At 69.3% G+C, this 99,678-nt stretch carries 88 protein-coding genes and 7 pseudogenes (1 of these 95 cut by a window edge); 49 read left to right on the forward strand and 46 right to left on the reverse strand.

Going from position 1 to position 99,678, the window contains the following annotated elements; all coding sequences use genetic code 11:
• The 3 genes from ACZ4AA_RS25105 to ACZ4AA_RS25115 all read left to right on the forward strand — a co-directional run.
• On the forward strand, positions 1 to 146 hold the end of the coding sequence (locus ACZ4AA_RS25105) for a glycoside hydrolase family 43 protein (protein WP_467606963.1). Its footprint begins 1,327 nt before the window's first position; 146 of the gene's 1,473 nt are visible here — the last part of the coding sequence; the start codon falls outside the window, past its left edge; the stop codon is at positions 144 to 146.
• Between the two features lie 82 nt (positions 147 to 228).
• Positions 229 to 1,191, forward strand: coding sequence for an alpha/beta hydrolase (locus ACZ4AA_RS25110; RefSeq protein WP_467606966.1), 963 nt, complete (start codon positions 229 to 231; stop codon positions 1,189 to 1,191).
• Positions 1,188 to 3,785, forward strand: coding sequence for a family 78 glycoside hydrolase catalytic domain (locus tag ACZ4AA_RS25115; protein WP_467606969.1), 2,598 nt, complete (start codon positions 1,188 to 1,190; stop codon positions 3,783 to 3,785). The genes ACZ4AA_RS25110 and ACZ4AA_RS25115 overlap by 4 nt, the downstream gene beginning before the upstream one ends.
• Here ACZ4AA_RS25115 and ACZ4AA_RS25120 read toward each other — a convergent pair.
• Positions 3,775 to 4,596 (reverse strand): IclR family transcriptional regulator, encoded by an 822-nt coding sequence (locus ACZ4AA_RS25120; RefSeq protein WP_467606974.1) that lies wholly within the window; start codon positions 4,594 to 4,596, stop codon positions 3,775 to 3,777. The two genes, ACZ4AA_RS25115 and ACZ4AA_RS25120, sit on opposite strands and share 11 nt — an antisense overlap.
• A 129-nt stretch (positions 4,597 to 4,725) precedes the next feature.
• Here ACZ4AA_RS25120 and ACZ4AA_RS25125 point away from each other — a divergent pair, with 129 nt between their 5' ends.
• The 9 genes from ACZ4AA_RS25125 to ACZ4AA_RS25165 all read left to right on the forward strand — a co-directional run bounded on the left by ACZ4AA_RS25125 (position 4,726) and on the right by ACZ4AA_RS25165 (position 16,611).
• Positions 4,726 to 6,267, forward strand: coding sequence for an ABC transporter substrate-binding protein (locus tag ACZ4AA_RS25125; RefSeq protein ID WP_467606978.1), 1,542 nt, complete (start codon positions 4,726 to 4,728; stop codon positions 6,265 to 6,267).
• Positions 6,268 to 6,353: 86 nt separating this feature from the next.
• Positions 6,354 to 7,295 (forward strand): ABC transporter permease, encoded by a 942-nt coding sequence (locus ACZ4AA_RS25130; protein ID WP_467606980.1) that lies wholly within the window; start codon positions 6,354 to 6,356, stop codon positions 7,293 to 7,295.
• The gene (locus ACZ4AA_RS25135; protein ID WP_467606984.1) at positions 7,292 to 9,253 is read left to right on the forward strand and encodes a dipeptide/oligopeptide/nickel ABC transporter permease/ATP-binding protein; all 1,962 of its coding nucleotides are present in this window, start codon (positions 7,292 to 7,294) and stop codon (positions 9,251 to 9,253) included. Before ACZ4AA_RS25130 ends, ACZ4AA_RS25135 begins: the two co-directional genes overlap by 4 nt.
• A complete protein-coding gene (locus ACZ4AA_RS25140; RefSeq protein ID WP_467606989.1) occupies positions 9,250 to 10,233 on the forward strand; it encodes an ABC transporter ATP-binding protein in 984 nt (327 codons plus the stop codon). Before ACZ4AA_RS25135 ends, ACZ4AA_RS25140 begins: the two co-directional genes overlap by 4 nt.
• A 26-nt stretch (positions 10,234 to 10,259) precedes the next feature.
• Entirely contained in the window at positions 10,260 to 11,495 is a 1,236-nt protein-coding gene (locus ACZ4AA_RS25145) for a glycoside hydrolase family 1 protein (RefSeq protein WP_467606994.1), read from the forward strand.
• Positions 11,488 to 14,070 carry a glycoside hydrolase family 78 protein gene (locus ACZ4AA_RS25150; RefSeq protein WP_467606999.1) on the forward strand — a complete coding sequence of 861 codons (2,583 nt, stop codon included), beginning with the start codon at positions 11,488 to 11,490 and terminating at the stop codon, positions 14,068 to 14,070. The genes ACZ4AA_RS25145 and ACZ4AA_RS25150 overlap by 8 nt, the downstream gene beginning before the upstream one ends.
• Before the next feature lie 75 nt (positions 14,071 to 14,145).
• The gene (locus ACZ4AA_RS25155; RefSeq protein WP_467607002.1) at positions 14,146 to 14,544 is read left to right on the forward strand and encodes a BlaI/MecI/CopY family transcriptional regulator; all 399 of its coding nucleotides are present in this window, start codon (positions 14,146 to 14,148) and stop codon (positions 14,542 to 14,544) included.
• Positions 14,541 to 15,491 (forward strand): M56 family metallopeptidase, encoded by a 951-nt coding sequence (locus ACZ4AA_RS25160; RefSeq protein WP_467607007.1) that lies wholly within the window; start codon positions 14,541 to 14,543, stop codon positions 15,489 to 15,491. Before ACZ4AA_RS25155 ends, ACZ4AA_RS25160 begins: the two co-directional genes overlap by 4 nt.
• 1 nt (position 15,492) lies before the next feature.
• Complete coding sequence (locus ACZ4AA_RS25165) at positions 15,493 to 16,611, forward strand: MATE family efflux transporter (RefSeq protein WP_467607011.1); 1,119 nt, start codon at positions 15,493 to 15,495, stop codon at positions 16,609 to 16,611.
• Here ACZ4AA_RS25165 and ACZ4AA_RS25170 read toward each other — a convergent pair.
• The 6 genes and pseudogenes from ACZ4AA_RS25170 to efeU all read right to left on the reverse strand — a co-directional run.
• Positions 16,558 to 17,838, reverse strand: coding sequence for a COG4705 family protein (locus ACZ4AA_RS25170; protein WP_467607016.1), 1,281 nt, complete (start codon positions 17,836 to 17,838; stop codon positions 16,558 to 16,560). The genes ACZ4AA_RS25165 and ACZ4AA_RS25170 overlap by 54 nt on opposite strands.
• Before the next feature lie 38 nt (positions 17,839 to 17,876).
• Positions 17,877 to 19,145 (reverse strand): sensor histidine kinase, encoded by a 1,269-nt coding sequence (locus tag ACZ4AA_RS25175; protein WP_467607021.1) that lies wholly within the window; start codon positions 19,143 to 19,145, stop codon positions 17,877 to 17,879.
• Positions 19,136 to 19,789, reverse strand: coding sequence for a response regulator transcription factor (locus tag ACZ4AA_RS25180; RefSeq protein WP_467607025.1), 654 nt, complete (start codon positions 19,787 to 19,789; stop codon positions 19,136 to 19,138). The genes ACZ4AA_RS25175 and ACZ4AA_RS25180 overlap by 10 nt, the downstream gene beginning before the upstream one ends.
• Positions 19,790 to 19,877: 88 nt before the next feature.
• Positions 19,878 to 20,759, reverse strand: a complete 882-nt coding sequence (locus ACZ4AA_RS25185; RefSeq protein WP_467607278.1) for a COG4705 family protein — start codon at positions 20,757 to 20,759, stop codon at positions 19,878 to 19,880.
• Positions 20,760 to 21,073: 314 nt separating this feature from the next.
• Positions 21,074 to 21,700, reverse strand: a complete 627-nt coding sequence (locus ACZ4AA_RS25190; protein ID WP_467607029.1) for a hypothetical protein — start codon at positions 21,698 to 21,700, stop codon at positions 21,074 to 21,076.
• 92 nt (positions 21,701 to 21,792) lie between these two features.
• Positions 21,793 to 22,510, reverse strand: a pseudogene (gene efeU / locus ACZ4AA_RS25195) (iron uptake transporter permease EfeU); the annotation flags it as partial.
• Positions 22,511 to 22,684: 174 nt separating this feature from the next.
• On the opposite strand from efeU, the gene ACZ4AA_RS25200 reads away from it, so the two are divergent.
• On the forward strand, positions 22,685 to 22,927 hold the full coding sequence (locus ACZ4AA_RS25200; RefSeq protein ID WP_467607032.1) for a hypothetical protein: 243 nt from the start codon (positions 22,685 to 22,687) through the stop codon (positions 22,925 to 22,927).
• A gap of 139 nt (positions 22,928 to 23,066) precedes the next feature.
• On the opposite strand, the gene ACZ4AA_RS25205 is transcribed toward ACZ4AA_RS25200, so the two are convergent.
• Positions 23,067 to 23,960, reverse strand: a complete 894-nt coding sequence (locus ACZ4AA_RS25205; RefSeq protein WP_467607035.1) for an SCO6745 family protein — start codon at positions 23,958 to 23,960, stop codon at positions 23,067 to 23,069.
• A 34-nt stretch (positions 23,961 to 23,994) separates the two neighbouring features.
• Positions 23,995 to 24,274, reverse strand: a pseudogene (locus tag ACZ4AA_RS25210) (YbhB/YbcL family Raf kinase inhibitor-like protein); the annotation flags it as partial.
• A 160-nt stretch (positions 24,275 to 24,434) separates the two neighbouring features.
• Here ACZ4AA_RS25210 and ACZ4AA_RS25215 point away from each other — a divergent pair.
• The 6 genes from ACZ4AA_RS25215 (at position 24,435) to ACZ4AA_RS25240 (ending at position 30,238) form a co-directional block, all read left to right on the forward strand.
• Positions 24,435 to 25,127 (forward strand): GntR family transcriptional regulator, encoded by a 693-nt coding sequence (locus ACZ4AA_RS25215; RefSeq protein ID WP_467607040.1) that lies wholly within the window; start codon positions 24,435 to 24,437, stop codon positions 25,125 to 25,127.
• 490 nt (positions 25,128 to 25,617) lie between these two features.
• Entirely contained in the window at positions 25,618 to 25,932 is a 315-nt protein-coding gene (locus ACZ4AA_RS25220; protein ID WP_467607043.1) for a hypothetical protein, read from the forward strand.
• A gap of 395 nt (positions 25,933 to 26,327) precedes the next feature.
• Positions 26,328 to 26,864 (forward strand): hypothetical protein, encoded by a 537-nt coding sequence (locus tag ACZ4AA_RS25225; RefSeq protein ID WP_467607046.1) that lies wholly within the window; start codon positions 26,328 to 26,330, stop codon positions 26,862 to 26,864.
• Positions 26,861 to 27,790 carry a hypothetical protein gene (locus tag ACZ4AA_RS25230; RefSeq protein ID WP_467607050.1) on the forward strand — a complete coding sequence of 310 codons (930 nt, stop codon included), beginning with the start codon at positions 26,861 to 26,863 and terminating at the stop codon, positions 27,788 to 27,790. Before ACZ4AA_RS25225 ends, ACZ4AA_RS25230 begins: the two co-directional genes overlap by 4 nt.
• Positions 27,787 to 29,196 carry a hypothetical protein gene (locus tag ACZ4AA_RS25235; RefSeq protein WP_467607053.1) on the forward strand — a complete coding sequence of 470 codons (1,410 nt, stop codon included), beginning with the start codon at positions 27,787 to 27,789 and terminating at the stop codon, positions 29,194 to 29,196. Before ACZ4AA_RS25230 ends, ACZ4AA_RS25235 begins: the two co-directional genes overlap by 4 nt.
• A 46-nt stretch (positions 29,197 to 29,242) precedes the next feature.
• Positions 29,243 to 30,238: an RCC1 domain-containing protein gene (locus tag ACZ4AA_RS25240; protein WP_467607060.1), complete on the forward strand. Its 996-nt coding sequence runs from the start codon at positions 29,243 to 29,245 to the stop codon at positions 30,236 to 30,238.
• A gap of 526 nt (positions 30,239 to 30,764) precedes the next feature.
• Here ACZ4AA_RS25240 and ACZ4AA_RS25245 read toward each other — a convergent pair.
• Positions 30,765 to 31,121 (reverse strand): hypothetical protein, encoded by a 357-nt coding sequence (locus ACZ4AA_RS25245; protein WP_467607064.1) that lies wholly within the window; start codon positions 31,119 to 31,121, stop codon positions 30,765 to 30,767.
• 213 nt (positions 31,122 to 31,334) lie between these two features.
• Here ACZ4AA_RS25245 and ACZ4AA_RS25250 point away from each other — a divergent pair, with 213 nt between their 5' ends.
• Positions 31,335 to 31,820 carry an ATP-binding protein gene (locus tag ACZ4AA_RS25250; RefSeq protein ID WP_467607069.1) on the forward strand — a complete coding sequence of 162 codons (486 nt, stop codon included), beginning with the start codon at positions 31,335 to 31,337 and terminating at the stop codon, positions 31,818 to 31,820.
• 151 nt (positions 31,821 to 31,971) lie between these two features.
• Here ACZ4AA_RS25250 and ACZ4AA_RS25255 read toward each other — a convergent pair whose 3' ends face one another.
• The 6 genes from ACZ4AA_RS25255 to ACZ4AA_RS25280 form a co-directional block, all read right to left on the reverse strand.
• Complete coding sequence (locus ACZ4AA_RS25255) at positions 31,972 to 32,502, reverse strand: DUF742 domain-containing protein (RefSeq protein ID WP_467607072.1); 531 nt, start codon at positions 32,500 to 32,502, stop codon at positions 31,972 to 31,974.
• 415 nt (positions 32,503 to 32,917) lie between these two features.
• A complete protein-coding gene (locus tag ACZ4AA_RS25260; protein WP_467607076.1) occupies positions 32,918 to 33,520 on the reverse strand; it encodes a sarcosine oxidase subunit gamma in 603 nt (200 codons plus the stop codon).
• Positions 33,513 to 36,755: a sarcosine oxidase subunit delta family protein gene (locus tag ACZ4AA_RS25265; protein WP_467607081.1), complete on the reverse strand. Its 3,243-nt coding sequence runs from the start codon at positions 36,753 to 36,755 to the stop codon at positions 33,513 to 33,515. Before ACZ4AA_RS25265 ends, ACZ4AA_RS25260 begins: the two co-directional genes overlap by 8 nt.
• An 11-nt stretch (positions 36,756 to 36,766) precedes the next feature.
• Positions 36,767 to 37,999, reverse strand: coding sequence for a sarcosine oxidase subunit beta family protein (locus ACZ4AA_RS25270; protein WP_467607086.1), 1,233 nt, complete (start codon positions 37,997 to 37,999; stop codon positions 36,767 to 36,769).
• A gap of 39 nt (positions 38,000 to 38,038) precedes the next feature.
• Entirely contained in the window at positions 38,039 to 40,477 is a 2,439-nt protein-coding gene (locus ACZ4AA_RS25275) for a GcvT family protein (RefSeq protein ID WP_467607090.1), read from the reverse strand.
• Positions 40,478 to 40,814: 337 nt separating this feature from the next.
• Positions 40,815 to 40,952, reverse strand: a complete 138-nt coding sequence (locus tag ACZ4AA_RS25280) for a hypothetical protein (RefSeq protein ID WP_467607093.1) — start codon at positions 40,950 to 40,952, stop codon at positions 40,815 to 40,817.
• A gap of 34 nt (positions 40,953 to 40,986) precedes the next feature.
• On the opposite strand from ACZ4AA_RS25280, the gene ACZ4AA_RS25285 reads away from it, so the two are divergent.
• Positions 40,987 to 42,219: an RNA-guided endonuclease InsQ/TnpB family protein gene (locus tag ACZ4AA_RS25285; RefSeq protein WP_467607098.1), complete on the forward strand. Its 1,233-nt coding sequence runs from the start codon at positions 40,987 to 40,989 to the stop codon at positions 42,217 to 42,219.
• A gap of 13 nt (positions 42,220 to 42,232) precedes the next feature.
• On the opposite strand, the gene ACZ4AA_RS25290 is transcribed toward ACZ4AA_RS25285, so the two are convergent.
• The 6 genes from ACZ4AA_RS25290 to betA form a co-directional block, all read right to left on the reverse strand.
• Positions 42,233 to 43,201 (reverse strand): ABC transporter substrate-binding protein, encoded by a 969-nt coding sequence (locus ACZ4AA_RS25290; RefSeq protein WP_467607102.1) that lies wholly within the window; start codon positions 43,199 to 43,201, stop codon positions 42,233 to 42,235.
• A 13-nt stretch (positions 43,202 to 43,214) separates the two neighbouring features.
• Positions 43,215 to 45,215 carry an ABC transporter permease gene (locus ACZ4AA_RS25295; protein ID WP_467607106.1) on the reverse strand — a complete coding sequence of 667 codons (2,001 nt, stop codon included), beginning with the start codon at positions 45,213 to 45,215 and terminating at the stop codon, positions 43,215 to 43,217.
• Entirely contained in the window at positions 45,215 to 46,303 is a 1,089-nt protein-coding gene (locus ACZ4AA_RS25300) for a quaternary amine ABC transporter ATP-binding protein (protein WP_467607112.1), read from the reverse strand. Before ACZ4AA_RS25300 ends, ACZ4AA_RS25295 begins: the two co-directional genes overlap by 1 nt.
• Before the next feature lie 20 nt (positions 46,304 to 46,323).
• Positions 46,324 to 47,793, reverse strand: coding sequence for an aldehyde dehydrogenase family protein (locus ACZ4AA_RS25305; protein WP_467607115.1), 1,470 nt, complete (start codon positions 47,791 to 47,793; stop codon positions 46,324 to 46,326).
• Between the two features lie 302 nt (positions 47,794 to 48,095).
• Positions 48,096 to 48,932: a methylenetetrahydrofolate reductase gene (locus tag ACZ4AA_RS25310; RefSeq protein ID WP_467607118.1), complete on the reverse strand. Its 837-nt coding sequence runs from the start codon at positions 48,930 to 48,932 to the stop codon at positions 48,096 to 48,098.
• Positions 48,933 to 48,935: 3 nt separating this feature from the next.
• Complete coding sequence (betA, locus tag ACZ4AA_RS25315) at positions 48,936 to 50,603, reverse strand: choline dehydrogenase (RefSeq protein ID WP_467607121.1); 1,668 nt, start codon at positions 50,601 to 50,603, stop codon at positions 48,936 to 48,938.
• Positions 50,604 to 50,804: 201 nt separating this feature from the next.
• Here betA and ACZ4AA_RS25320 point away from each other — a divergent pair, with 201 nt between their 5' ends.
• The gene (locus tag ACZ4AA_RS25320; RefSeq protein WP_467607282.1) at positions 50,805 to 51,551 is read left to right on the forward strand and encodes an IclR family transcriptional regulator; all 747 of its coding nucleotides are present in this window, start codon (positions 50,805 to 50,807) and stop codon (positions 51,549 to 51,551) included.
• 9 nt (positions 51,552 to 51,560) lie between these two features.
• Here the strand turns inward: ACZ4AA_RS25320 and ACZ4AA_RS25325 are convergent, their stop codons facing one another.
• The 3 genes from ACZ4AA_RS25325 to ACZ4AA_RS25335 form a co-directional block, all read right to left on the reverse strand.
• A complete protein-coding gene (locus ACZ4AA_RS25325; RefSeq protein ID WP_467607124.1) occupies positions 51,561 to 52,691 on the reverse strand; it encodes an aromatic ring-hydroxylating oxygenase subunit alpha in 1,131 nt (376 codons plus the stop codon).
• Between the two features lie 130 nt (positions 52,692 to 52,821).
• Positions 52,822 to 54,024: an NAD(P)/FAD-dependent oxidoreductase gene (locus ACZ4AA_RS25330; protein WP_467607126.1), complete on the reverse strand. Its 1,203-nt coding sequence runs from the start codon at positions 54,022 to 54,024 to the stop codon at positions 52,822 to 52,824.
• A complete protein-coding gene (locus ACZ4AA_RS25335; protein WP_467607128.1) occupies positions 54,021 to 54,383 on the reverse strand; it encodes a bifunctional 3-phenylpropionate/cinnamic acid dioxygenase ferredoxin subunit in 363 nt (120 codons plus the stop codon). The genes ACZ4AA_RS25330 and ACZ4AA_RS25335 overlap by 4 nt, the downstream gene beginning before the upstream one ends.
• 375 nt (positions 54,384 to 54,758) lie before the next feature.
• Between ACZ4AA_RS25335 and ACZ4AA_RS25340 the strand changes: the two genes are divergently transcribed.
• The 8 genes from ACZ4AA_RS25340 (at position 54,759) to ACZ4AA_RS25375 (ending at position 62,415) form a co-directional block, all read left to right on the forward strand.
• Entirely contained in the window at positions 54,759 to 55,535 is a 777-nt protein-coding gene (locus ACZ4AA_RS25340) for a polysaccharide deacetylase family protein (protein ID WP_467607133.1), read from the forward strand.
• Between the two features lie 406 nt (positions 55,536 to 55,941).
• Entirely contained in the window at positions 55,942 to 57,105 is a 1,164-nt protein-coding gene (locus ACZ4AA_RS25345) for an ATP-binding protein (RefSeq protein WP_467607285.1), read from the forward strand.
• Positions 57,102 to 57,959 carry a roadblock/LC7 domain-containing protein gene (locus ACZ4AA_RS25350; RefSeq protein ID WP_467607135.1) on the forward strand — a complete coding sequence of 286 codons (858 nt, stop codon included), beginning with the start codon at positions 57,102 to 57,104 and terminating at the stop codon, positions 57,957 to 57,959. The genes ACZ4AA_RS25345 and ACZ4AA_RS25350 overlap by 4 nt, the downstream gene beginning before the upstream one ends.
• Positions 57,949 to 58,332, forward strand: a complete 384-nt coding sequence (locus tag ACZ4AA_RS25355; RefSeq protein WP_467607139.1) for a DUF742 domain-containing protein — start codon at positions 57,949 to 57,951, stop codon at positions 58,330 to 58,332. The genes ACZ4AA_RS25350 and ACZ4AA_RS25355 overlap by 11 nt, the downstream gene beginning before the upstream one ends.
• Positions 58,333 to 58,896, forward strand: coding sequence for a GTP-binding protein (locus ACZ4AA_RS25360; protein WP_467607142.1), 564 nt, complete (start codon positions 58,333 to 58,335; stop codon positions 58,894 to 58,896). It begins immediately after the preceding gene.
• 10 nt (positions 58,897 to 58,906) lie between these two features.
• Complete coding sequence (locus ACZ4AA_RS25365) at positions 58,907 to 60,289, forward strand: cytochrome P450 family protein (RefSeq protein WP_467607144.1); 1,383 nt, start codon at positions 58,907 to 58,909, stop codon at positions 60,287 to 60,289.
• A gap of 60 nt (positions 60,290 to 60,349) precedes the next feature.
• On the forward strand, positions 60,350 to 61,633 hold the full coding sequence (locus ACZ4AA_RS25370) for a cytochrome P450 (RefSeq protein ID WP_467607147.1): 1,284 nt from the start codon (positions 60,350 to 60,352) through the stop codon (positions 61,631 to 61,633).
• A 44-nt stretch (positions 61,634 to 61,677) separates the two neighbouring features.
• Positions 61,678 to 62,415, forward strand: coding sequence for an enoyl-CoA hydratase/isomerase family protein (locus tag ACZ4AA_RS25375; RefSeq protein ID WP_467607288.1), 738 nt, complete (start codon positions 61,678 to 61,680; stop codon positions 62,413 to 62,415).
• A 240-nt stretch (positions 62,416 to 62,655) separates the two neighbouring features.
• Here ACZ4AA_RS25375 and ACZ4AA_RS25380 read toward each other — a convergent pair whose 3' ends face one another.
• Entirely contained in the window at positions 62,656 to 63,525 is an 870-nt protein-coding gene (locus tag ACZ4AA_RS25380; protein WP_467607149.1) for a PIG-L deacetylase family protein, read from the reverse strand.
• 538 nt (positions 63,526 to 64,063) lie between these two features.
• Positions 64,064 to 64,879: a hypothetical protein gene (locus tag ACZ4AA_RS25385; RefSeq protein WP_467607150.1), complete on the reverse strand. Its 816-nt coding sequence runs from the start codon at positions 64,877 to 64,879 to the stop codon at positions 64,064 to 64,066.
• A 306-nt stretch (positions 64,880 to 65,185) separates the two neighbouring features.
• On the opposite strand from ACZ4AA_RS25385, the gene ACZ4AA_RS25390 reads away from it, so the two are divergent.
• The 4 genes and pseudogenes from ACZ4AA_RS25390 to ACZ4AA_RS25405 all read left to right on the forward strand — a co-directional run bounded on the left by ACZ4AA_RS25390 (position 65,186) and on the right by ACZ4AA_RS25405 (position 67,679).
• On the forward strand, positions 65,186 to 65,647 hold the full coding sequence (locus tag ACZ4AA_RS25390) for a hypothetical protein (RefSeq protein ID WP_467607154.1): 462 nt from the start codon (positions 65,186 to 65,188) through the stop codon (positions 65,645 to 65,647).
• Positions 65,648 to 65,901: 254 nt separating this feature from the next.
• Positions 65,902 to 66,174, forward strand: a pseudogene (locus ACZ4AA_RS25395) (GNAT family N-acetyltransferase); the annotation flags it as partial.
• Between the two features lie 114 nt (positions 66,175 to 66,288).
• Positions 66,289 to 66,807, forward strand: a complete 519-nt coding sequence (locus ACZ4AA_RS25400; protein ID WP_467607156.1) for a hypothetical protein — start codon at positions 66,289 to 66,291, stop codon at positions 66,805 to 66,807.
• Between the two features lie 92 nt (positions 66,808 to 66,899).
• A complete protein-coding gene (locus ACZ4AA_RS25405; protein ID WP_467607159.1) occupies positions 66,900 to 67,679 on the forward strand; it encodes a DUF4253 domain-containing protein in 780 nt (259 codons plus the stop codon).
• 212 nt (positions 67,680 to 67,891) lie between these two features.
• Here ACZ4AA_RS25405 and ACZ4AA_RS25410 read toward each other — a convergent pair whose 3' ends face one another.
• Complete coding sequence (locus tag ACZ4AA_RS25410) at positions 67,892 to 68,629, reverse strand: phosphotransferase family protein (RefSeq protein WP_467607162.1); 738 nt, start codon at positions 68,627 to 68,629, stop codon at positions 67,892 to 67,894.
• Positions 68,630 to 68,883: 254 nt separating this feature from the next.
• On the opposite strand from ACZ4AA_RS25410, the gene ACZ4AA_RS25415 reads away from it, so the two are divergent.
• Positions 68,884 to 69,237 (forward strand): hypothetical protein, encoded by a 354-nt coding sequence (locus ACZ4AA_RS25415; RefSeq protein WP_467607165.1) that lies wholly within the window; start codon positions 68,884 to 68,886, stop codon positions 69,235 to 69,237.
• A gap of 215 nt (positions 69,238 to 69,452) precedes the next feature.
• Here the strand turns inward: ACZ4AA_RS25415 and ACZ4AA_RS25420 are convergent, their stop codons facing one another.
• Together ACZ4AA_RS25420 and ACZ4AA_RS25425 are read right to left on the reverse strand one after the other, a co-directional pair.
• Positions 69,453 to 70,637: an IS701 family transposase gene (locus ACZ4AA_RS25420; protein WP_467607170.1), complete on the reverse strand. Its 1,185-nt coding sequence runs from the start codon at positions 70,635 to 70,637 to the stop codon at positions 69,453 to 69,455.
• 53 nt (positions 70,638 to 70,690) lie between these two features.
• Positions 70,691 to 70,840, reverse strand: a complete 150-nt coding sequence (locus ACZ4AA_RS25425) for a hypothetical protein (RefSeq protein ID WP_467607174.1) — start codon at positions 70,838 to 70,840, stop codon at positions 70,691 to 70,693.
• Between the two features lie 291 nt (positions 70,841 to 71,131).
• Here ACZ4AA_RS25425 and ACZ4AA_RS25430 point away from each other — a divergent pair, with 291 nt between their 5' ends.
• From ACZ4AA_RS25430 to ACZ4AA_RS25440, 3 genes are all read left to right on the forward strand, one after another.
• Positions 71,132 to 71,608 carry a hypothetical protein gene (locus ACZ4AA_RS25430; protein ID WP_467607178.1) on the forward strand — a complete coding sequence of 159 codons (477 nt, stop codon included), beginning with the start codon at positions 71,132 to 71,134 and terminating at the stop codon, positions 71,606 to 71,608.
• Between the two features lie 152 nt (positions 71,609 to 71,760).
• Positions 71,761 to 72,528 carry a calcium-binding protein gene (locus tag ACZ4AA_RS25435; RefSeq protein ID WP_467607181.1) on the forward strand — a complete coding sequence of 256 codons (768 nt, stop codon included), beginning with the start codon at positions 71,761 to 71,763 and terminating at the stop codon, positions 72,526 to 72,528.
• Positions 72,529 to 73,261: 733 nt separating this feature from the next.
• The gene (locus ACZ4AA_RS25440) at positions 73,262 to 74,479 is read left to right on the forward strand and encodes a hypothetical protein (RefSeq protein WP_467607184.1); all 1,218 of its coding nucleotides are present in this window, start codon (positions 73,262 to 73,264) and stop codon (positions 74,477 to 74,479) included.
• A gap of 415 nt (positions 74,480 to 74,894) precedes the next feature.
• On the opposite strand, the gene ACZ4AA_RS25445 is transcribed toward ACZ4AA_RS25440, so the two are convergent.
• Positions 74,895 to 75,167, reverse strand: a complete 273-nt coding sequence (locus tag ACZ4AA_RS25445) for a hypothetical protein (protein ID WP_467607188.1) — start codon at positions 75,165 to 75,167, stop codon at positions 74,895 to 74,897.
• Positions 75,168 to 75,342: 175 nt separating this feature from the next.
• Between ACZ4AA_RS25445 and ACZ4AA_RS25450 the strand changes: the two are divergent.
• Positions 75,343 to 75,597, forward strand: a pseudogene (locus tag ACZ4AA_RS25450) (hypothetical protein); the annotation flags it as partial.
• Here the strand turns inward: ACZ4AA_RS25450 and ACZ4AA_RS25455 are convergent.
• Both ACZ4AA_RS25455 and ACZ4AA_RS25460 read right to left on the reverse strand, forming a co-directional pair.
• Entirely contained in the window at positions 75,594 to 76,022 is a 429-nt protein-coding gene (locus tag ACZ4AA_RS25455) for a VOC family protein (protein ID WP_467607191.1), read from the reverse strand. The pseudogene ACZ4AA_RS25450 and the gene ACZ4AA_RS25455 overlap by 4 nt on opposite strands.
• Before the next feature lie 476 nt (positions 76,023 to 76,498).
• Positions 76,499 to 77,860, reverse strand: a complete 1,362-nt coding sequence (locus tag ACZ4AA_RS25460) for a tetratricopeptide repeat protein (protein WP_467607195.1) — start codon at positions 77,858 to 77,860, stop codon at positions 76,499 to 76,501.
• A 179-nt stretch (positions 77,861 to 78,039) separates the two neighbouring features.
• On the opposite strand from ACZ4AA_RS25460, the gene ACZ4AA_RS25465 reads away from it, so the two are divergent.
• Positions 78,040 to 78,894: a hypothetical protein gene (locus ACZ4AA_RS25465; RefSeq protein ID WP_467607198.1), complete on the forward strand. Its 855-nt coding sequence runs from the start codon at positions 78,040 to 78,042 to the stop codon at positions 78,892 to 78,894.
• A 157-nt stretch (positions 78,895 to 79,051) separates the two neighbouring features.
• On the opposite strand, the gene ACZ4AA_RS25470 is transcribed toward ACZ4AA_RS25465, so the two are convergent.
• On the reverse strand, positions 79,052 to 79,927 hold the full coding sequence (locus ACZ4AA_RS25470; protein WP_467607202.1) for a hypothetical protein: 876 nt from the start codon (positions 79,925 to 79,927) through the stop codon (positions 79,052 to 79,054).
• Complete coding sequence (locus tag ACZ4AA_RS25475) at positions 79,924 to 80,355, reverse strand: hypothetical protein (RefSeq protein ID WP_467607204.1); 432 nt, start codon at positions 80,353 to 80,355, stop codon at positions 79,924 to 79,926. Before ACZ4AA_RS25475 ends, ACZ4AA_RS25470 begins: the two co-directional genes overlap by 4 nt.
• Before the next feature lie 271 nt (positions 80,356 to 80,626).
• On the opposite strand from ACZ4AA_RS25475, the gene ACZ4AA_RS25480 reads away from it, so the two are divergent.
• From ACZ4AA_RS25480 to ACZ4AA_RS25490, 3 genes are all read left to right on the forward strand, one after another.
• Positions 80,627 to 80,866: a hypothetical protein gene (locus ACZ4AA_RS25480; RefSeq protein ID WP_467607208.1), complete on the forward strand. Its 240-nt coding sequence runs from the start codon at positions 80,627 to 80,629 to the stop codon at positions 80,864 to 80,866.
• Positions 80,866 to 81,243, forward strand: a complete 378-nt coding sequence (locus ACZ4AA_RS25485) for a toxin Doc (protein ID WP_467607211.1) — start codon at positions 80,866 to 80,868, stop codon at positions 81,241 to 81,243. Before ACZ4AA_RS25480 ends, ACZ4AA_RS25485 begins: the two co-directional genes overlap by 1 nt.
• A gap of 147 nt (positions 81,244 to 81,390) precedes the next feature.
• A complete protein-coding gene (locus ACZ4AA_RS25490; RefSeq protein WP_467607216.1) occupies positions 81,391 to 83,235 on the forward strand; it encodes an RNA-binding domain-containing protein in 1,845 nt (614 codons plus the stop codon).
• Positions 83,236 to 83,545: 310 nt separating this feature from the next.
• On the opposite strand, the gene ACZ4AA_RS25495 is transcribed toward ACZ4AA_RS25490, so the two are convergent.
• The 4 genes and pseudogenes from ACZ4AA_RS25495 to ACZ4AA_RS25510 all read right to left on the reverse strand — a co-directional run bounded on the left by ACZ4AA_RS25495 (position 83,546) and on the right by ACZ4AA_RS25510 (position 85,622).
• Positions 83,546 to 84,478: an HNH endonuclease family protein gene (locus ACZ4AA_RS25495; protein WP_467607220.1), complete on the reverse strand. Its 933-nt coding sequence runs from the start codon at positions 84,476 to 84,478 to the stop codon at positions 83,546 to 83,548.
• Positions 84,479 to 84,586: 108 nt separating this feature from the next.
• A pseudogene (locus ACZ4AA_RS25500) lies at positions 84,587 to 85,097 on the reverse strand (transposase); the annotation flags it as partial.
• Between the two features lie 3 nt (positions 85,098 to 85,100).
• A pseudogene (locus ACZ4AA_RS25505) lies at positions 85,101 to 85,261 on the reverse strand (IS5/IS1182 family transposase); the annotation flags it as partial.
• A 7-nt stretch (positions 85,262 to 85,268) separates the two neighbouring features.
• Positions 85,269 to 85,622, reverse strand: coding sequence for a winged helix-turn-helix transcriptional regulator (locus ACZ4AA_RS25510; protein WP_467607222.1), 354 nt, complete (start codon positions 85,620 to 85,622; stop codon positions 85,269 to 85,271).
• Between the two features lie 68 nt (positions 85,623 to 85,690).
• Here ACZ4AA_RS25510 and ACZ4AA_RS25515 point away from each other — a divergent pair, with 68 nt between their 5' ends.
• Positions 85,691 to 86,251 carry a carboxymuconolactone decarboxylase family protein gene (locus ACZ4AA_RS25515; RefSeq protein ID WP_467607226.1) on the forward strand — a complete coding sequence of 187 codons (561 nt, stop codon included), beginning with the start codon at positions 85,691 to 85,693 and terminating at the stop codon, positions 86,249 to 86,251.
• Positions 86,252 to 86,673: 422 nt separating this feature from the next.
• Here ACZ4AA_RS25515 and ACZ4AA_RS25520 read toward each other — a convergent pair whose 3' ends face one another.
• Entirely contained in the window at positions 86,674 to 87,162 is a 489-nt protein-coding gene (locus ACZ4AA_RS25520) for a hypothetical protein (RefSeq protein ID WP_467607229.1), read from the reverse strand.
• A 556-nt stretch (positions 87,163 to 87,718) separates the two neighbouring features.
• Here ACZ4AA_RS25520 and ACZ4AA_RS25525 point away from each other — a divergent pair.
• On the forward strand, positions 87,719 to 88,552 hold the full coding sequence (locus tag ACZ4AA_RS25525) for a serine hydrolase domain-containing protein (RefSeq protein WP_467607232.1): 834 nt from the start codon (positions 87,719 to 87,721) through the stop codon (positions 88,550 to 88,552).
• 290 nt (positions 88,553 to 88,842) lie between these two features.
• Positions 88,843 to 89,458, forward strand: a pseudogene (locus tag ACZ4AA_RS25530) (DUF3291 domain-containing protein).
• 89 nt (positions 89,459 to 89,547) lie between these two features.
• Here ACZ4AA_RS25530 and ACZ4AA_RS25535 read toward each other — a convergent pair.
• On the reverse strand, positions 89,548 to 90,483 hold the full coding sequence (locus ACZ4AA_RS25535; RefSeq protein ID WP_467607234.1) for an alpha/beta hydrolase family protein: 936 nt from the start codon (positions 90,481 to 90,483) through the stop codon (positions 89,548 to 89,550).
• A gap of 731 nt (positions 90,484 to 91,214) precedes the next feature.
• Here ACZ4AA_RS25535 and ACZ4AA_RS25540 point away from each other — a divergent pair.
• The 3 genes from ACZ4AA_RS25540 to ACZ4AA_RS25550 all read left to right on the forward strand — a co-directional run bounded on the left by ACZ4AA_RS25540 (position 91,215) and on the right by ACZ4AA_RS25550 (position 93,814).
• Positions 91,215 to 91,358: a hypothetical protein gene (locus tag ACZ4AA_RS25540; RefSeq protein WP_467607237.1), complete on the forward strand. Its 144-nt coding sequence runs from the start codon at positions 91,215 to 91,217 to the stop codon at positions 91,356 to 91,358.
• 3 nt (positions 91,359 to 91,361) lie between these two features.
• A complete protein-coding gene (locus tag ACZ4AA_RS25545) occupies positions 91,362 to 92,024 on the forward strand; it encodes a cyclase family protein (protein WP_467607240.1) in 663 nt (220 codons plus the stop codon).
• 209 nt (positions 92,025 to 92,233) lie between these two features.
• On the forward strand, positions 92,234 to 93,814 hold the full coding sequence (locus ACZ4AA_RS25550) for a GMC oxidoreductase (RefSeq protein WP_467607242.1): 1,581 nt from the start codon (positions 92,234 to 92,236) through the stop codon (positions 93,812 to 93,814).
• Between the two features lie 58 nt (positions 93,815 to 93,872).
• Here ACZ4AA_RS25550 and ACZ4AA_RS25555 read toward each other — a convergent pair whose 3' ends face one another.
• The 5 genes from ACZ4AA_RS25555 to ACZ4AA_RS25575 form a co-directional block, all read right to left on the reverse strand.
• Positions 93,873 to 94,913: a cytochrome d ubiquinol oxidase subunit II gene (locus ACZ4AA_RS25555; RefSeq protein WP_467607245.1), complete on the reverse strand. Its 1,041-nt coding sequence runs from the start codon at positions 94,911 to 94,913 to the stop codon at positions 93,873 to 93,875.
• Positions 94,913 to 96,415: a cytochrome ubiquinol oxidase subunit I gene (locus tag ACZ4AA_RS25560; RefSeq protein ID WP_467607247.1), complete on the reverse strand. Its 1,503-nt coding sequence runs from the start codon at positions 96,413 to 96,415 to the stop codon at positions 94,913 to 94,915. The genes ACZ4AA_RS25555 and ACZ4AA_RS25560 overlap by 1 nt, the downstream gene beginning before the upstream one ends.
• Before the next feature lie 100 nt (positions 96,416 to 96,515).
• Positions 96,516 to 97,850 (reverse strand): NAD(P)/FAD-dependent oxidoreductase, encoded by a 1,335-nt coding sequence (locus ACZ4AA_RS25565; protein ID WP_467607250.1) that lies wholly within the window; start codon positions 97,848 to 97,850, stop codon positions 96,516 to 96,518.
• Positions 97,851 to 97,856: 6 nt separating this feature from the next.
• Positions 97,857 to 98,696 carry an SDR family oxidoreductase gene (locus tag ACZ4AA_RS25570; protein ID WP_467607253.1) on the reverse strand — a complete coding sequence of 280 codons (840 nt, stop codon included), beginning with the start codon at positions 98,694 to 98,696 and terminating at the stop codon, positions 97,857 to 97,859.
• Between the two features lie 470 nt (positions 98,697 to 99,166).
• A partial coding sequence (locus ACZ4AA_RS25575) for an IS630 family transposase (RefSeq protein WP_467607255.1) occupies positions 99,167 to 99,678 on the reverse strand: 512 nt, incomplete at its 5' end.

The raw sequence follows: 99,678 nt of genomic DNA on the forward strand, positions 1-99,678 counted from the left end.
CGGACGACGACGTGACGCTCGTCGAACTGGACGGCCGGCACTGGTGCTTCGAGACCGCCAAGGCGTTCACGGGCCGGGTCGTCGGGCCGTTCGCCACCGAGGGCGCGGTCCGGGTCCGCCGGCTCCGCTACGCGGGCCGGTCCTGACGTTCCGTTCAGTCGGCCCCGGCATTCCATTCAATGGTGCGGCCGGGTGACGTGGATCGGCGCGACCGGAACGCTGCGAGGCATGCCGATTCATCCTGAGACCCTCCGGCGCTTCGCGTACATCGAGGGTGTTCCCAGCATGCAAGCCTTCTTCGAGGACCCCCAGTACGCCGAGCGGCGGGCCGCGTTCGAGGCCTGGCCGGACTACGAAGTCCCCGACGTCCCGGTTCGCGCGGCGGAGGCGCCCGGGCCGCACGGTCCGGTCCCGGTACGGGTCTACGGCGAGCGTTCCGGAGCGAGTGGGCGGCCCGCACTCGTGTGGATGCACGGCGGCGCCTTCATGATGGGCGACCTGGACATGCCCGAGGCGGACTGGACCGCGCGGGAGGTGGCGCGGCGTGCCGACGCGGTCGTGGTCTCGGTCGACTACAGACTGTGCCGGAACGGCGTGCACTACCCGGTGCCCCACGACGACGTCGTGGCCGCGGTGCGCTGGGTCCGCGAGAACGCGGAGCATCTGGGTGTCGATACGGGGTGGATCTCGGTCGGCGGGGCCAGTGCCGGAGCCAACCTCGCCGCGGGAGCCGCCCTGAAGCTGCGCGACGAGGACCAGAGGCCTCCCGCCCACCTGATCTTCGCCTACGGCGTCGCCCACGCGGTGCTCCCACCGCTCGGTCCCGAGCACGCCGAGCTGATGAGCCACGTGCCCCAAGTGCTCCACTTCCCACCGGAGATGCACGGCTTCTTCAATCACAACTATCTCGGTGGCCCCCTCAGCAAGGCCGACGGGTACGCCTTCCCGATCCTGGCCGACCTGCGCGGAGTGTGTCCGACGCTGGTGCTCAACGCCGAGTACGACGACCTGAGGGTCTCCGGCGAGGCCTTCGCGGCGGCGCTCGCGGCCACGGGCGTGGACGTGCGCCAGGTGATGGTGCGCTCGATGATGCACGGCTTCCTCAATCTCGCGGCCACGGTGGGGCCGACCGCCGCCGCGCTGGACCTGATCGCAGCCACGGTCGGCCGGCCCGTGGCCGTCGGCGCATGAACGCGCCGACCGAGCTGGGCGTGGAACACCTCGGTTCTCCGCTCGGGCTCGGCGAACCCGCGCCCCGGCTGTCGTGGCGGCTCCCGGAGGGCACGCTCACCCAGAAGGCGTACCGCATCCGGGCGGAGTTCGGTGGTGGGGTGCACGACTCGGACTGGGTCGAATCCGCCGGGAGTGTCCTTGAGGCATGGCCGTTCGATCCGGTCGGGTCGGCGCGGCCGGTGAGCTGGCGGGTGCGGGTGCGGACCGATCGAGGCGAGTCGGACTGGTCGGCGGCGGCGAGCTTCGAGACAGGGCTGCTCGCCACCGTCGACTGGACCGCTTCGTGGGTCAGTCCCCGCGAACCGGACCCGCTCCCCCAGGCCCCGCGCCCCGCGTACGAGCTGCGCGGTCGCCTGGTCGTGCGGCGGCCGGTCAGTCGCGCTCGGCTCTACGCGACGGCGCACGGTCTCTACGAGACGTTCCTCGACGGGGTCCGGGTCGGCGACCTGGAGTTGACCCCCGGGTACACGCACTACGCGGCCCGGGTGCCGGTCCAGGCCTACGATGTCACCCCGCTGCTCCGGCCCGGGTCGGTCACCTGGACGGCGCTGCTCAGCGACGGATGGTTCCGCGGTCAGGTCGGGATCTTCCGTGCGGTCGATCAGTGGGGCGAACGCACCGCGTTCCTCGCGCAGTTGCACGTGGAGTACGTCGACGGCACCACCGAAGTGTTCGGCACCGACGCGGGTTGGGAGTCGCGGCCGTCGAGCCTCACCCGCGCCGACCTGATCGACGGTGTGTCCGACGACCGGCGTGCCACGGACACGGCCGGATGGCACCCCGCGGAGCCGGTCGGCCTGGGCTACGAGACGCTGTTCTGGTCGCCGGCGCCACCGACGCGTCGCATCGAGGAGCTACGGCCGAGGTCGGTGGTACGACGCGGCGACCGGCAACTGGTCGACCTGGGCCAGAACATCAACGGCTGGGTCCGTCTCGGCAACCTCGGCCCGGCGGGCGGTGAGGTGACGCTCGTACACGGTGAGGCACTCGATGCGAAGGGCGATCTCACCACCGACCACCTCAGACCCGCGGTGCCGTTCCTGCCCGTGCCTCTCCCCGCCGGGCAGGTCGACCGCGTCCTCTCCGCCGGGCGGCCCGGTGACGTGTTCGAGCCCCGGCACACGACCCACGGCTTCCAGTACGTCACCATCGAGGGTCATCCCGACGATCTGACTCCCGAGGACGTCACGGGCGTCGTGGTGCACAGCGATCTGCGCCGCACGGGATGGTTCTCGTGCAGCGACGAGCGGATCAACCGGCTTCATGAGGCCGCCGTGTGGAGCTTCCGCGGCAACGCCTGCGACATCCCCACCGACTGTCCCCATCGGGAGCGGGCGGGATGGACCGGGGACTGGCAGATCTACGCGCCGACGGCCGCGTTCCTGTACGACGTCGCCGGATTCTCGGCCAAATGGCTGGGCGACGTCGCGATCGAGCAATGGTCCGACGGAACGATCGCCAACATCTCGCCGCACGGACCGGCCGAGGGCCCGCACGGTCCCACCGCGCCGTTGCAGGGCTCGGCCGGCTGGGGTGATGCCGTCGTGATCGTGCCCTGGGAGCTCTACCGCGCGTACGGCGACGAGCGGATCCTGGCCGAGCTGTGGCCGAACATGGTGCGCTGGGTCGGCCGTGCCGAGCGGATGGCCGCGGCCGACCGTCACCCCGGTCGCACCGGCCCCGAGGCGGCGCACGAGCGCTACCTGTGGGACACGGGCTTCCACTGGGGTGAGTGGCTGGAGCCGGGCACCGGGGTGGACGACTTCGGGGCCTTCGTCGCCGCCGACAAGAGCGATGTCGCCACGGCGTACTTCGCGCGTTCGGCCGGGCTGATGGCCCGAATCGCCGAAGTGCTCGGCAAGCCGGTGGAGTCGGCGCGGTACGCCGAGCTCGCCGACCGGGTCGCCGCCGCCTGGCGCGTCGAGTTCCTCGCCGCCGACGGCACGGTGCGCCCGGCCACCCAGGCCAACGTCACGCGCGCGCTTGCCTTCGGGCTCGTCCCGGAGGAGGCCGTGCCGAACGCCGTGGCGCAGCTCGTCGGTCTCGTCCGGGCCGCGGGCACCCATGTCGGCACCGGTTTCCTGGCGACGCCCTTCCTCCTACCGGTGCTGGCCGAACACGGCGAGGTGGATCTTGCCTACGAGCTGCTGTTCCAGGACGGTCCGCCGTCCTGGCTGCACATGATCGATCGCGGCGCGACCACGATCTGGGAGCGCTGGAACGGGATGGCGGACGACGGCACGCCCCACGAGTCGCTCAACCACTACTCGAAGGGGGCGGTGATCAGCTTCTTCCACCGGCACATCGCGGGGCTGAAGCCGCTCGATCCGGCCTACCGCCGCTTCCGGGTGGCCCCGCTCCCGGGTGGCGGTCTCACCTCGGCCTCCGCGGTGCTGGAGTCGCCCCACGGGCGCATCGGGTCGGCCTGGCAGCTCAGGGACGGCGGGTTGCTCCTTGAGGTGGTCGTGCCCCCTGGCACGACCGCCGAGGTCGTCGTGCCGAACGGCGAAGTGGAGGTGGTCGGCCCCGGCCGGCACGTCTTCATGGCGTGAGCGGCGCCGACGGCGAGGCCGCGCTGGGGGCGCCGAGTGCGCGCGAGATGCCCTGCGCGGCGATTCTCACCGCGTAGGTGAGCCGGCGTGGCTGCGCCTCCCGTTCGGGGAGCAGCACGCCGATCGCGGCGACCGCTTCGTCGCGTTCGTCGAAGACCGGCGCGGCCACCGCGACCAGCGTCTCCAACTCGGTGCGGCGGAAGATGGCCACCCGCTCCCTGCGCACCTCGGCGAGCGTGCGCCGCATCGCCGAGGCCGGAATCAGCCGCTTGTCCGGCTCGCTGTGCAGCGGCCGTGCGAGCAGTTCGTCCTGCACCTCGCCCGGTGCGAAGGCGAGGAGCGCCAGCCCCATGCCGGTCGCGTGCAGCGGCATCTTGCCGCCGATCCGGTACCGCACCTGGACCGCCCTGTGCGCCGAGAGACGCTCGACCAGCGTCGCCTCAAGGCCGTCACGGACCGCGAGTTGCACGTGCTGTCGCGTGACCGCGCCCAGGTCGCTCATGAAGGGCAGAGCGATGTGGCGCAGGCCGTGACCACGCGGGGCGAGTGAGGCAACTTCCAGTAGCCGCAGGCCGATCGAGTACCGGCCGGCTTCGTCCCGCTCGAGAGCCCCCCAGTCGAGCAGCCGGTTGGCCAGTCGCAGCGTCGTGCTGACCGGGATGTTGCTGAGCACGCTCAGTTCGCGCAGGGTCAGGTGCCGCCGGGTCGCGTCGAAGGTCTCGAGCAGCGACAGCGCCCGGTCGATGACCGGTTCTCCCTGCGGTGGTCGCTTGCCCCGGCGTCGGGCCGGAACGGCCGCCGTATCGCTCACGAATGACACCTTCCGATTAAGTGCGCGTTTCAATCAATGGCAATCATTGCTGACTTGTGTGACCGGCGCCACTCATTGTTCTCGTCAAGTTGGGCGAAGGCCCCGACCCGGACAACCCGAGAGGCTTCGATGACCGGCTTCACCTTCAAGCGTCTGGCGGCCAGCACACTGGCCTTGGCGGTAGCCACCGTCTCTCTGGCGGCGTGCGGCTCTTCGACCAACGGCGCGGTTGGCTCCGCGAGCACCACGCTCACCCTCGGCTACGACTCCGACCCGGCACCGCAGGGCTACGACCCGCTGCTCTACGGCGGCGGCCAGCGGCTCTTCTACGAGTCGGTCTACCAGTCGCTCTTCGCGGAGGGCGCCGACGGCCAGCCCGTCCCTGAACTCGTCCAGAGCTTCAGCTACAACAAGGCCAAGACCCGGATGACGCTGAAGCTCAGGTCCGGTGTCACCTTCACCGACGGCTCCGAGCTCACCGCTCAGTTGGTCAAGGCGAACCTCGACCGTCGGAGCAACTCCAAGCTCCAGGCCTACTCCGGCTTCGCCAAGGGCGGTTCCAGCGAGATCGCAGCCGTCGAGGCCCCGAGCGCGGACACGGTGGTGCTCACATTCCCCGCCGCGCAAGGGTCGTTCCAGACGAACCTCGCGGGCGTCCCCGGAACCATGGTCGGAGCGAAGGCGATCAGTGACCCGAGCCTGCTGAACAAGGGGCCGGACGGCTCGGGCCCGTACAGGATGAACTCCGCGGTCAAGGGCAGCAGTTACACGATGAGCCGTCAGCCCGGCACGAACGCGGGCACCTACCCGTTCCGGACGATCGTCTACAAGCCGTACCTGGACAAGAACGCCCGTCTGAACGCGCAGATATCCGGCCAGACGGACGCCTCGCTCCTCGACGCGACCACGGAGCGGACGGCATCGTCCAACGGCGTCTCGCTGGTCAAGAACGGCGGCACGATGCTGGACCTGCTGGTCTTCGACAAGACCGGGGTGAGCTCAAAGCCGTTCGGGAACAAGGACGTTCGCCTGGCACTGAGCTACGCGATCGACCGGAACGCCTTCGTCAAGACCGTGGCCCAGGGCGCCGAGCCGACCGCCAACGCCTTCCCCGGATCCTCGTCCGGCTACGACCCCGCGCTGAACACCCAGTACGCCCACGACGTCGCCAAGGCGAAGCGGACGCTGAGCCAGGCCGGCTACCCGAACGGGTTCTCGTTCACCATCACCGCCAGCCCGACCGACCAGGCCGCGCTGGAGTTCCTCCAGAACGAGTTCAAGGCGATCGGCGTCGACATGAAGATCGACGTCACCACCTCGACCGGCCAGCTCTTCGCGGCGGTCAACACCCAGCCGCTGGGCTACATCCCGCTGACTATGAGCAACGAGATCGGCGTCACCGCAGGGGTTCTCGTGGGCGGCTTCGCGAACCCGCACAAGACCCAGGACCCGGTGATCGGGGCCGCGCTCGGGGCGGCGGCGAACGCCTCCGGCCCGGACCACGCCGCCGCGCTGAAGAAGCTGAACGGCTCGCTGATCAACGAGGGCTGGCTGATCCCGGTCGCCGAGCAGTACGCGTACGCCGGCTACGACGCCAAGGCGCTCAAGGCGCCGACCTATCCCGGCACCGACGGCTACCCGCTGCTGAGCTCCTTCAAGCCCGTCGCCTGACCGTTCCCGTCGGTCGGCCGGCGGTCCTCGAAACCGCCGGCCGCCCGACGGGACGGCGCGCGCCCCTGATCCCGGAAAGGAACCGCATGCTCACCTACGTCGCCCGTCGTGTCGGGCTCGGTGTCGTCACCGTCCTGGTGGCATCCGCCCTGAGCTTCCTCCTGGTGCACGCCTCCGGCGGTAGCCCGGGAGCCATCACCGCCGGGGAGGGGGCGTCCAGGGCCCAGATCGCGGCGGAGAACGTCCGGCTCGGCTGGGACCGTCCGCTCATCGCCCAGTACGCGAGCTGGCTCGGACACGCGGTCCGCAGCGACCTCGGGGTCTCGTTGATCGACGGTCGTGCCATCTGGCCGGACCTGGTGCAGCGCATACCGGTCACCGCGTCGACGGCGGTCCTCGCGACCCTGTTCAGCGGAATCCTGGGGATCCTGGTCGGGGTCATGGCGGCGGTGCGCCGGGGCCGTCTCGATCGCCTCATCACGGTGACCAGCGGGATCATGCTCTCCCTGCCGCAGTTCTGGCTCGGCATCCTGCTGGTGTACCTGCTCTCGGTGAAGGCCCATCTGCTGCCCGCCACCGGCTACGTCGGGTTCATGACCTCGCCGACACAGTACGTCCAGAGCCTGATTCTCCCGGTGCTCGCGCTGGGGCTCACGGGAGCCGCGATCATCGCGCGCACGACCAGGGCCGGCATGGTCGACGCGCTGCGGCAGGAACACATCCGCACCCTGCGGGCCCTCGGCACGCCACTCTGGCGGATCCGCTACGTGCACGCGCTCCGCTTCGCCGGCGCGCCGGTGGTATCGGTGCTCGGCGTCCAGTTCATCGCCCTCTTCGGTGGCTCGGTCATCATCGAGCAGCTCTTCGCGCTGCCGGGTCTCGGACAGGCCGCGCAGGCCGCGATCAACACCCACGACTTCCCCGCGGTCCAGGGCGTCGTCGTCGTCTCGACCGTGGTCGTGGTCGTCACCAACCTGCTCCTCGACCTCGTCCTCGCCGCCCTCGACCCGAAGGTTCGTGCCGCGTGAACGCCTTCACCGAAACCGTCCAGAAGCCCCTGGCGTCCGAGTCGGCATCCGGCCGGCGCCGACCGGCGGCCTCGCTGCGCCGCCCCGGCACCGTGCTCGCGATCGCGTGGCTGGCCGCGATCGTGATCGCCTCGGCGACCGCGCGCTGGTGGGTGCCGTTCCCCGTCGGCGGGCAGGATCCCGCGCACGCCCTGGCCGGACCTTCCGGCAGGCACTGGCTCGGCACCGACGAACTGGGCCGCGACATCTTCTCCCGGATCGTCACCGGCGGCTGGATCTCGATCGGCCCGGCGCTGCTGGCGGTGACGGTGGCCTTCTGTGTCGGCGTGCCGATGGCGTTGCTCGCGGCCGAGCACGGTCGCGGCGTCGAACGGACCGGCAGCCGTGTCGCCGAACTGCTCCTCGCCCTGCCGACCACCGTGATCCTGCTCGCCTTCGTCGGCGCCGTGGGCGTCCACGTATGGGCCATCATGGCCGTTCTCGGACTTCTGCTCGCGGCGCCGGTGTACCGCATCCTGCTCGCGCCGGCCCAGTCGCTGCGCACCCGCCTCCATGTCGACGCGGCGAAGGTGAACGGCGTCGGCTCCCTCCTGGTGAACGTGCGTCACGTGCTGCCCGGCATGGCGACCACGATCGCCGTCCAGGCGGCCCAACTCTTCGCGCTCGGCATCCTGATCGAGGCCGGCCTGGCCTTCATGGGCTACGGTCCGGCCATACCGGCGCCGAGCTGGGGCGGTCTCATCGGCGACGCCCAACAGCACATCTACGACGACGCCTGGATGATGGTTCCCACCGGCGTCGTGCTCGCGCTGACCGTGATCGCGGCCAACCAGATCGCCGACGCCCTGGCCGGTGAGCGGGAGCGGACCGTCCCCGCCCGCCGCCCGGTGCGACAAGCGGGTCGGCCTCCAGCGGCGGCTCCGGCCGCGGGCGAGGCATCTCCTCGGACCGACGGGGCCCTGCTCGCGGTGCGGGATCTGCACGTCGGCGTCGCGGACGGCACGGAACTCGTCAGTGGTGTCTCGGTGTCGGTCCGGCCCGGCACCGTGCTCGGCCTGGTCGGCGAGTCCGGGTGCGGCAAGACGATGACCGCACGGTCGCTGATGGGACTGCTGCCCGACGGCGTCGAAGTCAGCGGCGGCGCCGTCCTCTTCGAGGGCCGCGATCTGGTCGGGCTTTCCGACAGGCAGTACCAGGCCGTCCGCGGGCGGGACATCGCGCTGATCTCGCAGGAACCGATGGTCGCGCTCGACCCGACGTTCTCCATCGGCCATCAACTCACCGGGCCCATCCGCCGCTTCCGCGGGGTCGGCCGCGACGAGGCCCGCCGCATCGCGCTCGGCCTGCTCACCCAGGTGGGCATCGTCGACCCCGAGCGGATCCTGCGCAGTTACCCGCACGCGCTGTCCGGCGGCATGGCCCAACGAGTCTGCATCGCCCTCGCGCTCACCGGCTCGCCCAAGCTCCTGATCGCCGACGAGCCGACCACCGCGCTGGACGTGACGGTGCAGGCGGAGATCCTCAGCCTGCTGCGCTCGCTGGTGTGCGGCACCGGCCTGTCGGTGGTCCTGGTCAGTCACGACCTGGGTGTGGTGGCGGACCTGTGCGACGACGTGGCCGTCATGTACGCCGGTCAAGTCGTCGAGTCCGGAACCGTGGCCGAGGTCCTGGACCGGGCCGCGCACCCGTACACGAGTGCCCTGCTGAGCGCGAATCCCCACATCCCGTACGGGGCGGCGGTCCCGGACCGGCTGCCCTCGATCCCGGGCACGGTGCCGGCACCGAAGGACTGGCCCGTCGGCTGCCGGTTCGCGAGCCGGTGTCCCCTGACCACACCCGAATGCCACGAGCCGATCGCGGCTGTACCGGCGCACGGCGCGGGAACCGTGCGCTGCATCCACCCGCCGGCCGCGGCGCCCGGCACGCCCACGCCGAACGAATCCGGAGCCGTCCGATGAACCAGTCAGCCCTCAGCGTGCGGGACCTCGTCGTTCACTACGGACGTCGTCACAGGACGCCTCCCGCCGTCGACGGGGTCAGCTTCGACATCGCGCCGGGCGAGACCCTCGGTCTCGTCGGCGAGTCCGGCTCCGGCAAGTCGACCATCGGCAAGGCGATCCTGGGACTTCAGACGGCGAGTTCCGGGTCGATCACCCTGAACGGGACGGACATCACCACGGCCTCGCTGCGCCGGCGGCGGGTCAGCGCGATCGACCTGCGCGCGGTCTTCCAGGACCCCTACTCCTCGCTCAACCCGGTCCAGAGCATCGGCCAGACCCTGGTGGAGCCGCTGCGGGTGCTGCGCGTCCCGAAACAGGAGCAGTGGCGGCGGGCCCGAGAGGCGCTCGACGCGGTCGGTCTCCCTCGTGACGCGATCGACCGCGGTCCCGCGCAGCTCTCCGGTGGTCAGCGTCAGCGCGTGGCGATCGCCCGTGCCGTGGTCTGCGACCCGAAGGTCATCGTCCTCGACGAACCGGTCAGCGCCCTCGATCTCTCGACCCAGGCGCAGGTGCTGAACCTGCTGGCCGATCTGCGCGACCAGCGACAACTCGCCCTGCTGTTCATCGCGCACGACCTGGGCGTCGTCCGGTTCCTCTCCCAGCGGGTCGTGGTGCTCTACCGCGGCCAGGTGATGGAGCGGGGAGACGTCGAGACGGTGACCCAGGAACCGCGTCACCCGTACACCGTGGCACTGACCGCGGCGGCACCCGTGCCCCATCCGGCCGAGCAGGCGCACCGTCGCGCCGCGCGCGAGGCACTGGGCATCGGCGCGGCCGGGACGGCGACCGCGGCGCCGACGGGCTGTCCGTTCGCGAACCGGTGCCCGCTCGCGGTGGACCACTGCCGCACCGTGCGGCCCCCTCTCACCGACAGCGGTGACTCCTCCGCGGCCTGCCATCGCCTCGACGAGGTCGCCGCGCTTCGTGCCACCCACTGACCCTCGCACCACCCATGGAGATCCCCATGCACCAGTTCCCCGCCGACTTCCTCTGGGGAGTGGCCAGTGCCGGCCACCAGACCGAGGGCGACAACCTGGCCAGTGACTGCTGGTTCGCCGAGAACGCGACACCGACCGTCTTCAAAGAGCCCTCGGGCAAGGCCTGCGACGGTTGGGAACGTTGGCGCGAGGATGTCGACCTCGCCGCCGCCATGAACCTCAACGCCTACCGCTTCTCCGTCGAGTGGGCGCGTGTCGAACCTGTCGAAGGCGAGTTCTCCGCCGCCGCGCTGGCCCACTACGAGGCGATCGTCGACCACTGCGTCGAGCGGGGTCTGGCACCGGTCGTCACCTTCCACCACTTCGTCGCCCCGCACTGGTTCGCCGCGCGCGGCGGATGGCTGGACGCCGGAGCCCCGCGACGGTTCGCGCGCTTCTGCGATCGGATCATGGCAGCCTTCGGTGACCGGATCGCGGTGGCGGTGACGATGAACGAACCCAACCTGCCCCCGATGCTCGCCTGGGCCGGGCTGCCCGACGTCGTCAGGGACCTCGAACGGGCGACGCTTGAGGCCTGCACCCGCGCCGCCGGCGTCGAGCGCTACCGCCTCACCAACATCACGCTCCCCGAGGAGGCCAGCGCGCTGCTCGCGGGCCAGGCCGCGGGGCACCGTGCGGCCCGTACAGCGATCAAGGCGCGTCGCGCGGACCTTCCCGTCGGCCTGTCGATCGCGATGGTGGACGACCTCGTCCACGGCCCCGATCCCACCTTGCGGGACCGCAAGCGCGCCGAGGTCTACGACTCCTGGCTCAAGATCGCTCGCGAGGACGACTTCATCGGCGTCCAGAACTACGAGCGGCACTACTACGACGCGAAGCGTGCCGTGAACCTCGACGGCACGCCTGCCGAGGGCGGCGTGATGAACCGCACCGACCCGGCGTCGCTCGGCAACTGCGCGCGGTACGCCCACGCGGTGAGCGGCGTGCCGGTCCTCATCACCGAGCACGGCATGCAGGCCGACGATGACACCAAGCGCGCCGATTTCATCGAGCCGTCACTGGCAGGGGTGCGGGAGGCGATGAACGACGGAGTCCCCGTGCTCGGCTACTTCCACTGGACTCTGATGGACAACTTCGAGTGGATCTTCGGCTTCGGGCCCAAGTTCGGGCTGCACAGCGTCGATCCCGTCACCTTCGAGCGTACGCCGAAGCCGAGCGCGAGCCTCTACGGCGCCTTGGTCGCGGAGCTGCGCCGTGGATGAGGTTTCCGCTGTCCGTTTCGAGCATCGCGACGATCCGCTCGGCATCGGGGAAGACCGCCCGCGGCTCTCCTGGCAGACCGCGGGTCGGCAGGGCCGGCGACAGGCCGCCTACGAGCTCACCATCGGCGACGAGTTCTTCCATGTCGACTCGGCGGACTCCGTGCTGGTGCCGTGGCCCGCGAAGCCGCTGGCGTCCCGTGAAGCCCGCGAGGTCCGCGTCCGCGTCATCGGCACGGACGGCGAGATCTCCGACTGGAGCGACCCGGTCAGCGTGGAACGCGGTCTCGTGGCCCCGGACTGGAAGGCCACACTGATCGAGCCGGCCGCGGACGAGCGAGGGCCGGTGGCGCTCCTGCGAAGCTCCTTCGTCACCCACGGCGAGATCGTCCGCGCCCGCCTCTACATCACGGCGCACGGACTGTACGTGGCCGAACTCAACGGCGAGCGGATCGGCGACGACGCCCTCGCCCCGGGGTGGACCAGCTACCACCATCGGCTGCGCTACCAGACCTACGACGTCACCGGACAGGTGCGCGCCGGTGAGAACGCGATCGGGGTGCAGGTAGCCGACGGCTGGTGGCGAGGCCGGGTCGGGTTCGTGCCCGGATGGCGCGACACCTACGGCAGCTCGCTGGGGCTCCTCGCCCAACTCGAGATCGACTACGCCGACGGCCGGCGTCAGGTGATCCCCACGGACGGGAGCTGGCGTTCCTCGACCGGACCGATCCGGTCCGCTGATCTCTACGAGGGCGAGACCTACGACGCGACGATGGCGCTCCCCGGCTGGTCGAGCCCCGGATTCGATGACCACGGGTGGGCCGGTGTCCACCGCGGCGAACGCGACCCCGCCACCCTGGTGGCTCCGTCGGGGCCGCCCGTCCGGGCGGTCGAGGAGCGCGTTCCGGTCGACACGATCACCACTCCCACCGGCCGTACCGTCCTCGACTTCGGCCAGAACCTCGTGGGACGACTCCGCATCCGGGTGCACGGCCGTCGCGGCGCGACCGTCACCCTGCGCCATGCCGAGGTACTCGAGAGCGGCGAGCTCGGAGTACGACCGCTTCGTACGGCCACGGCCACGGACCGGTACGTGCTCGCCGGGAGCCCCGGCGGCGAGAGCTGGGAACCGTCCTTCACCTGTCACGGCTTTCGCTACGCCGAGGTGAGCGGTGACTACGACGAACTCGAGGCGACGGCGGTCGTCTACCACTCGGACATGCGCCGGACCGGCTGGTTCGAGTGCTCCGATCCTTTGCTCAACCGTCTGCACGAGAACGTCGTCTGGGGGATGCGCGGCAACTTCGTCGACGTCCCCACCGACTGTCCGCAACGCGACGAGCGCCTGGGATGGACCGGCGACATCCAGGTCTTCGCGCCCACGGCCGCCTACCTCTTCGACTGTGCCGGCCTGCTCACCTCCTGGCTGGCCGATCTCGCCGCGGACCAGACCGCGGAGGGCGTCGTCCCGCTGTTCGTGCCGAGGATCGACTTCCCGGGCCCGTTCGCGGAGCCGTCCGCGACGGCCGGCTGGAGCGACGCCGCGGTGATCGTCCCCTGGGTGCTCTACCAGCGGTTCGGCGACGCGGGGCTGCTCCGTCGTCAGTACCCGAGCATGCGGGCCTGGGTCGACGGAGTGACCGCGACCTTGGGACAGTCCGGCCTCTTCGACAGACCGGAGTTGCAGCTCGGCGACTGGCTCGACCCTGCGGCACCCCCGGACGCGCCCTGGCAGGCCGAGACCGGCGCCCACCTGGTGGCCACCGCCTACCGTGCGCACGTCGCCGGGTTGCTGTCCCGGATCGCCACCGTGATCGGCGAGGAAGCGGACGCGGCCAAGTACGCCGAGCTCGCCAACGGGGTCCGCCAGGCATTCCACGACGAGTACGTGACACAGGGCGGCCGGATCGCCGACTCCGGGCAGACTGGTTACGCACTCGCGCTCGAGTTCGCCCTGCTCCCCGACGCCGGACAACGCGCACGGGCGGCACGGCAGTTGGTCAGGCTCGTGCGGGAGAAGGGCCACAAGGTCGCCACCGGGTTCCTCGGTACCCCGGCGATCTGCGACGCCCTCACGTCCGCGGGAGCGATCGACGACGCCTATCGGATGCTGCTCCGGACCGAGTGCCCCTCCTGGCTGTATCCGGTGACGATGGGAGCAACCACGATCTGGGAGCGCTGGGACTCCATGCTCCCCGACGGTTCGGTCAACTCCGGGGAGATGACGTCGTTCAACCACTACGCCCTGGGCGCGGTGGCCGACTGGATGCATCGAGTGGTCGCCGGACTCCGGCCCGGCGCGCCGGGGTACAGGTCGCTGCGGATCGAGCCGCGACCCGGGGGTCGGATCTCGTGGGCACGTACGGCGCACTCAACGCCCTACGGCCTGGCCGAGGTCGCGTGGGAGCGAGCCGAGGGTGAGCTCCGCGTCGATGTCACCGTGCCGACCGGATCGGTCGCGACACTCGTCCTGCCGGGCCTCGAACCCCGGGAGATCGCATGCGGCACGCATCGCTTCGTGGTGCCGCACCCGGGCCCGTCCGCCGATCCCGAATGGCACGGCCCGCAACCAGGGTGACCGGCCGCTGACGGGCGCCGAACGGTAGATTAGGCACGCCTAAGCGGGTGCGGTTGCCGAAGAGCGCGGGGAGTGATGTCAGGCAAGGGTGGGGACGGCAGGCGTCCGCACGGTGAGCTCGTCGCGGACGTGCTCGCGGTGCTGTGGGAGGCCGGCAAACCGTTGACCGCGCACCAGGTCAACGAGGTGCTCGACAAGGGGCTGGCCAGGACGACGACGTCGACCATACTCAGCCGCCTCTACGAGAAGGGCACGCTGCGCCGGCGTGCGACGGGCCGGAGCTTCGCCTACGAGCCGGTGGAGGACGCGGCGGGCCTCGTCGCCGGGCGCATGCGCCGTGAACTGGAGAGCGAGCCTCGCCGAGACCTCGTCCTGCGACGTTTCGTGTCGTCTCTGTCCGAGGGCGACGAGAAGCCCCTGCGGCGTCTGCTTCTCGAAGCCGAAGGCGGCGGCTCCGAAGGTGGTCCCGAGTGACATTCGTCCTGGTCCTGGTCGTGCTGGCACTCGCGTTTCCGTGGGGCGTCGCGGCAGCGGCCCGCCGTCTGGCCGCTGTCCTCCCGCCCCGGGAGGCCTGCTGGGCGATGACGGCGACGGCGCTCCTGTCGGCCGGCGCGACGATCGCGATGCTGATCGGACTCTTCCACGTACCGTTCCTCGCGTCGCTCGAGCGGGTGCCCCTTCCACGGGTGCTGGAGGTCTGGCCGGCGGCGGTTCCGGTCGTCGGCGCGGCCGGGTCGGTCATGCTCGTTCAGGCGTTTCTGGTGCTCCGACGCTGGTTCCAGCACCGGTCCGTGCTCAAGCGCGCCTGGCAACTGGCGGACCGAGGAAGGGGCGACGGGGATCTCCTGGTCGTGCCAGGGGACGAGGTGGACGCCTTCGCGCTTCCCGGCTACCGAGGCCGCGGCGGCCGGATCATCGTGACCTCCGGGATGCTGCGAGCCCTGAAGCCCGGCGAGCGCGAGGTGTTGCTCGCACACGAGCGCGCGCATCTGTCCGGCCGGCACCACGTGCTTTCTGCCGTGGTCGACCTGTCCGCGGCCGTCCACCCCGCGCTGCGGAGCCTGAGGCCGCCGTTGCAGTTCCATCTTGAGCGGTGGGCGGACGAGTCGGCCCCAGCAGCCGTCGGCAGCCGGAAGCTCGCGGCGGCCGCGATTGCCCGGGCGGCGCTGGTCAGTTCCCGGACGCGTGGCACGAGCGGCGGGTACCCGCTCCTGTCCGTGACTTCCGGACCCGTGCCTCAGCGGGTCGAAGCGTTGCTCCTGCCGGAGCCTGCCGGACCGTTGGGTGGCAGCCGCCGGGCCGGTGTGCTGGGTCTGGCGGTGACGGTGGCGGTCTCCGCGCCGGCCGCTGTCGCGCTGGACTACGGACTGCACGAGTACGTGGAGTTCGCGGCCGCTGCCGTACGCGGGGGCTCCCAGTGAGGTGACGTCGACTCCGCGACCGCGCGCGATCGGCGTCGAGCCGAAGGGCTCCATCGCGTTCGGACCACCCGCCCACGACTACTACCAGTCCGGCACCGGCACGCCCGAAGGCGCCACCATCGGCCTGCTGGTCGACTACGACCTCATCGACGAAGGGGCGAAGGTCGGCGACATCGAGGCCTTCGCCACCGCCCGCGCCGTCGCCCGCACCTGCGGTCTGCTCATCGGCGGTTCGGCCGGCGGCGTCGTCCACGAGGCCTTGGCCCGCCTGCCCGGACTCGCGCCCGGCCTGACCGGCATCGGCGTCGCCACCAGCAGCGTCTACCTGCTGTCCTTCCTCGCCCTGCACACCTCGGCGCGCCGCGACACCCAGCTCGCTCCCTTGCTGCGCCTGGACTTCTGGCGTGCCGACGCGCCCACCGCCGGCCGCTTGCTGCGCCTGGGCACGCCCATCGCCGCCACCTACGGATCAGAGGCCGGATTCTTCTCCGTCACCGCGGTGTTCGCCGGCAGCTTCGGCGCCGCCGCGCTCGCCGCCCACACCGCCGTCAACCAGCTCATCTACATCGTGTTCCAGGTGGCCGTCGGGCTCTCGCACGCGGCTTCCATCAACGTCAGCCGCGAACTCGCCCTCGGCGACCATCTCGCCGCCCGTCGTATCAAGAACACCGCGCTGGTCTGCGGAGCGGCCGTCACCACGATCGTCGGCATCCTCTACCTCGCCGCTCCTCACCTGGTCCTGCGCCCCTACTTCGATCCCCAGGCCCCAGCCGATCAGCAAGGCCTACGGATCGCCACCGGTCTCCTGGTCGTCGTCGCGGTGCTGCAATTCTTCGACTGCGCCCAGAACATCGGTGTCGGCCTGCTCTGCGGACTGGCCACCACAGCGGTCCTTCTCCTGCGGCGCTACGGCCGCGCTCTGCGCACCCGAGAAGCCGCCGGGGCCTTCGTCTGGACCCTGTCCGGCGGATCATGCGGCACCCCCACGCACCACGCCGTCCTGCGTAGGCAGAACCAGCACCGTGATCGGCGGTGGCTTCAGGGAAGTCACCGCCGATCAGCTCCGTCAGCGCATGTCTGTGAGGAGGGTGTTGAGCTCAGCCTCCTGCTGTGCCGGTGACATCGGCGGGTTCGGGTGGTCGATGCCGAAGGTCTTCAGCACCTGGTCCATCTGGGCGTCGAGAAACGTCCAGCCGGTGTTGTCCAGCGGCTGCAACGTGGCCTGATCGGCGTCCCAGAGGTCGCGCAGGGACTGGGCGGCCTTGTGGGCACCGGTCGCGTTCCCCGAGCGTGCGTCCTTGAGCGAGGTCGAAGCGAGTGCCTTCAGCGCGTCGACCTTCGCTGCCGGGAGCTTCTTCACGGCCTGGCCGGGGGCGAGGTGAACGGTGGAGGTGGCGTCGTCCTCCGGCGCCGGTCCGACGTGCGGCTGGCTGTGCGCCCAGACCAGCAATGTCCCCGTGGCGACCGCGAGGAGGCCGAAGCCGGCAAGCCCGACACGCTCCCTTTGCGGATCGGGGGTGACCTGCGGGGTGTGCGTGGCGTCGTAGGTCTCGGTCACGTCGGAGCGCGTCACCGTCAGGTAGACGACGGTCGCCAGGATCAGACCAAGGAAGATCAGGCTGGTGGTGAAGGTGCCCAGCGCGAGGCCGGTCGGTTCACCGGGGCCGGCAGCGACCTTCGGTGCGGCAAGCCAGTCACCGATGTTGGCACCCAGCGGGCGGGTCAGGATGTAGGCGAGCCAGAAGGACAGCACCGGGTTCGCGCCGAGCTTCCACAGCAGCGTGATCGCCGCGATGAGGCCGAGCGGCAGGAGGACCGACACTCCCGGGCTCCAGCCGGTGAGCTCAAGGGTCCAGTCGCCGGTCGCGGTCCCGAGCGCGAAGGTGACGAGAACGGTGAGCCAGTAGAAGGACTCACGCGAGCGCGTCGTGACCGAGTGGATCGAGAGGGTGCGTTCGCGCAGCCACCACACGCCGAAGACCACGGCGAGCATGACCGAGAACACGCTGGAGCTGATCCACAGCGGAACGTTGAGCTGGTCGGTCAGGATGTCGGTGTAGAGCGTTCCCGTGACGCTGACAACGACCACGGTCAGCCAGTACGGGAACGGGACGTACCGCTTCAGCTTCAGCTGGACGGCCAGGACCACGACGAACACAGCGGTGAAGATCCACGCCGTGTTCACCAGGCCGACGCCCAGCTTCATGTTGATCCAGTCGGCGAAGCTCTCACCGACGGTCGTGCACAGGATCTTGATCACCCAGAACCAGATGGTGACCTCGGGAACCTTGTTCAGCATCAGCCGCCCGCTGCGGCGGCCGCTATCGACTTCGCTTGTCGTCGTCATGCGGCAAGGCTGGCTCGGCCAACCTGCACTCAACCTGACTACGTGATCGCCTCCGGCGTGGGGAAGGTCACCTCGACGCGACCGTGACCATCGGCGATCGCGCGAACCGCGACGCCCGCGGACGCGGCGAGGCGTTTCACCACGGCCAGCCCCAGCCCGTGGCCACCGCCGCTGGTCACACCCGCTTCGAAGACCCGATCCACCTCCGCCGGCTCGAACCCCGGGCCATCGTCGAGGACGTCGATCACGGCCCCCTGCGGCTGGACGCGCCCCGTGACCCAAACGCGCGACCTCGCATGCCGCAGGCCGTTCTCCAGCAGGGGTGACAGCACGGCGACGACGAATTCCGTGGCCACGGCGACGTCGACGTCGGCTGGGACGGCGAGATCGATGGCCCGACCGGCGATCGCCTGTCGTGCCGCCGCCGTGAGATCGCAACTGGTGCCGCCATCGATCCGTGACCGGGCGGAGCCCAGAATCGTCGTGATCGCCGCGTTCAGACGGTCGGCCTCGGTCAGAACGGACTCCGGTGCCAGATGTTGACCGGAAAGCTGAGCCAATTGCGCCTCACCCCGAAGGGCCGTCAACGGGGTCCGCAATTCGTGGGCGATCTCATCGGTGAGCCGGCGCTCGTCGGCGAGCGCGTTGTCCACACGGTCGAGCAGGCGATCGAGGGTTCGTCCGAGCTCTCCGAACTCATCGCGTGGAACACCGAGGTCGAATCGGCGCCCGGGTTCGTGATGGCCCCAGTCGTCGGCGAGCGCGGCCATTTCGTGGACCACCCGCAACGCACGACCCACCACGACGTATGCGACGACACCCGCGAGAAGGATGACGATGCCGCCCAGCATGAGCGACATCGTCAGGCTGCGCTGTTCCGACGTCTCGTACGGCGTCAGGTCCACCCGCACGACCGCCATCACATGGTGGCCTTCGAGCCTGATCGGCCGGGTGTACAGCAGGTGACTGCCGACCGTGGTGGTTCGGGACCGCCCGGAACCGACCAGCGCATCGACGCGGTCGAGGACGCTGTCCGGCACGATCCCGTCGATGAGGTGCCCATCGGCATACACCCACGAGACCGTGTCCAGCGCTTCGTTGCCACCCTCGATCAGTACGACGTGGCGACCGCGTACGACCACGTTCGCCGCCACCGCCTCCGCGCGGGTGTGCGCCAGGGCGTTCGCGTCCGCGTCGGTCACCTGGCTCAGCAGCACGTGTGAGACCACCACCAGCACGGCGACCACCGCTGTTGCGATCAGGACCGCGAGCGCGACAACCCTCCCACGGAAGCCCGTCACTGCCATCGATAACCCACCCCTCGGACCGTCGCCAGACGATCGGCCACGCCCAACGCACCGAGTTTGGTCCGTAGCCGCCGGACAAAGGAGTCAAGGGTGTTGTCGCTGACCTGCGCGCCGTGCGGCCAGCCGGCGGCGACGAGGGCGTGGCGGCGCACGGCGTCGCCCTGCGAAGCGACCAGTCTGCCCAGCAACCGGAACTCGGTCGGCGTCAGGCTCTCGCTCATCGACCCGTGGATCACGACGTGCTTCGCCGGGTCGAGAATGACGCCACCCTGCGGGGTCGCCGCGGTGGTCCTGCGGAGCAGGGCGCGAACCCTCACCAGGAGCTCCGGGATGTCGAACGGTTTCGTCATGTAGTCGTCGGCTCCCGCCTCGAAGCCGCCCACCTTGTGGTGCATGCCATCCAGAGCGGTGAGCATCAGGACCGGAGCATCGACGCCGCGTGCCCGCAGCGCCAAGCAGACATCGCGGCCGTCGGCGTCCGGGAGCCCCAGATCAAGGACGATCAGGTGTGGGGTCGGCTCGAGGTTGCCCAGCAGGCCGGCCGCCGTGGGAGCGACGGCGATCCTGTGGCCGTCGTACTCAAGGGCGCGCTTGAGGACGCCACGGACAGCCGCGTCGTCCTCACACACCATGATGAAAGCCACGTGCTGCCCCTACGTTGTCCGGCCGGAGTGCATCACCAGACGCCTAGATGACTACAGCCCTGTAGACGCCACCTGGAACCTTAACCGCTCACCGGGGCGACCCCTGTACTCGATCTTGCCCAGGCCACTCTGGCCAGTGCCGACCGTCGTGCTCCGGGTCGGTCACGTCCACACGCGTCGCGGCCAGGTACACGACCAGCCCGAGTATCACCATCAAGAACAGTGCGCTGGTCACGACCGCGCCCAGCTCCAGCCCACCGTCGCCGCTCGGCCGGGAGAGGTAGTCGCCGATGGAGGCGCCGAGCGGACGGGTCAGGATGTAGACGGTCCAGAAGCTCCACACCGCGTCCAGGTCGAGCTGGAAGTGTGCCAGGCCCACGGCTGCGATGGCGAGGCCGAACAGCACCGCGGACAACCAGTGGCCCAGGTGCAGCCGCTCCGACACAAGGTCGCCGGCGACGGTGCCGAGGGCGAAGGTGAGCAGTACGGCCAGCCAGTAGAAGGACTCGCGGCCGGTCGTGTCGATGGTGTGAATCGACAGAGTGCGCTCGCGCCGGTACCAGATCGCGAACACGATCGCGAGGGCGATCACGAAGGCCGAGGAGGCCGTCTCGAGCGTGACGCCCGTGGCGCCGACGAGGTTGTCGCCGGCCAGGGTGCCGACGACGCTGACCAGGGCGACGGTAGGCCAGTACACACCCGCCCGGTACTCCGTGCTGCGGAACTGGGCGGCCAGCACGACGGCCAGCAACGCACTCATCAGCACCGACACCCCGGTCAGGCCGAGACGGGCCTTGTCGTTCAGCAGATCGGCCGCGGTGTCGCCGACCGTCGCGCAAAGGATCTTTATGGTCCAGAAAGAGACGGTGACTTCGGGCACTTTGTTCCGGCCCGGCCGACGACCGGACGGCGGAACCGCACGCGGAGTCGCCACGGGGAACCCGGACGCCTCGGAGTTCTCAAAGATCATGGTGCTCGACCGTGCCGCAGGGAACCTGAACACATCCTGACCGCCGCACGGCACCACGCACACCGCCGGACGCTTCGAAGCAGCGTGGCCCCATGAACCATGGCTCGCATCGCCGCCGCATACCGACTCTCCATCCCTCACCAGTCGACACAGGCAGCGGTACGGGCGCCCTCGCGGCTACCGGGCACACCACCCGGCTCAAGCAGCACCGGGCGGTTTCCACCCGCTATGACAAGCGCCGCTACGTCCACCTCGGCACCGCAACCGCCGCAGCCCTCACCATCCGGCTCCGCACATGATCGAGCGGACAGGTCCTAGTCGGCCTCGTCGTCCGCGGCGGCGGCGGCGTGCTGAACGAGCCGGAAGCCCCAGGGCTCCGGGAGCTTGCGTCCGGGGCGGCGGGGCAGGCCGGGGCCGCGCACCCCGGAACCGCGGGCCGGTAGCGGCCGCGCTCGCCGTGCCGTGTCCAACAGGGCCTTGAGTACGGGCGAGATCTTGACCAGCGCGCGGAGGTGGCCGACCGGGAAGCCTGCCAGTTTGGTGGCGTCGAGTTTCGTGGCGCCCTTGCTCATGGCGACGAGTAACACCCGCAGCATCGCCGACGTGGGCTGCCCGTCCTGCTTCATTCCGTGCGCGGATGCCAGCGCCGCGGACGCGTACAGGGCCGCGGCGAAGGCGGGGTCCTTGTCGATCCAGCCCTTCAGCATCGGTTCGGGTACGTCCGCCCACACCGCCGCCGCCTCGGGCCCGAGTCCCCGAGCGGTCGCCTGGAGCACGGCCCCCATGCGTACGAGGGTGGCATCGCGTTCGCTCGGAGGGCAGCCCAGCGAGGCCTGCAACGCACGCTCGACGGCGCCGCGGTCCTTCAGCCAGGCGATCACCCAACCCGGTTCCCGTGGATCCTGGTCCGCCGGGGACTCGGCCTCCCTCGGCTCGTACACCATCCCTCCCTTCGCCCTGCTCGTTCCGATAGCGCCTACCGTGCAGCCGCCTGCTTCTCACCAACTGCGTCGGCGGTCCGCCTCGGCCGTTCGGGGGCGAGGAAGAAGGCCATCACCGGGACGACGTACGCGGTCCAGACGATGGTCTGGAGGACAGTCGGATCGGCCTGGAAGTTGAACACTCCCTTGAGGACCGTGCCGTACCAGGAATCCGGAGGGATGGTCGTGGTGATGTCGAAGGCGAGGTTACGTAGGCCGGGGAGGAAGTCGGCCTCCTGTAGATCGTGGATGCCGTAGGCGCGGACGCCCGCGGCGACGACGACGAGCACCGGTCCAGCGGAAGAACTTGGCCAGATTGATCTTCAAGGCGCCCCGGTAGAAGAGCCAGCCGAGGACGACGGAGGTGGCCAGTCCGAGAAGGGCTCCGACGAGCGGGCGGATGCCGTCGTCCGTGGCCTGAACTGCCGTCCAGATGAACAGAGATGTCTCCACTCCCTCTCGTCCGACGGCGAGGAGGGAGGTGAGGACGAGGGCACCGGTACCGATGGCCAGGGCAGCGTCCAGCTTGCCGTGCAGGTCGCTCTTGAGATGGCGGGCGGTGCGCCGCATCCAGAACACCATCCAGGTGACCAGGGCCACGGACAGGACGGACAGGCTGCCGCCGAGAGCTTCCTTGGCCTGGAAGGTGAGGGTGGAGGAGCCGAACTGGAGGAGGGCGCCGAAGGCGAGCGAGAGCGCGACCGCGATGCCGACTCCGGCCCACACGGGCGGCAGTTGGCGGCGGTTGTCGGTCTTGACGAGGTAGGCGATCCCGTCAGGGCGGAGCCCAGGGACACCTGGCGTGACCGCGAACTGCCCGACTGTGCCCGGGACGGACTCAAGACCGGCAGCGACTGAAGCGGGCCACGCCTCCCGATCCCCGCCTCCGCAAGCTCGCCCTGGAAGACCCCGCCGCCACCGCGGACCTGGTCGAAAGGTTCAGCCGTGACCCCGACCGCAGTGTGCGCCGGCGAGCCCTTCGCGACCCTCACCTCACGCCGGCTTCGGTGGTCCGTCTCCTCGACGACCCCGACTGGACCATCAGAAAAGCGGCAGCGCCTGCCCACGCGCGCGCTGACCAGTCTGCTTCACGACGCCGGCACCACCCTGTCCGCAGCCGCCAACCCGGCCATCCCCGAACACGTGATGCACCACCTGCTGGACCGGCAGCCATCAGACACAGCCTGATCAGCTGAGGGGTCGCCCAGGTATTCAGGCTTAGTCCGCGATCCAGGTGCGGCTTCAGCCTATGACTCGCGGCCGGCCATGGCCGCCATATCAAAGCCGGAGCTTGGCATGGCAGTTCGGAAGTATTGCGGTTCGTGGGTTACTGCACTTCGCGGCTGTTCTGGATCCGATGAGACGGGACCGCGGTGAACGCGTTGGTGATCGGCGCGATGAGCGAGGCGAAGCGGCGGGCACCTGCGTTGCCGATCGGAGCCCACAGCGCGGCGCAGTGCTCGTCCGTCTCCCTTTCGATGCGCTCGCGTGCCGCACTGCCGGCGTCGGTGATCACGGCGTGGGAGTCGAGCCAGCCTCGCGCGACGAGGCGTGCCGTCGCCGCGCTCCACTCCTCGTCGTCCCACTGACGGGTCGTTCGCGCGAGAGCTGTCGGGAGGCGGCCGGTGGCGGTGTGCAGAACGAGGCAGTCGCACGGCCCGAGGCCGTTGTCGGCGAGCACGACGAGATGGGCGTCGCCGCGCCACTCGCGCGCCACCGTGATCTGCTGCCAGAGTGCGACGAGCGGGTCGGGGGGAAGCGGGACCGAGAGGTTCGCGGCGGCCAGCACCTTGCCGGCGTAGTCGGCACCGGCGAGGACCGGGTCGATCAGCGAGCGCGCCTCGGCGAGGTGGTCGTCCGTGAGGTGCGCGTTGACGCGCCGCATCGCCCGTCCGGCGGCCCGGAAGCGGGCGGCCTGCCACAGTTCGGGCGGCGCGGCGTCCCATACGCCCGCCATGGCCCGCACTGCCCGCGGGCTGAAGTTGTAGAAGGCCGCGAGCGTGACCTGCCACGGAACCGCGCCCATCGCGGCCGACCGGAAGGCCAGGTACGCCGGCCCTCGGTCGGTCACACCGAGCTCGGCCGCCTCCTCGGCACTCTCAGGGGCAAAGTAGATGAACAGGTGGGCGGCGCTGATGGCACGGCTGACGTCACGGACGGCGTTCAGGTCCATCGGGCAGTCGTCGGGGCGGGCGAAGCCGGGAAGATCGTCGAGGTGCATGGCGGTGATGCCTCCGGGAAGTCTGGCGGCGCTGTCATGCGGGCGTATCGGCAGTGGCGATCAATACCGCGCGCCCGAGGGCGTGACAGGCCATGGTGAAGCCGAGGACGGCGGGTGTGGCGTCGGCCGTGACGCCTGTCTAGGGGATGTTCAGGGCGTGCACCGCGATGAAGTACCGGTGCGGGGCGTGTCCGGGTGGCGGGGCGGTGCCGATGTAGCGGGTCACGCGGGCGCCGTTGGTCAACTCGTAGGCGACCGCAGGAAGTTGTGAGCCGGGTTTCGTCGCCGGCGCCGTCGGTGGCGTCGGTGACGGTGAACGAGGCCGCTTTGGCGAAGGCCGGCCAAGGGGTCGTTGGCAGGCACCTCGGTCGTTCCCTTCTGGACGAGGACGCCTTCCTCTCATTGTAGAATCGACGATAGCATCGATAATCGATTATCCAGGGGATCGTCTATCCACTCGTCTAGAATGGGCCCATGACTCAGACGGCGCGCCCCTCGATCCCGCCGGGGAAGCAGATGCTCTCGGAGCAGGTCTACACACACCTGCGGGACGCGATCATGCGCGGGGACCACTCCCCCGGTGCTCCCCTCAAGCCGCAGGATCTTGCCAAGGAGCAGGGCGTGAGCCTGGCCGTGGTGCGCGAGGCTCTGGTGCGGGTGGTCGGCGAGGGTCTCGCCGACCGGCTGCCCAACCGCGGTTTCGCCGTCCCGTCCTTCTCCGACCAGCGCTGGCAGGAGATCGCGGAAGCCCGCAGGACCATCGAACCGGTCGTTCTGCGCATGTCCATCGAGCGCGGCGATGTCGACTGGGAGGCCCGCGTGCGGGCCGCGCATCATCGCCTGGTTCGCACTCCGGCGTACGTGCCCGAGGAAGGCGAGTACTACACCGACGCCTGGGCCGAGGCGCACAGGGCCTTCCACCGCACGTTGCTGGAGGGGTGTGGCAACCGTGCGCTGCTGGAGACCTTCGACCGGTTGTGGACCGCCAGTGAGTTGGCCCGTCGCTGGTCGGCGCACCGCAACCCAGGCCGGGACGGCGCGAAGGAACACGCGATGCTCGAGGAGGCAGCGCTGGCCCGTGATGCCGACACAGCAGCCGCGGTCCTGGTCCAGCATCTCAGCCTGACCGCGGCCGCTCTGACCGACGATTCAGGTCGGACCACCTAGGGTCCCGCGCCGGAGACCGCGCACTGCGTGAAGCTCACCCAGAACACCCTTCGGCCGGACTCCCCGGGGCACAGGTCGCTACTCCTTCGCGCACGGCCGGTCGAGCACGCCTCGCGAACGGCCGACGAGCCATCCCTACAGCGCCAAGAGCGCCCCCACTCCGGGGCGTCACAGAGCCGACCGGCGATGATCTACCCGGCCCGATGGCCGGCGATGTTGCGCGGACGTCTCGCGGCTGGGAAGGGTCCGGCGTCAAGGCCGCGACCGGCAAGACGATGACCATGGTCGACGGCGGCTACCAGGGCACCGGAGACGTGCTCACGGCCGCATCTCTCCGGGTCGCCCCAAGCCCTGCCGGCTGGAGGCCCTCTGGGCACGACTGTCACTGAGTCTGCCCGGGATCGTCCCACGGTCACAGGTGGCCGCTCACGGTTGACTCGGGTCGCGAAGGTTGCCGTACCTCGCTGCCTTACCGCAGGAAGGGCTCTGCTTGGATCAGCCCATGGTTTCCCTTGGCACCCCGGACGAGACGCATCACAAAGCAGAGCTTGCGGTCTGGTTCGGCGGAGCGTCCCTGGCGTTCTGGTTCTGCTGTCCGTTCTGGATACTGGTCAGCTTCGTCGCGCTGCCTCTGGCGCTCGTTGGCCTGGTGCGGGCCTTTGTCGAGCACCGCGCATCAAAGTCGGCGCGAGCGAACGGGACGCGAGCTGTAGTGGGTGGCGCGCTGTCCCTCTTGGGGGCGGCAGCGTCGATCGCCTACATCATCTTTCTGGCCACCCATCCTGATCTTCCCGTCCAGGGGTAGCGCTGGTGGCCTGTTCGATGCGGGTCAAGGGGACGAACAGACCCACCGCTTCAGGAAAGAGGCTGAGAACGCGGGCGGTCGACCTAGGGCTTCGGCGCCTGGTCAGGCGGCCGGGAACTCGACTGTGGGACGCCCACGTCGGCTGTGGCCGACCACGGCCGGCCCGTGACGGACGCGGCCTGAGCCCTCGGCTTGGGAAGCCGAGAGCGGGGCGATGCGGCTGGTCCACCTCGGCCGGGTCAGCCGGCGGGCGCCCGGATGACTGCAATCACATGATCACGCGATGTGACCGGCGCGGCAGTGTTGATTTTTGCGATGCATTACATACCTTTGCGGCTGTTTGCCCGATATGAGAACACACGTTTGCCGTGTGTTCGGAAAGGTTCGTGCCTCGCATGACACGCATCCCCGTATCTCGCAGCATCGCGGCGCTCGTGGTGGCCCTCGCCACCACGGCCGTCCCCGCCGTCTGGACCGTTCTTCCTGCCGCCCCGGCCTTCGCCGCAGTACGTGCGGTCGACGATCCGACCGCCTCGCCCTCCCCCGACGACTCGCCCTGCCCAGGCGGCGAGGACAAGCCCTGCGCTGCCTCCTCGGAGGACCGCGGCGAGGTCGAAAGCCAGAAGGATCAGGTGGAGAAGGACGAGGCCCAGGCCAAGCAGGACATGGCCGCGGCCAAGGGCGAGGCCACCAAGTGCCCGCCCAGCTCGAAGCAGTGCATGACCGACCTCGCCGGAGACGGTCATGAACAGAAGGAGGGCATGGCCAAGGCCGAGCAGGCCCTGGAGGCCGTTCACCCCGCCCCGGAGAACAATGCGGCGACGGCCGTGACCGGCGCCTGCGACGAGTTTGCCGCCGAACTGCCCGCCGCCCTCACCTCCTCAAGCGACTCCGGCGATCTGACCCGCGTCTGCGAGCTGATGAACCCGTGAAGACCAAGAAACGCCGCGTCCTCGCCGTCAGTGTCGCAGTCGTCGTCTCGCTGACCGTCTCGGCGGCATCCGCGGCCGCCGATCCTGACTCCGGTATCACCGTGCCCGCCGCACAGGCGTACGACGGTGACAAGCCGCTGACCTCGACAAAAGCGGTGAGCGACTACTGCACGGCGCACGCGGGGGACTGCCGCTTCAAGATCGACCGCGCCGCCTCCAGCGAGTACCACACCGTTGTGAAGTCCGTAGGCAACGCGATCGTCAACTGCTCCAAGGAAGACCTCAAGGTCACCCGGCAGGTCTCTCTCCAGGTCTCCAGTTCCGACAACCTCGGCGGTGAGATCACCGGGCAGATCACGCTCGAAGGGCAGTTGGGCGCTTCGGGCTCGGTCACCGCCGGGGTCAGCGGCGAGGCCGGCGGCACCTTCAAGACGCCGGATCAGCAGAAGGGCCCCAGTGCCGAGATCACCGGGAAGGGCGGGGCCAACGGCAGCGGCACGATCGGTGGTTCGGTGGCGCTCAAGGCTGCCTTCGAGGGCGCGTTCAAGCTGTCGTACGCCAAGACCTGGACCACCCAGCAGACCGAATCCACCAGCTACGAGGTCATCGTCAAACCCGGTGACGCCCTCGTGTTCGGCGCCAGCGCCGCCATGCAGCGGGTGTCCGGCAGCATCCTCACGGGTGGCGGTCTCTCGGCGCGCAACGTATTCGTCGATGGTCCCTCCAGCGTCAACACGAGCACGTTCGTCGCCGACACCTTCACCGTCCCCGGCAACACCTGTCAGCGGCTGCGGCCCGGCAGCCAGACCGCCGTGGACAACACCATCGACACCCACACCAGGTCTGCGGCCCCGCCGGTCCTCGGGGAACTGCCCGAGGGATCCCGGCTGCTCCGGCGGGTCGAACTGAGCGGTGAGGGCTCATGACCCGCACCCCTGAGCCCCCGCAGTCCCCGCGTGCCCTGGCCCCGGAGAGGACGACAGTGAGAAGACGATCCCCCGCCCTGTGCCGTCCGGCAGTCGCCGCGATCTGCCTCGGCCTGGTAGCCCTGCCGGCCGGTCCCGCGTTCGCCGCGCGGGCTCAGCAGGAGCCGGTGGAGGTGATCAACGGCGATCTGAGCCTGCCCGCGCTCACCGGCTCTGGTAACACCGTCACCCCTACCGGCTGGTCGATCGGCTCGACGTCGGCGAACAACGGCGCCGGCACCGCCAACGGTCTCATCCGCTTCGCACCCGACACCTCCGGGCACCCGGACCAGAAAGTCGGGGTGATGCTGCGCGAGAACGGCGCCGCGTACGAGTTCAAGCAGCGGCTGCGCGGAGTGCGACCGGGCGCAAAGGTGACCGTCACCTTCGACGACAGTCCGGGCGTGGCCATGCAATGCGCCCCGCGCACGGTGGAACAGGGCCAGACCTACACGGTCCAGGGTGACGGTGGACCTGCCCAGCAGGAGCTGACCGAGCCGGACCCGGACAAGGAGTGGAACGTCTTCGGCGCCGGTGTCTGGCACACAGGACGGACGTACACCTTCACCGCCGACCAGTACGAGCCCCTGCTCACCTTCGCCTCCACGGTCCCTGTCAAGCCGAACGGCAACGCCGCGGGTACCGGCACGAACGGCGGCTACTGCGGGCCGATGATCGCCGACATCAAGGCCGTCCAGGTGCCGCCCCCGCTGGACAAGACGATCCGCACCAACGAACTCCCGCCGTCCGTCGCCTTCAAGGGCAACGACAAGCGCACCATCGCCGACGCCGTCACCGAGTGCACCAAGAACGCAGGTCAGTGTGCCTTCGCCCCCGAGGCCGACTACTCCTTCGCCTACTACGAACCCGCCAGGCAGTCGGGCGAGGGATACATCAACTGCACCCGCGCCACCATCAATCGCGATCGTCCGCTGAAGTTCTCCGCCCGTACGATCAGCGATCTGCCGAGTGCTGCCGGACTGCCGCCGGCCAACGCGAACGCCGTCGCCTCTAACATGAACGGGCAGTTCACCACGGGCACCGGCACCAGCCCTGCCTGGAGCCCGGTCGCCGAACGCACCGTCAAGGAAGTGATCAGTCCCGGTGAGGTCTCCTGGATCGAGACGCAGACCGGACGCCAGCGCACCGAGGGATGGTTCACGTCCAGTCCCACGCCCACCGACCCGAACCAGGACTGGCGCCTGTACACGGTCCTGGACTACCCCTCCCCGCAGCTCGCCGACCGCTTCTACCAGCGCACCGGCCCCCTCACCCCGGGTGAGCAGGCGCGCTGCCGCTCCAACCGCCCCTCCGCCGAGACCCCCGTCGACGCGGGCTCTCCGGCAGCCGGAGCCGACCGTGGCTGACGCGCCCCCCACGCACCCGCGTGCCGAGCGAAACGGACCCCACCCCATGCCGACGAACCGTCGACCGGGTCGGCGCCGCTGGGCGCCACCGGCCGTACTGACCGCCCTGGCTGCGGTCTGCGGACTCCTGACCCTCACCCAACCCGCCATCGCCGTCCCCCAACCACCCCTCCAACGGGCGGCGGTGACCGACTGGGAGAACCTCGCCTGGGGCGACGACACCTACGGCCAGGCCACCATCCCCGCAGCGGTACAGAAGGGGGCGAGCGCCGTCTCGGCCGGCGACTTCCACTCACTCGCCGTCAAGGACGGAGCCGTCGTCGCCTGGGGCAGCAACCTCTACCAGCAGACCGACGTGCCCACCACGCTCTCCTCCGGCGTCACCGAGGTCTCCGGCGGCTATCTGCACTCCCTCGCCCTCAAGGGCGGCGCGGTCTACGCCTGGGGCAGCGACCGGTACGACTCCACGGTCGTCCCGCCCGCCGCGAAATCCGCGGTCACCGCAATCGCCGCGGGCCGGTTCTTCTCCCTCGCGCTCAAGGACGGAGCCGTCATCGCCTGGGGTGACAACCGCTACGAGCAGACGGAACTCCCCGACGAGACCCACTCCGGCATCACCGCGATTGCCGCGGGTGCCTACCACGCCCTCGCCCTGACCGACGAGGGGAAGGTCATCGCCTGGGGCGACAACCGCAGCCAGCAGACGAACATCCCCACCCCGGTCAAGAACGGCGTCGTCACCGCCATCGCCGCCGGCAAGGACTTCTCCGTCGCCGTCGTCGGCGGCCGGGTCTACACCTGGGGGGCCAAGCAGGCCAACCCGACCGTGCCGACGCTCGCACAGTCCAAGGTCACGTCCGTGGCCGCCGGATACGGGCACATCGTCGCCCTGCGCGACGACGGCCGGGCCATCGAGTGGAAGGTGAACACCACCACCCTGAACACCGTCCCGACTGCCGCCAACACCAAGGTCCAGGCCATCGCGGCGGGCGCCTACCACTCCCTCGCCCTGCGCGGCGACCCGCCACCTACCGCCTCCTGACAACTTGGTCGGACGGCATGGAGGCAGCCGATGACCCCGCGCCCGACGGACGCGGACGATTCTCCGCCCCATGCCAGGGCGGCCCGCGCGCCAGGCAACGCCTGCATGCGGGCCGCCCACCCGATTGAATGCCTCGCTGGTCTTCAAGCACCGACATCAGCGCATGCGGATGCGCGAACTCGAACCTCGTGGGCTGGAACGAGCGGCGCAGTTCTCCGCGAACATGGCTGGCCCGTACGCACAGGGCTGATCGATTCGGCCGATCGGACATGGATCACCCCTGCTCTTCCTCACCGAGGACAACAGCGCCGGTCCGCCCACTGTCACCACGTGTGCCGGGCCGCGCACCGCCACAACACCCGGCACCTCACCCTCTGAGCCCCGGCCGGGCACCGTGCACGACAAGGGGCCCCGGCCGACCCGAACGGACCGCACACCGGGCCGCCCCCGACGCGACACCCCGGTCACAGACCGTTCGCCCGCCGTGGATAACCGGCGGGCGAAGGACGTGTCTGTGGAGGCCCGGTCAGTCCCAGTAGCCGTTGGTCCAGTACCAGTCCCAGTGGCCGGGAACGTAGATCCACTTGTAGCCGTGGTCCCAGTAGCTGTGGTGCCAGTGACCGCCGTGGTCACGGTACCCGCTGTGCCACGACATGTGATCGGTCCACTTCATCTCCCAGTGGCCCTTGACCCACTTCTTCTCCCAGTGCCCCTGGTTCCAGTGGTTCCCGCCGTGGTCTCCGTGCTGGCCGGCCACGACAGCCGGAGCAGAGGCGGGCGCCGCTGACGCGGTACTCGCCATGCCCAGTGCCGCACCGCCCGCCAGCAGACCGGTAGCCGCGGCACCGGCCATCAGGCGCTGAACGTGAGTGAGTGCTCTCATCGAGAATCCTCCTCCGTGGGAAAGGCGACCTTCCATCGCCTCGTGACTGTCATCAGGAATCCGGAGCAGCACTCACCAGATGGGTCAAATAGCGAAGAATATTAGCCAAATGAGCAATATTCATTTTGGCCAGTCTGTCGCGCCATCCGTGGGAGCTGTGGTTCCGGATCACCAACAGAGCAACCACACACCCTGCTTGAGGAGGCACCGGCCATGATCGTCGCCACAGCACCGCCGTCGCCCGCAACAGCCACGACCGCCAGTCCTGCCGCCGACCGCCGGCTGGCGCGCGATCTGCCGCATGGGCCGCACGCCCCGCAGATCGCGCGCCGCCTCACGGCCGATTGGCTGGCCGACCAGGGCGCGTCCGCCTCCTGCACGTGCGATGCGGTGCTCATCGTCTCCGAACTGGTCACCAACGCCATACGGCACACCCACCAGCCCTGCACCCTCACGCTCACCCGGCGCGGGAGCCGACTGGACATCGCGGTCGCCGACCACAGCAGAACGCCGCCGCACGCACCCACCGCACCCGGCGAGCACGGCGGCTTCGGGCTCGGCCTCATCGAGGGCCTCGGAGGAAGGATCAAGACGGTCACCGCACTTGGCGGCAAGACCGTACACGCGTCCGTGCACGTCAGTCCGCCCGGCGGCGGCACATCGCGCATGCCGCCCGCCCCAGCTCGCCGGCATGACTGAGGGGTGGATCGACATCCCGAGCCGGGTTGACCCCCTCAGGAAGTCCGTCAGTTCCAAGGCACCCGAGCCGCGACTCCGCCCCGGGTCGCATCCAGCCTGAACACTCCCGGACGGGAATCCGCCGACGCCTCACCGCTCATTGTTTGTCGCGCTAAATTCTCCGCAGCCCGCTGAGCACTCTCTCAAGCAGGGTCACCTGCGGTCTTCCCCCCTCCGCGTCGTCTCCCTGAGACTGCTGGACAGTCACAAGCCCCGACTCCGCAAGGTCCGCGACCAAAATGCGAGTGACCCCTAGCGGAAGGGAGAGAAGTGCTGAGACTTCAGCAACGGATTTGATCTCCCGGCAAAGGATACAAATGCGATACGCCTCGGGGGAAAGGGCAGGCGCGTGCCGCAGGTCCGTGGCTGTACTGATCAGCGCTTCGATGGCGAGCTGATGGCTCGGCCGAGTGCGGCCCCCCGTCATCGCGTACGGCCGAACCAGGGCGGACGGCTTCGCGCCGCGGCCCGCTAAGGCGCGGCCCTGATAGCCATTCGGTCCCACCCCCGAGTGGCGGATGCCGACGTACTTTTCTCTGTCAGATGGCGACGTCACAAGTTCCGCTTCCACTGGAGTGGCGCCTGAGGGACAAGCCCCGGGCCTTTGCTTCTCTGCACAGCACGCACCTGCGGCCCGCGACACGCGGCGGGTTCGTCCTACATGGTCCGCGGCCGCGCACGAACGCAGCAGCCGAGGGCCTGGAGCGGCGCATCAAGCCGCCTCCATGTATCCTATGCGTAATCGATTACGTCTGCCGTCACAGAATGGACTGTAGACGGAGACACCGCCGAACGACGCACCTTCGCCTACTTTCCCTCACCATTCGGGACACAGACGAAGCATGCGAGCGTGGTCCGCTGCGCCGCATACACCGCGGCCGCTCGCGAGATGACGTCGGACGAGCCAACCTGCATCCAGCAGCACGTGCAAGATTGACGGCCGCACATCCGGGTGACATCGCCGGCGACGTCACCCGGCCGCAGGTTTGACCTTCGGACCGTCACCGATTGGGGCCGGCACACAAGTGTCGGCGCCGGCGCAACCCCGTCGAGGTCGCTCAGACGTACTCCGTCGCCGCGTCCAGCAACCAGTCCGCCAGATAGCCGGCGAAGGACGAACGGACCAGTACCCAGAATCCGGCCCGGGGTTCGTCCCGAGAGACCAGGACGACCTGCGTGCGGCCCAGCGTCGTCTGGGCGCAGCGGCCGGAGCCGAAGGCCCTCGGATGCAGATCGAGCGCGCAGCCGTGCGCCAGCAGATCGTGGGCGCGGGGCCCCGTCACGAGGAGGGTGGTGCGCTGGGCGGAGACGTCGGTGACGGAGACGGGCTCGTCTCCCGCCGCCTCCCGGATCCGGCTCTCCAGGTCCCGTTCACTGTCGGGCGGGCCGATCAGCAGCCATTCGTCCGGGCCGAGCCACAGCACGGCCAACTCCGCGGCGCGTACGACGGTGTTGGGTTCGAGGGGCAGTTGCAGGCCCAGCGCGAGCCCGACGGCGTCCGCCGCCGCTCCCTTGGCGTCGAGGCGCATGTTGATCTGGGCCAGGAAGGGCAGTTCGGCCAGCCGGATCGCGCCGCCTGACGTGCGGGTCACGGCGGCCAGGCGGTCCGCGACCTGGGACAAGGGGCTGCGGCGCGGGGTGGTCGGAGCGGTGTCAGCCATCGCGACGGGCTCCCTCGGGGTCGTAGAGGACGGGGCTCGCGACGGTCACCGGGACCAGCCGGTCGCCGACGGGGGCGTACAGCCGCTCGCCGATACGGTCCCGGCCGCCCTTGATCAGGGCGAGTGCGAAGGTCCGGCCGAGGGCGGCACTGCGGTAGCTGGAGGTGACGTGGCCGAGCATCGGGACGGGCGGCGCGGGCAGCTCGCCGTCGGCGACCAGGTGGGTGCCTTCGGGGAGGAAGGTGCCCGGGTCCTCGGGGAGAAGGCCGACCAGGTGCTTGCGGTCGGGGCGGATGCTGTCGGCTCGGGCGTAGGAGCGCTTGCCGATGAAGTCGGGCTTCTTCTTCGACACCACCCAGTTCATGCCGAGGTCCTGCGGCGTGACGGTGCCGTCGGTGTCCTGGCCGATGATGGGGTAGCCCTTCTCCGCGCGCAGGACGTGCATGGTCTCGGTGCCGTACGGGGTGATGCCGTACGGGGAACCCGCCTCACGCAGCGCCTGCCACAGGGTGAGTGCTTCCCAGGGGGACACGTTGATCTCGTAGGCGAGTTCGCCGGAGAAGCTGATCCGGCACACCCTGGCCCCGATGCCCGCGACGGTCGTCTCCCGCCATGCCATGAATGGGAAGTCGTCCTTGCCCACGGCCAGTTGGGGTGCCAGCGCGCCGAGTACGTCGCGGGAGCGTGGGCCGACGAGGGCGACGGTGGCCCACTGTTCGGTCACGGACGTGCAGTGGACCTTCAGGCCGGGCCACTCGGTCTGGTGCCATTCCTCCATCCAGTCCAGTACGGCGGCCGCGTTGCCGGTCGTGGTGGTGACCAGGAAGCGATCCTGGGCGAGGCGGATGACGGTGCCGTCGTCGAAGACCATGCCGTCCGGGCGGCACATGACGCCGTAGCGGATCATGCCGACCTTCAGGGTGCTCATCATGTTGGTGTAGAGCCGGTCGAGGAAGACACCGGCGTCGGGGCCCTGTACGTCGATCTTGCCGAGCGTGGAGGCGTCCATGAAGGCGACGCCGTCGCGGGCGGCGGTGCACTCGCGCAGGACCGCGGCTTCCCTGTCCTCGCCGTCCCGCGGGTAGTACCAGGGGCGCTTCCACTGGCCGACGTTCTCGAAGAGGGCGCCGTGCGCGACATGCCACTCGTGGAGGGCGGTCGTGCGGACCGGGTCGCTCAGGGCGCCGCGGTCGCGGCCGGCGAGCGCCGCGAAGGAGACCGGCGTGTACGGCGGCCGGAACGTGGTCGTGCCGAGCGCGGAGACGTCCACGCCGAGCAGTTCGGCGACGACGCCGCCGGCCAGCACCCCGGAGGTCTTGCCCTGGTCGTTGGCGGTGCCCGCCGTCGTGTAGCGCTTGGTGTGCTCGACCGAGCGCAGACCGGCGCCGGTCGCCCGGGCCAGGTCGTCGATGGTGACGTCGCGTTGGAGGTCGACGAAGCGGGGGGCGTCCGAAGCACCGGGGACGATGTACACGTGCATCGCCGGTGTCCGCCGCGGCCGCGCGGCCACCGCGGGAAGGCGGGGCGCCTGCGGGGTGTAGCCCTCGGCCTCGATCGCGCGGGCACCGGCGGCGGCGCCCTGGGCCAGGACCTCGGCCGGATCCAGGACGCCGCTCACGCTGCCCGCGACCTCGACCGCCTGACGGCAGGTGTCCGGCACGAAGGAGCCCAGTTCCTCGTCGTACCGCAGCGTGCCGCCCGACTGGCTGAACAGGTGAGCCACCGGGTTCCAGCCGCCGGAGACCAGCAGCAGGTCGGCCGTGAACTCCCGCTGTCCCCCGGAGCCGCCGTACGGGGCGACGGTCACCGAGGTGAGCCGGGCGTCGCCCTCGGTGCCGGTGACGGCGTGCCCGGCCATCACCTCGATACCCGCCTGCCGGGCGCGGTCCGCCCACTCTCCCGGTGCGGGGCGGGTGTCGACGATCGCCGCGATGTCCACGCCCGCCGCGCTGAGGTCCAGCGCCGCCGCGTAGGCACTGTCATTGGTGGTGAGGACGACCGCGTGGCGGCCGGGCAGCACACCGTGGCGGTTGACGTAGGTGCGGGCCGAGGCGGCGAGCATCACGCCGGGGCGGTCGTTGTCCGCGAATGCCAGCGAGCGCTCGTGGGCGCCGGTGGCCAGGACGACGCGACGGGCCCGGATGCGCCAGACGCGCTCGCGGGAGACGTGCTCGGGGGCGTCGGCGCCGAGGTGGTGGGTACGACGTTCGACGGCCAGGAGGTGGTTGTCGTCGTAGTAGCCGAAGACGGTGGTACGGCGCAGGACGCGCACCTCGGGGGCGTTGTCGAGCTGCCCGGTGACGTCCGCCACCCAGTCGAGGTGTTCGGCCGTGCCCAGGAGGCTGCCGCCCGGCTCCGGTCGGTCGTCGGCGAGGACGACACGGGCTCCGCTGCGGGCGGCGGCGGCCGCCGCGGCGAGGCCGGCCGGTCCCGCGCCGACGACCAGCAGGTCGCAGTGGGCGTGTACGGCGTCGTAGCGGGCCGGGTCCGGTTCGCCGGCGAGGCGGCCCTGGCCGGAAAGGCTGCTCGCGACCAGGCCGTCGTAGAGCTCGACGGTGGTCGCGGGGAGCATCGGCTCGGGGAAGGGCGCCTCGATCTGGACGACCGCGTTGGGCTCCTCCACGCCGGCCGAGAAGATGCCTCGGGGGCGGCCGAGCCTGATGCTGGTGCCGGCCTTGATGACACCGTTGGCGAGGAGGGCGGAGGCGAGGGTGTCGCCTCGGTAGCCCTGGTAGTCGGTGCCGTCGAAGGTGAAGGTGAGGGGGGCTTCGCGGTCTATTCGGCCGCGGGTGGGGTGGCGGAACGGCCGGCCCGCGGCGGAGCCGCCGGTCGACGCCCCGCTCCCTGCGCCCCCGCCCGTCGCTTCCCGAAGGGGCTCCACCCCCTGGACCCCCGTCGCCCCCGAAGGAGCCCGGTCCGCGAACTCCCCCGGACAGGCTGAGTGCGCCGGGCGCGGCACGAGTCCTGCCGGGCGTTCCTCCCCCGCCCGGTAAACCGTCAGGATCTCGTTCGTGGCCGTGTCCCGTACCGCGTTGAACCACCTGCGGCAGCCCGCCGCGTGACTCCAGCGCTCGGCGAAGGGCCCCTTCGGGTTGTCGCGGAAGAACAGGTAGCGGGCCCACTCCTGGTCGGTGAGGGCCGACGGGTCCTCGGGGTACGGCACGTGGGCCTGGCCGCCGTAGTGGAACTCGGCCTCGTCGCGGGGCCCGCACCACGGGCAGGGGATGAGCAGCATGGTCGGGCTCCCTAGTGGGCCACCGCGGCGGCGCCGTGCTCGTCGACGAGCGCGCCGGTGGTGAAACGGTCGAGCGAGAAGGGGGCGTTGAGGGCGTGCGGGGTGTCGTGGGCGATGGTGTGGGCGTAGACCCAGCCGACGCCCGGCGTGGCCTTGAAACCACCCGTGCCCCAGCCGCAGTTGAGGTACAGCTGGTCGACGGGGCTGAGCCCGATGATCGGCGAGGCGTCGGGGCTGACGTCCACGATGCCGCCCCAGGTGCGCAGCACATGGGCACGGGCGAAGACGGGGAAGAGCTCCAGGGCCGCGGCCATCTGTTCTTCGATGATGTGGAAGGCACCGCGCTGGGTGTAGGAGTTGTACGCGTCGATGCCCGCGCCCATCACCAGTTCGCCCTTGTGCGCCTGGCTGACGTACACGTGGACCGCGTTGGACATGACGACCGTCGGGTGCACCGGCTCCAGCAGCTCCGACACGAGCGCCTGCAACGGATGGCTCTGGATGGGGAGTTCGATGCCGGCCATGGCGGCCAGGACCGAGGTGTGGCCGGCCGAGCAGAGTGCCACCTTGCCCGCCGCGATGGGCCCGAGGTTCGTCCGGACGCCGACCACCCGGTTGCCGACGACGTCCAGGCCGGTGACCTCGCAGTTCTGGATGATGTCGATGCCGGCGGCGTCCGCCGAGCGGGCCAGGCCCCATGCCACGTAGTCGTGCTTGGCGATGCCGGCGCGCGGCTGGTAGGTGGCGCCCAGGACCGGATAGCGCACGTCCGGCGCGATGTTGACGATCGGGCAGAGTTCCTTGACGCCGTCCGCGTCGAGCCACTCCGCGTCCACGCCGTTGAGGCGGTTCGCCTCAACGCGGCGCACGCTGTCGCGGACGTCCTGGAGGCTGTGGGCGAGGTTCAGCACACCGCGCTGGGAGAAGAGGATCGGGTAGTCGAGCTCCTCCCCGAGTCCTTCCCACAGCTTGAGCGCGTGCTCGTAGATGCCGGCGCTCTCGTCCCACAGGTAGTTGGAGCGGATGATCGTGGTGTTGCGGGCCATGTTGCCGCCCGCCAGCCAGCCCTTCTCCAGCACGGCGACGTCGGTGATGCCGTGGTTCTTCGCCAGGTAGTGGGCGGTGGCGAGGCCGTGGCCGCCGCCGCCCACGATCACCACGTCGTACGAACGCTTCGGCTCGGGTGTGCGCCAGAGGAAGTCCGGGTGGTCCGGGAGGTCGGCGCCTGGGCTATGGGGGCTCATCGGACGTCTCCGGCTTCTGAAGGTCGTAATTTCTGGGCACTATCCACGGAGACGCGACATGCTCGGGTCGAACAGGGGCTCCTCGGCGACGACCGCTTCGACGCGGCGGTCGAAGTACCCGATGTGCACGGTGGTGCCGGGGGTGGCGAGTTCCGCCGGGAGCCAGGCGTAGGCGATGCCCTTGCCGATGGTGTGGCCGTAGGCGGCGCTGGTGACGTAGCCGACGGCGCGGTCACCCTCGTACACCGGCTCCTTGCCCATGACGACGGACCGCGGGTCGTCGATGGTGAGGCAGGTCAGCCTGCGTCGTACGTCGTTCCGACGGCGTTCAAGGGCCGCCCTGCCGATGAAGTCGCCCTTGTCGAGCTTGACGGCGAAGCCGACGCCGGCCTCGTAGGGGTCGTGCTCGTAGGTCATGTCGGTGCCGAAGGAGCGGTAGCCCTTCTCCAGGCGGAGGCTGTTGAAGGCGCCGCGCCCCGCGACGACGCCCCCCAGCGGCTTGACCGCCCGCCACAGGGTGTCCCACAGCTTCTGGCCCAGGTCGGCGGTGGTGTACAGCTCCCAGCCGAGCTCACCGACGTACGACAGGCGCATCGCGGTGACGGGGACGGAGCCGATGTGGGCTCGCTTGGCGCGGAAGTACTTCAGGCCGTCGTCGGAGAAGTCCGTGTCGGTGAGCGGCTGGAGGGCCTCGCGGGCGAGCGGGCCCCACAGGCCGATGCAGCAGGTGCCCGGGGTGATGTCACGGACCTGGACCGTGCCCTCTGCGGGGAGGTGGCGGGTGAACCAGTCGAGGTCCAGGTTGCCGTTGGCGCCGACCTGGAAGAGGTCGCGGGCCAGCCGGGCGACGGTGACATCGCTGCGGATGCCGCCGTCCTGATCCAGCAGGAGGGTGTACGTGACGGAGCCGACGGACTTGTCGATCCTGCCGGTGGACAGCCCCTCCAGGAAGGCGGCGGCACCGGGGCCGGCGACCTCGAGGCGCTTGAGTGCCGTCATGTCGTACATCGCGACGGTCTCGCGGGTGGACTGTGCCTCGGCGCCGACGATCGGGGACCAGTAGCGCGCCGCCCAGTCGTTCGGGGTAGGGATGGAACGGCCTTCCAGCAGGCCCGCGTTGGCCTCGTACCACTGGGGGCGCTCCCAGCCGTTCGCCTCCAGGAAGAAGGCGCCGAGTTCCCGCTGGCGGGCGTGGAAGGGGCTCGTGCGGATCGGGCGCGGGTCCCCCGACGGCTGAAGGGGGTGCAGGATGTCGTAGACCTCGACGAAGTTCCGGCAGCCGCGGGCCAGGACGTACTCGGGGGCGAGCTGGTGTGGTTCGAAGCGGTTGACGTCGCACTCGTGCAGGTCGAAGGACGAGCAGTGGCCGTCGACCAGCCATTCGGCCATGGCCCGGCCGACGCCGGCGGAGTGGGTGACCCAGACGGCCTCGGCGACCCAGAAGCCCTTGACGTCCGGGGACTCTCCGAGGAGCGGCTGTCCGTCGGTGGTGAAGGAGAACAGGCCGTTGATGCCCTCCTCGACCTTGGCCTCGCGCGTCGCGGGGAGCAGGGACCGGGTCTCGCTCCAGGCGTCCTCGAAGTCGTCCTCGGTGAACTTCAGGACGGAGGGCATCGCGTCGGCCTCGTCCACGGAGAGGATGTCGTCGGCGGAGACGGGCATCGGGCGGTGGCCGTAGTAGCCGATGCCGATGCGGTCGAAGCGGTCGCGGTAGTAGAGGTCGGCGTCCTGGTGGCGCAGGATGGGGTGCACGGCCTCCTCGGTCTGGCCCGCGAGCGCCGGTACCGGGCCGGTCCAGGCGAGTTGGTGGCCGAGCGGGGTGAGCGGGAGGTTCATGCCGGCCATGCGGGCGATCCTCGGGCCCCAGATGCCGGCGCAGCAGACGACGATGTCGGCGGGGATCTCGCCCTGGTCGGTTCGAACGCCGGTGACGCGGCCCTCGCTCCGCCGGACGTCGAGGACCTCGTGGCGGGCCAGGAAGCGTACGCCGCGCTCGGTGGCCCGGCGGATCTGCGCCTCGACGGCGAGGACGGCCTTGGCCAGGCCGTCGGTGGGTACGAGGAGGCCGCCGAGGATCTTGTCCGGGTCGATGAGCGGGTGCTGTTCGACGCACTCCTCGGGGCTCAGCAGCCGGGCCTCGATGCCCCAGGCGGTGATCCAGCCGTGGCGGCGGTGCAGTTCGGCGACGCGCTCGGGGGTGGTCGCCACTTCGAGGCCGCCGACCTGGAGGAAGCAGGGCTCGCCGTCGACGTCGAGGGAACAGAACTTCTCGACCGTGTAGCGGGCCAACTCGGTCATGGTCTTCGAGGAGTTCGTCTGGAAGACCAGGCCCGGCGCGTGTGAGGTGGAGCCTCCCGTGGCCGGCAGCGGGCCCTGGTCGACCACGGTCACCTCGGTCCAGCCGCGCGCGGAGATCTCGTCGGCGAGGGCCGCTCCCACGACGCCCGCTCCGATGATCACCACTCGGGGTCCCGCCATCGCCGCACCTCCGAAGTCCACATCGTGAGTTGCTGTCTGCGCAACGTAGTTCAGGTTGCGCAACTCAATGTGCCCGTCGCGGGGAGGGGGTGTCAAGAGGTCCGTGACCGTCGGAAAGCAGGCCGGGAACGGCCCGGAACACGGCAATGCCCGGCGGGCGGCGCGCACTTGCACGCACCGCCCGCCGGGCATCTCCGACCGGCCCCTGGCCTGGGCCTACCTCTGATCTTGCGGATGTGCGCCTACCTTCAGGCCCGGGTGAATTGCAGCTCCAGACTGCTCTGACCTCAACTGTGAGACACGGGCCTGTACTACCTACCCGCGCCCACAGCTGTGCTCAGTGCGGACGCCTCTGCTGTGTGCTGTAGTCCTTGACCACCTGGAGCGGAGGGCTGCCGCATGAGCTGGCGAAGTACGAGGGTGACCAGAACAGGCCGCGCATGATCGTCCCCGCCTCACCGGGTCTGGTTTCCATCGTGGTGACACAGGCCGACGGTATGGTGATTGCCGTGCAGCTTCGGTATAGCTTCCGCGTGTATCCGAGTGCCGGTCAGCGCATAGCGTTGGCGAGGGCGTTCGGGTGTGCGCGGGTCGTCTTCAACGACGCGCTGCGTGTGCGCGAGGAGGCCCGGGTGGCGGGACTGGGGTTCGTCACCTCGGCGGAACTGTCCAGGAACCTGACGGCCGCGAAGAAGACACCGGAACGGGCCTGGCTCGGCGAGGTCTCGGCGGTGATCCTCCAGCAGTCCCTGCGCGACCTGGACACCGCTTACCGGAACTTCTTCGACGGGCTCAAGGGCAAGCGCCCGAAGATGGGTGCGCCGCGTTTCAGATCGAAGCGGGACAACCGGCAGTCGATCCGCTTCACCGCCAACGCCTCGTGGCGGATCACGCCGGGCGGGAAACTGAGACTGCCCAAGGTCGGCGACGTTCCCGTGCGCTGGTCCCGGACACTGCCGTCCGCCCCGTCCACCGTGACCGTGGTCAAGGACGCGGCGGGCAGGTACTTCGCGAGCTTCATCGTGGAGACGGACGCCCGCGCAGTACTGCCCGGGACGGCACCGGAGATCGGCATCGACCTCGGCCTGGGGCACTTCGCCGTCCTGTCCGACGGCCAAAAGATCGACAGCCACCGCTTCCTGCGCCGGGCCGAGAAGCGCCTGAAGAAGTTGCAGCGGGACCTGTCCCGCAAGCAGAAGGGCTCCTCCAACCGGGGCAAGGCCCGGCTGAAGGTCGCCCGCGCTCACGCACGGGTCACCGACGCACGCCACGAGTTCCACCACCAGCTCTCCACCCGGCTGATCCGCGAGAACCAAGCGATCGCCGTCGAGGACCTGTGTGTCAAAGGACTCGCCCGCACGCGTCTGGCCAAGTCCGTCCACGACGCCGGATGGTCCGCGTTCGTGGCCATGCTGGGATACAAAGCCGCCCGGTACGGACGCATCCTCGTGAAGATCGGCCGGTTCGAACCGACCTCCCAGGTGTGCTCCGTATGTGGCGTCAAGGACGGCCCCAAACCGCTGAACATCCGGGAGTGGACGTGCTCGGCGTGCGGGACCGTCCTCGACCGGGACGTCAACGCGGCGGTCAACGTCGCCAAGGCCGCCGGGCTGGCGGCATCAGCCTGTGGAGCGCAGGTAAGACCGGCACCCGTGCCGGCACAGCGCAGCGAAACAGGAACCCACCAGAAGCTGCCCACCGCGTCGCCGCACTGGGAGCAGATTGGAATCCCGGGCCCTTAGGCCCGGGAGGATGTCAATTGAGCCAGGCGTCCACCTTGTCCTTGTTGGCCTCGACCCACTTCTTCGCCGCCGCCTCGTCGGACATCTTGTCCTGGGCGATGTACTTGGCGACGGTGTTCTGGTCGTCGTTCGTCCAGTTGAAGTTCTTCACCAGCTTGTAGGCGGGGCTGCCCGAATTGGCGAACTTGGAGCTCACGATCTTGTTGAGGTCGTAAACGGGATAGTCGCAGGCGACCTTCGCCGCGTCGGCGTCACAGCCCGTCGTGTAGGCGGGCAGGGAGACCTTCTTCAGCGGAACCTCGGACAGGAACCACTGCGGCTCGTAGAAGTAGCCGATCACCCACTGCTTGTTCTTCTCGGCGGTGCGGAAGGCCTGGATGAGGGCGGTCTCGCTGCCCGCGTACACCACCTTGAAGTCCAGCTTCAGGTTCTTCACGAGCGCCGCGTCGTTCGTGACGTACGACGGGTCGCCGTCCAGGAGCTGGCCCTTGCCGCCCGACTCGGACGTCTTGAACTTCGACGCGTACTTGTTGACGTTCTTCCAGTCGAGGATGTCGGGGTGCGCCTTGGCCAGCCACGGCGGCACGTACCAGCCGATGATGCCTTTGTTGCCGGTCTGGCCGGCGTCGACGGCGGTCTTCTGGCCGCTGATGTACTTCTTCGCCAGGTCGTCGTGGCCCCAGTTCTCCAGGATGGCGTCGACCTCGCCGGTGCCGAAGCCCTGCCAGGCGATCTCCTCCTTCAGGTTCTTCTTGGTGACCGTACAGCCGAGGTTGTGCTGCGCGACGTACGCGACGACCGCCGCGTCGGCCTCGTAGCCCACCCACGGATTGACCGCGAGATTGAACGATCCGCACGTGCCGGAGCCGCCCGCGTCCTTCGGACCCGATGAGGAGTCGCCGACCTTCGCCCCTCCGCACGCGGTGAGGGTGAGGCCGAGGACGGTCAGACCGGCCGCGCCGGCTCGCCAGTGTCTTGCCATGGTGTCGTGCTCCTTAAGCGCTCGCGCGTCGTGCCGCTGCCTGAGTGATCCGGTCGAACATGACTCCGAGAAGGACGATGGCGAGACCCGCCGCGAGTCCCTTCCCGTACAGCTGCCCCTGTGAGAATCCGGCCACGACGTCATAGCCGAGGGCGCCCGCTCCCACCAGGCCGCCCACCACGACCATCGACAGCACGTAGATCAGGCCCTGGTTCGTCGCCAGCGTCAGGGCACCGCGTGACATCGGCAGTTGGACCTTGGTGATGATCTGCCAGGTGCTGCACCCGGCGGAGGTGGCCGCTTCCACGGTGGTCTCGGGCACGGCCCGGATCCCGTCCGCGATGATCTTCATCGTGACGGGCGCCGCGTAGACGATCGCCGCGACGATGGCCGTGAAGCGGGTGGCGCCGAACAGCGCGAGGAACGGTACGAGGTAGACGAACGGCGGCATGACCTGTGCCGCGTCCAGGGTGGGACGGATCAGCCGGTCCACGAGCATGCTGCGCCCCATCCACACGCCGAAGACGATGCCGAGGACCATCACCAGCACCGTGGCGACGAGCGTCGAGGCCAGCGTCGTCATGCCGTCCGACCACACACCGGTGCCGACCAGCAGACCCACGCACACGGCCGTGGTGACCCCGGCCTTCCAGCCGCCGAACACCACGCCCAGCGCGACCAGCACCGCGCCGACGAGCCACCACGGGGAGTCGGTGAGCAGTGTCTGGAACGGATTGAGCAGGCCGTTGGTGATGATGTCGCGGATCGCGTTGGTCAGACCCGACAGGTTGTCCTGCGCCCAGTTGGTCGCGGTGTCCGCCGCGCTCGCGATGTGGCTGCCGGTGGTGCCGTCGCCGGGGAAGTCCGCCGCCCACAGATAGGTGTGCGACATGTAGATCAGAACCGCGGTGACCACCGCGCCCGCTCCCAGCAGCGGCCGCCGCCACTTCGCGAAGGTGTTCCTGGAGCGCCGCGCGTGCTCCTCGCGGGTGCCGGCCGCGGTCGTGACCCGGTCCAGGACGATCGCCATGACCACGATGGCCAGGCCCGCGTTGAAGGCCGTGCCGACGTCGAGCGACTGGAGTGCCTGGACGACGTTCGCGCCGAGGCCGGGCGCGTTGATCAGGGCCGCGATGGTCACCATGGCCAGGGCGGCCATGATGGTCTGGTTGACGCCCATCAGCACGGTCCGCCTGGACATCGGCAGCAGGACCTTCAGCAGCGACTGACGGCGGGTGGCGCCCAGGGAGTCGGCCGCCTCGACGGTCGTCCTCGACACGTTGCGGATGGCGTGCGCGGTGATGCGGATCGTCGGCGGGGCCGCGTAGATGACGGTGGCGATGGTGGCGGACGCTCCGCCGATGAGGAAGAACAGGGTCAGCGGTGCCAGGTAGACGAAGGTCGGCATCGTCTGCATGAAGTCCAGGAAGGGCGTCATGATCCGGTTGAACCGGTCGGACAGCCCGGCCCACACCCCGAGCGGGATCGCGAACAGCAGGGCCACGAACACCGCGGAGAGGGTGAGGGCGAGGGTGTCCATGCTCTCCTGCCACAGCCCCTGGAGCCCGAAGAAGGTGAAGCCCGCCACGGCCAGCAGTGCGACCCGCCAGTTCCCCACGGCCCAGGAGACGTACCCGGCGATGGCGACGACGCCGAGCCAGCCGATCTGCGGGACCGGGCGGGCCCCGGACGGCTGGGAGATCAGGTGCTGGACGAAGGTCACCAGGTTGTCGATGACCAGCCGGATCTCGTTGAAGAAGTACAGGAAGAGGGGGTTGGAGTTGCGGTCGGCGCCGACGGAGTCGTTGAAGTCGTTGATCCACCGGTGCAGATCGGTCAGGTCCGCCGCCGCCAGGGACAGGGTCTGCCTTCCGCGCAGGACGGCGAACAGCACCAGCCAGACGACGAGGATCGCGCCGATCGTCATGGGCCGGCCGACTTTGCGCGCGCCCTTGGCGGGCGGGGCCGGTTCCACGGCCTCCGCTTCGCCGGGTTTCTCGATGGCGACGGTCATCACGCGCCGCCTTCCCGCCCGGCGACCACCGCGAGGATCTCCTCGTCACCGACGATGCCGAGCAGCTTGCCGTTCTCGACGACCTTGACGGGCCTGTCGGCCGCGAGGACCGCGCGGGTGGCCTCCTTCACCACGACGTCCGGGCCCAGCTCGGGGCCGTCGAGTTCGTCGCCGTCCTCCGGCGCGCGCATGATCCAGCGCAGGGTGAGTACGTCGCCGCGCGGCACGTCCTTGACGAACTCGCGTACGTAGTCGTCGGCCGGGGCGCCGACCAGTTCGTCGCCGGTGCCGCACTGGACCGTCTTTCCGTCGCGCATGATGAGGATGCGGTCACCCAGCTTGAGCGCCTCGGACAGGTCGTGGGTGACGAACACCATCGTCTTGCCGACCTCGTGGTGCAGCCGGATGACCTCGTTCTGCATGTCCCGGCGGATCAGCGGGTCGAGCGCCGAGAACGGTTCGTCGAAGAGGAGGACGTCCGGGTCCCCGGCCAGCGCCCGGGCGAGGCCGACGCGCTGCTGCATGCCGCCGGAGAGCTGGTCGGGGTAGGAGTTCTCGTAGCCGGAGAGGCCGACCAGTTCGACGACCTCGAGCGCCTGCCGGGTGCGCTCGGCCTTGCTCATGCCGCGGATCTCCAGTCCGAAGGACACGTTGTCGACGACCCTTCGGTGCGGCAGCAGCCCGAAATGCTGGAAGACCATGGAGAACTTGCGGCGGCGCAGTTCCCTCAGCCGCTTGGCGTCCGCGTCACGGATGTCCTCGCCCTCGAAGACGATCTCCCCCGCGGTGGGTTCGATCAGGCGGGTCAGACATCGCACCAGGGTGGACTTCCCTGAGCCGGACAGACCCATGACGACGAAGACCTCGCCGGGCGAGACCTCGAAGTTCACGTCGCGCACGGCGGCGGTGCATCCGGTGCGGTCCATCAACTCGCGGCGGGTGAGCCCGCGCAGCTCCTCGGAGTCCGGTACCTGGTCCGCCTTCGGCCCGAACACCTTCCACAGCTTGCGCACGGATATGACCGGGGTGGCGGCCGAGTCCTGGGACGTGCCGCGCCGCCGCGGCACCTCCGTCTGTGCTGGGGTCACGATCGGCCTCTCTTCGGCGTTCAGCCGCGGAACCAGTGCTGCGGCCGGGGTTGGATGTTCTGCCAGATGTGCTTGGTCTCTCGGTACTCGTCCAGGCCGGTCGGTCCCAGCTCCCTGCCCACGCCCGAGTGCCCGAAGCCGCCCCATTCCGCCTGCGGCACGTAGGGGTGGTAGTCGTTGATCCACACCGTGCCGTGGCGCAGTCGCCGGGCGACCCGCTGGGCCTTCCCGGCGTCCTGGGTCCAGACGGCTCCGGCGAGTCCGTACTCGGTGTCGTTGGCGATGCGTACGGCATCGTCCTCGTCGGTGAAGCGCTCGACGGTCAGCACGGGTCCGAAGGACTCCTCGTGCACGACCCGCATGTCCTGCGTGCACGCGTCGAGCACGGTCGGCGGGTAGTAGTAGCCGTCCGCGAGGGCGGGATCGCGCGGCCGCTCACCGCCGCAGCGCAGTACGGCGCCCTCGGCGAGGCCCGCCGCGACATACGCCTCGACCTTCTCCCGGTGCTGCGCGGAGATCAGCGCGCCGGTGTCGGCCTCGGGGTCGAAGGGCCCGCCCAGCCGGATCCGCCGGGCGCGGCGGACGATCTCGTCGACCAGGGCGTCATGGAGGGAGTCCTCGACGATCAGCCGGGCGCCCGCCGAGCAGACCTGGCCCGAGTGCAGGAAGACGGCCGTGAGGGCGAAGTCGACGGCCGTCTCGAAGTCGGCGTCGGCGAAGACCACGTTGGGGTTCTTGCCGCCGAGCTCCAGCGCGACCTTCTTCACGGTCGCGGCGGCGGTGGCCATGACGCGCTTGCCGGTCTCCAGGCCTCCGGTGAAGGAGACCATGTCGACGGCCGGGTCCTCGGAGAGCGGTGCGCCGACCTCGGGGCCCGTGCCCAGGACGAGGTTGGCGACGCCGGCCGGGAGCCCGGCCTCCTCCAGTGCCCGCATCAGCAGGATCGAGGTGGAGGGGGTGAGCTCACTGGGCTTGAGGACGATCGTGTTGCCCGCGAGGAGCGCCGGGGCGACCTTCCAACTGGCTTGCAGCAGTGGGTAGTTCCAGGGGGTGATGAGTCCGCACACGCCGATCGGTTCATGGACGACACGGCTGACGGCGTCGTCACGACCGGTGTCGATCACGCGGCCGGCGTCCGTGCCCCCGATCCCGCCGTAGTAGCGGAGACAGGAGACGACGTCGGCGATGTCGTACTCGCTCTCCACCAGTCGCTTGCCGGTGTCCAGCGACTCGGCGCGGGCGAACTCCTTGGCGTCGCGCTCGATGAGGTCGGCGGTGCGTTGGAGCAGCGCACCGCGCTCCCGCTCGGGGGTGCGCGGCCAGGGTCCTTCGTCGAAAGCCCGTCGGGCCGCGGCGATCGCCGCCTCGGTATCCGGGCGCGTCCCCTCGGACACGGTCGCGACGAGTGCGCCATCGGCGGGACAGCGGATCTCCCGGCGCCCACCGGCCGATGCGTCGCGCCATTCCCCAGCCACGTACAGGTCTGCCACGCGCCAAGCCCTTCAGCCGATTTGCGTTGCGCATCGTGCATCCAATTGCTTGTGGTGGAACACCATGACGAACGCCACAGACCTACGTCAAGGGGTTGGCGGATGACGATTTCGCACGGGCCCATCGACCCTCTCCCGTGACCGACGACCCCCACCGCACAGCGGCTTCCGCCGAGCGGTGGGGGATGAGGGGCGAGGCCGGTTTCCGGCCGTGACGGTCGTATACGAACCCGGGTGTCCCCGCGGTCACTTCGGCCGACGGAGGAAGGCGATGCTCCCACCGGTCCAGACGCCCGACCGGTTCAGTCGCCCAACCGGTCCAGCAGGGCGCGGCGCCAACGTTCGGTCTCGGCGAGCTGGTTGAACGTGAACACGTGCAGGCCCGCCACCCCGGCCGAGGGCGCGGTGAGCGCTGCGGCGGTGCGGGCGAGCAGCCGGTCGGGCGAGTAGGCGCCGGGGGTCGCGAACCGCAGGAACCACGAGGCGTGCCGGGTGAGGAAGCGTGTCGACTCCCCCACCCCGATCTTCGTCGCCATGGCCAGCAGCCTCGCCCGCTGTACGGGCCCCGCCACGCCCACGTGGAGGGGCAGGGTGACGTCTCGGCGCCGTATGCGGCCGACCCAGTCACCCAGCACCCGGGGATCGAAGCAGAGGTTGCTCACGATGTAGGTGGCGTGCGCGTGCTTGTCCCACATGGCCTGGATGGTGAGGTCGTCGTGGATGAGCGGATGGCTCTCGGGGTAGCCGGTGATGCCGACGCGGGCGAACGGGCCGCCCAGTTCACTCAGCCTGCGCAGCACGGGGAGCGCCCCGTCGTAGGCCCCGGCCGGCGGATCGGCGTCGCCGGCCGGGACGAAGACGTCGTCGACACCCGTCTCCCGGAGTCGGTCGACGACATCCTTCAGATGCGCGTCGTCGCGCAGCAGCCGCGCGGGCACGTGCGGGACGACGCGGTAACCGCCATCCGCCAGCCTCCCGACGAGGTCGAGCGTCGGTTCCAGGCCCTTGACCGGGGACGCCGTCACGGTGACGACGACGTCGCGCGGGACATGGGCGAGGACCTTGTCCTCGGTCGCCTTCGCGGGCAGCACCTCGTAGCGGACGCTCGACAGCGGCGCCCTGAGCCGTTCGCCGTCCAAGGGTCACCCGGCCTGCTTCTGGGCGTCGCGGTGCCGGTAGTACGCGGCTTTGGAGGCGGGCAGCGGCTCCTTGCCGAGGATGAGGTCGGCCGCCTTCTCCGCGATCATCATCACCGGGGCGTAGATGTTGCCGTTGGTGACGTAGGGCATGACCGACGCGTCGACGACGCGCAGCCCCTCCAGGCCGTGCACACGCATGCTGGTGGGGTCGACGACGGACATCTCGTCGGTGCCCATCTTGCAGGTGCAGGAAGGGTGCAGGGCGGTCTCGCCCTCCTGGGCGACCCAGGCGAGGATCTCCTCCTCGCTCGCCACGGCCGGGCCCGGTGAGATCTCACCGTCGTTGTACGGGGCCATGGCGGGCTGGTTGAGGAGCTCGCGGGCGACCCGGACCGACTCGACCCACTCGCGGCGGTCCTGTTCGGTGGAGAGGTAGTTGAAGCGCAGAGCCGGGTGTTCCCGCGGGTCCTTGCTCTTGATCTTCACCGAGCCGACGGCGTCGGAGTACATGGGCCCGACGTGCACCTGGTAGCCGTGGCCGCCGGCCGGCGAGGAGCCGTCGTAGCGGACCGCGACCGGCAGGAAGTGGAACATCAGGTTGGGGTAGTCCACGTCCTCGTTGCTGCGGGCGAAGCCGCCGGCCTCGAAGTGGTTGGTCGAGGCGGGGCCCTTGCGGAAGAGCCATTGCAGGCCGATGAAGGGTGCGCGCCACTTCGCCATGTACGGCTGCATGGAGACGGGCTGCTTGCAGGCGTACTGGATGTACACCTCCAGGTGGTCCTGCATGTTCTCGCCGACGCCCGGGAGGTCGTGGACGACGTCGATGCCGAGCGCGCTCAGTTCCTCGGCGTTGCCGACTCCGGAGAGCTGGAGCAGTTGCGGGGAGTTGATCGCGCCGCCGCAGAGGACGACCTCGCGGGCGCGCACCTGCCGGACCTTGCCGCGGCGCCGGTACTCGACGCCGACGGCCTTCGTGCCCTCGAAGAGGACGCGGGTGGCCAGGGCGCGCGTGGTGACGGTGAGGTTGGGCCGCTTCTTGACGGGCTTGAGGTACGCCTTGGCGGCCGACAGCCGGCGGCCGCGGCTGACGTTGCGGTCGAAGGGGGCGAAGCCCTCCTGCTGATAGCCGTTGACGTCGTCGGTGCGCGGATAGCCCGCCTCCTGGACGGCCTTGAGGAAGGCGGTGAACAGCGGATTGGAGGCGGGGCCGCGTTCGAGGACGAGCGGGCCGTCGTGGCCGCGGAACTCGTCGTCGGGGTCGGCCGCGAGACAGGTCTCCATCCGCTTGAAGTACGGCAGACAGTGCGCGTAGTCCCAGGACTCCATGCCGGCGCCGGCCGCCCAGCGCTCGTAGTCCATGGGGTTGCCGCGCTGGAAGATCATGCCGTTGATACTGCTGGAACCGCCCAGCACCTTGCCGCGCGCGTGATGGATGCGCCGGTCGCCCATGTGCGGTTCGGGTTCCGAGGCGTACTTCCAGTCGTAGAACCGGCTGCCGATCGGATAGGTCAGCGCCGCGGGCATGTGGATGAAGACGTCCCACGGGTAGTCCGGGCGGCCCGCCTCCAGGACCAGCACCTGGTTGCCGGGATCGGCGGAGAGGCGGTTCGCCAGTGCGCTGCCGGCGGATCCACCGCCGACGATGACGAAGTCGTATTCCAGGGGAGCCATGATGCCTCGTCTCGCTCGCGCCGCAGATACGCGAGGCATGCTAGTTGAGCATCGCTATACGCACTAGGTTGCGAACAACGCAACTTGCACGGCCCGTGTTTCGACCCTGTTACTTGCGCCTGCGTTGTTTACTGCGCGTATAGTTTCGCTGTGAGCAACTACGGTCCCGATACTGAAACGACAGGTTCGCAGTCCGGTGGGGTGCAGTCCGTCGACCGCGCCATCAGCGTGCTGGAGATCCTGGCTCAGCGCGGCGAGGCGGGCGTCAGCGAGGTGGCCGCCGAGATCGATGTTCACAAGTCGACCGCGTTCCGACTGCTCGGCGCCCTCGAGTCGCGCGGCCTGGTGGAGCAGGCGGGCGAGCGCGGCAAGTACCGCCTCGGCTTCGGCATCGTGCGCCTGGCCGGCGCGGTCACCGGACGCATCGACATCACGCAGCAGGGCCGCCAGGTCTGCGAGCGCCTCGCCGAGGAGATCGGCGAGACCGTCAACATCGCCGTGATGCAGGAGCACTACGCGATCAATCTCTACCAGGTGCGCGGCCCGGGGGCCGTCACCGCGCACAACTGGGTCGGCCAGCTGACCCCGCTGCACGCCACCTCCAGCGGCAAGATCCTGCTGGCGCACCTGCCCGCCAAGGAGCGCGCCGCTCTGGTGTCCGAGGCCGGCCTGAAGAAGGTGACCCCGCACACCCTGACGTCGAAGGCGAAGCTGGAGAAGAACCTCGCCGAGGCCCGGGAGCGCGGCTACGCCTGGACCCTGGAGGAGCTGGAGATCGGGCTCCACGCCATGGCCGCGCCGGTGCGCGACCGGGACGGCGAGGTCATCGCGGCACTCAGCGCCTCCGGACCCGCGTACCGGTTCACCGAGGAGCGCCTGCACGAACTCGCTCCGGTTCTCGTCAAGGGCGCGGAGGAGATCAGCCACCGGATGGGATACCTGGGCTGACCGGCCCGACTACGGCCGGGCCGTACCGAGGCGCTCGGTCACCCAGTCGTGGAAGGCGCCGATGTGGTGTTCGCTGGGCACCAGCACCCCGCCCTTGGCGTACAACCGGGAGCTCATCCCTGGCTGCGTGCGCTCGCACGCGTCGAAGTCCTGGCGGTTGACCCGGTCGAAGAGTTCCACTGACCGGCTGACGTCCTTGCCGCTGGCGACGACGTGCGGAAGATACAGCCAGTCGCACTCGACGATCGTGCGGTCGGCGGCCACCGGGTACATCCGGTGGAAGATCACGTGGTCGGGGACGAGGTTGATGAAGACCTGCGGTTTGACGGTGATCGCGTAGTAGCGACGGTCCTGGTCCTCCGCCACTCCCGGGATGCGGTCCAGGCCCTCGGAGCCGTCGACGGTGAAGCCCTGGATCTCCTCACCGAACTCGGCACCGTGGCCGACGTAGTACTGGGCCGCGTAGCCGTCGGCGAACTCGGGCAGCACCTCGGTGAGTTCGGGGTGGATCGTGGCGCAGTGGTAGCACTCCATGAAGTTCTCGACGATGAGCTTCCAGTTCGCCCTGACGTCGTAGACGATCCGCTGGCCGACCGAGAGGTTGTCGATGTCGTAGTGCTCGATCGACTCCACGTCGCCGAGCCGGCCGACGACCTCGCCGACGACGTCGTCCTCGAAGGAGGGCGGGTTCTCCGCCAGGCAGACCCAGACGTAGCCGAGCCATTCGCGGGTGGTCACGCTCACCAGGCCGAACTCGGTGCGGCCGACGTCGGGCATCTTCGTGAGGTTGGGCGCGGCGACGAGCTTGCCGTTCAGGTCGTACGTCCAGGCGTGGTACGGGCATTGGAAGGCGCGCCTGACCTCGCCTGCCTCCTCGGTGCGGAGCTTGGCACCGCGGTGCCGGCAGACGTTGAAGAAGGCGCGTACGGAGTTGTCCCGCGCACGGGTGATCAGGATGCTCTCGCGGCCCACCTCCACGGTCCGGAAGGAACCGGGCCTGGCCAGGTCCGAGGAACGTACGGCGCAGAACCACATCGTTTCGAAGATGCGCTCCTGCTCCTGGGCGAAGATCCCCGGATCCGTGTAGGAGGCGCCGGGGAGAGTGGCGATCAGGCTGTCCGGCAGGCTGGTCGAGGTCACGGTGCACTCCTCGGGAAACGTCGTGGAGGGGCGATTCACGCGCCGGGAAGGACGACTCCGGACGGCGTTGTGCATGAAGCAACGCTGCGTGCCATGTGCAACCGCAGCATGAAATGACTCAGGGGCCGTGTCAAGAGCTCGCGGCGGCCAGCTGCTTGCGCCAGCGGGTGAACAGCCGAGGCTGGTTCATCCCGAGCACGGCGACCGGAACTCCGGCGCGCCGGTAGACGGCCAGGACGTCGCGGTCGTCCTCGGCGCCCGCCTCGATGGTCACACTGTCGGCGGCTGCGGCGTGACCGGCGAACTGGATCCTCACGCCGTACTGGTCGGACCAGAAGTACGGCGGCCGGGGCACACCCGGTTCCACCGCACCGCCCGCCAGCAGCGCGGCGATCGCGGCGTCGGGGCGCTCGCGCGCACCGGTCCAGTGCTCGACGCGGCGGTGGGCTCCCGCGCGGGGGTCGTACCAGTTGGCGCAGTCGCCGACCGCGACCACGCCGGCCAGGCCGGTGCGGCCGTCGGCGCCGCACTTGACGCCGTCGTCGAGCTCGACGCCGGATCCTTCCAGCCACTCGACGCACGGGCGGGCACCCACACCGACGACGACGATGTCGGCGGGGATGGCGCGGCCGTCCTGGAGCAGGACGGCGTCCACCCTCCCCAGGGCTCCGTCCGGGGGAACCCCCATCTCGCTTCGCCCGTCCCCGCGCAGCCCCTTGACCCCCACACCGCACAACAGCCTTACACCGTGGTCCGCGTGGAGGGTGGAGACGAGGCCGCCCATTCTCGCGCCGAGCGGTCCGGCCAGCGGCGTCGAGGCCGCCTCGACGACCGTCACGTCCAGCCCGAGGACGTACGCGGATGAGGCCACCTCGGCGCCGATGAAGCCGCCGCCGATCACCACCAGCCGTCCGCCCCGGGCCAGTTCGTCCCGCAGGGCGCGTGCGTCGTCCAGGGTGCGCAGCGTGTGCACTCCGGCCAGGCTCCCGGATCCCGGCAGCGTGCGCGCCACCGCGCCGGTCGCGATGACGACGCCGTCGGCGCGGACCTCGCGCCCGTCGGCGAGTCGGACGGCGCGCCCGGTGCGGTCGAGTCCGGTGGCACGAGCGCCGAGCAGCCACTCCGCGCTCAGGTCCTCGCCGTCCGTCTCCAACGAGAGGTCCGCCTCGCCGAGGGTGCCGACCAGGAACTCCTTGGACAACGGGGGCCTGTCGTACGGGCGGTGGAGTTCGTCACCGATGACGACCAGCCGCCCGTCATAGCCGTGCTTGCGCAGCGAGCGCGCCGCCGACAGACCGGCCAGCGAGGCGCCGACCACGACGACAGTCCTCACGCGGAACCCCCGGCGAGCCGAGATGCGACGCAGGGCGGCAGGTTGGGGGCTTCCGCGGACACCCGGACGTGGATCACGCCGTCCTCGACGACGACCTCGTGCGTCCGCACCGGGAGCTTGGCCGGCGGAGAGTCGACCGCGCCGGTCCTCAGATCGAACTTCGAGGCATGCAGTGGGCATTCCACCTCGCAGCCCTCCAGCCAGCCGTCGGCGAGCGAGGCGTCCTGGTGGGTGCAGGTGTCGTCGATGGCGAAGAGTTCGCCTTCGTCGGTGTGGAACACCGAGACCGGCGGATCTGTGTCGAGCCGGTGGGCCTCTCCTCGCGGGAGATCCGCGAGACGGCACGCGGGAATCATCATGACACCTCGGTGCGTATAGCGAAACGGATTGCGATAAGCGCAACGTCAGTTTGAAGTCGCCCAGAACCCTTGTCAAGGCATCCAGCGGGCACTCCGAGCCGACTATCGTGTTGCGCAGTACAGAACATTGTGCACATAGAGCAACAGCAGCCAGCCACGATCGGCCGGCGACGGAGATGCGCCGAGGGCGGGCGGGTGAGAGGCGCAAGTGGGCGTCAGAAACCGCGGCCGGTCCGCTCCTTGAGACGCGGTCGATGTCCTGGGTGCCGCCGTCCGGGAGATCGTGAGTTCCCGCAGCCGGACTGAACACCCGTGTCCTGCCTCACTATCGAGGCCGCAGGGCAACGCTTCCGGCGCTGAAATCCTCTCCTTGGGATGAAGATCCTCAAGGGGCGCGCTCGCGCACTCATACTCCTGGCCCTGGCCGTGGTGACGGCCGTAGCGGTGACCGCCTTCATGGTCATCGAGGCGAACAGGATGGACACGCTCTCCCCGGGCGAGGAACGGGGCCACGCGGCGCCCGGAGCAGTCTTGGCGCCAGGGCAAACGGACTGCCGGAAGCTCAAGTGCATCGCCCTCACCTTCGACGGCAACCCGGGCGAACCCACCGACCGGCTGATGGACCTCCTGAAGAAGTACAAGGCGCCGTCGACGTTCTTCCTTGAGGGCCGGCGCATCCACCAGTTCCCGGATGTGGTGCGGCGGATCGCCGAGGAGGGCCACGAGATCGGGGACCACACCTGGACCCACGCAGTGCTGACGGATGTCTCCGACGCGCGGATCCGCGACGAGCTGCGCCGCACGGCACGGGCCATCTCCAGCATCACCGGGAGCGAGCCGACGCTGATGCGCCCGCCCCAGGGCCGCACCGACGACCGCGTCTCCAAGGTCACGAAGGAACTGGGGATGGCGCAGGTGCTGTGGACGGTGACCGCGAAGGACTACGAGACCAACGACACCGCGCTGATCACCGAGCGCGTGCTCGCGGGCGCGGGCCGAGACGGGATCATCCTCCTCCACCCGCTGCACAAGGGCACCGTGCCGGCCATGCCCTCCATCCTGAAGGCGCTCAGCGAGCAGGGCTACACCTTCGTGACCGTCTCCCAGCTGCTCGCTCCGGCCGAGGCCGAGCCCGGCAAGATCTACAGGTGACCGACGGACCCGCGAAGGGACCCGGCGGGCGTGGCCGGTTGTGAAGATGTCCTGAAGGTTCAAAGCCCCTTCGGGCGCGATCAGTTACTCAGAGCCACCCGGCAACCGGCGCGCGCACCAGCCAGTGACGATGATCGCTTTCGTCACGAACTGCCCTGTCCAGAAAGCCAGTTGCGACCTCAGATGCCCCCCGGAGCCGTCACTTCCGGGCAGGGCCACGGTGGTAACATTCCGGCGTCTGCGACCTTGATCGACTTGCCCCGGGCTCCGGCCCGGGATCGGTCTGCTCCTCGTGCGTCAGCGGTTGTGCGGTCCCCCAGGAGTGTCGCGGACCCTCGAGAGGTGTAGCCGCGGAGGCCTGCATGCCACGCGCCGGGAAAGGTTTTCCATGAATCGAGATGCCCTTATGTGGTGCCTGATCGCGGTCACGGCGACAGCCGTTGCCGCGGTTGTGGTACTCGTCCTCCGCAACAGAGCCCTGGGGGTGAAGAAGAGGCAGTCCGAGGCCGCACTGGAGCAGGAGCTCGGCAACGTCCGAGGCCATCTGCACCTGAGTCAGGGCGAGTTGCTGAGGGTCCGGGACGACCAGGCCCGGGTCATCCGGGACGCCGAGCAGGCGGCGGAGGCGAACACGAAGGACGTACTGAAGGGCGCCGCCCGCTTCCTGCAGAGCCTCGCGGCCGAGCAGACCGTGCTGCTGGACGACATCCAGCGCAAGTACGGAGGGCACACCGTCCTCGCCGACCTGATGGACGTGAACCACGCCAACGCCCAGATGGCCCGTAAGGCCCAGGGCATCGCGGTCATGTGCGGCGCCCCCGTCAGCCGCCGCAACCAGCCCGCCAGCGTCTACGACGTCGTCCGCAGCGCCCAGAGCCAGATCCGCAACTTCAACCGGGTCGAGATCATGCAGCCGAGCGGCATCGCGCTGAAGGCGACAGCGGTCGCCCCGGTCGCCCTCGCCGTCGCGGAGCTGCTCGACAACGCCGCCAGCTTCTCCCAGGCGGACGCGCCGATCGAGGTGACGTTCCAGCGGGTCCAGAAGAACCTGTGCATCGTGATCGACGACGCCGGCGTCAGCATGAGCGACGAGGACCGGCAGAAGGCGACCGAGCTGCTGTCCGGGGAGTCCGTCCCCGTGCTGTCGCAGCTGGGATCCCAGCCCAAGTTCGGTTTTCCCGTGGTCGGCCTGATCGCACGTCAGTACGGCTTCAAGGTGGATGTCACCGGAGTCTCGCGCTACGGCGGAGTCCGGGCCGTCGTCCTGCTGCCAGAGGAGCTGTGGACCATGGAGGAGACACCGGCCCCGGCCGAGGAGACCCCCGTCAGTATCAGGGGTGTCGAGAACCGCGATCAGAACAGCACGCGCACGGTGCACGGTCTGCCCAAGCGCGGGGCACGCCAGACGCCCATCACCGGTGTTCCGTCCGGCGACGGCCCCCCGCGGGGGACGCAGTCGCCCAGAAGGACTTCCCGTGGGTCCGGCAGCGGCCTGGGCGCTTTCCAGCGCGGGACGCTGACAGGCCGTGACCTCACCGCCCCGTCGCCCGAAGGGTCCGAAGACGCATGACCACAGACATGTCGTGGATGGTCAAGGACATCGTCGCCAACGTCCCCCGGGCTCTGCACGCCGTGGTCCTGTCGGCGGACGGCCTCCCTCGCGGGTCCACGGACGGCCTGCCCGCGGCGGACGTGCGGACCATCGCCGCCGCCATGGCCGGGATGCAGTCCCTCAGCCGGGCCACCGCCCACTTCGCCGGTCCGGCGCGGGACCAGCGGTGGAACCAGACGATCATCGAGTTCTCGCACGGCTGGGTGTTCCTTATCGGTGCGGGGCAGGGCGCCTACCTGGCCGCCGCCGCCGAACCCGACGTCGACATGGAGCAGATGTCGTTCCGTATGAACCGCCTGGTCATGCGGCTCGGCGACAACCTCACCTCCCCGCCCAGGGCCGGCGGCGCGGAGGCGGCCGAGGGCACCGACGGCGCCTCGGCGCAGCGGGCGGGGGTGGCGGCGGGCGGCCAGGGGGTCGTCCTCCGCGAACTGGACGAGGTGATCTCCGCCGTCCCGGGCGCACGGCACGCCGTACTGCTCGGCGGCGACGGTCTGCCCCGCGGTTCGAGTTCGGGGATGGACAGGGACCTGGCGGACACGATCTCCGCGGCCATGACGGGCATCCTCGCCTACAGCCGCGCGACCTCGCAGTTCGCGGGCGGCCAGGAGGCCGACGAGTGGCAGCAGACGGTGATCGAGTTCCAGCACGGCTGGATCTTCCTGATCTCGGCGGGTGAGGACGTGTTTCTCGCCGCGGCCGCCGAACACGACTGTGACATCGAGGAGTTCACCACGCGCCTCAAGGACGTGGTGCTCATGGTCACCCCGCAGCGGGTGCCGCGGGGAGCGAGGGCCGGCCATGCGGGATGAAGGACCGGACGAACTGGAACTGACGTCCGCGTTAGTACCGCTCTTCATCATCACTCAGGGACGTGGACTGCCCGCGGACCACGAGTTCGAGCACACCACCCTGGTGATCGCCCACGCCGACACGTCGGCCGCGGCGCGCACCCTGTCCCCGGAAGCCCGGCGCGTCATGGACCTGATCGCCGACGGCTATCTGTCCGTGGCCGAGGTCTCCGGCCACACACACCTGCCGCTGGGCATCGTGCGCATTCTCCTGGCGGAGATGGCGGACAAGGACCTCATCATCGTGAGGAACCCCCCGGAGCGGGCCGAGCGTCACGACCGCGAACTGCTCGTCGCCGTACTCGACGGCCTGAGAACCCACTTGGGAGCGTAAGTGAAGCATCTTGATCCGGCTGTCTCCCACGCGGTGAAGATTCTCATCGTGGGCCACTTCGGTGTCGGCAAGACCACGTGCATCGGCAGCATCTCGGAGATCAACCCGTTGCAGACCGAGGAGGAGATCACCGAGGCCAGTGAGGGCTTCGACGACCTCTCGGGAACCCCGAACAAGACGACCACGACCGTGGCGATGGACTTCGGACGTCTGACGCTCAGCGACACCCTGGTCCTCTATCTCTTCGGAACGCCCGGCCAGGAACGTTTCAAGGAGATGTGGGAGGGCCTGTCCCGGGGAGCGCTGGGCGCGCTGGTCCTGGTCGATCCCGAGCGGCTGCACGAGAGCTTCGCCATCCTCGACCTGGTCGAGCGTTTCGGCCTGACCTACGCCATCGGCGTCAACCACTTCGACGGCACCCCGGCCTACCCGCTCGAAGAAGTGCGCGAGGCGCTGAACCTCTCCGACCAGACCCCGATCGTGCACTGCGACGTCCGCGACCGTGGCTCCTCGGGGCAAGCACTGATCACTCTCGTCGAGCACCTCATGACCATACTTGGCTAGGAGCCACGGCATGCAGCAGCAATTCGACCCGTCCGGGACACCGGCGGGGTGCCCCGCGCACGGCAACATCCAGCTGTTCGGACCCGAGTTCGGCGCCGACCCCGAGGCGCACTACGCCGACCTGCGCTCGAAGGGCCCGAGCTCCCCGGTCGACATCGCGCCGGGCGTCGAGGTCGAGCTGGTCACCAGTTACGACGCCAGCCTGTACATCTTCCAGAACCCCGGCTCGTTCGTACGGGACTCGCGCCGCTGGGCGGACCTGAAGGCGGGCCGCGTCCCCGCGGACAGCCCGGCACTGCCCATGATGGGCTACCGTCCGAACGCGCTGTTCAGCGACGGCGCGGCGCACGCCCGGCTGCGACAGGCGGTCACCGACAGTCTGGCCACCGTCGACGAGAGCCGGCTCGCCCGCAAGACCGAGCAGTCCGCCGACTACCTGATCAGCGGCTTCAGTTCCGATCCGCTGGGTCAGGCCGAGTTGATGGCCGCGTACGCGCAGCCGCTGCCCCTGCTGGTGTTCAGCGACCTGTTCGGCTGCCCGCCGGAGATCGGCGACCGCGTCATCGCCGGGATCAGCGGCATCTTCGACGGCACCCCCGGCGCCGACGTGGTCCTGGGGGGCGCCCTCACCGAACTGATCGCCCTCAAACGCCGCCAGCCCGGCGAGGACCTCACCACCCGTTTGATGGTGCACTCGGCCCGGCTGACCGACGAGGAGGTGCTGCACCAGCTCGTCACGCTGCTCTCCGGCGGCACCGCGCCCCTGACCGCCGCCATCGGCACCAGCAGTGCCCTCTACCTCGGCGGCGACTGGCCCACCGGCCTGCCGATCGAGGACGCTGTCGTGCAGACGCTGTGGAACTACGCCCCGATCGCCAACTACGCGGCCCACTACCCCACCCACGACGTCGAACTGGGCGGCCGGGTGCTCAGGGCGAACCATCCGGTGCTGATCTCCTTCGCGGCGGCCAACACCGACCCCAAGCTGGCTGAGCACCGCGAACACCTCAGCGCCAAGGCCCACCTGGCCTTCGGTGCCGGCCCGCACGCGTGCCCGGCCAAGGACCCGGCGTTCATGATCGCCGCCACCGCCGTCGAGTCCCTGGTCAACCGGCTGCCGGACGTCGAGACGCGCGTCCCGTTCAAGGAACTGGCCTGGGCGCCGAGCCCGTGGAGCCGCACGCTGATGGCCGTTCCGATCCGGTTCACCCCGCGCACGGTGCCGTCGGCCGCCGCCTCCCGGCCCACTGCCACCGGGACCCCTCTGGACGCGCGGTCGTCCGCGTCGTCCCCCCAGCCCTCCGCGGCTCCCACGGCAGGGCCGGCGTACGCGGCGCCGCATCCCAAGGGCGGCCTGTTCAGCCGATTCCTGGCCTGGACGAGAGGCGAGTGACGTAGGTAACCCTAAGAGAACACAGTGGCATTGGATGCTTCAATAACCCCACGGGTACGTATGGCGGCTGTTGCTCAGAAAGGAGCCGCCACCGTGGGGTTGAGTGTCACGACTCCGTCGTCCGACCGTCGAGCCACTGTCTCTCTCTTCTCCCGTCTCCGGAAGCCCGAGGGACAGAACGACCCATTCGCCATCTATGCCGAGCTCCGGTCGCGGGGCAGTGTCAGCCGCGCGCCCTGGGGCGGGCTTCTCGTGACCGGCTTCAGCACCTGCGACCGGGTGCTCCGCAGCGGCGACTGGCTGGAGCCGGACAAGGAATGGCGGCAGCGGCAGGGGGAACGTACCCGCTGGAGCGCCCCCTCCTCCCGCGAGATCAGCAGGACCCTGCCCGCGCTCAACCCACCCGAGCACACCCGGGTGCGCCGTGCGGCCGGCAGCTTCGACCGCGGAACGATCGAACGCATGGGGCGGCGGGTCGACGGGATCGTCGACCGTCTCCTCGACTCCTTGATGGACCATCTCCACACCGGCGAGGCGGACTTCGCCGCCCTGGTCAGTGAGGAACTCCCGATCGCCACGATCGGGGACTGGCTCGGCCTGCCCGCAGCCGACTGGCCGCGACTGCGAGAGCTGACCCACGACCAGGTCTTCACCCAGGAACTGCTGCCCTCCGCGAGCCAGTTAGCCCGGTCGGACGCGGCCATGGCCGAACTGCGTGCCTATTTCCTGGAGTTGGTCCGCGAGCGACGCACCCGTCTCGGCGACGACCCCGTCTCACAGTGGATACGGACGTGGGACGCCCTGGAGCCGGACCAGGACAAGGCCGACGAAGGGGTCTACTTCCTGGCCCTGTTCGTGCTGCTGGCGGCCCTGGAGACCACGTCCACCCTCCTGTCGACCATGACGCTCCTGCTCGTGGAGGAGCCGGCGCGGTGGGACATGGTCGCCGAACACCCCGACCTCGTGCCCGCGTTCGTCGAGGAATCGTTGCGCTACGACCCGCCCACCCATGTGATCAGCCGTATCGCCGCCACGGAATGCCTGCTCGACGGTGTCGCGGTCGACGCCGGCCAGATGGTCCACCTCATGGTGGGAGCGGCCCACCGCGACCCGGCGAGACATACGGACCCCGACCTCTTCGACCCTCACCGCAAGGCCGGCCATCTCGCCTTCAGCGGAGGCATCCACTACTGCCTCGGCGCCCCCCTGGCCCGGCTCGAGGCCCACACCCTGCTCCGTCTCCTGACCACGCGCCTCCCCCGCCTCACCCTGGTCCGCCGCCCGATATGGGCCCCCAGGGTGGCGTTCCGGCGCCTGCTGAACCTGGATGTCGCCCTCGCATGAACCCGCCCTCCCCCGCCACCTCCCCCACACCGGTCCGCGAACCCATGGACGTGGAACAGACCGGCCCCGTCCTCCATGTCCGGCTCAACCCCGCCGCCCAGGACGACACCCTGAGTGCCGCCGTCCTCGACGGCCTCCTCGCCCTGCTCGACGGTCTCCACGAGCGGCCGGACATCCGCGTCCTGGTCCTGTCCTCCCTGGGCGAGGACTTCTGCCTGGGAGCCGACCGCCAGGAATACCAGGACGCTCTCGTCTCCGACCCGACGGGAGGAGCGCTGCGTCGCATCGCCGACAAGGCCCACCGGCTGTGCCAGGCGTTGGAGAACACCCACGTCGTCACCATCGCCCGGCTCCACGGCAGCGTCATCGGCGCCGGCCTCGCGCTCGCCGCCTACTTCGACCTGCGGGCGGGCGCCGACACCTGCCGGTTCCGCATGCCGGAGGTCGGCTTGGGCCTCCCGCCCGCCTGGGGAGGAGCGATGGGCCGCCTCGTCTCCGAGGCCGGTGCCGCGAGAATCCGTGAACTCATGCTCACCTGCGACGTCTTCGACTCCCCTACCGCCCACCGGATCGGGCTCCTGCACAAGGTCGCTCCCCTCGACCAACTGGACGCGACCATCAGCGGCTGGACCAGGCCACTCGTACGCCGATCACCCGAGGCCCTCGTCCTGACCAAACGCATGCTGGCCGGCTATACGCGCGCCGACCGCATGGCCGACGTCTCGCTGCTCGACTCCCACCTGCTGACGGCCCACCTGAGCCCACCCCGCAGCCGTGAGTGACGCCTTCGCGGAGAAGGGCCCCTAGCGGACCCGGACGATCGACAGCGGCCCCGGCGGGACGGTACGCCTCGGGCGGACGACGACGTCGCCCCAGTGGCCGGAGGCGGTGACCACGGCACGGGACGCGCCCGCGGCGACGGGCGTCGACCACGGCAGGTGATGAACACCAGCCCCGGAAGGTGATGAACGCCGAGAGGCCGGGGCCGCCACACACGGTGGCCCCGGCCTCTCGGACTCCGGTCAGGCCGGGGGCGGGCCCGTCCGGTAGCCCGACGGGAGGCTGTGGACGAACTCCCGGGGGTCCGCGTACGCGTTCTCCAGCCACTCGGGCACGCTGTGGTACCCGAGCGTGTAGAGGTTCCGGCTGGGATCCCAGGTGTTGTAGGCGAGGATGGCCGACCGCTTGATCGCCATGTGCTTCGCCGGGATGTTCAGGACGTAGTCGGCGCCCTGGACCCGGTCGGACTGCGGGTGCTGCTGGTAGGTGTAGATGTGGTTGAACCGCAGGTCCGGTATCTCGTCGCGCAGCAGGTAGGCGGCGTCGCTGCACGCCTTGTGCGTCGGGTTCCCGTCGAGCCAGCCGGCGGCGAACTTGTGGGAGGCGCCCGGATACTGTGCGGCCAGCGCCCTGACCTTGGTCTTGACCTTCTGGACGAACCCGTCGTAGTTGGTGTACGCCTCGTCGGAGAGGTTGAAGTTGATGACCTTGTCGACCCCGATGGACTTGGCCGACAGGGCGAACTCGGCGGTCCGGGCCTTGACGACGAGGGAGTTGTCGGACGGGTCCCAGCCGAGCTTGTGGTAGTGGTCGGGGGCCGAGCAGCGGTTCTCCAGCCAGGTGCAGTGGCCCAGGTTCATGATGTCGGCGAGCTGGGAGTTCTCGCCCCGGGTCACCAGCACCAGGTACACCGGACGGCCCGCGGCCTTGTGCTCCAGGATCGAGCCCGCCATGCCGATCGCCTCGTCGTCCTGGTGCGGCGAGTAGAAGATCGCCGGTGGTGTCGCCGCCGCGGCGGCCCTGGTCGCGGAGGACAGCGCGGCGCCGGAGGCGGTCAGCGCGGACGCCGTCAGCAGGCGGCGCCGCGACAGGTGGAGGTCCTTGAAGCTCATGGGTCTCCCTCGGGATGTTCGGTCTGGAAAGGCACACGCCCCGCACCGGGGTGTCCGACGACGCCGGGGTCCGCTGCGGTGGCCGCGTCCGCCGTCGGCACGGCCGGACCGCCCACCCGGAGGGTCACCGGGCCGCACCGGTGATCACCGGCATCCGTGTACGTCAGCCAGCAAAGCCGACGGCACTGACGATCCACTGACGTTTCACCAACGCGGCCTCACACGCCTCGGCGTGACCTTCCGGAACAACGTCAGACGGGCCCGGCCTGGCGGGAGTTCAGGACCTGGAACGGACCCGCGCTCATCGCGTTAACGAGCCGTAGGCGGGAGCAGAACCGATCCAGCGGTGTCGGGTGGCTACGTCGACATTGTTGCCGCGCACATAGGCGCACGCCCGGTCTCCGGCGGACGGCGCGCTCGCCGTCGTCAAGCTCCGGTCGTTCCCCAGATCCATCGCCCGGTACCGGCCCCCGAGCACCGGCAACTATCCCGCCACCAGGACCACAGGACGTATGCCCAGACCACGACGGACCCGGCTCTAGCCCGCGGAGGCGGCGGTGTCGGCGTGCCGGGCCTCCATCGCGGCGATCACCCGCTGCCGGGCAACCCGCCGGGCCGCCTTGAGTCTTCCGTCTGCCAACAGGACAGGCGCGTACCAGATCCAGCCCCACACGCTGTACGAGACAGTCCCGCTCAGTACCAGCGCTTTGTTGGTGACGAGGACGAGCACGAACGTGGCAACGTAGGCGGCCGCCCGATGACGGACCATGAGCCGAAGCGGAGCCCGCCACGGACCGGCCAGCAGCTCCAGCGCGGCCGCCACCTCGGCGGCCCGCAGGTCCTCGGGATGCGCCGACGCCTGCCCGCCCTGTTCCAGTGCTTCCGCCACATCGGCGCTGTGGGATGTCAGAGCCGCCCGCTCGGCCCGCGCGGTGGCCGTCTTCTCCCGTACGTCCTGCCAGTAACCCCGCCCGGCCCAGCCGAGCGCGGCCTCCACCCGCGCCGCTTCGGGCGAACCCGCAGGAGCCAGAACGGCGATCCGCTCCTTGAGTACGACAGCTCGACGGCTGCGCCCCGGATAGGTCCAGCCGTCGGCCCGCAGGCACAACTCCAGGTAGGAGACGAGCAGTCCGAGATCGTCAGGCCAGCGGGCGAGCCCGGCCGCATAGGCCTTCTCCGCCTCGGCATCATGGTCGTCCTCATCCTCCGCCGCGTGCGCCAGGCCGAGCCACCGGTAGAGCACCGGATCGGGCCCGAGCTCCTCCAGACCGGCTTCAGACACCTTCCGTACCTGCGCGAACCCACCCACCGCGAAGAGCTCCTCGCAGCGGTCGACGTAATCGTCGTGCGTCATGCTTCCCACCCCAGTCGATCAGTACAGCCACTCTCGGCCACACAAATCCACAGGTCAAGGCAATGTAACTGTCTGTCAGGAGTGCGCTGCCCGCAGCCGCTTCAGCGCCAGAACCAGCGCTGTGGCCGGCCTGCCGGTCGAGAGTCCGCGCGTGACGGTGCCGGGCCGTGTGGTTGCACTGGTCGACAGCCTGCTGGACGAGGGCCTGTCTTTTGGATCATCCGAAAGTGCTGGTGTCCATCTGACCAGGAAAGTCGGCCGAGTTCAGTACGCTCAGCCTGTTTGCATCGGATGTGGAGGGCACGTGTGGCGGGCATACCGTCGATGGATGAGGCCGTGCGAGTACTCGAAGGCGAACTGGGACCCCGGGCGGTGGCCGAACCGGTCACGGAAGAGGTCTGGCTTGCCTTCCTCCGTTTCGGCCGACGGATGTTCCACGTCCAGAACACATCCGATGCGGACGGTCTCCTCTTCCAGTACGGGACCTACGCGTTCGACGGTCCTCGGGCGTTCACGCTGGATCTCACCCGACAGTTCGAGGTCGCCGACAGCGACGGCGATCACGACTACTACGTACAGGTCCACTGCGAGCTCCGCTACGCGCTCGCGCCGGCTCTGGAGGCCCTGGGAAGCTACGATTCGTGGTACTTCCACCATGCCGGAGACAATCTTGAAGAGTGGGCCCGAGGGCTGACCGAGCGGGCAGCCTGGACAGTGATCCGCGGACTCCAGCCGACCGAGGTCAGGGTGTACCAGGAGCGCGTGTAGTCGCTCAGGCCACCGTCGTGGCGCAACGTCCTCCCGAGCCGTCGCTTTCTCACTTCGGACGCGGACTCGTTCGCGTCGTTGGGCAGCTGGGACGTTTGGGTGACGGGCGTCCGGGGGCGCGCCATCGCAGGGGGCATCGCGCAGGGCCTCGGTTTGGACAGGGTGGTCGGGGCGATGGGGGCTGGCGAGGGTGAACTGCCGTACACGCCTCCTCGGAACACTCACGGGCGTGCGCTAGGTTGCCCGCCATGACTCACGTCCGTGCGGATGCCGGAGAGGTCGAACTCGGCTACATGTTCCTGCCGGAGGCATGGGGACGCGGATACGCCGCCGAGGCGTGCACGGCGGCACTCGACTGGTTCGCCGACACACTCCCCGACGAGCCGGTGGTGCTCTGCACTCAGACCGCCAACGACCGCTCGATGCGCCTCGCGGCCAAGCTGGGGTTCACCCAGGTGGAGCGGTTCGAAAAGTACGGCGCCGAGCAGTGGTTCGGCGTATGGTCCTCGGCCATGGCGTCCGGTTGAGTGGCGGTCCGAAGTGGGCGGCTCAACGAACCCGGGCGAGTCTCCACGGGACCTCGGCAGGCACCAGGGTTGTGACAGGCTTCCGTCCCGAACCAGCTGAGAGGGGCGGCGGCGGTGTCGAGCGGCACGGTGTCAGCGGACGATCCGGGCTGGGACGCGGACGAGCACGTACGGTTTGCTCGCTACCGGAGGGCGTTCCATGAGGTGGCCCCTGCGGATGCAGCCGACCTCATCGTCCGCGTACTCACCGATCCCGATAAGGGGATGGCGAACGGTGCCGTCTGCGAGTACCTCGACAGACGAGCCGCTGAACTGCTCACGGATCCCGGCTATCCGTCCTGGCGTCTGGAGATGACTGGCCCTGTTGCAGTGGACGACTTCTGCACACGGCGCCTCGATGAATGGACATTGCTGAGGGCGATGGCCTTGAACGAGCCGTGGGACGCCGAGAGCCTGCTCGCGGCCTCCCATCGGCTACAACTCCACGCCGCGGAGAACTTCTCAGCCGCGACCGTCCTGGAGGTTCTGGCCGACAACGGCAGTACCCGCCGCACCGCAACATCGCCAAGTCTCGGCTGTCCGCCGCCCAGCGATCGATGCCAGCCGCATCGGAAGGTTGAGCCAACGCGATGATCCGTACCGGGTCGCGTTGGGTTGGTGACACCGGAAGTGTGCTGGGGCCCAGGGGCATCAGCGTTGTCAGTGCCACGGTCTACGGTGCGGTCATGTCTTTTGCCCTGCCCGATGGTCTGCCAGTCGGTCAGTTCCTGCATTCTGGTCTCCCCCGCGTGTGGGTCTCCGACGAATTCCCCCGGAACATCGAAGAGTTGTGGCCGCTTCTGCTGAGCAAGCAGAGTGCGTACGGCCTGGTCCCGCTGCTCTGCTCGCCTGGTGTCATGCGAACACCGCTCAGCTTGGACCAGGTTGATGCCGTCAGCCTGGAGGAGGAACTGGCCACGGACTTCGGCGAATACCGGCGCAGGCGGCTGCCCTTCTGGATGGACCCGACACCGGTCCTAGCACCGGAAGGAATCGAGCCGTGGCCGCACGACCCGGGCCCGCCCTTCGAACAATGGCCGGGCCTGGCACCACCCATGCCGGCTACGCCCGCGGGCCCGACGCCTCAGGAGGCTGCGTCCAACCTGCTGGCATGGCTCGTCAAAAGGGGCTGGCTGTACGACTGTCGTCTGGTGCTCGTTCCTGCCCGTCGCAGTAGCGATGCTCTGGCCTTGATCGGCTGGTCAGGAGGGGGATTCCTGCCTCTGGTGTCTGCGCTCATGCGGAGTTGGGAGAATCGCTTCGGTGCACAGGTCGTGGCGGTGTTCGGCAGCGAACTGTACGTCTCCGTCGCGAGACCTCCCGTTGAAGCGGAGCACGCGAACCTGCTCGCTCTGGAGCACGTGTTGTCGACAGCGGACAATATCGTCGATGACCCGCCCACGCCGTTCCCCGAGTACGCGATGGACCTCCCGGGACGGACCTTCTGGTCGTTCTGGTGGGACTGAGGGGCGGCCCGGACACCGGGCGGCTCGCACTGGAGATCACCTTCGGCTCCGGCCGGGTCCGGTGTGAGTCGTGGTCCCGAGATCTCCGCCTGTCCAGCAAGTGGTCAGGACACCAGCCGAGGCATCGCTGCCGTGGCTGGACGACCCCGTTCACCGGGCCGAGCCCGCGCCGCTCGGACGTATACGTAGCCGTCAGGCGGGCCCGCGCAACCTCACATGCGGGATCTCAGCACGTCGACCTCACAGCCCGGCGCGAACGGGTCGAAGCCGTGCTCGATCAGCCAGCGAACCACCAGCAGGCTGCGCAACGCCCACCACGCGTGGATCACGTCGAGGTCGACGGCGGTGCCATAACCGGCGATGACGTCGTCGAGGTGCTCCTCGTGTCCGAGCGTGAAGGTGGCGAGGTCGTACAGGGCATCACCCTGGCCCGCCTCGGACCAGTCGATGATGCCGGTGACCTCGTCGCCTTCGACGAAGACGTGCGCGATCTGGAGGTCGCCGTGTGTGAACGCCGGAGTCCACGGCCGGAGCGCGGCCTCGGCGACCCGGCGGTTGCGGGTGACCAGGTCGGCGGGCAGGAGGCCGTTCGCCACGAGCAGCTCGCACTCGGCGTCGAGTTCCGCAGCCAGCGCGGCGATGCTCCGCCCGGCCCGTGGCGGCAGCGGCGCGTCGTGCAGCTTCCGGATGACAGCGCCCGCCGCGGCCCACGCCGCCGGTGACCCGGTCGACGGCCCGCCGAGGCGGCCGAGCGTCGTCCCCGGGAGTGCGGCGATCGCGAGCACGTGCGGCTTGCGCCACAGGACCTCGGGAGTAGGGACGGGCGCGATGGACATCGCCTCGACCTCGGCATCGATGCGCGCCTGATCGGCGTCCACCTTCAAGAACACGTCACCGACGCGCAGCGTCGCGCGCTCGGAATGGGCGACGACGACTTTGACCTCATCCATGGGCGATCAGTATCCCGGGGAGGATCGCCGACGTCGCCAGGTTTGTCGCCGTCGATCACGCGACCTACACCGTCCAAAAACCCTGCGGCCCCGCCAAGGGCGTGACCTACTCGGAGTGGGTTCCCGTCACCCTGATTCCCCGCTACTCCCCACGCGAACTGGTGCGGTCGCGGTCCGGAACTCATGTGGCGATTGCCCTCACTCATCCCTCCGGCGTCCGGGGTCGCGCTCCAAGGCATGCCGGGACTCCGGGCATGGACGAGAATGCGGCCATGGGATCAATGCAACCGGACATGACCTGGCCGTTCCCCTCGGGCGCCTTCCCCTCCGAGTTGCTGGCGATCGTCCAGCGCACGGTTGCCGACGGGGAGTTCCCAGCTCTGATCGTGATCCACGACGAGGAGGATGACTGGCTCCTGTGCGACAGCATCCACGATCCGAACGTCGACGGCGCCTCGATCGTGACGCACATCGATCACGTCCTCGGCCAAGACTCGTCCATCGCAGACCTGGCCGGCATGCCACCGGGCCACATTGCAGAGCGACCGAATAGTCAGACTGCATGGGCGACCAGGCCATGGACGTACCCCAACGACGAGGAGTCCTGACCTGTGGCCCAACACGCATTCCAACTGTGTTGAAGTTCGCCTTGACGCGGGCTAGTACTGCAACGGCGTTTGTTCTGATTGCTGGGCAGTTCAGGGGCTGTGTCCGCGTCGCTTGTAGTGACTGACGCGTGCTTGGTGTTGGCGATGTCGGCGCCAGGTCGACCAGTGCAGGATGTGGTCGATGGGCGGGGGCTGCCGGTCGGTGAGGCGGGTGATCAGTCGTCGGATCTCGGCGAGGCTGAGGTGGATGAGCTGGGAGGATCCGTTTCTGCTTTCTCCGCATCCAGCTCTCGGGCGCGCAGGACCGTCAGGCAGGCGTGGGCGGCCATGGCGAGGGTCATGTGGCGGTGCCAGCCGGGGTAGCGGCGGACCTGGTAGTCGTCCAGGCCACACTCCTGCTTCGCCGTCTGGAAGCATTCCTCGACCGCCCATCGGCTCCCGGCAATGCCGATCAGCTCGTCCAGCGTGGTGTCGGCGGGGCAGTAGGCGATGTAGTAGGAGATTTCCTCCGGTCTGCTGACGCTGCGGCGGGCGATCACCCAGTGCCGGCGGTCCTCGCGGTGCCAGGGCCGGACCTCGACGCGGGCCCAGTCGTAGATGCGCCGGCCATGGGCGCCGTCGCCGCACGAGCGGCGCTTCCACTTCTGCCGGGACAGGCCGGGGAACAGGTCGTGGACGGGATGGTCGAGTGCCCAGCGGGTGACGACGGTGTCGTGCCTCGTTGTGGCCATGACGTGGAAGACGTCCGCCTGCTCGAGTTCGTATCGCCAGCCCTTGCTGAAGCCGTAGGCGGCATCCGCAGTCACCCAGGCGAACGGGACCTTGTCGGCGATGGCCTTGCGGACCATCGCCTTGGCCATGGCCACCTTCGTCTCGAACGCGACCTCGTCACCGACGCCCGCCCGCCGGCATCGCTCCCGGTCCTCCGTCCATGACGTGGGCAGATACAGACGCCGGTCGATCAGGGTGCGTGCGCGGCCGGTGGCGTAAGCCAGGAACACGCCGACCTGGCAGTTCTCGGTGCGGCCCGCGGTGCCGGAGTACTGGCGTTGCACGCCGGCCGAGCGGGTGCCCTTCTTCAGGAAGCCGGTGTCGTCGACGATCAATACGGCGTCCTTCTCGCCGAGGTGTTCCACGACGTAGTCGCGTACGTCGTCCAGGACCTCGTCGGCGTCCCACTCGATTCGGTTCAGCATCCGCTGGATACGGTCCGGGCCGTCATGACCTGCTTCCTCGGCCAGCGTCCAGCCGTTCTTGCGCTGCAGCGGGGCTATCAGCCCCCGCATATAGGCCAGAGCCGACTCGCGCGGCTCCGACCTGCTGAAACGGTGCACAAACCGCCCATGCAGAGCGGTCAGTTCACCCGCCCACAACCTGACATCGGCAAGGTCCCCACCCATACCCACACCAACGACCGACCTGGCCAGTAGTCACGGCAAGAACCGTTGCAGTACTAGACCCCGCCGACCAGTACGTAGAACAGCAGGGCCGCAGCTCCCATGAGCCCAATCGGCAAGATGATCACTGCCACAACAATCTGGAGGAGGAACCGCAGACGGTCCGCCGCGGTGAGCGGCTCCCTCAACACGCTTTGATCGTTCATGGGTCTCCCCCCTTGGCCGCGCTGTTCGGCGGTGGTCGGCGGAGTCTAAACGACGGAGTCCTTCCGGCCGGTCGGCACCCCTCGACGCGCACTATGGGCGGAACGACCACTGAGGTCTGCTGGGCTGGTGAACTGGTTGTCATCGAGCGCTGGTGACGGTCGGCCGAGGTCACCACAGTGCTGTACATCGGTGCTGCGGCCACCGTGCTCTCGGGATCGAACGTCCTCATGTGCGGGAACCGGTGGCTCGTTCACTGCGTCAAGTCCAACCGGAACTGGAAGAAGGTGCCTATGACAAGACGGGCCATCTCGCTCGGCAGCGGCCTGCTGGTCGTCGGGATCATCGCAACCGTGTGGTGGAGCGGGTCCCGTGAGCCCTATGCCCTTGCTGACGCGCCCAAGATCGACGTGACGGTGCGCGCGGAGAAGTCCACGTACCCCGACGTCCAGGAAACGGCCAAGGACGTCGACACGCTCGTACGGGTCTACGTCCAGCGATTGAAGGACGGCGACGCGAAGGGAATTGCCGACCTCGCCGGGCCCGCCTACCAGCAGCCCGGTCCAGCCGCGGCCAAGTACGTGCGCGAATATGGCCGGGCAGCGGACGGCCCAGTCGAAGTCACCGTGCTGGAGGCACCCGTCGGCTACTTCAACTCGGTGACAGTGATGTACCAGGAAACCGGTCAGCGACAGGAGCTGCTCCTGGTGAAGGACGACGGGCACTGGTGGATGGGCCTCGGCGACGGCGACCCTGCGGCGGGCATCTAGCGAAGGTCCGACGTCGGGGCAGTGGCCGACTCGGGCCGATCTGAAGTATCCGTACAACCATTTCCCCAGGTGGAGTGTCTTGTGCACACCCGGACTCCAAAAGCGGAACTCCGGGCACCAGTTTCTGTCGTTCCTGTCGTTCCTGGAGAACCATGCACATCCGTACGGCCGTGGCCGCCACCCTCGGCAGCCTGACGCTGCTCACCCTTCTCGCGCCCTCCGCACAGGCGGACGGCCACAAGGGTGACACCACCTTCACCTCGGTGACCTTCAGCAAGACCACCGTCAACGTCGGCATCAGCGCGGTCCAGAAGCTGAGCGTCACAGCCACCGCCAAGGACAACTCGGGCATCAAGGTCATGGCCGGCCTCAAGCTGGTGAGCTCGGACGGTCGCCTCCAGTACGCGCAGTCGTCGACGTGTACGCGGCCCACATCAACGACCATGAAGTGCACATGGTCGTACAACCTGGACCCTGACACCACCGACTACTTCGATCTCCGCAACAGCTCGGCCGGCACATGGCACCTGGATGTGGAGGCCGCCGGCTACGACACCGACTTCTACACGCTCGACAGCAGCGCCACGATGAAGATCAAGCGCTATGCCAAGCTGGCGACAACCCAGGCGACGCCCGAACCGGTCACCAAGGGCGGAAAGCTGACCGTCACGGGAGCTCTGACGCGAGCCGACTGGAACACCAACACCTACGTCGGTTTCGCCGGCCAGAAGGTCGCCCTCCAGTTCAAGAAGTCCGGCTCCTCGACGTACACCACCGTAAAGACGGTGACCACCGACAACGCGGGCAAGCTGAAGACGACGACCACGGCGAACGCGTCCGGCACCTGGCGCTGGCACTTCGCGGGAACGGGGACGACCAGCTCGGTGACGGCGGCGGGTGACGGCGTCGCGTTGAAGTAGACCTCTTCTCGGACGCCCCGCTCAGTAGCCTGGGCTGCAAGGAACCCCCGGGTCCTCGACCTGGGGGTTTCGCATGGAGCGGGTCACACGGATCGCACTCTCAGCTCGGGGAGCTACGGGCGTCCAGGGCTTGCTCCGGTCCGGCTCCGCGACGGAGGACCGGAGAGGCCTTGCGGACGATCAATGAGTTCCCCGCTGTTCCCCGTGGTTCCCCGCACGATTTGGCACGAGTCATGCGTCATGGTCCCTCTCCAAGACCGGTCCTACAGAGCCTTCTTCGAGTCCGTTGCTCTCCTCCAGGTGCAGTTGAGCGCCATCCGGTGTGCCGTATTGGGCCAGTGTGAGGAGGGGCCGGCCAAGGCATCTCGTGGAGACCAAGACACTGGGCACCCAGGGACTGACCGCATCGGCGACGGGCTGAACGTCATCAGGCTCACGTGCGACGACGGCAACGCTGACCGGACCGTGGGACGGGTGTACGGACTCTCGGCGAAATCCATGACGGTTGATTGGGATGGACGCTTGTAGTGCTGTCCGACGCGCCCCCTCCGATTGACCGCCGGGCCGCTCAGTGCCTGTCATCCGAATCGTTGCAGCGTCACTGCCCGGTACAACCATGAGGCCGCCGGACAAGTCCTTTGACCTACAGGTGACGCACAGGATTCGCCGACATGTTCGCTGTTTCCGGATTGCGGCGGTGCCTGGTTCGTTCGGGCGGGGTGGAGGAGGACGCATGATCAGGTGGGTCGGGTTCGGCCGGGTGTTCGCGGTGACGGCCGCCGTACTGGGCGGGGTGCTCGCGGGCGTACCGGTGACGTCCGGCCCGCCCGCGACGAACGTACGACTGCTGGCTGCGGGGACTGGTCACGTGCTCCAAGGGAAGAGCGCGGGATATGAGCAGCCGCTGACGATCGACCGTCTGGAGCGGGACGGTGGTGAACTCCTGCGCGAGGGGGCGACCTTCACCGTGCGTGCCGGGTTCAAGTACCACGGCGAACGGGTGCTGCGGAAGAGGGCGATCTCCATCAGCTTGTCCGAGAGACTCTCGTTCTCGACGGAGTTCAGCAACTGTGAGTACGGCGAGAAGGTGCCGGATTCCCCGGTGGCCCGGTCGTACGGTATGGCGGTGTGCTGGATCGACACGCGGGTCGAGCCGGGCGAGTTCGTCGACCTCGCGCCTTTCGCCGTCACGGTGGATCGCCGGGCGAATCGCGAATCGGTGGACGTCGGGGATGCGGGAGACAGAAAGCCCGGGTTCCAGCAGGGCATCGTGTGGCGGGACCGGCATTGGGGCCGGGGCGGGAAGTTGACCCTCGCGAAGCGGACCGGAGACGTGCCTCCCGCCGCCCGGCCGACCGCCCAGGTCGCGATGTCGTCCTGGACGTTGTCCGTGGACGTCGACAGATCGTGGGACATCGAGGTGACGGGAGCCGCGCTCAAGGGCCGTAAGGGCGAGACGGTCACGGCATACCTGGCCATGGACTTCCACGGTTCCGACATGCAGGCCCAGCACGACGCAGACAACAGCGTCCCGTTCGCCCGAATCCGAGTGCAGTTCCCCCGGGGCGTGACCGTGCTGAGAAGCCCGAAGCAGTGCGGGAACAAAGTGACGAAAAGGCCCTATTACCTGTGTGAGTACAACCTGTACACCAACGGCTTCGACGTCCCCATGCTCCGCGACGGGTACCACGAGGCCTTCCCCTTCAGGTTGCGGATCGACGATCCGTCTGCGCTCACCCGTGGCTCGATCGATCTCGACGCTCCGGCGGAGATGCTGCGGGACGACGCCGACCACGCCAACAGCAGCGCACCCATCACCGTGAACGCGGTCGGCGTCGACGCCGGCGGATCGGACCGGACGGCCTGGATCGCCGCCGCGAGCGCCGGAGCCCTGGCGGTGACCGGGCTCCTCGTCGTCGTCCTCCTTCGCGCCCGTCGACGCGCGGACTGATTCCGATCCGGGTGGGTAGGTAGCGGTGCCACTGGCTGGGCGCTTCGATACCTGGCGAGGAGCCCGAGAACTCGACCGCAAAGGGCAGCCGTTGGCCACGGCTGCCCCTTGTCTGCGGGCGTTCTGCCTCAGGATCGAACGCAGTTGGTCCGGTCTTCTTCTCAACGACGGCCCCGAAGGCGGAGTGTGCGCCCTCTCCAGACGACAAGTGTCGTAGGAACGAAGCGCATCACACGGCATGCGCCCGGCCGATGAACCTCTACAGAAGTTCTGGACGCGGTTTCGACGCGCGCGAAGCTCCGGCGTGCGGGTGCGGGTGCGGCCTGACGAAACCGGCCCCGGCGCGCCTTCGAGGAGGCGCGTCGGGGCCGGGTCCGGCTTAAATCTCAGCCGCTCCTACGGGCGGATGCCGCCGTCAGCGACGGGGCGAGTGGTGGCACTCCTTGTGCGCGGGACGCCAGACGCGGATCCACTGGCCGGGGTGCCAGCGGTGGTGCCGGTCCCGGAAGGCCGGGCGCCACTGCCGTGCCCAGTGGCCCGCCACCCTCTCGCAGTGGTGCGACGACGCCGCCGGCCGGTGGTCCTGCGGGGCGGCCGACGCGGTGCCGACCGTACCGACGACCGCGCCCGCCGCCAGGGCTACCGTCGCCGCCCCCAGGGCCGCGGCCCTCTTCAACCCGTTGATCATGTTCAGACCCTTCCGTACGAACCGGGGCTGACACCCCGGCACTGTCCGGACCATTCGTCCGGACACGCACTGATCCTCACCCGCAGACATGGCTGAATCGCCATAGAACGCCACGTTCTTAAGAAACGGAAATCGATTTCTCATTCAGCGCAAATAGTCATACATGCACACCGATGGCGGAGCGCACACCCGACCCGACGCCGGCGCCGGGGACAAGACCTACTCGTCCTGCGGCAAACCGCTCCCACCCGCGCAGACGGAGCAGGCCGCCAACCGACTGATCAACAAGCTGAAGGCCTGGCAAGGAATCGCTACCAGGGACGACAAGACCCCGGAGAGCCACCTCACCGGCCTCCACCTGCGCGCCTCGCTGATCTGGATCAAGACCGCACTCAGGCAGTCTCTTGATCGCAGCTCGGTCCCAGCCTAGGGGCGGACGTAGGGCCGAGTCATGATCTCCATGTTGTGGCCGTCCGGATCGTCGAAGTAGGCGCCGCGGCCCCCGAATAGGCCATTGACGTTGCCGGGGTCGGCGTGGCCGGGGTCGGCGTAGTAGGTGACCCCGACCGCCTTCAGACGGGCGATCGCGGGGTCGAACTGCTCGTCAGGCAGGAGGAAGGCGTAGTGCTGTGACTGGATCGGCTCGTCCCTCTTCTCGTAGTAGTCCAGCGTCACGCCGTTGCCGAGGTCAACGGGCAGGAACGGCCCGAACGGGGCGCCGACCCTCAGGCCCAGGACCGCGGCGATGAACTCCGCGGACAGGTAGCGGTCGCTTGCGTAGACGGCAATGTGGTTCAGCTGCACACCGACCGACGGCAGCTCGAATTCATGCGGGTGCTGCTGGTCATAGGGCATCAGTGATGTGTCTCCGGTCTTGGGATCCGTCGGAACGGGCGCCACATGCGGGCGCAGGGAGCACAGACTCGGAGAAGGGGGGCGGGCCTCTAGCCCGCCTCGTGCTCACGCCGAGGCCGGGAAGCTCACTCGTGCATGGCCCAAGGCCGACCCGGCAGTCACCCGGCCGACCTTAGTGATCCAGCGCGGGAGAGGGCAACACCGTTCTTCGGCCGCACTCCGGCCGCAGATCGAGCCGTTGCCGGAATCCGCTGGTTCGGTCACCGGCGGAGCCAGACGACGAAGGCGGTGCCGCATCTGGCTGTCAGAGCGGGTTGTCACGGCTCTGGTGATCACAACGCGATACGCGCCCTCGCTGCCCGCACATACGGTGAGCAGCAGAAGCGGCGTCAGGGCGGCGCACACTCTCACGCTCGCACGGTTCCCGGACCCGCAGGTCGACGCTCAGGGAGCCGGGCCCCCAGAAGGCGATCATCTCAGTGCTGTTCCGCCCGGTCCGTCCAGAAGCGCCGTTCCTCCTCTCGTTGGGCGGCCACGTCGGGGATGGCGGCGACAGCTTCGGCAAAGCGGCCCTGCGCGATCAGCAGTTCGGCCACGTCGGTTGCGGCCCGCTTGCCAGGCAGCCGGTGCAGGCGGGCGATGGCCTGCTCGACGTGGCCGTCCTGCGCGAGCAGCCAGGCGATGGTCAGTTCGCGGTCGTCGACCTCGCCGGACGGCAGCGCCTCGATCTCCGCGATGGCCTCCCGGGCGCGTCCCGCTTCTCCCATCAGCCACCACCGGTTGGAACGGAGCCAGTACTCCTCGTTCTCCGCGAGGAACTCGGGGCTGCGCCCTTCCGTGAGGGCGATGGCCGTGTCGTAGCGGCCGTGTTCGGCAAGCACGATCAGGGTCGACTGGAGAAGGTTTCCGTCATAGAGGTCGTCGAATGTGTGCTCCACCGCCGCGACGGCCTCGTCGAAGCGCCGCTGACGGATGAGCAGTTCCATCAACATGCCCTCGTACCAGCCAGGTTGCTTCGCGGCGATGAGGTCGCGGAGGTAGGTCTCCCCTTCTCCGGCTCGGCCCAGATCTTCCAGGGCCTTGACGTACGGACCCGCCGCGGTGGACATCTGGGTGCCGGTGGCGAGGTCGCGCAGTTCCTCGATGCGGCCGTGCCGAGCCAGCAACTCGACGTAGAACTCGACGTTGTTCTGCGGGCCGTACCGGCGTTCGGCCACGTCCGCGCCGAGCAGCCGGATCGCCTCGTCCACGCGGCCGGACCGCTCCAGGACCCGGCCCTGGGCGGCCAGGACGTCCCACAGGTCACGGACGCCGCACTGCTCGGGGTCACGCCGAAACTCCTCGGCGATCGGGGCGAGGAGCTCCAGCACCCGCTCGTCGCTTCCCTGCCCGTCGGTCATCTCGACCAGGCCCAACAGCACCTGCCTGTCCCGCAGATACGGGACGAGCACGCCGATCGCGTCGTCCACCCGCACGGCTCGGACCAGCGCTTCGGCGTAGTCCCGCCACGCTTCACCGTCCTCCTGCCCCCGCGGGCCGGGGTGCGCCAGTTCCAGTGCTTGTTCGACGCGGTTCCAGCGCAGAAGGACATCGGTCCCGACCCGAACCGCCGGCTGCCAGCCCGACGCCGCGAACGGCTCCACGACAGCCCATGCGCGCCCGAACTCCCCTACAGCGCACAGCCCTCGTACCGCACCCATGGCGCAGAACCAGTCCTCGCGCTCGCGGGCCGCCTCCACCAGCGTCTCAAGACCGCCGCCATCAAGGATCTCGTCCACAAGCCGCGGCAGGACTCCACCGAGGCTGCTCAACTGCCACTGGAGATCATCAACATGCACGGGGGCACCCTAAGCCTGCCGCAACTGCGTCCTGACCATCGCCCTCCATGGGATGCGGAGTTTCGACGGGCCGCCGGTCGAGTTCGACGGGCGCCCGTTCGACCGTTGACGTGACGAGCCGGTCGCAACCGTCACACCCGGTGATCAGACGGCGGGATCGCGCCGTCTACGCTCTCGGCATGGGGCGCGGCGATGTCACGCGAATCGACGGCACGTGGATGGGTCTGTCCCTGGACGTACAGGACCGCCACCGGCCGGGGCTGGGCGTGTTCACTGCCGGTACGCAGCTGCTGGTCTCCCAGATGGCGCGGCCTGTACTGCTCGCCGTCGTCGACGAGCAGCACGACGGCGTGGACTTCTGGCGCACCGACGAGTACTGCTCCCTCGTTCCTCCGTTGCGTGCCGATGAAGCACGCGAAGTGGCGGGCAGCCCGCAACGGTGGGCTCACCGCTTCGCGCACTACCTCATCGACTCTCCGGGCAGCCCGTTGCACGAGGGCCGGTGGCTCCTCTCGTGCGAGAGCCCGCTCCAGCGACGGCCTCACACCGGCAGTTCGCACGCCGAGTACTGGAGCTCGATGCTCGTCGAGGGTCATCCGAGCGGCTGCATCGACTGGTTCCCGTATGCTCACGGGTGGGAGATCCTGCCGCTGCGGCCGATGCCCGATGCGGACGACGGCCGGGTCAAGGCGTACCGCAAGCAAGCCCGTGAAGGGACGCTCCCACCCGTCCTGTTGTGGTGGGTCAGTGGCCTGGACTGCCATCTGATCCTGGACGGTCACGCGCGGCTCGCCGCGGCGATCGCCGAATCCATCGAGCCTCCCCTGCTGCAACTGCACCGCACCGTCCCGCGCGACGACCTGGCCAAGCGCACCGAGGAAGCCGTGGCCTTCTACGAGGACGAGTTGGCACGCTTCGCCGGACTCCGCGCCACCCACGGCCCGGTCGTCCCGGACGGCTCAGCCGCAGCCGGCCCTCAGCTCGTACGACTCCTGCACGGGCTGAACACCGCGGTTCAGCCGACGTGGGCGTGACCCCTGCCCGGCGGGGAAGAGCAGTGGCGTCGCATCGCGCGCGAGGTGACAGACAGTCACAACTGGCCTGGCACCTGACTGGCTGCGCCAAGAGCCGTAAACAGGAAGCTCCTTCGATCCCGGGAACCGTCAACCACCCATCGGGCACGGAGAGATGCTACGAGCTCGGTGGGAGAAGCCGTCCGTACGTCGTTCGTTGCAGTCGGCTGGATGAGTCAAGTGTGTACGCGGGGACGTTGGGGGCCGCACCGGACAGGAATCCCGATCCGCCGTTGTCCAGGATCGTCTTGCCCGCCTTTCCCGCGGCGACCCAGTCGATCTCGACGGCGAAGGCGCAGAAGCAGGTGGTGTTCTCCACGGTGAGATCGAACACCTCAGGATCGTTCGACGAGATCCTGTAGGGGAACGTAACCGGTGAGTGCGCGCCCGCCTTCGCGATGATGAGTGGATCGGTCTTGTCCAGGTCGGTCCAGAACGGTCTAACGTCCACTCCTGATCCGCACCCTCCGTCCTCGACGGCGATGCCGGTGGTGGGAGGTGCCTTCCGCTGTAGATCCAGCACGCGCATGCCCACCAGCAGTACGGCGTCTTTGGCGGACGTCTGGCTGGTGATGTCGACGGCCACCGGTCCCAGGCGCCTCTGCCCCGCGTGCCGTCCCTGTTGGTAGTCCTCGGCCGTCTCGGCGTAGTAGTTGACGCTGGAGGCACATTGTTCCTGTGCCTGGATGTGCACGTACGACGGAAGCTTCGCATGGCCGGGGTTCACGAGCCGTGGCACCGGGATCCCCTTCGCCGTCCCGCCGTAGAGCCCCAGTCCGTAGACCGCGTACGTGCCTCCCGCAGTGAGGATCAGCGCCAGCGCCGCGAACACTCCCGTCGCCCGTCGCCGCCACCACTTGGGTGCCTGAGGGGCAGTCGTTGCGCCGTAGTAGTGGATGTGCTGGACACCATCGGTCTGGAAAGGGCCTTGGAAGGTGGTGTCGCGGAACTCGAAGTCGTCCTGCGCGCCGTACGGTCTTTCGCCATCGGTCATGATGCGCCGCCGGGGTGAATGTGCTGGACCCCCTTGGCCTGGACCGGGCCGTGGAAGGTGTTGTGGTGAAACTCGATACGGTCCCCACCGGGGCGACTACCGGGTGCCGGGGCAAGGGATCGAAGATGCGCCACCGCCTGCTCGAGCTCGGCGGCGAAGCCGGCATCGGTCTCGTCCGCTTCCTCCAGCGCGAGCAGCATCCGCTGCCGGGTCCGGTCGCTGGGTGACTCGCGCCCGCTTTCCGCCTCGTCCGTCAGCCGGTGCAGCACGGGATCGTTGCCGAGTTTCCGGCTCACCACGTCGTGCAGGTGGTCCATCCCGGAGTCGAGCGCCCGGTCGACTTCACCGTCCGCCCGTCCGGCCACGCGCCGAGCCTTCCGGACGGCCCACGCGAACAGGTACCCGATGGCGATCTCGATGCCTGTCACCACACCCCCACAGCCAGTGCTGACTCACTTCGGACCGTAGCGACTCTTGGGCAACGAATCAGGCTGATCGACCGAAAATACGCCTTACGACCGGGTGTGCCATCGACGGTGGCGCTGCCCGCGGAGGCAGTGCGTGGACTCGGGTCGCCCACTGGCGAATACGGTGCCCCCACAGGCGCTGCCCGGGAGCCGGGCATCCGCGTGTCCGGCCTGTGCGGACGCGTAGCGGATTGAGCCGCACAGGAAGGTACCGGGTAGGTACCATGCCGGTATGCCATCGCTGAATGTGACCTTCACCGACGAAGAGATGGAAGCCGTGCGGGCGTCCGCCGCGGCGGAGGGTAAGAGCCTCAAGCAGTATCTGCACGACCTCGGCGTCCGCGAGATGCAGCGCAAGCGGTTCGTGGCCGGCGCGGTCTCGTGGGCGGACAGGCTGCGGGACGAGTTCGACGCCGCGTTCCCGGACGAGATTCCCCCGTCGCAGCGCGGCGAGGGAGCCACTGCCGCCTGATGACCCTGAACATCGACATCTCCTGGCTCCTGGACGTCCAGGAGGCCGCTCTCGGCCACGACGACGTGTCGGTCACCGACTACTCGGCCCTCGTGGCCGCCGTCGCGCGCCACAAGACGCGTATGCCGACCCTCGCCACGTCCAACCCCGACGCCGCGTGGCGCGCGGCCGCGCTCCTGCACACCATCGTGCGTCTCGAACCGCTCCCCCACCGCAACAGTCTCTTCGCGGCCTTCGTCACCGGCCAGTACATGGACCAGTCCGGGGAAGGGATCGACCCTCCCTACGGGGCTCTGTCCGACCTGATCAGAAAGGTCCGCGAGACCGGGCTGGGCGTCTCCGACATCGCCGAGACGCTCCGCTCCTGGCGGCTCTGACGGACGCGCCGCCGCAAGTGCCCGTACGGGATGTCCGGCATCTGCGGGACGAGCCCGAGATGGGTTCGTCCCGCGGGTCAGCGCGTCACCGCTCGTGAGTCTGTCAAACGCGGCGGCGGAAGGCCGAAAGCAGTGGATACTGCCGGGGTGCCGACGGATCTGATGAGCGCGCTGACCCTGCTCGACTGCCACGAGCCGGGTTCCCTGCTGGAGCTGCGTGAGACGCAGTGGCTCGACGCGAAGGCCGCGCCGTACCGGCTCGCCGAGGATCCTCGGGCCGCCGAGGAACTCGCCAAGGACGTCGCGGCACTGTCCAACGGGGGCGGTGGCGTCATCGTCATCGGCATCGCCACCCGCATGGACGGCGACGAGGAGATCCTCGACCGCATCGTGGGCGTCAGCCCCGAGGCGCTGAACTTCGACCAGGTGCGCAAGCTGCTCCGCGCCCGGATCACCCCGGCCCCGCGCGGGGTGCGCATCGGCTGGTCCGGCGACGGGGCCGGTGCCGGGCGTGTGGTGTTCATCCATGTCCCCGCCCAGGCCCCCGGCACCCTCTTCGTGATCGCGGCGCCGACGGGGAGACCGGGTGCTCAGCGGGCGGACACGGTCGCCGTGCCGGTGCGGGACGGCGACGGGACGCACTGGCTGCCGCGCACCGAGATCCAGGCGCTGCTCTCGGCCGGGGTCCGCGCGTCCGGGGTGCCCACCGCTCAGGCCCTCGCCGCGCTCGTACGCGAAGCGGTGTCCGAAGCAGGCCCGGGCGCCGGGCCGAGCGGCAGTGAACCGCGGGTCGGCCAGGGGCTCCCGGAACACGAGCGGGAGATGCGGGAGGCGCACAAGGAGCTCGCCGGGGTCGGCCTGGGGCAGCCCGCCGGACCGGTCCGGGCTCATGGGCCGGCTGTCCTACAGGACTTCCACCACGCGCGCTGCGACGGGCCCGGCTGGGTGCTGTGCCTGGCGACCGGCCGCCCGCCGGTGGCTGTCGCCGCGCCTGTGTGGCAGGCGATCATCGACGCCGGCCGGCTCGCCCCGGGCCAGGAACCGCTCACGACCGTGGGTTGTCCCGTCCCGCCCGAAGGCGCGAGCGGGCCGTGGCTGATCGGAGCCGACGCGCGGAGTGTGGACCTCGGCGGCGGCGCGTGGGGCGCGGGCCGCCTGACACGCTCGGACCGCGGCGTCGGCGTGTGGCGGTGGGACCCGCTCCCCCGTTTCGGCCTCAACCAGAGCCGGTCGGCCGAGAACTGGACGGCGGGCCAGCAGCCCGCGCTGCGCCTGCGTGCCGTGGTGAACCTGCCCTGGGACGAGGCGGGCACGCTGGAGATCACCAAGTCGCGGCGCGTCCAGCTCGAACGGCAGCTTCCCTACGGCGTGTTGGCCGGAGCGGTGTCCATGCTGTCCAGGCGGCGGGGCGCCGAGCCGCGTGCGGCTGTCTGGGAGCGGACGCCGTCGGGCAACTCGGCCCGCTCCGCCGGCTACACGTGCACGATCCCCGCGCCCGACGGCGGCCCAGCTCTGAGGGCTGCCGCCATGCTCGCCCTGCCCACCGCGATGAACTCCACCGTGGTCGCCTGCGCGGAGGTCCTGGTCGAGGATCCGGCAGCGTGGGCGCGCGCGCTCGGCTCCGGCCCGAACACACGGCTCGACTTCGACGAGGTCCAGACCGTCCTGCTGGACGCGTGGGAGACGGCCGCCGAGCTGCTGCCCGGCCTCGTCGGCGATCCGGAGGGACTGCGGTGGTCGGCGCCGCCGACCACCGAGCTGCGGATGACCTGCGAACGGCCGGGCGAGACCGGCGTCCTGCCCGCCCTGGGCACGCTCGTCGACCTGTCACCCCTCGGCGTCGGCTACGACGCCGGCCGCTCATGCATGGCGGTCACGGTCACCGCCTCGCCCGTCATGGGCCGCAGAGAACGCCGAAGCCTGATGCGACAGGCGCTGGTACGGATGGCAGTCGAGTTCGGATACGTCGACGCCGAGATGGAGCTTCTCTAGGCCAGCGTTGGCTCTTTGGGGGCCGGGCTGGTCTGCCGACCGCCCGGAAACGGTGCGGGCGGCGTCCGGGGGCTTGTTGCCGCACCCAGCTCGCCAAGGCCCTCGAGCGCCTGGGGCTCGGCGTGTGTCGCTGTGATCACCGCCGCGATGTGTCAGCGCCGCTGACAGACACGTTGTCTGCCAGCGGCGCCCGTGGTGAAGCGTTGGAGCGGGGGTGCATGACGCTCGATGAGCAGCGCCGGTCGTTCAAGGGGCTGGGCCTGGACTGCATGCCCGTCCAGAGCGCGGGTCAGCGAGCCGTCGAACTTCGTCACCTGGTCCTTCGTGCGGTGAGGGGGCTGCTGTCGCGGACGGTCTCAACGCCGTCCACGGTGTTCGCCCTCAGCCGCGCAGCGACGGCACCGGGGCTGATCTCCCCCGCCTGATATTGGCTGGTGCCGACTGCGGCGATCTGCGCGACGGTCAGGGCTCTGCCGTCCGCGTACTGGGCGAAGGCCTCGTGGATGTGACGGGCGATGTCCCGGCGGGCCGAGGGAATACCGGCCACGGCCGGTTGGATCGACGACACGTGAGCGGGCGCGGGAACAGACAACTGCGTCGGGACGGCATCGGGAGCGGGTGGGAGAAGGGCCGCGTTCGTGGAAACGGGGGTGGGGCCGGCGGGGTGTTGCCAGCGATGGCAGAAGGCCTGTGCGAGGTGAGCGGCTCGGGCCGCAATCGCGTCCTCGTTCCACTGCTCGGGCAGTGACCGGTTCAGCGACAGGGCACTGTGCAGGGGGATGTCACCACGCTTTTGTTGCCAAGGTCCGTTGGACACGGCCGGGTTGAGGCTGCGGGTGAGCAACGTCAGATTGCCCAGGCTGTGCAGGAGACTCTGCCGACGCTCACGAGCCTCGATGCCATCCCCACCGCCGGAGGGCAGGGGCCAGTGCGACTCCCAAGCCTGGGGCAGCAGGTGCTCGATCGTCAAAGTGCCGTCGTGGACAAGACGTTCGGTCTTGCCGGTGTAGAGGGCGTCTTCCAGTTCGGTGAGGATCAGGCGCAACCGGGCACGGGTGAGCTGCCGATAGAGCGGCTGAACGCACAACACCTGGTGCATGTCGTGGTCGGTGGGCCAGCGGCCGGAGTCGGTGTCCTGGCGCAGCAGGAAGTCGCCCACGACGGCCGGGTCGTCCTTGGCTTTGAGCTCTTTGAGAAGCTCCAGGAACAGGCGGTTGTAGTTCTTCGTCGTCAGCCGGCCCACGGTTCGGATACAAGCGCAGCAAACTGATCACTACCAGTGGCGTGCTGATCCGGGGGACGGCTGGGTGGCCGGCTGGCCATCGTTCTCCGGGTCGTCCATTCCAAAGGCCAAGCCTGCGTCCGCAAGGCACACGTCGACCACGTGCGGCCGGTACTGGATCTTCTTGAGTCGGCGCTTGACCGCTCGGGTGATCTAGCTGAGGTCGACTGCGGCGAGGTTGCCGATGTCGCGCCTGACCAGCGACCAGACGCCCTCGGCCAGGTTGAGGTCCGGGGCCTAGGTGGGCAGCTGGAACACGGTGAGCCGCTCGGCGTTCGTGGCGATGAACTCTCGCATGCCAGCCGTCAGGTGCAAGCGAACGTGGTCCCAGACGAGCACGATCGGGGCGCCGAGTCGGACGCGGGCGCGCACGATGAGGTCGCGGAAGTCGCGCCAGCCGAAGCCCTTTGGCGTGTCCTTGCGGCCGCGGTACTCGCGGATCGCATAGATCAGCCGGGATCGCTCACCCGGCTTGCAGCAGCCCATGCCCGCCATCGACACCCGCCCGGAGCTACGGGCCCTCACCCTTACGACCGGGGTCCTGACCGATCCGGTCCCAGGTTCTGGCGCGCGGCGGAGTCGGCGTCAAGTCGGTGCGCCAGTACGCCGTGACCAGGAGTGTTCTGTCCTCCAGCGGTAGGCTCCATGGCCGACCCTGCCGTGCAGACTTGCGAACTGGCTTGGGCTCAGCCCGCCGAAGGGAACCACCCAGGACGGCACCGCTGCCGTGATCAGACCAGCCACACGCTGCTCATTCCAGCCTTCCTGCCGCGGGTCCCGTTTCCTCGGCCCACCGTCGACTCCAGGCGTCCAGCGGGCTCAGCGCCTCGACAAGATCCTGGCCGAGCTGGGTGAGGTGGTAGCCGTCGCCGTCCTGGGCGAGCAGGCGGGCGCCGGACAGTTCTTCGATCCGGGTACTGAGCACGCTGGAGGACATGCGCTCGCATCGGCGCTGCAATTCACGGAAGCCGGTCGGAGCTTGACTCAGTTCCCACAGGATCCGCATCGCCCAACGCCGTCCGAGTAGGTCGAGTGCGGCCATCACTGGACGACCCGATTCGGACCCTCGCACTGGCACACCCGGACGTGGCGCGCTGGCTTCCATACTCACTCCTTGCGCTTCGGTTCTCGAAGCATCATAGTGATTCGAAAATCGAAGCAGGAGGCGCCACGATGCCACGCATCGAACCGCTCGCCCCGCCCTACACCGCCGACGTCGACCTGGCGCTCCGCCGATGGATGCCGCCGGATGTGCCGCACCAACCACTCACGCTGTTCCGCGTACTGCATCGCAACCCGGAGCTAGCCCCACGAATGTTCGCCCTCGGCGCCGGACTGCTGGGCCATGGACTCCTCCCCGCCATCGACCGGGAGATCGTCATCGCCCGCGTGACCGCGCAATGTGCCTGCGCTTATGAATGGGGCGTCCACGCCGCGACCCTGGCGCCGCAGGCCGGACTCAGCCTGGAACAACTCCGCGCGACTACCCAACCCGACGCAGCAGTCAGTGCTCCGTGGTCGCCACGCCACAAGGCACTGCTCCACGCCGTTGACGAACTGAACGACACGACCCAGCTCACACAGTCCGCCTGGGACGCCCTGCACATGTACTACGAAGAGGCTCAACTACTTGAACTGCTCGTGCTCATCGGCTGGTACCGAACCATCAGCTATCTGGCCAACGGGCTCCTCCTGGAAGAGGAACCCTGGGGTACCCGATTCCCCACACGGTGACTGCGTTCCGCCTCTACCCAGCGCCGCGGCGCTGGTCGCCCTCTCCGACGGCGTCGAGCGCGACCTCCGTATCGTCGAATGCCTCGATTGACCGAGGTCTAGTCGGATCTTGACTGAAGTTCATTGCGGACAAGCCTTAGGGACAGTCCGAAGGGAAACGGACGGCCTCATCGGGCCACCGGGCGTAACGGGCTGCGGTCGATGACGATGAGAGGCTGGCTCCGCTACCTTGGGCGGGAGTTGCCATGGGCAAGCGGTCATGTCCCCGTGCGCCTAGGCCAATTCGGGCGATCGCGACGCCTGAAGCGCAGGAGCAGCGCAGCACTCCCGACGTGCAGGGAAAGCGTCGCGTCGTTGCCAAGACTCCTGGGTGCCACGGGGTGGGCAGATTCTGTCCGTCCGCCCACCCCCGCCTCTCGGCGTCAGTCCCTCCGGTCGTTGAGCCCGTCACGTACGAGCCAGTACCGGTAGCCGAACCGCTCACCCAGGGTGACGAACCTGCCGTACGTCTCCCCGTCGGCCGGGACCGATACGAAGTAGGTCTTCACCGCGCGCAGGAAGAGCCGGTAGCCGAGCTCGGCGCACGCCTCGGTGACCACCCTCTCCAGCGCTGGGACCAGACCGGTCGCCGGAACCCCGTACGGGGGCTGTTCCGAGGCCAGACGCAAGGGCTCCGCGACCGTGCGGATCACCTGGAGCACAGCGCGCCGCAGTTCCTCGTCGGCCACCGGTTGTGGCGGCGAAGGCACGAACGCCGGATCGTCCTGGCGCACACGGGCCAGCCACGTCTCCTCGATCCGCCGCAGCCAGGTGCGGGCCGTCATCCCGTGCTGGTCCGGGTCGAAGATGCCGTGAGTGGCGGGGAGCCACACCGTGCGGATCGTCTCGTCCGGCAGGGGTGAGCGCAGCAATCAGGGGGTTGCCCACCTGGTCGACGGCCTTGAGGGTCACGCCGCCGGCCTTCGGGGTGGCGTCGTCGTAGAAGTCGGAGTCGGTCTTCCAGAACCGGTCGGCGACCCAGGCGGACAGACCGGTCTGGGAGAAAAAGCTCTTCTCGCCGTCGGGCGGCTGGTGAAAGTCGGCGACCGTGAATCCGCCGGGGGCCCGGTGACGTATGGATCTTCCGTACGCTTCCTGAGTCCAACCGGTGAAGGGCGGTCCATGTTCATCCCGCAGAACATGGCCGGATTTCGCCCTTTCTCAAGAGGTGTTGTGGGCCCGGACCAGCAGGTCACCCTGTATCAAATCGCCTCAAGCGGATGGTGGTTGGCGCCCTGAGCACACGAACTCAGCCGAAGGCCAGACCTCGAGGCGTGCGCCGGTGAGCGATGGCTCACAGCGCACACCAGCAACGTGCCCCACGGTGGGGGCATCTCACTAGAGCCACCGGACAGCCACCCACCGGCATCGCACACCCGTCGGCACGGCGGCACGCGCGGTGTCCCGAGTACACGACAGAAGATCACGATGATCCGCGTTCCCACCTGCATACTCAGCAGCTTTCAGGCACCCCAGATCTCACACGGCCACAACCCCGACCTGTTCGTGCAGATCGGTTCGTTGACCAAGCCACTCACCGCGACCGTCCTGACCGCCCTGGCCGACGACGGAGTCCTCAGTCTCGACGACCCGCTGGAGCGGTTCCTGCCGGCGCCCGGCGGCACGGGGATCACCCTGCGCCTGCTCGCCGAGCACACCTCGGGCCTTCCTCGTCTGCCTCCCGGCATCAGCGGGCGCGATCCCTACGTCGCTTTCGACGCCGACGCACTGGACTCGGTCGTACGGAATCTCGACACCCTGGTCACAGCTCCCGCCAGGACGGTCGAGGAGTATTCCAACCTCGGATACGCGCTCCTGGGCGCCGCTCTGGTCGCGGCCACCCGCACCCCGTACGAGGACCTGCTGCACCGCCACGTCCTCGACCCCCTCGGCATCGCCGATGTCGCCGTCGATCCCCCGTCCGGCAGACGCCTTTGCCGCACAGGGCTGTTCGGCCGGGCGCGCCGACCCTGGACCATGGCCGGCGCGATCCTTCCCGCCGGCGGGCTGTGGGCCACTCCCCGGGCCGCCGCCCGCCTCCTGACCGACCTGCTTGTCGACCGCAGGCTCGGTGAACCGGCACCGGCATGGCAGAAGGCGGGAAGTCTCCTGTGGCACAACGGCGCGACGGGCGACGCGTCGGTCTTCGCGGGCGCCTCACCGCAGGGCTGGATTCTCGTTCACCGGCTGTCCGGCCGAAGTGCCGTGACGGACGAAATGGCCCTGGACGCACTCAGACTCTTCATCGGGCCCAGAGCTTGATGCCAGGGGCGGGCAAAGACCATTCCCGGCGCCACCGTGTGATCCGCCCCAACACCCGCCAGAGCCTGTGCGAGAGGCCACTTACAGAGGGAAATCGCAACTTCGACAACGCCGACAGAGACAGCTACCTTCACCTGGTCTTCGGCGATCGCCCTCGGTCGCACAGGAGTTCTTCCAGGCTGAGCCACCCTCGACGGGAGGGGTCGGACATGCCCCAGGATCGCTCGCCCCTGTGTGCGGATGCCACCGAACCGAGTTCACGCCGACCGGCCCCGACCAGGGAGAGACGCATGCCCCATCTCGCGCTGTACACCTTCGGCGTCCTGAAGTCACCGCTCGTCGATCCCGGCCCCCTCACACGCGAGTTCTACGACATCGGTGAGACCGTCTACCAGAAGATCAGTCAGCACCCCGGATACCTCGCGCGTGCCGAAACGGCCGGCGGTGACCAGGGCATGCTCTTCGAGGCGGACTGGGGTGCCTGGGGCGAGTTCGCCGTACCGGCCTGGTACGGCAAGGGTCGTACGGTGAGAACCACCGCCCTGGCCGCGACCCTCTCACTCTGGACCGACCCGCGCTCCGCCTTCGACGCCGTCTACACCGGTCCGCACCGAGAGGCACTGAACAGGCGCGGCGACTGGTTCGAGAGGACAGAACACCCTAGCCATGTGTGTTGGTGGGTCTCCGACGGCGTGATTCCTACCTGGCGGGACGGGGTTTCACGACTGCAACACCTCCACGACCACGGCTCCGCGTCGCACGCCTTCACCTTCCACCACTCGTTCGCCCCCTGAGGGAAATCCGACCAGGGCCTACGGCATCGGGCCGCACCCACGACTCCGTCCAAGGACGCCCCCAGAACCTCGGCTTCTGGAGGCGTCGCGGACGGCCGGCCTCGCCAAGTAGCCTTCACCGGAGGTTACTTGGGTCGCAGTCGTGGGGTGGGCAGTACAGCCCGGCATCCGGAACGAGGCCGGCGCAGGGAACTGGATGGGTCAGGGCTTGGCGGTGTACACGGCCCCCGCCAGATTCTGGGCCGCGGAGCCCCATACCTGGTCGTACATCGAGGATTCGCCCGCGAGGGTGTAGAGCAGGTAGGCGGTCGTGATGCCCCGGGTCAGCTTCTGCTGTGCCGCGCGCGTGATGGCTCCGCTGTCGCAGCCGAATCCGGAGCTGTCCTCGAATCCGCAGTGGAATCCGCCTGTGATGACGCGCAGTTGGGTGGGGGCGGGCTTGGCGTCGTACATCTTCTGCTGATTGCCGGCGACGCCCGCGATGGTGTCGGCGCTGCCTCCGACGTACTGGGCCGGCACCGTCAGCGTTCCCGAAGCGGTGACGGCCGACGGATTGGTCTCCGCCGCCGCCAGCGTGGACACGCTCTTGACGGCCGGGTTGCGGCCGGCGGCGAGCAGCGCGGCGCCGCCTCCCATGGAGTGACCGGAAACCCCGAGACGGTCCGTGGCGACGGCGCCCGCGAAGCGGGAGCCGCTGGTGGCGTTCTGGGCGGTCAGCCAGGTGAGCGCGGCGTTGAGGTCGTCGGCGAAGGCGGAGTGGTTGGGGAACAGGCCGCCTTGCGATGTGGGGGTGACGGTGATGAAGCCCCAGGACGCGTAGTGCTTGAGCAGGCTTTCGTACTGGGTGATTCCCTGGAAGAAGCCGTGTCCGAAGGCGAGTCCGGGATGGGCGCCCGGTGCGACGGCCGCGTTGGCCCCGGCCGTGGTTCCCGGGTACCAGACGCGTGCACCGTAGGAGCGGCCGGACGCCGAGACGGTCACATCGGAGTAGGCCACGGGGAAGGAGCCGGTGGCGGAAGGGTCTACGACCGCTGTGGGGGTCACGGCAGGAAGCGCCCTCGCCGTCGGCGCGACGGCGAAGGCGGTTGCCGCGCTGAGCAGCAGTGCGATCACTAACCGTGAGAATTGGCGTGCCATGCGATCACCTCATTCTGGGTGCGGTTGTGCGCGAGGAAGCGGAACCTTCGGCGGTGCCCTGGATCCGGTGGCTCTGTCGTACCGGTCGTGCCGTCAGGTGCGGCACCGAGGGGGTGACGGCACCCCCGGATACGCAGCCCGGGACGCCCGGGCGGGCGCCCGCGATCAGCCGCCGAAGCGCAGGCGGGAGTACCGGCGGGTCACGCCGAAAGGGGTTGGTGCGCGAGCGGGCTCGACGGCTGCGCCGGGCACAGTCCAGCGGGGCCGCGCGAGCCTCCGTTCAACCCTGCTGCCGGCGCAGCCGTTGCCGGGGCGGTGCGGTCATGGGCACTCCCGAGTGTGACCGGGCGGTCATATGACCGCCCGGTCATCGTGGAGCGCGCTACGGAAAGTGTCAACGCGTCTGACACAAAAGCCTGTTGGGATCTCTCACGCCACAGCACACTCCTCGTTCCGTTCAGGGAGCAGGATGCGGCTCCTGTCCGGGCCTCGCTTCAGCGGCGTCGTTCAGGCACTCGGCACCGTCATGCGGCTGAGATCCGCCCTGTCTCCGAGGGCTGGAGCGCGGCGCCAGGACGGGACATCTCACCTTCAGTGACGTTGCGAGCACAGAGGGCGGCAGTGACGTCCAGTGAGCACCGGCTCGGCGGTGTGTGGCGGCGCCGCGTCCGTGGACGGATAGTGGAAGCGGAAGCGCGAGGGGGATGCTCGGGAGACAGTGGAGTGACCGGATGGATCGCTACCCGCCCACCGCCGAACACGGTCTCGTCGGCGATCCGCGGACCGCCGCACTCGTCTCCTCCCCGGACGTGGTGGACTCGTCCGCGGCGCGGCGCTTCGATGCGCCAGGCATCGTCGCCGAGTACGGGCGCTGAGGCGTGGCCTCCCGTGACTCCCGCGGGGAGACGCCCCGGCTGACCCCGGCCGCGTTCGACGCCCTGTACCGGCGCCTGGCGTCCGGCGCCTCGTGGGCGGCCGGTGCGCGGGGTGCACTGGCGGCGTTGACACCGGACCGGGTGAGGGCGGCGGCACAGGAGATACGCACCGGCAGGACGGTCTCTCTGGCGGCGCCGGTGGAGACATCGACGGGTCCAGACAGCCCGGAGCCCGCCCGGCACACCATGCGCGCCTGGTCGCACGCCTCCGACGACCAGGGGCTGCACTTCGCCAGGGACTGTTTCGCGATGAACGTGCGCGGGGACACCGACAGCCATCTCGACGCCCTGTGCCATGTGATCTACCGCGGCACCCTGCACGGCGGCGTGGACGCGAGCAGCGTCACGGAGGCAGGCGCGACGGCCCTGACGGTCGGGGCGCTCGCGGACGGGATCGTCGGCCGTGGCGTGCTGCTGGACATCCCCCGGCTGCGCGGCGTCCCCTGGCTCGAACCCGGGGAACAGGTGAGCGCCGACGACCTCGATGCCGCCGCGCAGGCGCAGGGCACCCTGGTCGGCGAGGGTGACCTGCTGTTCGTACGGGTCGGCCACCGAAAGCGCCGGACCGAGGAGGGTCCCTGGGACGCGGCGGAAGCCAGTCTGTGAGGGGGCGCATGGGCAATCCGAGGTGCCCTTGCTGGTACGCCGACGCCCGCTCGCCGACAGGTGCTCGCCAGGGTGCTGGGGGTGGAGGCGCCCGATACGATCGGATTCGTATCCGATCCCATCCGATGAGGGATTTCGAGCGATTCCAGCCGTGGGGGGGCCGATTTCCGGAAAAGTGAAGGCCAACGACTCCACGGACGGGGCGTTTCATGACCGGCGACCAGCACTACGACGTCATTGTCATCGGCACCGGAGCGGGCGGCGGTACTCTCGCGCATCGCCTGGCGCCCAGCGGCAAACGCGTACTTATCCTCGAACGCGGCGGTTACCTGCCCAGGGAGCGGGACAACTGGAGCTCCACCGCGGTCTTCGTCCAAGGCAAGTACCGCGCACCGGAGTTCTGGTACGACAAGCACGGCAACGAGTTTCCGCCGGAGGTCAACTACTACGTGGGCGGCAACACCAAGTTCTACGGTGCCGCGCTGTTCCGGCTGCGCCCCGGTGACTTCGGCGAAGTGCGCCACCACGACGGGCTGTCCCCGGCCTGGCCGATCGGCTACGAGGACCTGGAGCCGTACTACACCCAGGCCGAGCACCTCTACCGCGTGCACGGCCGGCACGGCGAGGACGTCACCGAGGGTCCGGTCAGCGGCCAGTACGCCTACTCGCCGGTCGAACACGAGCCGCGGATCCAGCAGCTCAGCGACGACCTGGAGAAGCAGGGGCTGCACCCCTTCCACCTGCCGATCGGTGTGAACCTCACGCAGGACGAGAACGGCCGGGCCACCCACGCCAGTGCCTGCATCCGCTGCGACCGGGTCGACGGATTCCCGTGTCTGCTGGGCGCGAAGTCCGACGCGCAGGTGATCTGCGTCGACCCCGCGCTCGAACACCCCAACGTCACGATGGTGACCCACGCCGACGTCCGCCGGCTGGAGACCGACGCGTCAGGGCAGACGGTCACCGGCGTGGTCGCCGACCTCGGGGACGGGAGCACGCGGACGTTCGGCGCGGACATCGTGGTCGTCGCCTGCGGCGCGGTGAACTCCGCTGTGCTGCTGCTGCGTTCGGCCAACGACCGGCATCCGGCGGGCCTGGCCAACAGCTCCGACGTCGTGGGCCGGCACTACATGCGGCACAACAACCTGGCGTTGATGGCCGTGTCGAAGGAACCGAATCCCACCAAGTTCCAGAAGACCATGGCCCTCAACGACTGGTACTTCGGCGCGGACGACTGGGAGTTCCCGCTCGGCGGCATCCAGATGCTCGGCAAGTCGGACGCCGACCAGATCCACGGCGAGGCGCCGCGCTGGGCCGGCAAGGTCTCCCCCGACATGCCCTTCGACGTCCTCGCCCACCACGCCGTCGACTTCTGGCTGTGCGGGGAGGATCTGCCCCTGCCCGAGAGCCGGGTCACCCTCGACAAGGACGGCGGCATCCACCTCGCCCTGGACGAGAAGAACAACATCGCCGGCCTGGGGCGGCTCCAGCACAAACTGGAGGGAATGCTGGGGCACTTGGGGATGCACCCGCACCGTCTGCTGTCCCACAGCATCTATCTGCACAAGGGGATGCCGATCGGGGCGACGGCCCATCAGGCCGGCACGGTGCGCTTCGGGACCGACCCCGCGAGTTCGGCCCTGGACGTCAACTGCAAGGCCCACGAACTGGACAACCTCTACGTCGTGGACACGTCGTTCTTCCCCAGCATCGGCGCGGTCAACCCCTCGCTGACCGCCATCGCCAACGCCCTGCGGGTCGGCGACCATCTGATCGAACGGCTGGGCTGAGCACAACGGGCCGACCCGCGCCCGGAGTTCCGTGGCGCGGGCCGGCTTCTCCTCGTACTCAGACGTTGTCCCCGGGAAGATCCGCGGCCCGTGTGTCGGAGTCGGTCAGCGGTTCCAACTCGCTCTGTGTGTCCAGCCAGTAGACGAGAACCAGTCCCGGGCCCACCAGCACCAGCGCGATGATCGTCACGATGCCCAGCCAGCGCAGGGTGTGCGCGGCGCCGGCTCCGTCGGCCACCGTCAGCGTGGTCGGCAGCAGATACGGGCGCTGCGCGAACCCCCAGGCCACGATGGCCGACGCGACCGTGGCGACCGAGGTGTGCCGCGACCACCGGTGCGCGCGCAGCACCAGAAGCGTCACCGTCAGCACGCCGAAGCAGGCCGACAGGATCATCATCAGCAGGCCCAGGCCCCGGGTCATCCCGTGCCATACGTAGGAGGCGTCGTGGTGGGTGACCGGCAGGGCGATCGCGGCCAGGACCACCACCGCGCCGAAGGCGAGCAGGGCCCGTAGCCGGAAGTGGTCGACGAGGTCGTCCGCGCCGAACCGGCGGGCGTCCGCGACCAGGAAGACGGCACCGAGGAAGGCGGTGGCCGCGATGGCGAGCAGACCCGCGAGGATCGACGTCGGGTTGGCCCAGACGTGGGCGGTGGCGGGTGTGCCCACCGCGACCCGGCCCGAGGCGATGCCGCCGAGGACGGAGCCGAGGAAGTACGGCGTGATGAGCGAGGCGATGGCGAACACCGCCCCGTAGACGCGCCGTCGGGCCAGGCGCCTGCTCGGCTTGCGCAGGGCGAACCCGGCACCGCGCAGCACCGTCCCGACGGCCGCGAGCGCCAGCGGCAGCCACAGAGCGGTGAACACGGCCTGGAACATCGTGGGGAAGCCGGTCCACATCAGGACGAGCACGAAGATCAGCCAGACGTTGTTGACCTCCCACACGGGCGCCATGGCATGATCGATCAGCCACCGCACCCGCTTGCCCCGGTCGGCGCCGCCGGCCAGGAGGTCCCAGAAGCCCGCTCCGTAGTCGGTGCCCCCGCCGCAGGCGTAGGCGGCGATGACCACGACGAGGACCCAGGCGATGACGTCCGCCATCAGTGGTCACCTCCCGGGCGCCCCTGGGACGGGCCGGATCCCGGGCCGCCGCCCGAGGGGGCTCCGGCGGTCGCGGCGTCGGCCTTGTGCCGGGGCCCGTAGGGGGTGTCGGCCTCGGGTTCGAGGGCGGTGGCCGACGAGGCCGCGGCTTCGTCGGCCACGCGCCAACGGGTGCGCATCTTGAGGAGAACGGCCAGGAAGGACCCGAAGGCGGCGACGTACACGACGATGACGACGCCCAGCATGGTCCAGATCCCGGCGGCCTTGGTGTGGGTGACGGCCTCGGACACCCGCATGTGGTTGAAGACGATCCAGGGCTGGCGGCCGACTTCCGTGGCGATCCAGCCGCACTCGACGGTCAGCAGGCACGCCGCGCCCGCCAGCGAGGCGCAGCGCAGGAACCAGCGGTTGTCGGGCATGTCCCGGCGGCGCCACCAGAGCCAGGCGTACCACAGGGCCAGCACGATGAGGACGCTGCCGATCATCGCCATGACGTCGAAGCAGAAGTGTACGAGCGTCGCCTGGGCCGGGGTCGGCCGGTTCTCCGCCGGTACCGCGGTGAGTCCTGTCACCTTGGTGTCGGGTCTGAACCCGGCCAGGATCGAGTCCAGTTGCGGGATCCTGATGCCGCCGGAGATGGACCCGTCGGAGTGCAGCCGACCGAAGATGTACTCGGGCACGTGCGTGTCGGTCTTCCAGACGATCTCCATGGCCGCGAACTTCACCGGCTGCTTGTTGAAGACCGAACGGGCGGCGGAGTCCCCGAGGTAGAACTGGATCGGCGTCAGGATCGCGGCGACGGTGAACGGCACCATGAAGCCCAGCTTGTGATAGCGGTCGCGGCGGCCCCGCAGCCAGCCGACGGCGTACACACCCGCGACCACATAGCCGGCCGTCAGGAACATCGCCACCACGAAGTGCCAGTACTCGGTGCCGAAGATCGGCGTGAAGACGGCCTTGCGCACGTCGACATTCGTCGGGTTGCCGTGGGCGTCGAGGCTGAATCCCTGCGGGGTGTTCATCCACGAGTTGGCGGCGATGATCCCGAACGCGCCCATCAACGCGGCCAGCGGCAGGGGCACGGCCAGCCAGAAGTGGGTCCACGGCTTGAGGCGGCGCCAGCCGTAGAGGTAGATGGCGATCATGATGGCTTCGAGGAAGAACGCCCATGCCTCCACGCCGAAGCCCAGGCCGAACACATCGCCCCAGCGTCCCATCATGCCCGGCCACAACAGACCGAACTCGAAGGACAGCACGGTGCCCGTGACGACACCGATGGCGAACTGCACGGCCATCACCGCCGACCAGCGCCGGGCGAGCTGCATCGCCACCGGATCGTCGCGGCGCAGGCCCCGGTAGTGCATGAGCAGCGTGATCAGGGGCAGCGCCACCCCGAAGGGGACGAGCAGGATGTGCGAGGCCAGGGTGAAGGCCATCAACTCACGGGAGGGCAGAAGCTGGGCCGGTGTGCCGGCGGCCAGGTGCACTGCTGTGCTGAGCATGGGTGCCTCGGTGCTGAGCATGGGGGGCCTCGGTGATCCTCACCCGCCGAGGCGGGGAACGCAGGGACAGGACGATGACGGCGCGGCAGCCCCGGCCCGATCAGGGCCCGCGCAGCGTCGTGGTGACCGCGTGCTGTTCGGTGGGTCCGGTGCCGGGCAGCGGGTAGGCCCGCTCGCGTCGCGCGCCGGAGGCGAAGGCGATGGTCCAGCTCAGGACCGCGCCCAGCCTGCTGCGGAACCCCGTCAGGAAGGCGATGTGGATGAACAGCCACGCCAGCCAGCCGCCGACGCCCGACAGGTGCACGGGCCCGGCCTTGACGACGGCCCGTCCGCGCGAGATGTAGGCCGCGCTGCCCAGATCCCTGTACGTGAAGGGCTTCATCTGCTTCGTCCGGCCCTCCACCGCGTGCCGCACGGCCCGTCCCGCGTAGGCGCCGGACTGCATGGCCACCTCGGCGAGGCCGGGCAGGTGATCGAGCGCCATCATGTCGCCGACCACGCGGATCTCCGGGTGGCCGGGAAGGGTCAGATCGGGTTCGACGGCGAGACGGCCGGCGCGGTCCTGCCGCGCGCCGGTGGCCCGCGCCAGGGCGGCGGCGATGGGCGGGGCCTCCACTCCGGCCGTCCACAGGACGGTACGCGCTGGGTGCCGCGTGGTCGTGCCGTCCCGTTCCTTCACCGTCAGGCCCTGCTCGTCGAGGTCGGTGACCCGTGTACCCAGATGGAGTTCCACACCGAGGTCGCCCAGGGCGCGGGCCGCCCGCGCGGCCAGACGGTCCCCGAAGGACGCCAGCACCTGGTCGGAGCCTTCGAACAGCAGCACCCGGGCCTGGAGGGGATCGATGGTCCGGAACTCCCGGTCGAGGGTGTGGCCGGCGATCTCCCGGATCTGCCCCGCCAGTTCCACCCCGGTCGGCCCGCCTCCGACCAGGGCGAAGGTGAGCCAGTGCCGCCGGTCCCGCGCGTCGGTGGCCGACTCGGCCATCTCGAAGGCGCGGTAGATCCTGCGGCGGATCTCCAGGGCGTCCTCCAGCGTCTTCATGCCCGGCGCGTGCGCCGCGAACTCGTCGTGCCCGAAGTAGGACTGGCGCATTCCGGCCGCGACGATCAGGTCGTCGTAGGGGACGACGAGGCTGCCGCCCTCCGGCCGTCGCGCGTGGACGGCGCGTTCCCGCACGTCCACATGGGTGGCGTCGGCGAGCAGGCAGCGCACCTGCTCATGACGGCGCAGGACCGCACGCAGCGGCTGCGCGATCTGGCCCTCCGACAGGATCCCGGCCGCGCACTGGTACAGCAGCGGCTGGAAGAGGTGGTGTGCCCGGCGATCGATCAGCGTCACCGCGACCGGTGACCGGCGCAAGGCCCGCGCGGCGAAGAGTCCGGCGAACCCGCCCCCGACGATCACCACCCGGCGGGGCGTCACATGGTCTTCCACAGGGCCTCAGCCGCCGGTGGCGAAGCCGGGGAAGAGGGTCATCCCGCCGTCGACGTACAAGGTGGTCCCGACGACGTAGTCGAGCAGGTCGGAGACCATCGCGACGACCGCGTTGGCGATGTCGTCGGGGTCGCCGACGCGGCGGTAGGGGATGAGTTTGAGGAGTTCGGCCTCGGCCTCGGGGGTGTCCCAGGCGGCCGTGTTGATCGGGGTGCGGATGGCGCCGGGCCCGACCGCGTTCACGCGGATGCGGTGCGGGGCGAGTTCCTGGGCCAGGGTCTGCATCATCATGCCGACGCCGCCCTTGGAGGAGGCGTAGTTCACGTGGCCCGACCACGGGACGATCTGGTGGACCGAGCTCATGCAGACGATCTTTCCTGCCGAGCGGGACACCTCCGGGACGACACCGCGCCGCATGAACTCCTTCGCGGCCTCCCGCGCGCACAGGAACTGGCCCGTCAGGTTGACGTCGATGACCTTCTGCCACTGGGCCATCGTCATGTCCACGAGCGAGGAGTCCCGCTGGAGGCCGGCGTTGGCCACCATGATGTCGATGGTCCCGAACTCGCGCACCATCCGCGCGACCATCTCGACGACCTGGTCCTCGTCGGAGACGTCGGTCTCGTGGGCGTAGGCGTTGACCCCGAAGCCCTTGATCTGGTCCACGACCTTCTCGGCCTCGTCGGCTCCGACGACGTAGTTGACCACGACGTCCGCCCCGGCCCGGCCCAGGGCGACGGCGGTCGCCTTGCCGATACCCGAGTTCCCGCCGGTCACCAGGGCCTTCTGCCCTCGCAGAAGCCGTGCGGTCAGCTGCGTACCGTTTCCCTCGGCGCTTCCTGCCACCACGATCCTCCTCGCTCGATGCCACTCGCTCGATGCCCGCCCGCACCCGCACCCGCCGGTCGGCGGGAAGACCTCGCGGAAGACGTCACAATTCGGTGGCCAGCAAAATGCATCGGCGGTACGAGCGGCGGCCCGACGCGCGAGTCCGGGCCCGCTCGACCGCCGATGTCACTCCGGTGGCTCAGGCGGACCGAGAATGCGGGAGCAGACCCCGGGGCTGCTGGGCACCGGGGGCCCACCGAAGATGGAGGAGCCCCAGAACGTCACGCGACCTCGTCGGGGCGCAGGAAGCGCCGCAGTGGTCGGTGGGCTTCAGAGGGGGCCATCTGAGGCGTCGAATCGATGGGGAACCTGGGAAGGCAAACCAGTAACCCATGGCGCGAAGGTGCCTTCCAGGCCCGGAGTTCGGGGCCTGGAAGGCACCTTCGCGTCTCTGTTGCGAAAGCGGCCGCGCCCGAAGGGCAGTCGGGCTAGTGACCTGAGTCAGAGATTCGGTGGCAGTAGGCGGCGACTTTGTCGAGGATCTCGTCAGCTGTTTTTGTCCAGACGAACGGTCTGGGGTGCTCGTTCCAGTCGGTGAGCCAGGCTCGGATGTCGCGTTCGAGGGCCTGGACGGAGCGATGGACGCCGCGTTTGAGCTTCTTCTGGGTCAGCTCGGCGAACCACCGCTCGACCAGGTTCAGCCAGGACGCACTGGTCGGTGTGAAGTGCAGATGGAAGCGTGGGTGGGCCAGCAGCCACCGTTTGATGGCGGGTGTCTTGTGGGTGGCGTAGTTGTCCAGGATCAGATGCACCTCGAGGTCGGCGGGGACCTCTTTGTGGAGCTTGGCCAGGAACTTCTTGAACTCCGCGGCCCGGTGGCGGCGGTGGATCGAGCCGATCACCTTGCCGGTGGCGATCTCGAGGGCCGCGAAGAGGGTGGTGGTGCCGGCGCGGACGTAGTCGTGGCTGCGACGTTCGGGAACTCCGGGCATCATCGGCA

The sequence above is a fragment of the Streptomyces sp. NPDC024698 genome (genome assembly GCF_055559015.1).

Bases quoted from the DNA above. Each gene is read 5' to 3' on its own strand.
- ACZ4AA_RS25110 (WP_467606966.1), top strand. From the start codon at position 229: ATGCCGATTCATCCTGAGACCCTCCGGCGCTTCGCGTACATCGAGGGT.
- ACZ4AA_RS25115 (WP_467606969.1), top strand. From the start codon at position 1,188: ATGAACGCGCCGACCGAGCTGGGCGTGGAACACCTCGGTTCTCCGCTC.
- ACZ4AA_RS25125 (WP_467606978.1), top strand. From the start codon at position 4,726: ATGACCGGCTTCACCTTCAAGCGTCTGGCGGCCAGCACACTGGCCTTG.
- ACZ4AA_RS25130 (WP_467606980.1), top strand. From the start codon at position 6,354: ATGCTCACCTACGTCGCCCGTCGTGTCGGGCTCGGTGTCGTCACCGTC.
- ACZ4AA_RS25140 (WP_467606989.1), top strand. From the start codon at position 9,250: ATGAACCAGTCAGCCCTCAGCGTGCGGGACCTCGTCGTTCACTACGGA.
- ACZ4AA_RS25145 (WP_467606994.1), top strand. From the start codon at position 10,260: ATGCACCAGTTCCCCGCCGACTTCCTCTGGGGAGTGGCCAGTGCCGGC.
- ACZ4AA_RS25155 (WP_467607002.1), top strand. From the start codon at position 14,146: ATGTCAGGCAAGGGTGGGGACGGCAGGCGTCCGCACGGTGAGCTCGTC.
- ACZ4AA_RS25170 (WP_467607016.1), bottom strand. From the start codon at position 17,838: ATGACGACGACAAGCGAAGTCGATAGCGGCCGCCGCAGCGGGCGGCTG.
- ACZ4AA_RS25175 (WP_467607021.1), bottom strand. From the start codon at position 19,145: ATGGCAGTGACGGGCTTCCGTGGGAGGGTTGTCGCGCTCGCGGTCCTG.
- ACZ4AA_RS25185 (WP_467607278.1), bottom strand. From the start codon at position 20,759: ATGATCTTTGAGAACTCCGAGGCGTCCGGGTTCCCCGTGGCGACTCCG.
- ACZ4AA_RS25205 (WP_467607035.1), bottom strand. From the start codon at position 23,960: ATGCACCTCGACGATCTTCCCGGCTTCGCCCGCCCCGACGACTGCCCG.
- ACZ4AA_RS25215 (WP_467607040.1), top strand. From the start codon at position 24,435: ATGACTCAGACGGCGCGCCCCTCGATCCCGCCGGGGAAGCAGATGCTC.
- ACZ4AA_RS25225 (WP_467607046.1), top strand. From the start codon at position 26,328: ATGACACGCATCCCCGTATCTCGCAGCATCGCGGCGCTCGTGGTGGCC.
- ACZ4AA_RS25235 (WP_467607053.1), top strand. From the start codon at position 27,787: ATGACCCGCACCCCTGAGCCCCCGCAGTCCCCGCGTGCCCTGGCCCCG.
- ACZ4AA_RS25240 (WP_467607060.1), top strand. From the start codon at position 29,243: ATGCCGACGAACCGTCGACCGGGTCGGCGCCGCTGGGCGCCACCGGCC.
- ACZ4AA_RS25245 (WP_467607064.1), bottom strand. From the start codon at position 31,121: ATGAGAGCACTCACTCACGTTCAGCGCCTGATGGCCGGTGCCGCGGCT.
- ACZ4AA_RS25250 (WP_467607069.1), top strand. From the start codon at position 31,335: ATGATCGTCGCCACAGCACCGCCGTCGCCCGCAACAGCCACGACCGCC.
- ACZ4AA_RS25260 (WP_467607076.1), bottom strand. From the start codon at position 33,520: ATGGCTGACACCGCTCCGACCACCCCGCGCCGCAGCCCCTTGTCCCAG.
- ACZ4AA_RS25265 (WP_467607081.1), bottom strand. From the start codon at position 36,755: ATGCTGCTCATCCCCTGCCCGTGGTGCGGGCCCCGCGACGAGGCCGAG.
- ACZ4AA_RS25270 (WP_467607086.1), bottom strand. From the start codon at position 37,999: ATGAGCCCCCATAGCCCAGGCGCCGACCTCCCGGACCACCCGGACTTC.
- ACZ4AA_RS25275 (WP_467607090.1), bottom strand. From the start codon at position 40,477: ATGGCGGGACCCCGAGTGGTGATCATCGGAGCGGGCGTCGTGGGAGCG.
- ACZ4AA_RS25280 (WP_467607093.1), bottom strand. From the start codon at position 40,952: ATGGAAACCAGACCCGGTGAGGCGGGGACGATCATGCGCGGCCTGTTC.
- ACZ4AA_RS25290 (WP_467607102.1), bottom strand. From the start codon at position 43,201: ATGGCAAGACACTGGCGAGCCGGCGCGGCCGGTCTGACCGTCCTCGGC.
- ACZ4AA_RS25295 (WP_467607106.1), bottom strand. From the start codon at position 45,215: ATGACCGTCGCCATCGAGAAACCCGGCGAAGCGGAGGCCGTGGAACCG.
- betA (WP_467607121.1), bottom strand. From the start codon at position 50,603: ATGGCTCCCCTGGAATACGACTTCGTCATCGTCGGCGGTGGATCCGCC.
- ACZ4AA_RS25335 (WP_467607128.1), bottom strand. From the start codon at position 54,383: ATGATGATTCCCGCGTGCCGTCTCGCGGATCTCCCGCGAGGAGAGGCC.
- ACZ4AA_RS25340 (WP_467607133.1), top strand. From the start codon at position 54,759: ATGAAGATCCTCAAGGGGCGCGCTCGCGCACTCATACTCCTGGCCCTG.
- ACZ4AA_RS25345 (WP_467607285.1), top strand. From the start codon at position 55,942: ATGTGGTGCCTGATCGCGGTCACGGCGACAGCCGTTGCCGCGGTTGTG.
- ACZ4AA_RS25350 (WP_467607135.1), top strand. From the start codon at position 57,102: ATGACCACAGACATGTCGTGGATGGTCAAGGACATCGTCGCCAACGTC.
- ACZ4AA_RS25355 (WP_467607139.1), top strand. From the start codon at position 57,949: ATGCGGGATGAAGGACCGGACGAACTGGAACTGACGTCCGCGTTAGTA.
- ACZ4AA_RS25365 (WP_467607144.1), top strand. From the start codon at position 58,907: ATGCAGCAGCAATTCGACCCGTCCGGGACACCGGCGGGGTGCCCCGCG.
- ACZ4AA_RS25370 (WP_467607147.1), top strand. From the start codon at position 60,350: ATGGCGGCTGTTGCTCAGAAAGGAGCCGCCACCGTGGGGTTGAGTGTC.
- ACZ4AA_RS25375 (WP_467607288.1), top strand. From the start codon at position 61,678: ATGGACGTGGAACAGACCGGCCCCGTCCTCCATGTCCGGCTCAACCCC.
- ACZ4AA_RS25380 (WP_467607149.1), bottom strand. From the start codon at position 63,525: ATGAGCTTCAAGGACCTCCACCTGTCGCGGCGCCGCCTGCTGACGGCG.
- ACZ4AA_RS25385 (WP_467607150.1), bottom strand. From the start codon at position 64,879: ATGACGCACGACGATTACGTCGACCGCTGCGAGGAGCTCTTCGCGGTG.
- ACZ4AA_RS25405 (WP_467607159.1), top strand. From the start codon at position 66,900: ATGTCTTTTGCCCTGCCCGATGGTCTGCCAGTCGGTCAGTTCCTGCAT.
- ACZ4AA_RS25410 (WP_467607162.1), bottom strand. From the start codon at position 68,629: ATGGATGAGGTCAAAGTCGTCGTCGCCCATTCCGAGCGCGCGACGCTG.
- ACZ4AA_RS25415 (WP_467607165.1), top strand. From the start codon at position 68,884: ATGGACGAGAATGCGGCCATGGGATCAATGCAACCGGACATGACCTGG.
- ACZ4AA_RS25420 (WP_467607170.1), bottom strand. From the start codon at position 70,637: ATGGGTGGGGACCTTGCCGATGTCAGGTTGTGGGCGGGTGAACTGACC.
- ACZ4AA_RS25425 (WP_467607174.1), bottom strand. From the start codon at position 70,840: ATGAACGATCAAAGCGTGTTGAGGGAGCCGCTCACCGCGGCGGACCGT.
- ACZ4AA_RS25430 (WP_467607178.1), top strand. From the start codon at position 71,132: ATGACAAGACGGGCCATCTCGCTCGGCAGCGGCCTGCTGGTCGTCGGG.
- ACZ4AA_RS25435 (WP_467607181.1), top strand. From the start codon at position 71,761: ATGCACATCCGTACGGCCGTGGCCGCCACCCTCGGCAGCCTGACGCTG.
- ACZ4AA_RS25440 (WP_467607184.1), top strand. From the start codon at position 73,262: ATGATCAGGTGGGTCGGGTTCGGCCGGGTGTTCGCGGTGACGGCCGCC.
- ACZ4AA_RS25445 (WP_467607188.1), bottom strand. From the start codon at position 75,167: ATGATCAACGGGTTGAAGAGGGCCGCGGCCCTGGGGGCGGCGACGGTA.
- ACZ4AA_RS25455 (WP_467607191.1), bottom strand. From the start codon at position 76,022: ATGCCCTATGACCAGCAGCACCCGCATGAATTCGAGCTGCCGTCGGTC.
- ACZ4AA_RS25465 (WP_467607198.1), top strand. From the start codon at position 78,040: ATGGGGCGCGGCGATGTCACGCGAATCGACGGCACGTGGATGGGTCTG.
- ACZ4AA_RS25470 (WP_467607202.1), bottom strand. From the start codon at position 79,927: ATGACCGATGGCGAAAGACCGTACGGCGCGCAGGACGACTTCGAGTTC.
- ACZ4AA_RS25480 (WP_467607208.1), top strand. From the start codon at position 80,627: ATGCCATCGCTGAATGTGACCTTCACCGACGAAGAGATGGAAGCCGTG.
- ACZ4AA_RS25485 (WP_467607211.1), top strand. From the start codon at position 80,866: ATGACCCTGAACATCGACATCTCCTGGCTCCTGGACGTCCAGGAGGCC.
- ACZ4AA_RS25510 (WP_467607222.1), bottom strand. From the start codon at position 85,622: ATGGAAGCCAGCGCGCCACGTCCGGGTGTGCCAGTGCGAGGGTCCGAA.
- ACZ4AA_RS25515 (WP_467607226.1), top strand. From the start codon at position 85,691: ATGCCACGCATCGAACCGCTCGCCCCGCCCTACACCGCCGACGTCGAC.
- ACZ4AA_RS25525 (WP_467607232.1), top strand. From the start codon at position 87,719: ATGATCCGCGTTCCCACCTGCATACTCAGCAGCTTTCAGGCACCCCAG.
- ACZ4AA_RS25535 (WP_467607234.1), bottom strand. From the start codon at position 90,483: ATGGCACGCCAATTCTCACGGTTAGTGATCGCACTGCTGCTCAGCGCG.
- ACZ4AA_RS25540 (WP_467607237.1), top strand. From the start codon at position 91,215: ATGGATCGCTACCCGCCCACCGCCGAACACGGTCTCGTCGGCGATCCG.
- ACZ4AA_RS25550 (WP_467607242.1), top strand. From the start codon at position 92,234: ATGACCGGCGACCAGCACTACGACGTCATTGTCATCGGCACCGGAGCG.
- ACZ4AA_RS25555 (WP_467607245.1), bottom strand. From the start codon at position 94,913: ATGGCGGACGTCATCGCCTGGGTCCTCGTCGTGGTCATCGCCGCCTAC.
- ACZ4AA_RS25560 (WP_467607247.1), bottom strand. From the start codon at position 96,415: ATGCTCAGCACAGCAGTGCACCTGGCCGCCGGCACACCGGCCCAGCTT.